The 115343-nt window shown below is 50.9% G+C and carries 98 protein-coding genes, 1 tRNA gene and 5 pseudogenes (1 of these 104 running past the window's edge); 70 read left to right on the forward strand and 34 right to left on the reverse strand.

Translation table 11 applies throughout. The annotated features are described in order from the left end of the window. Positions 1–14 precede the first annotated feature (14 nt). Positions 15–91 (reverse strand) — tRNA-Met (locus tag A1830_RS14425). A 205-nt stretch (positions 92–296) separates the two neighbouring features. On the opposite strand from A1830_RS14425, the gene mltA reads away from it, so the two are divergent. After that, a complete protein-coding gene (gene mltA / locus A1830_RS14430) occupies positions 297–1439 on the forward strand; it encodes a murein transglycosylase A (protein WP_067707486.1) in 1143 nt (380 codons plus the stop codon). Between the two features lie 51 nt (positions 1440–1490). Then, entirely contained in the window at positions 1491–2291 is an 801-nt protein-coding gene (tcdA, locus tag A1830_RS14435) for a tRNA cyclic N6-threonylcarbamoyladenosine(37) synthase TcdA (RefSeq protein WP_067707489.1), read from the forward strand. A gap of 33 nt (positions 2292–2324) precedes the next feature. On the opposite strand, the gene csdE is transcribed toward tcdA, so the two are convergent. After that, a complete protein-coding gene (gene csdE, locus A1830_RS14440) occupies positions 2325–2804 on the reverse strand; it encodes a cysteine desulfurase sulfur acceptor subunit CsdE (protein WP_067707495.1) in 480 nt (159 codons plus the stop codon). Positions 2805–2807: 3 nt separating this feature from the next. Further along, positions 2808–4013, reverse strand: a complete 1206-nt coding sequence (csdA, locus tag A1830_RS14445) for a cysteine desulfurase CsdA (protein ID WP_067707499.1) — start codon at positions 4011–4013, stop codon at positions 2808–2810. Positions 4014–4229: 216 nt separating this feature from the next. Here csdA and A1830_RS14450 point away from each other — a divergent pair, with 216 nt between their 5' ends. The 4 genes from A1830_RS14450 to rlmM all read left to right on the forward strand — a co-directional run bounded on the left by A1830_RS14450 (position 4230) and on the right by rlmM (position 7264). After that, on the forward strand, positions 4230–4454 hold the full coding sequence (locus A1830_RS14450) for a YgdI/YgdR family lipoprotein (protein WP_067707502.1): 225 nt from the start codon (positions 4230–4232) through the stop codon (positions 4452–4454). 345 nt (positions 4455–4799) lie between these two features. Beyond that, entirely contained in the window at positions 4800–5717 is a 918-nt protein-coding gene (locus tag A1830_RS14455; protein WP_067707507.1) for a transcriptional regulator GcvA, read from the forward strand. 58 nt (positions 5718–5775) lie between these two features. Then, entirely contained in the window at positions 5776–6171 is a 396-nt protein-coding gene (locus A1830_RS14460) for a DUF423 domain-containing protein (protein WP_067707512.1), read from the forward strand. Beyond that, a complete protein-coding gene (rlmM, locus tag A1830_RS14465; RefSeq protein ID WP_067707515.1) occupies positions 6164–7264 on the forward strand; it encodes a 23S rRNA (cytidine(2498)-2'-O)-methyltransferase RlmM in 1101 nt (366 codons plus the stop codon). The genes A1830_RS14460 and rlmM overlap by 8 nt, the downstream gene beginning before the upstream one ends. Before the next feature lie 1079 nt (positions 7265–8343). Here the strand turns inward: rlmM and xni are convergent. The 3 genes from xni to queF all read right to left on the reverse strand — a co-directional run bounded on the left by xni (position 8344) and on the right by queF (position 11558). Further along, positions 8344–9099 carry a flap endonuclease Xni gene (xni, locus tag A1830_RS14470; protein WP_067707519.1) on the reverse strand — a complete coding sequence of 252 codons (756 nt, stop codon included), beginning with the start codon at positions 9097–9099 and terminating at the stop codon, positions 8344–8346. 45 nt (positions 9100–9144) lie between these two features. Continuing rightward, positions 9145–10509, reverse strand: coding sequence for a nucleotide 5'-monophosphate nucleosidase PpnN (ppnN, locus tag A1830_RS14475; protein WP_067707522.1), 1365 nt, complete (start codon positions 10507–10509; stop codon positions 9145–9147). Positions 10510–10712: 203 nt separating this feature from the next. Beyond that, positions 10713–11558, reverse strand: coding sequence for an NADPH-dependent 7-cyano-7-deazaguanine reductase QueF (gene queF / locus A1830_RS14480; RefSeq protein ID WP_067707525.1), 846 nt, complete (start codon positions 11556–11558; stop codon positions 10713–10715). Between the two features lie 147 nt (positions 11559–11705). On the opposite strand from queF, the gene syd reads away from it, so the two are divergent. The 4 genes from syd to A1830_RS14500 all read left to right on the forward strand — a co-directional run bounded on the left by syd (position 11706) and on the right by A1830_RS14500 (position 14419). After that, complete coding sequence (gene syd, locus A1830_RS14485) at positions 11706–12257, forward strand: SecY-interacting protein (protein ID WP_067707533.1); 552 nt, start codon at positions 11706–11708, stop codon at positions 12255–12257. A 581-nt stretch (positions 12258–12838) separates the two neighbouring features. Next, the gene (locus A1830_RS14490; protein WP_067707536.1) at positions 12839–13165 is read left to right on the forward strand and encodes a YqcC family protein; all 327 of its coding nucleotides are present in this window, start codon (positions 12839–12841) and stop codon (positions 13163–13165) included. Beyond that, positions 13165–13938 (forward strand): tRNA pseudouridine(65) synthase TruC, encoded by a 774-nt coding sequence (gene truC, locus A1830_RS14495; protein WP_067707539.1) that lies wholly within the window; start codon positions 13165–13167, stop codon positions 13936–13938. Before A1830_RS14490 ends, truC begins: the two co-directional genes overlap by 1 nt. 28 nt (positions 13939–13966) lie before the next feature. After that, positions 13967–14419: a flavodoxin gene (locus tag A1830_RS14500; protein WP_067707542.1), complete on the forward strand. Its 453-nt coding sequence runs from the start codon at positions 13967–13969 to the stop codon at positions 14417–14419. A gap of 105 nt (positions 14420–14524) precedes the next feature. Here the strand turns inward: A1830_RS14500 and garD are convergent, their stop codons facing one another. After that, the gene (gene garD, locus A1830_RS14505; RefSeq protein ID WP_067707544.1) at positions 14525–16084 is read right to left on the reverse strand and encodes a galactarate dehydratase; all 1560 of its coding nucleotides are present in this window, start codon (positions 16082–16084) and stop codon (positions 14525–14527) included. Between the two features lie 522 nt (positions 16085–16606). Between garD and A1830_RS14510 the strand changes: the two genes are divergently transcribed. The 5 genes from A1830_RS14510 to A1830_RS14530 all read left to right on the forward strand — a co-directional run bounded on the left by A1830_RS14510 (position 16607) and on the right by A1830_RS14530 (position 22219). Then, positions 16607–17953, forward strand: a complete 1347-nt coding sequence (locus A1830_RS14510) for an MFS transporter (protein ID WP_067707546.1) — start codon at positions 16607–16609, stop codon at positions 17951–17953. Positions 17954–17962: 9 nt separating this feature from the next. Then, the gene (locus A1830_RS14515; RefSeq protein WP_067707548.1) at positions 17963–19300 is read left to right on the forward strand and encodes an enolase C-terminal domain-like protein; all 1338 of its coding nucleotides are present in this window, start codon (positions 17963–17965) and stop codon (positions 19298–19300) included. A gap of 18 nt (positions 19301–19318) precedes the next feature. Continuing rightward, positions 19319–20089: a 2-dehydro-3-deoxyglucarate aldolase gene (garL, locus tag A1830_RS14520; protein WP_067707551.1), complete on the forward strand. Its 771-nt coding sequence runs from the start codon at positions 19319–19321 to the stop codon at positions 20087–20089. 21 nt (positions 20090–20110) lie between these two features. Then, positions 20111–20995: a 2-hydroxy-3-oxopropionate reductase gene (gene garR, locus A1830_RS14525; protein ID WP_067707553.1), complete on the forward strand. Its 885-nt coding sequence runs from the start codon at positions 20111–20113 to the stop codon at positions 20993–20995. 75 nt (positions 20996–21070) lie between these two features. Further along, the gene (locus tag A1830_RS14530; protein ID WP_067707556.1) at positions 21071–22219 is read left to right on the forward strand and encodes a glycerate kinase; all 1149 of its coding nucleotides are present in this window, start codon (positions 21071–21073) and stop codon (positions 22217–22219) included. 36 nt (positions 22220–22255) lie between these two features. On the opposite strand, the gene barA is transcribed toward A1830_RS14530, so the two are convergent. Next, a complete protein-coding gene (gene barA, locus A1830_RS14535; protein ID WP_067707559.1) occupies positions 22256–24976 on the reverse strand; it encodes a two-component sensor histidine kinase BarA in 2721 nt (906 codons plus the stop codon). Positions 24977–25199: 223 nt separating this feature from the next. Here barA and rlmD point away from each other — a divergent pair, with 223 nt between their 5' ends. From rlmD to eno, 5 genes are all read left to right on the forward strand, one after another. Beyond that, positions 25200–26516, forward strand: a complete 1317-nt coding sequence (gene rlmD, locus A1830_RS14540; protein WP_067707561.1) for a 23S rRNA (uracil(1939)-C(5))-methyltransferase RlmD — start codon at positions 25200–25202, stop codon at positions 26514–26516. Between the two features lie 31 nt (positions 26517–26547). Then, positions 26548–28779: a GTP diphosphokinase gene (gene relA / locus A1830_RS14545; protein WP_067707563.1), complete on the forward strand. Its 2232-nt coding sequence runs from the start codon at positions 26548–26550 to the stop codon at positions 28777–28779. A gap of 63 nt (positions 28780–28842) precedes the next feature. After that, complete coding sequence (locus tag A1830_RS14550; RefSeq protein ID WP_067707566.1) at positions 28843–29571, forward strand: nucleoside triphosphate pyrophosphohydrolase; 729 nt, start codon at positions 28843–28845, stop codon at positions 29569–29571. Positions 29572–29756: 185 nt separating this feature from the next. Then, the gene (gene pyrG, locus A1830_RS14555; RefSeq protein ID WP_067707569.1) at positions 29757–31394 is read left to right on the forward strand and encodes a glutamine hydrolyzing CTP synthase; all 1638 of its coding nucleotides are present in this window, start codon (positions 29757–29759) and stop codon (positions 31392–31394) included. Positions 31395–31582: 188 nt separating this feature from the next. Next, the gene (gene eno, locus A1830_RS14560) at positions 31583–32878 is read left to right on the forward strand and encodes a phosphopyruvate hydratase (RefSeq protein WP_067707573.1); all 1296 of its coding nucleotides are present in this window, start codon (positions 31583–31585) and stop codon (positions 32876–32878) included. 185 nt (positions 32879–33063) lie between these two features. Here the strand turns inward: eno and A1830_RS14565 are convergent, their stop codons facing one another. Beyond that, on the reverse strand, positions 33064–33504 hold the full coding sequence (locus tag A1830_RS14565) for a MarR family winged helix-turn-helix transcriptional regulator (RefSeq protein ID WP_067707575.1): 441 nt from the start codon (positions 33502–33504) through the stop codon (positions 33064–33066). A 339-nt stretch (positions 33505–33843) separates the two neighbouring features. Between A1830_RS14565 and A1830_RS14570 the strand changes: the two genes are divergently transcribed. The 3 genes from A1830_RS14570 (at position 33844) to A1830_RS14580 (ending at position 37742) form a co-directional block, all read left to right on the forward strand. Continuing rightward, positions 33844–35271: a non-oxidative hydroxyarylic acid decarboxylases subunit C gene (locus A1830_RS14570; protein WP_067707578.1), complete on the forward strand. Its 1428-nt coding sequence runs from the start codon at positions 33844–33846 to the stop codon at positions 35269–35271. Positions 35272–35281: 10 nt separating this feature from the next. Further along, positions 35282–35515 (forward strand): non-oxidative hydroxyarylic acid decarboxylases subunit D, encoded by a 234-nt coding sequence (locus A1830_RS14575; RefSeq protein ID WP_067707589.1) that lies wholly within the window; start codon positions 35282–35284, stop codon positions 35513–35515. 337 nt (positions 35516–35852) lie between these two features. Further along, the gene (locus A1830_RS14580) at positions 35853–37742 is read left to right on the forward strand and encodes an acyltransferase family protein (RefSeq protein ID WP_067707593.1); all 1890 of its coding nucleotides are present in this window, start codon (positions 35853–35855) and stop codon (positions 37740–37742) included. Here the strand turns inward: A1830_RS14580 and A1830_RS14585 are convergent. Beyond that, the gene (locus A1830_RS14585) at positions 37739–38644 is read right to left on the reverse strand and encodes a glycoside hydrolase 64/thaumatin family protein (RefSeq protein ID WP_156485013.1); all 906 of its coding nucleotides are present in this window, start codon (positions 38642–38644) and stop codon (positions 37739–37741) included. The two genes, A1830_RS14580 and A1830_RS14585, sit on opposite strands and share 4 nt — an antisense overlap. A 194-nt stretch (positions 38645–38838) precedes the next feature. Between A1830_RS14585 and queE the strand changes: the two genes are divergently transcribed. Continuing rightward, positions 38839–39510 carry a 7-carboxy-7-deazaguanine synthase QueE gene (queE, locus tag A1830_RS14590; RefSeq protein ID WP_067707602.1) on the forward strand — a complete coding sequence of 224 codons (672 nt, stop codon included), beginning with the start codon at positions 38839–38841 and terminating at the stop codon, positions 39508–39510. 37 nt (positions 39511–39547) lie between these two features. Here queE and queD read toward each other — a convergent pair whose 3' ends face one another. Further along, a complete protein-coding gene (gene queD / locus A1830_RS14595; protein ID WP_067707605.1) occupies positions 39548–39907 on the reverse strand; it encodes a 6-carboxytetrahydropterin synthase QueD in 360 nt (119 codons plus the stop codon). 307 nt (positions 39908–40214) lie between these two features. Here queD and A1830_RS14600 point away from each other — a divergent pair, with 307 nt between their 5' ends. Genes A1830_RS14600 through cysH form a run of 3 tightly spaced genes read left to right on the forward strand, consistent with a single transcriptional unit; the run spans position 40215 to position 44329 of the window. Then, positions 40215–41867, forward strand: coding sequence for a flavodoxin domain-containing protein (locus A1830_RS14600; RefSeq protein ID WP_067707608.1), 1653 nt, complete (start codon positions 40215–40217; stop codon positions 41865–41867). Beyond that, positions 41867–43582, forward strand: a complete 1716-nt coding sequence (gene cysI / locus A1830_RS14605) for an assimilatory sulfite reductase (NADPH) hemoprotein subunit (RefSeq protein ID WP_067707611.1) — start codon at positions 41867–41869, stop codon at positions 43580–43582. The genes A1830_RS14600 and cysI overlap by 1 nt, the downstream gene beginning before the upstream one ends. 15 nt (positions 43583–43597) lie before the next feature. Next, entirely contained in the window at positions 43598–44329 is a 732-nt protein-coding gene (cysH, locus tag A1830_RS14610) for a phosphoadenosine phosphosulfate reductase (RefSeq protein ID WP_067707614.1), read from the forward strand. 128 nt (positions 44330–44457) lie between these two features. On the opposite strand, the gene A1830_RS14615 is transcribed toward cysH, so the two are convergent. Next, positions 44458–45762, reverse strand: coding sequence for an SGNH/GDSL hydrolase family protein (locus A1830_RS14615; RefSeq protein ID WP_067707617.1), 1305 nt, complete (start codon positions 45760–45762; stop codon positions 44458–44460). Between the two features lie 263 nt (positions 45763–46025). Further along, positions 46026–46151 (reverse strand): hypothetical protein, encoded by a 126-nt coding sequence (locus tag A1830_RS23720; RefSeq protein ID WP_255362088.1) that lies wholly within the window; start codon positions 46149–46151, stop codon positions 46026–46028. 301 nt (positions 46152–46452) lie between these two features. On the opposite strand from A1830_RS23720, the gene cysG reads away from it, so the two are divergent. From cysG to rpoS, 13 genes are all read left to right on the forward strand, one after another. Beyond that, positions 46453–47868, forward strand: coding sequence for a siroheme synthase CysG (cysG, locus tag A1830_RS14620; protein WP_067707902.1), 1416 nt, complete (start codon positions 46453–46455; stop codon positions 47866–47868). A 9-nt stretch (positions 47869–47877) separates the two neighbouring features. Further along, positions 47878–48786, forward strand: coding sequence for a sulfate adenylyltransferase subunit CysD (gene cysD / locus A1830_RS14625; RefSeq protein ID WP_067707619.1), 909 nt, complete (start codon positions 47878–47880; stop codon positions 48784–48786). A gap of 9 nt (positions 48787–48795) precedes the next feature. Next, the gene (cysN, locus tag A1830_RS14630) at positions 48796–50223 is read left to right on the forward strand and encodes a sulfate adenylyltransferase subunit CysN (RefSeq protein WP_067707621.1); all 1428 of its coding nucleotides are present in this window, start codon (positions 48796–48798) and stop codon (positions 50221–50223) included. 1 nt (position 50224) lies between these two features. Beyond that, a complete protein-coding gene (gene cysC, locus A1830_RS14635) occupies positions 50225–50833 on the forward strand; it encodes an adenylyl-sulfate kinase (RefSeq protein ID WP_067707622.1) in 609 nt (202 codons plus the stop codon). Between the two features lie 56 nt (positions 50834–50889). Further along, positions 50890–51210: a DUF3561 family protein gene (locus tag A1830_RS14640; protein WP_067707628.1), complete on the forward strand. Its 321-nt coding sequence runs from the start codon at positions 50890–50892 to the stop codon at positions 51208–51210. A 200-nt stretch (positions 51211–51410) separates the two neighbouring features. Continuing rightward, on the forward strand, positions 51411–51731 hold the full coding sequence (gene ftsB, locus A1830_RS14645; protein ID WP_067707636.1) for a cell division protein FtsB: 321 nt from the start codon (positions 51411–51413) through the stop codon (positions 51729–51731). Positions 51732–51740: 9 nt separating this feature from the next. Beyond that, on the forward strand, positions 51741–52451 hold the full coding sequence (gene ispD, locus A1830_RS14650; RefSeq protein ID WP_197473347.1) for a 2-C-methyl-D-erythritol 4-phosphate cytidylyltransferase: 711 nt from the start codon (positions 51741–51743) through the stop codon (positions 52449–52451). Then, complete coding sequence (gene ispF, locus A1830_RS14655; protein WP_067707641.1) at positions 52451–52930, forward strand: 2-C-methyl-D-erythritol 2,4-cyclodiphosphate synthase; 480 nt, start codon at positions 52451–52453, stop codon at positions 52928–52930. Before ispD ends, ispF begins: the two co-directional genes overlap by 1 nt. After that, a complete protein-coding gene (truD, locus tag A1830_RS14660) occupies positions 52930–53979 on the forward strand; it encodes a tRNA pseudouridine(13) synthase TruD (protein ID WP_067707644.1) in 1050 nt (349 codons plus the stop codon). Before ispF ends, truD begins: the two co-directional genes overlap by 1 nt. Continuing rightward, positions 53960–54721, forward strand: coding sequence for a 5'/3'-nucleotidase SurE (surE, locus tag A1830_RS14665; protein WP_067707646.1), 762 nt, complete (start codon positions 53960–53962; stop codon positions 54719–54721). Before truD ends, surE begins: the two co-directional genes overlap by 20 nt. Further along, positions 54715–55341, forward strand: a complete 627-nt coding sequence (locus A1830_RS14670) for a protein-L-isoaspartate(D-aspartate) O-methyltransferase (RefSeq protein ID WP_067707654.1) — start codon at positions 54715–54717, stop codon at positions 55339–55341. Before surE ends, A1830_RS14670 begins: the two co-directional genes overlap by 7 nt. A 149-nt stretch (positions 55342–55490) precedes the next feature. Beyond that, positions 55491–56597 (forward strand): murein hydrolase activator NlpD, encoded by a 1107-nt coding sequence (nlpD, locus tag A1830_RS14675; RefSeq protein WP_067707657.1) that lies wholly within the window; start codon positions 55491–55493, stop codon positions 56595–56597. A 50-nt stretch (positions 56598–56647) separates the two neighbouring features. Next, complete coding sequence (gene rpoS, locus A1830_RS14680) at positions 56648–57640, forward strand: RNA polymerase sigma factor RpoS (protein ID WP_067707659.1); 993 nt, start codon at positions 56648–56650, stop codon at positions 57638–57640. A 251-nt stretch (positions 57641–57891) separates the two neighbouring features. On the opposite strand, the gene mutS is transcribed toward rpoS, so the two are convergent. Next, the gene (mutS, locus tag A1830_RS14685) at positions 57892–60462 is read right to left on the reverse strand and encodes a DNA mismatch repair protein MutS (RefSeq protein WP_067707905.1); all 2571 of its coding nucleotides are present in this window, start codon (positions 60460–60462) and stop codon (positions 57892–57894) included. Positions 60463–60619: 157 nt separating this feature from the next. Here mutS and A1830_RS14690 point away from each other — a divergent pair, with 157 nt between their 5' ends. Both A1830_RS14690 and A1830_RS14695 read left to right on the forward strand, forming a co-directional pair. Next, a complete protein-coding gene (locus A1830_RS14690) occupies positions 60620–62089 on the forward strand; it encodes a tyrosine-type recombinase/integrase (protein ID WP_067707662.1) in 1470 nt (489 codons plus the stop codon). Then, positions 62086–62679: a hypothetical protein gene (locus tag A1830_RS14695; RefSeq protein ID WP_067707664.1), complete on the forward strand. Its 594-nt coding sequence runs from the start codon at positions 62086–62088 to the stop codon at positions 62677–62679. Before A1830_RS14690 ends, A1830_RS14695 begins: the two co-directional genes overlap by 4 nt. A gap of 40 nt (positions 62680–62719) precedes the next feature. Here A1830_RS14695 and A1830_RS14700 read toward each other — a convergent pair whose 3' ends face one another. Beyond that, complete coding sequence (locus A1830_RS14700; protein ID WP_067707667.1) at positions 62720–63850, reverse strand: hypothetical protein; 1131 nt, start codon at positions 63848–63850, stop codon at positions 62720–62722. A gap of 444 nt (positions 63851–64294) precedes the next feature. Here A1830_RS14700 and A1830_RS14705 point away from each other — a divergent pair, with 444 nt between their 5' ends. From A1830_RS14705 to A1830_RS14725, 5 genes are all read left to right on the forward strand, one after another. Beyond that, entirely contained in the window at positions 64295–65497 is a 1203-nt protein-coding gene (locus A1830_RS14705) for a tyrosine-type recombinase/integrase (RefSeq protein WP_067707670.1), read from the forward strand. Next, complete coding sequence (locus tag A1830_RS14710) at positions 65497–67029, forward strand: site-specific integrase (RefSeq protein ID WP_067707672.1); 1533 nt, start codon at positions 65497–65499, stop codon at positions 67027–67029. The genes A1830_RS14705 and A1830_RS14710 overlap by 1 nt, the downstream gene beginning before the upstream one ends. Then, the gene (locus A1830_RS14715; RefSeq protein ID WP_067707675.1) at positions 67022–68851 is read left to right on the forward strand and encodes a hypothetical protein; all 1830 of its coding nucleotides are present in this window, start codon (positions 67022–67024) and stop codon (positions 68849–68851) included. Before A1830_RS14710 ends, A1830_RS14715 begins: the two co-directional genes overlap by 8 nt. Further along, positions 68832–69254: a hypothetical protein gene (locus A1830_RS14720; protein WP_067707678.1), complete on the forward strand. Its 423-nt coding sequence runs from the start codon at positions 68832–68834 to the stop codon at positions 69252–69254. The genes A1830_RS14715 and A1830_RS14720 overlap by 20 nt, the downstream gene beginning before the upstream one ends. A gap of 87 nt (positions 69255–69341) precedes the next feature. Then, positions 69342–69746 carry a hypothetical protein gene (locus A1830_RS14725; RefSeq protein ID WP_067707681.1) on the forward strand — a complete coding sequence of 135 codons (405 nt, stop codon included), beginning with the start codon at positions 69342–69344 and terminating at the stop codon, positions 69744–69746. Positions 69747–69874: 128 nt separating this feature from the next. On the opposite strand, the gene A1830_RS14730 is transcribed toward A1830_RS14725, so the two are convergent. The 5 genes from A1830_RS14730 to A1830_RS14750 form a co-directional block, all read right to left on the reverse strand. Continuing rightward, a complete protein-coding gene (locus A1830_RS14730; RefSeq protein ID WP_067707683.1) occupies positions 69875–70837 on the reverse strand; it encodes a hypothetical protein in 963 nt (320 codons plus the stop codon). A gap of 50 nt (positions 70838–70887) precedes the next feature. Next, positions 70888–71802, reverse strand: a complete 915-nt coding sequence (locus tag A1830_RS14735; protein WP_067707686.1) for a hypothetical protein — start codon at positions 71800–71802, stop codon at positions 70888–70890. Between the two features lie 224 nt (positions 71803–72026). After that, entirely contained in the window at positions 72027–72614 is a 588-nt protein-coding gene (locus A1830_RS14740; protein WP_067707689.1) for a DUF4755 domain-containing protein, read from the reverse strand. 306 nt (positions 72615–72920) lie between these two features. Then, entirely contained in the window at positions 72921–74042 is a 1122-nt protein-coding gene (locus tag A1830_RS14745) for a relaxase/mobilization nuclease domain-containing protein (protein WP_082804185.1), read from the reverse strand. Between the two features lie 19 nt (positions 74043–74061). After that, on the reverse strand, positions 74062–74454 hold the full coding sequence (locus A1830_RS14750) for a hypothetical protein (RefSeq protein WP_067707696.1): 393 nt from the start codon (positions 74452–74454) through the stop codon (positions 74062–74064). A gap of 250 nt (positions 74455–74704) precedes the next feature. On the opposite strand from A1830_RS14750, the gene A1830_RS14755 reads away from it, so the two are divergent. Further along, positions 74705–75289 (forward strand): hypothetical protein, encoded by a 585-nt coding sequence (locus A1830_RS14755; protein ID WP_067707699.1) that lies wholly within the window; start codon positions 74705–74707, stop codon positions 75287–75289. A gap of 44 nt (positions 75290–75333) precedes the next feature. Here the strand turns inward: A1830_RS14755 and A1830_RS22240 are convergent, their stop codons facing one another. Continuing rightward, positions 75334–76395, reverse strand: coding sequence for a tetratricopeptide repeat protein (locus tag A1830_RS22240; RefSeq protein ID WP_082804186.1), 1062 nt, complete (start codon positions 76393–76395; stop codon positions 75334–75336). A 471-nt stretch (positions 76396–76866) separates the two neighbouring features. On the opposite strand from A1830_RS22240, the gene hxsD reads away from it, so the two are divergent. The 6 genes and pseudogenes from hxsD to A1830_RS14785 all read left to right on the forward strand — a co-directional run bounded on the left by hxsD (position 76867) and on the right by A1830_RS14785 (position 82739). Next, positions 76867–77139 carry a His-Xaa-Ser system protein HxsD gene (gene hxsD / locus A1830_RS14765; protein ID WP_067707710.1) on the forward strand — a complete coding sequence of 91 codons (273 nt, stop codon included), beginning with the start codon at positions 76867–76869 and terminating at the stop codon, positions 77137–77139. Beyond that, positions 77136–78386 (forward strand): annotated as a pseudogene (hxsB, locus tag A1830_RS14770) (His-Xaa-Ser system radical SAM maturase HxsB); the annotation flags it as partial. The gene hxsD and the pseudogene hxsB, both read left to right, overlap by 4 nt. Before the next feature lie 7 nt (positions 78387–78393). Further along, complete coding sequence (gene hxsC / locus A1830_RS14775; RefSeq protein WP_067707714.1) at positions 78394–79506, forward strand: His-Xaa-Ser system radical SAM maturase HxsC; 1113 nt, start codon at positions 78394–78396, stop codon at positions 79504–79506. Beyond that, positions 79503–80132, forward strand: a complete 630-nt coding sequence (gene hxsA / locus A1830_RS21595) for a His-Xaa-Ser repeat protein HxsA (protein WP_073981026.1) — start codon at positions 79503–79505, stop codon at positions 80130–80132. Before hxsC ends, hxsA begins: the two co-directional genes overlap by 4 nt. 57 nt (positions 80133–80189) lie before the next feature. After that, positions 80190–80471: a hypothetical protein gene (locus A1830_RS14780; protein WP_067707717.1), complete on the forward strand. Its 282-nt coding sequence runs from the start codon at positions 80190–80192 to the stop codon at positions 80469–80471. Positions 80472–80549: 78 nt separating this feature from the next. Then, the gene (locus tag A1830_RS14785; RefSeq protein ID WP_067707720.1) at positions 80550–82739 is read left to right on the forward strand and encodes an AAA family ATPase; all 2190 of its coding nucleotides are present in this window, start codon (positions 80550–80552) and stop codon (positions 82737–82739) included. Between the two features lie 317 nt (positions 82740–83056). Here A1830_RS14785 and A1830_RS14790 read toward each other — a convergent pair whose 3' ends face one another. From A1830_RS14790 to A1830_RS14800, 4 genes are read right to left on the reverse strand one after another with little or no spacing between them, the layout of a single operon-like run. Further along, complete coding sequence (locus tag A1830_RS14790) at positions 83057–83929, reverse strand: plasmid partitioning protein RepB C-terminal domain-containing protein (protein WP_067707723.1); 873 nt, start codon at positions 83927–83929, stop codon at positions 83057–83059. Positions 83930–83937: 8 nt separating this feature from the next. Further along, entirely contained in the window at positions 83938–84396 is a 459-nt protein-coding gene (locus A1830_RS23405; RefSeq protein ID WP_231877642.1) for a hypothetical protein, read from the reverse strand. 2 nt (positions 84397–84398) lie between these two features. Further along, positions 84399–84809: a ParB N-terminal domain-containing protein gene (locus tag A1830_RS23410; protein ID WP_231877643.1), complete on the reverse strand. Its 411-nt coding sequence runs from the start codon at positions 84807–84809 to the stop codon at positions 84399–84401. Continuing rightward, a complete protein-coding gene (locus tag A1830_RS14800; RefSeq protein ID WP_067707727.1) occupies positions 84810–86342 on the reverse strand; it encodes a recombinase family protein in 1533 nt (510 codons plus the stop codon). It abuts the gene before it with no gap. 526 nt (positions 86343–86868) lie between these two features. On the opposite strand from A1830_RS14800, the gene A1830_RS14805 reads away from it, so the two are divergent. Beyond that, complete coding sequence (locus A1830_RS14805) at positions 86869–87123, forward strand: hypothetical protein (RefSeq protein ID WP_067707730.1); 255 nt, start codon at positions 86869–86871, stop codon at positions 87121–87123. Between the two features lie 210 nt (positions 87124–87333). Here A1830_RS14805 and A1830_RS21600 read toward each other — a convergent pair. After that, a pseudogene (locus A1830_RS21600) lies at positions 87334–87662 on the reverse strand (MFS transporter); the annotation flags it as partial. A 125-nt stretch (positions 87663–87787) separates the two neighbouring features. Here A1830_RS21600 and A1830_RS14815 point away from each other — a divergent pair. Further along, positions 87788–88039 (forward strand): hypothetical protein, encoded by a 252-nt coding sequence (locus A1830_RS14815; protein WP_067707746.1) that lies wholly within the window; start codon positions 87788–87790, stop codon positions 88037–88039. Here the strand turns inward: A1830_RS14815 and A1830_RS14820 are convergent, their stop codons facing one another. After that, positions 88040–88246, reverse strand: coding sequence for a hypothetical protein (locus A1830_RS14820; protein ID WP_067707749.1), 207 nt, complete (start codon positions 88244–88246; stop codon positions 88040–88042). A 907-nt stretch (positions 88247–89153) separates the two neighbouring features. Here A1830_RS14820 and A1830_RS24020 point away from each other — a divergent pair. The 5 genes and pseudogenes from A1830_RS24020 to A1830_RS23000 all read left to right on the forward strand — a co-directional run bounded on the left by A1830_RS24020 (position 89154) and on the right by A1830_RS23000 (position 91245). Beyond that, positions 89154–89348 (forward strand): transposase, encoded by a 195-nt coding sequence (locus A1830_RS24020; protein ID WP_073981027.1) that lies wholly within the window; start codon positions 89154–89156, stop codon positions 89346–89348. Positions 89349–89505: 157 nt separating this feature from the next. Beyond that, positions 89506–89679: pseudogene (locus A1830_RS24025) on the forward strand (IS3 family transposase); the annotation flags it as partial. Between the two features lie 169 nt (positions 89680–89848). After that, positions 89849–90260: pseudogene (locus A1830_RS14835) on the forward strand (IS3 family transposase); the annotation flags it as partial. Between the two features lie 6 nt (positions 90261–90266). Beyond that, positions 90267–90709 (forward strand): annotated as a pseudogene (locus A1830_RS14840) (integrase core domain-containing protein); the annotation flags it as partial. Positions 90710–91077: 368 nt separating this feature from the next. Continuing rightward, positions 91078–91245, forward strand: coding sequence for a hypothetical protein (locus A1830_RS23000; RefSeq protein WP_197473346.1), 168 nt, complete (start codon positions 91078–91080; stop codon positions 91243–91245). Here the strand turns inward: A1830_RS23000 and A1830_RS14845 are convergent. Together A1830_RS14845 and A1830_RS14850 are read right to left on the reverse strand one after the other, a co-directional pair. Then, a complete protein-coding gene (locus tag A1830_RS14845) occupies positions 91242–91859 on the reverse strand; it encodes a Fic/DOC family protein (protein ID WP_067707752.1) in 618 nt (205 codons plus the stop codon). The two genes, A1830_RS23000 and A1830_RS14845, sit on opposite strands and share 4 nt — an antisense overlap. A 338-nt stretch (positions 91860–92197) precedes the next feature. Next, positions 92198–92836, reverse strand: a complete 639-nt coding sequence (locus A1830_RS14850) for a hypothetical protein (RefSeq protein ID WP_067707755.1) — start codon at positions 92834–92836, stop codon at positions 92198–92200. 425 nt (positions 92837–93261) lie between these two features. Between A1830_RS14850 and A1830_RS14855 the strand changes: the two genes are divergently transcribed. Next, on the forward strand, positions 93262–94680 hold the full coding sequence (locus A1830_RS14855; RefSeq protein WP_067707766.1) for a sugar porter family MFS transporter: 1419 nt from the start codon (positions 93262–93264) through the stop codon (positions 94678–94680). Positions 94681–94921: 241 nt separating this feature from the next. Here the strand turns inward: A1830_RS14855 and fumA are convergent, their stop codons facing one another. Then, the gene (gene fumA, locus A1830_RS14860; RefSeq protein ID WP_067707769.1) at positions 94922–96568 is read right to left on the reverse strand and encodes a class I fumarate hydratase FumA; all 1647 of its coding nucleotides are present in this window, start codon (positions 96566–96568) and stop codon (positions 94922–94924) included. Positions 96569–96741: 173 nt separating this feature from the next. Further along, complete coding sequence (locus tag A1830_RS14865; protein WP_067707772.1) at positions 96742–98253, reverse strand: DASS family sodium-coupled anion symporter; 1512 nt, start codon at positions 98251–98253, stop codon at positions 96742–96744. Between the two features lie 599 nt (positions 98254–98852). On the opposite strand from A1830_RS14865, the gene A1830_RS14870 reads away from it, so the two are divergent. Together A1830_RS14870 and A1830_RS14875 are read left to right on the forward strand one after the other, a co-directional pair. Continuing rightward, positions 98853–101630, forward strand: a complete 2778-nt coding sequence (locus A1830_RS14870) for a flavocytochrome c (protein ID WP_067707775.1) — start codon at positions 98853–98855, stop codon at positions 101628–101630. A gap of 104 nt (positions 101631–101734) precedes the next feature. After that, the gene (locus A1830_RS14875) at positions 101735–102700 is read left to right on the forward strand and encodes an FAD:protein FMN transferase (RefSeq protein WP_067707778.1); all 966 of its coding nucleotides are present in this window, start codon (positions 101735–101737) and stop codon (positions 102698–102700) included. A gap of 18 nt (positions 102701–102718) precedes the next feature. Here the strand turns inward: A1830_RS14875 and dcuR are convergent, their stop codons facing one another. Genes dcuR through narL form a run of 3 tightly spaced genes read right to left on the reverse strand, consistent with a single transcriptional unit; the run spans position 102719 to position 105686 of the window. Further along, positions 102719–103438 carry a two-component system response regulator DcuR gene (gene dcuR, locus A1830_RS14880; RefSeq protein WP_067707782.1) on the reverse strand — a complete coding sequence of 240 codons (720 nt, stop codon included), beginning with the start codon at positions 103436–103438 and terminating at the stop codon, positions 102719–102721. Continuing rightward, positions 103432–105039 carry a sensor histidine kinase gene (locus tag A1830_RS14885; protein ID WP_067707786.1) on the reverse strand — a complete coding sequence of 536 codons (1608 nt, stop codon included), beginning with the start codon at positions 105037–105039 and terminating at the stop codon, positions 103432–103434. Before A1830_RS14885 ends, dcuR begins: the two co-directional genes overlap by 7 nt. A 2-nt stretch (positions 105040–105041) precedes the next feature. Next, positions 105042–105686 carry a two-component system response regulator NarL gene (gene narL, locus A1830_RS14890; protein WP_073981028.1) on the reverse strand — a complete coding sequence of 215 codons (645 nt, stop codon included), beginning with the start codon at positions 105684–105686 and terminating at the stop codon, positions 105042–105044. 327 nt (positions 105687–106013) lie between these two features. Between narL and A1830_RS14895 the strand changes: the two genes are divergently transcribed. The 6 genes from A1830_RS14895 to mltB all read left to right on the forward strand — a co-directional run. Next, on the forward strand, positions 106014–107399 hold the full coding sequence (locus tag A1830_RS14895) for a NarK family nitrate/nitrite MFS transporter (protein WP_067707789.1): 1386 nt from the start codon (positions 106014–106016) through the stop codon (positions 107397–107399). A gap of 88 nt (positions 107400–107487) precedes the next feature. Further along, positions 107488–111246, forward strand: coding sequence for a nitrate reductase subunit alpha (locus A1830_RS14900; RefSeq protein WP_067707792.1), 3759 nt, complete (start codon positions 107488–107490; stop codon positions 111244–111246). Beyond that, positions 111243–112862: a nitrate reductase subunit beta gene (gene narH, locus A1830_RS14905; RefSeq protein ID WP_082804188.1), complete on the forward strand. Its 1620-nt coding sequence runs from the start codon at positions 111243–111245 to the stop codon at positions 112860–112862. Before A1830_RS14900 ends, narH begins: the two co-directional genes overlap by 4 nt. After that, complete coding sequence (narJ, locus tag A1830_RS14910; RefSeq protein ID WP_067707795.1) at positions 112859–113596, forward strand: nitrate reductase molybdenum cofactor assembly chaperone; 738 nt, start codon at positions 112859–112861, stop codon at positions 113594–113596. Before narH ends, narJ begins: the two co-directional genes overlap by 4 nt. Beyond that, a complete protein-coding gene (gene narI, locus A1830_RS14915; RefSeq protein WP_067707797.1) occupies positions 113584–114261 on the forward strand; it encodes a respiratory nitrate reductase subunit gamma in 678 nt (225 codons plus the stop codon). The genes narJ and narI overlap by 13 nt, the downstream gene beginning before the upstream one ends. A 283-nt stretch (positions 114262–114544) precedes the next feature. Then, a protein-coding gene (gene mltB, locus A1830_RS14920; RefSeq protein WP_067707801.1) for a lytic murein transglycosylase B crosses the window boundary here: on the forward strand, positions 114545–115343 show its 5' portion. Its footprint extends 269 nt past the window's final position; 799 of the gene's 1068 nt are visible here — the first part of the coding sequence; the start codon lies at positions 114545–114547; the stop codon falls past the right edge of the window.

A 115343-nucleotide genomic window follows, 5' to 3' on the forward strand; every position in this document is an offset into this window, starting at 1 on the left:
CTCACAGGGAGAATTGGTTGCGGGAGCCGGATTTGAACCGACGACCTTCGGGTTATGAGCCCGACGAGCTACCAGGCTGCTCCATCCCGCGTCCGTGGAAGCGCACTATACGCCGAGTGGCTTTTGATGCAACCCTATTTTGCAATAAAGTCATGAAAATAGCGCCTTCTGCTCACTTTATCAACGCTCTGCTCTATTGTTACACTATGGTGAGGGAACTTTTCCGTCGGCACGTTTAAATCTGGGGAGGGCTTTGCTATCTTCGGCCAGGAATTCCGCATAAAGGTAAGAGAACAATGAAAGGACGTTGGGCGAAGTATGCAGTAACCGGGGCGCTAATCGCCCTGCTGGCGGGATGTTCTTCAAAACCTACCGACCGTGGGCAGCAGTATAAGGATGGCAAACTGGACGCGCCTCTGGGACTGGTTAATCAGCCCAATGCAAAAGGCCGGCCGGTGAACGGGAGAGACTTTGCCGATCAGGTGACGGAAATCAAATACGCTTCGCCCGCCATGTTCTCGCGTAATACCAGTACCTTTAATGCTATACAGGGCTGGCTGATGGCGGGTGGCGATACGCGCCAGCTGCGTCAGTTTGGACTTGATGCTTACCAGATGGAAGGCATGGATAATTATGGCAACGTGCAGTTTACCGGTTACTACACGCCGGTTATTCAGGCGCGTTACACCCGTCAGGGTGAGTTCCAGTACCCGCTATACCGCATGCCCCCGCGCAGCCGGGGTAAAAAACTGCCTTCCCGGGCCGAGATATACAGCGGCGCGCTGGGCGATCGCTACGTTATCGGTTACAGCAACTCCCTGATGGATAACTTCATTATGGACGTGCAGGGAAGCGGCTACGTAAATTATGGCGACGGACGCCCGCTAACCTTCTTCGGCTACGGCGGTAAAAACGGCCACGCGTACCGCAGCATCGGTAAAGTGCTTATCGACAGGGGAGAGGTAAAGCGGGAGGATATGTCGATGCAGGCTATCCGCAAGTGGGGCGAGGAACACAGCCCGGCCGAGGTGCGGGAACTGCTGGAGCAGAATGCCTCATTCGTTTTCTTTAAGCCGGAGAACTTTACGCCGGTTCGCGGGGCCAGTGCGGTACCGCTGGTGGCAAAGGCCTCGGTCGCATCCGATCGTTCGCTCATCCCACCGGGTACTGCTCTGCTGGCGGAAGTCCCGCTACTGGACAACAAAGGTAAGTTTACCGGTAAGTATGAGATGCGCATGATGGTGTCGCTGGACGTGGGCGGCGCGATAAAAGGCCAGCATTTCGACATTTATCAGGGCATTGGCGATGAAGCCGGACACATGGCCGGGTGGTTTAACCACTATGGCCGCGTCTGGGTGCTGAAAGCCGCACCCGGTGCGGGTACGCCGGTCTTTTCAATGGCGCAAAATAGCAGCGGATCGTCACCCTTTAGCCAGTAACGCTTATCACGGGCTGGACCACCAGCCCGTCTGTGAATTCTGAGGTATAGCATGTCTTCTCTTTCTGACGCCTGGCGGCAACGCTTTGGCGGAACCGCCCGTTTGTACGGTGAGTCAGCGCTACAGCTGTTCGCTGATGCCCATATTTGCGTGGTGGGCATTGGCGGCGTCGGCTCCTGGGCCGCCGAAGCGCTGGCGCGTACCGGCATCGGCGCGATTACGCTGATTGATATGGACGACGTCTGCGTCACCAATACTAACCGTCAGATCCATGCCCTGAAAGAGACGGTTGGTCAGGCCAAAACCGAGGTGATGGCGGCCCGCCTGCTGGCGATTAATCCGGAATGCAGAGTCACCTGCGTGGATGATTTTATTACGCCGGACAACACCGCCGAGCTGATGGGCGCAGGTTTTACCTGGGTTATTGACGCTATTGACAGCGTGCGGCCAAAAGCGGCGCTGCTGGCATGGTGCCGCCGCAATAAAATACCCCTGGTTACCACCGGTGGGGCAGGCGGGCAGATCGATCCGACGCAGATTCAGGTTGCCGACCTGGCGAAAACGATTCAGGATCCGCTGGCGGCTAAGCTGCGTGAGCGGCTGAAGCATGACTTTAATATTGTCAAAAACAGCAAGGGCAAGCTGGGAATCGACTGCGTTTTTTCCACCGAAGCGCTGATGTATCCCCAGGCGGACGGGTCGGTTTGCGCGTCACGCAGCACGGCGGAAGGGCCGAAGCGGATGGACTGCGCATCAGGATTTGGTGCGGCGACGATGGTCACCGCCACCTTTGGCTTTGTGGCGGTTTCACACGTTCTTAAAAAGATGATGGCGAAAGCCGCACGCGCCTGACGGAATAGCTAACAGGGTGAACGCTCTGCTGCATTAGCCTTGCGACAAAGGCTCGTTGGTGCCGCGCTGCTGATGCTGTTCGGCTGCTTTTAATACCGCCCCGGCCAGCGCGTCCAGCCCGGCACTACGCGACGCACTCAGCTGATTGCGCAGCCCCAGTGCGTCAAACAGCGCCAGCGGATCCTTTTCCAGTAGCGACTGAGGGTGCTGGCCCTCCACGGCGGCCAGTAGCACCGCGAGCAGCCCCCGAACAATGCGTCCTTCGCTGTCGCCATAAAAATGCAGACGGCCATCAGGCAAAAGCTGGCACCCCAGCCAGACGCGGTTTTCACAGCCGCTCAGCTCAATTTCTGCCACCCTGAGTGATTCTTGCAGCGCAGGTAGCTGTTTGCCGAGCAGAATCAGCTGGCGGTAACGATCCTCCCACTGATTCAGTGCAGAAAAAGTCTGCTCCAGACCAGCGGGGGTGATCTGTTCGCCAAAGGGATGCGGTGCGAGTAAAGAAATGGTCATAGTTTAATCTGCCAGAAGTTCCAGAGCGGTGGTGAGGCCAGTGACCAGCCTGTCGACGTCATCTGGCGTATTATAGGGGGCGAACGACGCCCGAAGTGTACCGCTCACGCCCAATGCGCGCAGCAGCGGTTGGGCACAGTGCTGGCCCGCGCGCACGGCGATACCCATCTCTGCCAGCAGCGTGACGACGTCGCTGTGATGGATACCCTTGATATCGAACGCGAGCAGGCTTGACCGGCTGGCGCGAAAGCTGCGAAAGCCGGACAGGGCGGAAAGTCGCTCTTCGGCCAGATCGGCCAGCTCACAGCTCCAGCGCTCTGCGGCGGCGAGATCAACGGCCTCCAGCCAGGTTAGCGCCGCGCTCAGCCCGATCACGCCCGCCACGTTTGGCGTACCTGCCTCAAAGCGCCACGGAACGGACTGTGGCGTGAAGCCGTCGAAGTCTACCGTACTGAGCATCTTCCCGCCGCCCTGCCAGGGCTGCATCTCTTCCAGCAGCGACGTTTTGCCGTAGAGCACCCCCGTTCCCATGGGGCCATAGAGCTTATGTGCGGAAAATGCATAGAAATCAATATCAAGTGCGGCGACGTCCGCTGGCGCATGTACCACCCCCTGCGCGCCGTCAATCATCACTTTGGCCCCCGCCCGATGTGCAATCGCAATCGCCTGATCCAAATCGGGACAGCCTCCGGTCACGTTGGACATCTGTCCCAGCGCCAGCACTTTACACCTGGGCGTTATCAGCGCGGTAAGGCGGGCGACATCTGGCAGGTAATCCACGCCCAGCGGCCATCTCACCACCTTTGCCCCGGTCTGCGAGGCCAGCATCAGCCAGGGAACGAGGTTAGCGTGGTGTTCCGCCTCACTGACAAGGATCTCATCGCCTGGCCGCAGTCGGGGACGAAAATAGCCCTGCGCCACCAGATTAATGGATTCGGTCGTGCCCTTTGTCCAGACAATATCCGTCGCCTGCGGGGCGTTAAGCAGGCGGGCAACCTGACTTCTGGCATTTTCGTAGCGCCCGGTCAGTTCACGCGCCGCAGCATACTGGCTGCGATGCACCGTACCAGCGCTCATACTGTAAAACTGCCGCGTCGCCTCAATCACTGCCTGAGGCTTAAGTGCGGTCGCCGCGCTGTCCAGATAGGTGCCTGCATCGCTGAGTGCCGGAAACTGCTGGCGAAACCCGGCAGGGGTAAATGACGTCATATTCTCCTCGGCGTTGATGACGGAATGACCAGGACCAGACTGAATTTAATGCGGTTTTCTGGCAATGTCGGAAAAGCGCGTTATGCTGATTCATGCAAGGTTTAAACTATTATCCGCAATAAGAGCCTTTCGGGCAGGCAATTTATCTTTTTTTTTGCTCACCGGACGTGTTCTTCGGGTGGTTTATCGCATTTCTATCTGCAAGGAGATATAAAGATGAAAAAATTCGCTGCTATTATGGCCGCCTGCGCCATGACTTTTGCACTGGCTGCCTGTTCCAGTAACTATGTAATGCACACCAACGATGGCCGTACTATCGTCGCCTCTGGCAAACCTGTTGTCGACACGGATACCGGTATGATCAGCTACAAAGATGCCAATGGCAACAAGCAGCAGATTAACCGCTCAGATGTGAAAGAGATGGTTGAAATGGGGCAGTAAGCTTCAGTAAAAAAAAAGCACCGCAATTTGCGGTGCTACTAATCACTATGGACAGACAGGGTAAATCTACAGGAATAATAAGGTAGCCAGGCTACCAGATCTGAAAAGAGTCAGATCAAATGCAAACACAACATCACGACCACAAGCCAAAAGCCCCTCAAAACTCTGCGTAAACGCCTAAATTTCAATGTGCTTTTCGTTCCGGCTCAGGAAGTGCGGCAACTATAGGTATTTGCTGGTGCATCCTCAACGGACAAATTATAATGGCTCGGATAAAAAAAACTAATACGTAAATCTCCGTCAGGAGCGCTGCGTAATCCTTACGCAATCATCAATCCGGTAACCATGTCGAAACGTCTTCCCCCATTAAATGCGCTGCGTGTTTTTGATGCCGCCGCTCGTCATCTCAGCTTCACCAAAGCGGCTGAAGAGCTGTTCGTCACCCAGGCTGCCGTCAGCCACCAAATCAAGTCGCTGGAGGATTTTCTTGGCCTTAAGCTGTTCCGTCGCCGCAATCGATCGCTGCTGCTGACGGAAGAAGGGCAGAGCTACTATCTCGATATCAAAGAGATATTCAGCGCCATTAATGACGCCACCCGCAAGCTCCAGGCCCGAAGCGCGAAAGGGGCGCTCACCGTTAGTCTGCTGCCGAGCTTTGCTATTCAGTGGCTGGTGCCGCGCCTCTCCAGCTTTAACTCAGCTTATCCGGGAATTGATGTGCGTATCCAGGCGGTTGACCGTGAGGAAGAGAAGCTGGCCGACGATGTTGACGTGGCGATTTTTTACGGTCGAGGCAACTGGCCGGGGCTGCGTGTAGAAAAGCTGTATGCGGAATATCTGCTGCCGGTCTGTGCTCCCCAGCTCCTCACCGGTGAACATCCGGTAAAAACGCCCGAGGACCTTGCGTACCATACGCTGCTGCACGATGCCTCCCGCCGGGACTGGCAGGCCTATACCCGCCAGCTGGGGGTGGCGCATATCAACGTACAGCAGGGCCCTATTTTCAGCCACAGCGCCATGGTGCTCCAGGCGGCAATTCATGGCCAGGGGGTTGCGCTGGCCAATAATGTGATGGCGCAGACAGAAATGGAAGCGGGCCGACTGGTCTGTCCATTTAACGACGTTTTAGTCAGTAAAAATGCTTTTTATCTGGTTTGCCATGACAGCCAGGCAGAACTGGGTAAAATAGCCGCCTTTCGTCAGTGGATCCTGGCAAAAGCGGCCAGCGAGCAGGAAAACTTCCGCTTCCGCTATGAGAATTGATAGCTGATTTCGCTTCGCGTGGCTAAGGCGGCGCGATCACCAACCGAGGATTGACCGAATGTCGAGTCGTGCCATGCTGATTTTTACAGCCATCAGCGGATTCATTTACGTGATGCTGGGTGCTTTTGGCGCACATGTATTGAGCAAGTCGCTGGGATCAGTGGAAATGGCCTGGCTTAAAACCGGGCTGGAATATCAGGGGTTTCACACCCTTGCCATTCTGGGAATGGCGGCAGCGATGCAGCGCCGTGCCAATATCTGGTTTTACTGGAGCAGCGCATTCCTTGCGTTGGGTACGGTGCTATTCAGCGGGAGTCTTTACTGCCTGGCGCTCTCGCATCTTCGTCTGTGGGTCTATGTTACGCCAGTCGGGGGCACCTGCTTCCTGGCTGGATGGATATTAATGTTAGTTGGCGCACTGCGTCTTAAAGTAAGGGCAGAACGCCATGAATAAAATTTTACTCTATTGCCGTCAGGGCTTTGAGAAAGAGTGTGCAGCGGAAATCAGTGCTAAAGCGGCTGAACATGAGGTGTTCGGCTTTGCGCGAGTGAAGGAAGACTCAGGCTATGTATTGTATGAGTGCTACCAGGCTGAAGATGCCGAAAAGCTGATCAAAACCCTGCCTTTCAGCCAGCTCATTTTCTGCCGTCAGATGGTGGTGGTAGGCGAATTGCTTCGCGATTTGCCGCCGGAAGATCGTGTCTCTCCGGTAACCGGAATGTTAACCGGTGTGGTAGAAAAAGCGGGAGAGCTGCGGGTCGAGGTGCCGGACACCAATGAGAGTAAAGAGCTGCTAAAATTCTGTCGTAAATTCACCGTTCCGCTGCGTGCCAGCCTGCGTGCTGCCGGCGTGCTGTTAAATTATGAGAGTGCTAAACGGCCCGTGGTACACGTGTTTTTCATCGCGCCGGGCTGCTGTTATGTGGGTTACTCCCTGCCGGAGAACAATTCCACATTTTTTATGGGCATCCCGCGCCTGAAGTTTCCCTCCGATGCGCCAAGCCGCTCTACGCTAAAGCTGGAAGAGGCTTTTCACGTTTTCATCCCAGCCGATGAGTGGGAGGAGCGTCTGGGCAGTGGTCTTTACGCCGTCGATTTGGGTGCCTGTCCAGGGGGATGGACCTACCAGCTGGTGAAACGCAGCATGATGGTGCACGCCGTGGATAATGGTCCTATGGCGCCTTCTCTGATGGATACCGGGCAGGTTTTCCACCACCGTGAAGATGGTTTCCGATACCGTCCTACGCGTACCAATATTTACTGGCTGGTGTGCGATATGGTGGAAAAACCGGTTCGCGTGGCTAACCTGATGGCCGACTGGCTGGTGAACGGTTGGTGCCGGGAGGCTATTTTCAATCTTAAGCTGCCGATGAAGAAGCGTTATGAAGAGGTGTCGCAGAATCTGGCGATGATTGATGAAAAGCTGAAGGCAGGCGGTATTAATGCGCAGATTCAGGCACGTCAGCTTTATCACGATCGTGAAGAGGTGACGGTACATATTCGCCGCATCTGGAGCGCTACGCCGGGCCGCCGCGACGAAAGATAGTTCCTGAGGGCCCGCGGCCGGCGTTCAGGCATCTACTGCCGTCGCCGGGAGGCGGGTGCAAAGCCCTGCAGGACAGCTTTTTTGCTGCAGGGAGAGGGTGTAAAGCCCTGCGGTGCAGCTTTGTTGCTGCAGGGAGAGGGTGCAAAGCCCTGCGGGGACCGTTGTCACGCGGACCCGCCGCAAGCACGTCCGTGTGGGCTCGACTCGCGCATCCCTGCGCTCGACGNTTAGCCACTGCCAGAGAACCCGCAGCCCACTCCTTAGCCAGAAGGCGGTGTTGCGGAGCAGATAAGCCGGGTCTCTGCCGCAGGGATGCGGCAGCGAAGCCCCCAGGGATGGGTTTACGGCGTCCCGGCGTTCTGACCCGCAACATAGCCCTGTCACCGGAGCAGGTTTTGACCTGGCTGGCATCTGTAACGTTTGCTGTCCTTGCGGTAAATGGGTGCAAAGCCCTGCAGGGACCGTTGTCACGCGGACACGCCGCAAGCACATCCGTGTGGGCTCGACTCGCGCATCCCTGCGCTCGACGGTCCGCTCAGCCAACGGTCCCCGCCTGGCCGCTGGCTATACAGTCGCTGCACAGAAACCTCCCCATGTCCGGCTCGGGCCTACAAAATTTTCGGCAGGTAAGGCTGTCGTAATCGGAGCAGGTTTTGACTTTAGCCACTGCCAGAGAACCCGCAGCCCACTCCTTAGCCAGAAGGCGGTGTTGCGGAGCAGATAAGCCGGNATAAGCCGGGTCTCTGCCGCAGGGATGCGGCAGTGAAGCCCCCAGGGATGGGTTTACGGCGTCCCGGCGTTCTGACCCGCAACATAGCCGTGTCACCGGAGCAGGTTTTGACCTTCCTGCTAACAACATAGCCCTGTCACCGGAGCGGCTTTTGACCTGCCTGCAAATAACATAGCCCTGTCACCGGAGCGGGTTTTGACCTGCCAGCAAACAACATAGCCCTGTCACCGGAGCAGGTTTTGACCTTCGTGCTAACAACATAGCCTTGTCACTGGAGCAGGTTTTGACCTTAAATCCCGCAACACAGCCGATCCATCGGAGTGAGGTTGACCTTAGTGGGTTATAACCTTCAGGCCGGTAACCTCAGCTCCTTCAGGTTTCCCTCAAGCACCAAATCAGTCTTCAACGTCGCGACCTCGCGGCAGATATGGGCTAGCTCTTGATGCTGCTCAAGCTTCCTGCGCCACTTCTCCGGGACGGCCTCCAGATTCTGGTAAATTGCATCCAGCGAGCCGAACGTCTGTAAAAGCTGGGCTGCACTCTTCGCACCAATCCCTGCCACGCCGGGGATTTTGCTGCTGGCAATGCCAGCAAGGCCCCAGTAATCAGTGAGCTGGGCTGGTGCCACGCCGAAGCTGGCTTCGATAAAAGGCATATCCAGCCAGCGCTTCTGAAAATAGTCACGAATAAGAATCTGCGGTGCAAGGAGCTGACAGTAACCTTTATCAGTCGAAACAATAGTTGCCTGATGACCACTTTCTGCCACTCTCGCTGCCAGCGTAGCAGCCAGATCGTCAGCCTCTTCGCCCACAGCCTGCCAACAGGCAACGCCGGCCTGCTGAAAAGCCTCGCGCAGTAAAGGCATCTCCTGCTGCAAGGCATCAGGCATTGGAGGGCGACCCGCCTTATAATCCGGTAGCAGCTGGAAGCGCCAGCCTTCATGACGCTCATCATCGTCAAAAACCGCGACGGCATGAGTAGGCCGGCTGTGCACGATAAGCTGCTGTAACGCATGAACGCAGGCTTCCTGACAGGGAGAGCCCTGAACAGCATGGATGCGGCGTATAAGGTTCAGGGCATCAACAATCAACAAATGAATAGTCATAATTTCGCACGTAGGGGAGCAGCACGTTCGCCGCTCCGGTTGCGGTTATTTGATGATTTCATAGCAGGGGATATAAGCGGTGCCTGGCAGCTTCATACGGTGCTGAGCAACAAATCCCTGTAGTAAATCGTCCATGCGGCGCATCAATTCCGGATCGCCATGTAGCTTGTAAGGCCCGTTCTCTTTAATCGCTTTAATGCCCATATCCTTCACGTTGCCCGCCACGATACCGGAAAATGCCCGCCTCAGTGCGGCGGCAAGCTGTTCGGCTGGCTGATTAGGATAGAGATTAAGGTTAGCCATATTTTCATGGGTGGGCATAAAGGGCACCTGCAGATCCGGCTCAATTCGGATAGCCCAGTTGAAGCTATACGCGTCTCCGGTTTCCCGACGATGCTCCTTCACTTTTGGCATCGCCTGTTTCATCAGCCGTGCTACCTCTGGTGCATCATCAATGATGATGGTGTAGTGCTTACGCGCCGCATGACCCAGCGTGCTGACGATAAACTCATCCATTACGCGGAAATAGTCGGCGCTCTCCTTCGGACCCGTCAGGATCAGCGGCAGCACCTGGTCATGGTTATGAGGATTCATCAGAATACCCAGCAGATACAGCAGCTCTTCCGCCGTCCCCACGCCGCCCGGGAAAATAACAATGCCGTGTGCAATACGGACAAACGCTTCCAGACGCTTCTCGATATCTGGCATGATAATCAGCTCATTGACCAGCGGGTTCGGTGGCTCAGCGGCGATGATTGAAGGCTCAGTCAGACCAATAAAGCGGCCCTCTTTATAACGCTGCTGTGCGTGACCTACGGCCGCTCCCTTCATTGGGGCTTCCATAACGCCGGGCCCGCAGCCGGTACAGATATTCAGCTCGCGCAGCCCCAGCTGGGCACCCACGGTGCGACAGTACTGATACTCTACGGCATTAATCGAGTGTCCGCCCCAGCAGACCACGGTATTGGGTTCTTCACCAATATGCAGCGCCCGGGCATTGCGTAAAATAGAGAACACCATATTGGTGATATGAACGGGATCTTCATTTTGCTGGTGCTGGAAGCGTCCTGCCTTGTCGATTTGTCCGTTGACAAACAGGATGTCGCGCAGCACGGCAAAAAGGTTGGCTTGCAGTGAGCGAATGATCCGCCCGTCGACAAAGGCTTCTTCCGGTGGATTGATCAGCTCAAGCTTTACGCCGCGCTCGCGGCGAAGCACGTTGATATCGAAGCTTTCAAAACGGGCAAGCAGCTCATGGCTGCTATCGGTCTGACTACCGGAGTTAAGCACGGCAAGCGAACAGTTGCGGAACAGCTGGTAAAGGTCACTGCTGGCCGTCTGCTTCAGCATGTCAACTTCCAGCTGAGACAGCAGGTCCATAGAACCCAGTGGACTGATATGTGTGATCAAATTAACTCCTTTGCACCCCTCCGGGTGGCGTCACTCTCCAGACAACATTCTTACACCCCTGCGCACTGGGTGAAACATCGGAAAGTTGAGATATCCTGGGCGGGGACAATGTGAACGCCCAGGTTCAGATTAGCCTTGTCTGTCGGGAATTAACAATAGGGTAAAATAGACAACTGCGGCGTGCTGCGCAAAAACATCACCGGCTACTGCCGTACCAGACGCGAACGGCCAGGCTTATAAACCCCATTGCTGCGCCATGGATTGATGTCCAGGCCGCCGCGGCGAGTATAGCGCGCATAAACGCTCAGGCTTTCAGGCTGGCAGAAGCGGTGAATATCATTAAAAATGCGTTCAACGCACTGCTCGTGAAATTCATTATGCTGACGAAAAGAGACCAGGTAACGCAGCAGCGCTTCGCGCTGAATACGTGGGCCACGGTAGCTAATCTGCACCGAACCCCAGTCGGGCTGATTAGTGATCAGACAGTTAGACTTCAGCAGATGGCTGACCAGCTGCTCTTCCACAATTTCCGGCTGTGTGGCATTAAGCAGGTAATCCGTGCTAAACGCATAGTTATCGATCTCAATATCCTGCTCATCAATGCAATACCCGCTAAAGCTACCAATCGGCTGGCCTTCGACCTCATGCAGGCGGAATAGCGCGGCGCTGACCTCTCCTCCGGCACAGGCACTGAGATCGCGCTCAAGCGTAGCGCGAACCTCGCCCCAGTCGGCAAAACGGGTCTGGTTAAAACTGTTGAGGTAAAGCTTAAAGCTCTTGGATTCAATAAGATGAGTGCTATTGGCATTTAATACCACTTCACCCAGGGCGACCTGCGGTAAACCACGGGCGTTAAGCCATGACAGTTCATAAAGCGTCCAGATATCCGCACCGTGAAAGGGCAGATTATCCGGATAGAGTGCCAGCGGCTCACGGTTGAGGCTGCGAGGCACACCCTGGAGCAAACCAGGATCGTATTTATCGTGGTATTCTGTGGGCTTCCCCAGAGTCAGGCTATTTAGCGTCTGGTGCGGATCCTGTAAAGACATAGATTTCCTTTATGACCTGCCTGAGCAGGGAGTGTGAAATTAATATGTTCGTTGCGGCCAGGACCGGAAACCATGGGATGACTGGCAGCCGAATCCCGGTTTGGCGTTAGCCTTATTGTAACTCAGGCAGCAGAGAGTGAAAAAAGAATGATTGAAGAAACGGCCCGGGCACTGACCCACTTCACCCAGCGCTATTGCGAACTCTGGCAGCAGGAGTACGGCCATTTACCCGCCAGCAGTGAGCTGTACGGTATCCCTTCCCCCTGTATACAGAACAGCGCCGAGGATGTGGTTTACTGGTTACCGCAGCCTTTCACTCTGGCCGCCAATCTGGAAGCCGTCGAGCGTGCGCTGGATTTACGCATTCAGCCCTCGGTTGTCGGCTGGTATACCTCACAGTTTGCGGGCGACATGCACGCCGTGCTGGCAGGACAATCTGTTACGCTACTGCAAACCTGGAGCGAGGAGGATTTCGTTCGGGTTCAGGAGAATTTAATCGGACACCTGGTGATGAAGAGACGGCTGAAACACTCTCCCACGCTGTTTATCGCGACGCTGGAATCGGAGCTTGAGGTCATCTCCGTATGTAACTTAAGCGGTGAGGTTATCCTTGAAAAGCTGGGTACAACTCAACGAACGGTGCTGGCGTCCGACCTCTCTGATTTCATTGACCGCCTCACCCCGCAGGGTAAAGTGTAAGAAAATTGCCGAATGAGTTTGTAGGAGATCTCTTACGCAGCCTGTAAGAGATCGCTTTAAAATCCTCAGACTAATATTAAGCCTTAAATCCTAATTCTTTTATATTCAGCAAGTTGTTTTAAGTTTTGGCCAGGCTGAGGTTAACTGGGGTTATATGGAACCGTAAGGTCTATTGTTTACTGACTAAATTAGGTCAAAATGTGTCGCATCGGAAAGGATGCTGTGACTTACGGATTGAGTCAGGACACATCGGGAAGATGATTCATGGAAAGGCCTCAGGATGAGGCAAGGACATCTCAGGAAGAGATTAATGGACACCTCCAGGATGGAGAATGAGAGCAGCCAGTATGGGTTGCGCGCCAGGATGCCAGGGACTTCACCAGTGATGGTGAAATTGTAAGGAATACGCAGGACATAGTTATCAGGGACGAGCAGGGAGCATTTACGTAGCGGGAAAGCTGCAAACGAACCGGGAGCACTGTTTTTACAGTGCTCCCTTTTTTTATGCATACTTTTCACTGACCCCGTGAGTGAATGTTATGCTTGCGGCTCTGACATTGACTGAATACAGGAGACCGCGAATGAGCCGGGAACAGCAGGTTCAGGATTGCCTGATAGCGATAACACAGGTCTTACAGGATGCAGGACTCTGGCAATCCTGCGCCCCAACGACGACCGCTTTTGAGAGCCAGGAACCTTTCTGCGTGGATACAATGACGCCGGAGCAGTGGCTTCAGTGGGTATTTTTACCCCGAATGCAGGCGCTTCTTGATTCACAGAGCCCACTGCCGGAGAAGCTGGCCATCGCACCTTATTATGAGATGGCGCTGGAGGGGGCGGTCCCGGCGCGCGCAAAACTGCTGCATGCGCTGAACGAGCTGGACAGTCACTTTGAGCATAACGCCTGATGCTGGACATCATTTATCAGGATGAATGGCTGGTCGCGGTAAATAAACCTGCGGGCTGGCTGGTACACCGTAGCTGGCTGGACCGCCATGAAAAAGTGTTTGTCATGCAGACGGTCCGCGATCAGATTGGTCAGCACGTTTTTACCGTGCATCGCCTTGACCGTCCCACCTCTGGCGTTCTGCTGATGGGATTGTCCAGCGAGGTGGGACGCCAGCTCTCCCAGCAGTTTGAACAGCATCAGCTGCAAAAAACCTACCATGCCGTAGTAAGAGGGTGGCTGGAAGGGGAAGAGACCCTGGATTATGCGCTGACCGAAGAGCTGGATAAGATAGCCGACAAATTCAGCCAGCCCGAAAAGGCCCCACAGCCTGCCACAACGCACTGGCGTTCCGTGGCAACGGCTGAGTTACCGGTTGCGGTTAGCCGCTATGACACCTCCCGCTATACGCTGATGGAGCTGAAGCCGAAAACCGGCCGCAAGCATCAGCTCAGGCGTCATATGACCCATCTTCGGCATCCGATTATTGGTGACAGCGCGCACGGTGATTTACGACAGAACCGCAGCGCGGCGGCACATTTCGGTATGCAGCGGCTGATGCTGCACGCCAGTGAGCTCAGCCTGACGCACCCGGTAACCGGCGAGCCGCTGGTGCTGCGCGCCGGATTAGACGCTATCTGGCAGCGGATGATGGCGCAGTTCGGCTGGCAGGCCTGTCTCCCTGATATTCCCAGGGTTGAGTTTAACGCCGACACCCCTCAGGATAGTGAGTGATAACAGGTGCCGGTAAAGGAGAAATAAGATGGCTCAGGTTGGCATATTTGTAGGCACGATGTACGGGAACGCGCTGCTGGTTGCAGAGGAAGCAGAACCTGTGCTGGTGGATCAGGGGCATCAGGTGAAGATTTTTGAAGATCCTGACCTGAATGACTGGCAGCGCTTTGCCGGGACGGGCGTGGCGCTGATTATTACCTCAACAACGGGGCAGGGCGAGCTGCCGGACAGCATTGCGCCTCTTTTTCGTGATATTAAAGATAAACTCGGCCACCAGCCCGGCCTGCGCTACGGCGTGATCGTGCTGGGTGACAGCAGCTACGAGGTTTTTTGCGGCGGCGGTAAGCACTTTGATGCGCTGTTGCAGGAGCAGGGAGCCACCCGCATCGGCGACGTGCTGTTGGTTGATGCTGCCGAAACCCCGGAGCCGGAAGAGGTGACAACGCCGTGGGTTGAGCAGTGGGCGAAGCAAATTAGTTAGACTGGATTCGCTCCCGGGATAAGTTGATGAGTGAGCCCGGGTTAGTCCATGGGCTTACCCGAGCGCGACGCGCCCCTGTTTACTGCTGACAGGGGCGGCAGGTTATCAGGTTACCGGCGCTGGATTAAACACCGCCAGCGCATTATGGATCCCCCAGCGATCGGACCAGCTCTGCTTGCGTCCGCTGGCAATTTCAATAATCAGTTCAAACAGCCGCCAGCCAACCTGTTCAATACTCTCCTCCCCGGTCGCGATAGTCCCCGCGTTGATATCCATCAAATCGTACCAGCGTTCTGCCAGCGCGCTTCTGGTCGCCATTTTGATAACCGGAATCGCTGCCAGGCCGTAAGGCGTGCCGCGCCCGGTGGTGAAGACCTGTAAAGTAATGCCTGACGCCATCTGCTGCGTGCCGCAGATAAAATCACTTGCCGGGGTGGCAGCATAAATCAGTCCGCGACGGGTTGGGCGCTGACCGGGCGAAAGCACTTCAACAATGGCGCTGCTCCCGGACTTGGCAATCGATCCCAATGCCTTCTCCACCACGTTTGCCAGCCCGCCTTTTTTGTTGCCGGGTGAGGGATTGGCGCTGCGATCGGTTTGCCCGCTGTTCAGGTAATCATCATACCAGGCCATCTCCTCAAGCAGCCGCTGGCCAGTCTGCTCGTCAATGACGCGTGGGGTCAGTAAATGCACCGCATCACGGACTTCCGTGACCTCGGAAAACATCACCGTCGCGCCGCAGCGTACCAGTAAATCAGAGGCAAACCCCACGGCAGGGTTTGCCGTCACGCCGGAAAAAGCATCGCTGCCGCCACACTGCATGCCGACCACCAGTTCCGAAGCAGGTACAGTTTCCCGGCGGCGCTGATTCAGTCGCTGAAGATGACGTTTCGCGACGCGTAAAATATCATTCACCATCGACTCAAATCCTACGTGCTGCTCATCCTGGAGGCGGACAATATCATCCTCATCCAGTGAAATCGGCTGCACATCGGGCGTGCCCTGTAGCAGCCTTTCGGGCTGGAGTTTTTCACACCCCAGCCCGACGACCATGACTTCACCGCCGAAATTGGGGTTAAGGGCAAGGTTATGCAACGTGCGAATGGGGATAATTGCCGCGGGCGCGTTGATCGCCACGCCGCAGCCGTAGAGATGATTCAGGGCCACCACGCCATCGACGTTTGGAAAGTCCGGCAGCAGCTGGCGCTCAATAATGCTTACCACATAATCAACTACGCCCGCCACGCAGTGGACGCTGGTGGTTATCGCCAGCAGGTTACGCGTTCCCACGCTGCCGTCACTGTTGCGATACCCTTCAAAGGTATACCCCTCAAGGGCGGGAAGGGCTGGCGGGATCGCCGTGGCAAGGGGCAGGCTGGCCAGATTGGGCGCAGTCGGCAGCCCCACCAGCGATTCATCAATCCAGCAGCCCTGAGCAATATCACGAAGCGCGTAACCAATCACTTCGCCGTAGCGCAGGATATCAGCGCCTTTGGCAATATTATTCAGCGCGACCTTATGCCCCTGGGGGATATGCTCTTTTAAAACCAGCCCACAAGGAAACACGCTGCCTGCCGTCAGACCATTATTATTAACCACAATGGCAACGTTATCTTTTTCATGCACCTTTATATAGAGAGGCGCCTCTTTATTGATAATATTCATTGCTCGGTAAACCCTGACTGGAACGGTAACTGGAAACGCCCTTCTCGCGCGGAGGAGGCGTTTATTATTTTTATCCTGAAGCTATTCTGCTAATAAACAGTATAAAAGGTCTGCCGGGCAAAAACATTGTGCAAATGACTATAAAAAGAGGCCAGACGAGATCAGTTTCCAGTCAAATCCACAAAGGCAATCGAGAGGGCTCACAAAGCAGCGGACATTTCACCAGTGTGTGACGGCCTCCGCAGAACTTTAAGGAAGCGTGAGCCACCACGCAGGGGCATGTGCAACTGCCATAAAAACCGTAATTATAAGTCCCCTTTCCAGGGCTTTTTACCGATGTATTAGCCAGCCCGCATTTATATAATTTTTCATGCATCAGAACGATGAGGTATTTGTGCGTAGCGTAATGACTATTCTGCAAAATAATCGCTGTCTTTAACCCAATATCATTCTGATACCCAACGCGATGTGTATGCCGTACAGAGTGAACGTTGCCTGGTCGCTATATTTCGGGAGTAGATAATGAATTCAGTCAGCAGTGCCGCGAGCGCCGTACAAAAAAGAACAAACGCCCGCTACTGGATAGTGGTGATGCTATTTATCGTTACCTCTTTCAATTACGGAGACCGCTCGACAATTGCCATTGCCGGTTCCGCCATGTCGAAGGATATTGGCCTTGATCCTGTGGGGCTGGGCTATATCTTCTCAGCCTTTTCATGGGCCTATGTCATAGGCCAGATCCCAGGAGGCTGGCTACTGGACCGCTATGGCTCAAAGCGAGTTTACTTCTGGAGCATATTTCTCTGGTCGCTTTTCACGTTCCTACAGGGATTTGTCGACCTGTTTAGTGGTTTTACCATTATCGCCGTGCTGTTTGCGCTGCGATTTATGGTCGGGCTGGCGGAGGCACCCTCCTTCCCCGGCAACAGCCGCATCGTTGCTGCCTGGTTCCCCGCGCAGGAGCGTGGCACCGCCGTCGCCCTGTTCAATTCAGCGCAGTATTTTGCCACGGTCATTTTCGCACCAATCATGGGCTGGCTGACATCGACCGTAGGCTGGGCGCACGTCTTCTGGTTTATGGGCGGGCTCGGGATCGTTATCAGCTTTATCTGGCAGAAGGTTATTCACGATCCCAACGATCATCCCGGCGTCAATAAAGCCGAGCTGGAATATATGGAGCAGGGCGGGGCGCTGATCAATATGGATCAACGCAGTGCCGTAGTGCGCAGCATCGGCTGGGGGGAGCGGATACATCAGATTAAACAGCTGGTCAGCTCGCGGATGATGTTGGGTATTTACCTTGGACAATACTGCATCAACGCCCTGACCTACTTCTTTATTACCTGGTTCCCGGTCTATCTGGTGCAGGCGCGGGGTATGTCCATTCTCAAGGCCGGGATGGTGGCGGCCATCCCCGCCATATGTGGTTTTTTAGGCGGCGTGCTGGGCGGCATTATTTCAGACTGGCTGATGCGTAAAACCGGGTCGCTGAACATCGCCCGTAAGACGCCGATTGTGCTCGGTATGCTGCTCTCGGTGTCGATGGTGGTCTGTAATTACGTTGATACCGAATGGGTCGTGGTCTTCTTTATGTCGCTGGCGTTCTTTGGGAAGGGGATCGGCGCGCTGGGCTGGGCAGTTATGGCCGATACGGCGCCAAAGGAGATCAGCGGACTCAGCGGCGGCCTGTTCAATATGTTTGGCAACGCCTCGGGCATCATCACGCCTGTTGCTATCGGCTACATCATTGCGACCACCGGCTCCTATAACGGCGCGCTGGTCTATGTGGGCATCCACGCCTTTGTGGCCGTACTGAGCTATCTGGTGCTGGTCACTGACATTAAACGTATTGAACTGAACTCTCTGTAAGGACAGGTTATGAATACGCAAAGCAGTCCGGTTATAACCGATATGAAAGTGATCCCGGTGGCGGGCCATGACAGCATGCTGCTGAACATCGGCGGCGCACACGATCCCTTCTTCACCCGCAATATCGTGGTGCTCACCGACAGCGCGGGGCATACGGGCGTGGGTGAAGCACCCGGCGGTGAAACTATTTATCAAACGCTGATGGATGCCATTCCCCAGGTGCAGGGAAAGGAGATCGCGAGGATGAACCGGCTGGTGCAGAACGTCCATAAGGGCAGCCAGTCCGACGATTTTGACACCTTCGGCAAGGGGGCCTGGACCTTTGAGCTCAGGGTGAATGCCGTTGCCGCGCTGGAGGCGGCGCTGCTCGACCTGCTGGGACAGTGGCTGGGGGTGCCGGTGGCGGAACTCCTTGGGCCGGGTAAGCAGCGCGATGAGGTCAGGGTACTGGGTTACCTGTTTTACGTCGGCGACCGTGAAAAAACCGACCTTCCTTACCTCGAGGGCGAAACGCGCGGCCATGACTGGTATCACCTGCGGCATCAGCAGGCGATGGACAGCGCAGCGATCGTGCGGCTTGCCGAAGCCGCTCAGGACAGGTATGGCTTTAAGGATTTCAAACTGAAGGGGGGCGTACTGCCTGGCGAACAGGAGATTGAGGCGGTCAGGGCGATGAAGAAGCGCTTTCCTGATGCGCGAATAACCGTGGACCCCAACGGCGCCTGGTCTCTGAATGAAGCGATCGCCCTGTGCAAAGATATGAACGGTATTCTGACCTATGCCGAAGACCCCTGCGGTGCGGAGCAGGGCTATTCCGGACGTGAAGTAATGGCCGAATTCCGCCGGGCAACTGGCCTGCCGGTTGCCACCAATATGATAGCCACCAACTGGCGGGAAATGAACCATGCGGTGATGCTCAACGCCGTCGATATCCCGCTGGCGGATCCACATTTCTGGACGCTAAGCGGCGCAGTACGCGTCGCACAGCTCTGCGACGACTGGGGACTGACCTGGGGCTGCCACTCTAATAACCACTTTGATATTTCACTGGCGATGTTCACCCACGTCGGGGCGGCTGCGCCGGGTAAGCCTACGGCCATTGATACCCACTGGATCTGGCAGGAAGGCGAGCAGCGTCTGACCAAAGCACCCCTGCAAATCCGTAACGGCAGCATTACCGTGCCTGATGCGCCGGGGCTGGGCATTGAGCTGGACTGGGCGAGGGTAGAGCAGGCCCATGCCCTGCATCAAAGCCTGCCCGGCGGCGCACGTAACGACGCCCGGGCGATGCAGTATCTGCACCCCGGCTGGACCTTTGACCGCAAACGCCCCTGCCTTGTGCGCTAACTTTTTCAGGAGTCACTGATGAGCTATATAAGCAATCCAAACGGTTTTCGCCAGCGCCTGCTGGCGGGAGAAACGCTAATTGGCAGCTGGTGCGCACTGGCCAGCCCAATCTCTACCGAAGTGCTGGGGCTGGCCGGGTTCGACTGGCTGGTACTTGACGGCGAGCATGCGCCAAACGATATCACCACCTTTGTACCGCAGCTGATGGCGCTTAAAGGCAGCGTCAGCGCGCCGGTTGTTCGCCCACCATGCAACGAGCCGGTCATTATTAAGCGGCTGCTGGATATTGGTTTTTCCAACTTTCTGATCCCCTTTGTTGAAACGCAGGAGGAAGCCTTGCGGGCGGTGGCCTCAACGCGCTATCCGCCCCTTGGGATCCGCGGCGTTTCCGTTTCGCATCGCAGCAATATGTACGGCACCGTGCCGGAGTACAACAGCACGGTTAATGACAACATTACCGTGCTGGTGCAGATCGAAACGCAGCAGGCGGTGGATAACATTGATGCGATTGCAGCCGTCGAGGGCGTGGATGGCATTTTTGTCGGGCCTGGCGATCTCTCGGCCGCGCTGGGTTATCTCGGTCAGCCTGCACACCCCGAGGTGCTTAAGGTGATAAAGCATATTTTCGAGCGGGCAAAGGCTGCGGGTAAGCCGAGCGGCATACTGGCCCCGGTCGAGGCCGATGCGCGCCGTTACCTTTCATGGGGAGCGAGTTTTGTCGCGGTTGGCAGTGATGTGGGTGTCTTCCGTAGCGCCACGCAGGCCCTGTGCGATCGCTTTAAGCAATAATTCCCCTACAGGAGAAGCAAGATGAAAATTGGCTTTATTGGTCTGGGTATCATGGGTAAGCCCATGAGTAAAAATCTGCTGAAGGCAGGCTATTCGCTGGTGGTTCGCGATCATAATACAGAGAGCGAAGCCGAACTGGTCAGCGCAGGGGCCGTAGTGGCTAAAAGTGCGAAAGCGGTGGCGGAGCAGTGCGAGGTGATAATTACCATGCTGCCTAACTCTCCGCACGTCAGGGAGGTGCTGCTGGGGGAAGAGAGCGTTATTCAGGGTGCCAGGTCCGGCACCATTGTGATCGATATGAGCTCCATTGCCCCGCTGGCCAGCCGGGAATTTCACCAGGCGCTGGCGCAGAAAGAGATAGCGCTGCTGGATGCACCGGTAAGCGGTGGCGAACCCAAAGCCATTGAGGGTACGCTGTCGGTCATGGTGGGCGGTGACAAGGCGCTGTTTGATAAGTGCTATGAGATTATGAAAGCGATGGCAGGTTCCGTGGTCCACACCGGTGATATCGGCGCGGGTAACGTCACCAAGCTTGCCAATCAGGTGATTGTCGCGCTGAACATTGCAGCCATGTCAGAAGCGCTGACCCTGGCAACCAAAGCCGGGGTGGATCCGCAGCAGGTTTTTCAGGCGATTCGCGGCGGGCTGGCGGGCAGTACGGTTCTGGATGCGAAAGCGCCCATGGTGCTGGCGCGGGATTTCAAACCCGGCTTCCGTATTAACCTGCATATCAAGGATTTAGCCAATGCGCTTGATACCTCCCATGAAGTGGGCGCACAGCTGCCGCTGACGGCGGCGGTGATGGAGATGATGCAGATGCTGCGCGCCGACGGGCTGGGGGATGCGGACCATAGCGCGCTGGCTTGCTATTATGAGAAGTTAACCAACGTTGGAATTACTCATTAGCATCCTGTCCCGGCCTGCTGACAGGCCGGGACCTGACTCGCTGGCTAAGGCCGGTTCACAGCGCCCGGATAACGTATGAAAATAGTAATCGCACCGGATTCATATAAAGAGAGTTTGTCTGCCCAGCAGGTTGCCGTGCAGATTGAGCTGGGATTTCGTGAAATTTTTCCTGCTGCGGAGTATGTCAGGTTGCCGGTCGCAGATGGCGGCGAGGGTACGGTTGAGGCGATGGTCGCCGCAACGAACGGAACCTTCGTTACGCTCAGCGTGACCGGGCCGCTGGGCGAGCCCGTCGAGGCATTTTACGGGCTATCTGGCGATGGCAGCCGGGCTTTTATTGAAATGGCGGCGGCGAGCGGACTGGAAAAGGTGCCGGTCAGCCGCCGCGACCCGCTGATCACCACCTCATGGGGAACGGGAGAGCTGATCCGTAACGCGCTCGATCGGGGCGTAGAGCATTTCATTATTGGTATCGGCGGTAGCGCCACCAATGATGGCGGCGCAGGGATGTTACAGGCACTCGGTGCCCAACTGCTGGACAGCCAGGGAAAACAGATTGGCTTCGGCGGCGGCCAGCTGGCGCAGCTGGCTGACATTGATCTGAGCAAATTCGATCCGCGTATTAAACAGCGTCGTTTTGAGGTCGCATGCGACGTGACGAACCCCCTGCTGGGCAAGGAGGGGGCTTCCGCCGTTTTTGGCCCGCAAAAGGGCGCCACGCCAGAACTGGTCAGCCAGCTTGATGCCGCGCTGGGCCACTATGCCGACGTGATCCAGCGCGAGCTGGATATCGATGTGCTGCAACTGCCGGGCGGCGGCGCGGCGGGGGGAATGGGCGTGGCGCTGCATGCGTTTTGCCATGCGGAGCTGCGGCGGGGTATTGAAATCGTTACCGAAGCGCTGGGTCTGGATGAACTGGTCAGGGATGCAACGCTGGTGATAACCGGTGAGGGGCGCATCGACAGCCAGACCATTCACGGCAAAGTGCCGATTGGCGTCGCGCAGGTCGCAAAACGCTACAACAAACCGGTCATCGGCATTGCAGGCAGCCTGACCGATGACGTGGCGGTGGTGCATCAGCATGGGTTAGATGCCGTATTCAGCGTGATCTACAGCATCTGTACCCTTGAGGAAGCGCTGGAGAACGCGGCGGAAAACGTGCGTATGACGGCGAGAAATATCGCCGCCTCACTGGCCATCGGTCAGCAGATGCCGCGCCCCTGAGGGAGCAAACGGCGGTCGGGCCGTTAAGGCAGGCCCTTACCGATCCAACCGCTCCCTGGCAAGTCGGGCAACATTTTCGATTTCATCAAGCAGCTCAAAAAGCTCAGGTTCGGTTCCCTCTATGTGAGGATTGTTCCGCAGGCTACGATCCAGCTGCTGACAGAGCTGCTTCATACGCGGTACGCCACTGTAGCTGGCGCTCCCGTGCAGCTTATGAATGATATCGCGCAGTCCCGGCACGTTATCCTCAGCCATGTAGCGCTCCACAAGCGCCCGCACTTCCGGCAGAAAATCGACCAGCATTTGTAACAGCTCACGCGCCAGATCGGGCTTATTCGCGGCCTGACGGAGCGCCAGCTGCCAGTCAAGCGAAGCGGAGACATCAGGGATTTTGACTAAAACCGGAGGCTTAACCGACGAGTAGCGTGCCAGCAGCTGGCTGAGACGCTCCTCGTCAATCGGTTTAGCCAGGTAGTCATTCATGCCCGCCTTTATAAATTGCTCTTTCTCACCGTCCAGCGTGTGCGCCGTAACGGCCACAATCGGGGTGGAGTAATGCTGAGGGAGCTGACGGATAATCTCACTGGCGCGGATGCCATCAATTTCGGGCATCTGAATATCCATAAGAATAATATCCAGTTCGCGATCCTTCGCCATGCGGATGGCATTCTTACCGCTGTCGCACAGAACAATATGCTCAACCTGTTCTTCCAGCAGGGCACCAATCAGCTTCAGATTGGCAGGATTATCATCCACTGCCATCACCGTAAGCGGCAATCGCTGACGCGGCACCGGGAAGGGAAGCACGCGGGAATGATGGTCGATCAGGACTGGCAGCAGGCGAGTCAGGGAAACGGGCTTAATCAGGCAGGCGCTGACGCCACGGGCCTTGAGTTCTTCCGCATAAACCTGCATCTGGCAGGGGAGCGCCATAATCACGTTGTCGGCCCGCTGCAGCGCCGGAAGCAGGTCCTCTGACTCAATCTCAGCCTCGTGGGTAACGGGAAGACCTAACAGCAGCGCGTCATAATGGCTCTCTGCCAGGCCGTTGAGCGTCGCGCTGTAGCTGACGGTCATCTGCGTCGCCTCCAGCATCGTCAGGGTTGCCTGCGCGGCGGCCTCATTGGCTTCCACATAGGCCAGCCTTTTGCCCTGCAGGCACTCCATGGCGCGCGGGTCGCTTGCAGCATTAGGATTAAGCGCCAGATCAACATTGAACCAGAAGGTCGACCCCTGGTTTAGCCGACTGTGGAACGAAATTTCACCGCCCATTTCATTCACCAGCCGCTGCGTGATCACTAACCCCAGCCCGGTGCCACCGTGGCGGCGTGAAATACTGGCATCCGCCTGACGAAAAGCCTGAAACAGCTGGGACTGCTGTTTTTCAGAAATGCCGATGCCGGTATCATGGATCTGCACCTCAAGATCGACCCGGTTATTGCTGAGGGAGCGTTTTTCCACGCGAATATCAATATTGCCGCGTTCGGTGAATTTGATGGCATTACCCAGCAGGTTGACCAGTATTTGCTGCAGGCGTAGCGGGTCGCCAATGGCATTATCCGGCACGTCATGCTGAATGCTCAGGGTGAGCTCCAGCCCCTTTTCATGCGCCGACTGAGCCAGCAGCACCACCACCTCATCCAGCGTTACGCGCAGCGGAAAGGGGATAGTTTCCAGTATCAGCTTCCCGGCTTCCAGCTTGGAAAAATCGAGTACGTCATTGATGATACTCAGCAGGTTATTGGCCGAGCGCTCGATAGTATGAAGATAGTCACGCTGGGTAACGTTAAGCGACGTTTTCAGCGTTTGTCGGGTGAAGCCAATCACCCCATTCAGCGGGGTGCGCAGTTCATGGGACATATTGGCAAGGAACTCGGATTTAATCCTGGCTGCCTCCTGGGCGCGCTTCTTCGCCAGATCCAGCTCGACGTTCTGGATCTCCATCTGCTCCAGCGTTTCACGCAGATCGGAGGTCGCCTGATCGATATTCTGCTGCATCTCCTCGTGGTAGGCGGTCAGGGACATCGCCATGGAGTTAATGCCGTTCTTCAGCATATCAAGCTCACCCAGCATAAAGCCGGAGACGCGGCTGTCCAGCTGGCCGCGACGGATGCGGTCAACGGTGCTGACCATATCGCGAATGGGCCCGGTGACATTACGCATCAGTCGGTAGGCAAACAGCATGGCAAGACAGAGGCAAAACAGCAGCATCAGCGTGGAGATGAACACCTCCTTGTACTGCTGAAGCCTGACGGACTGAAGATCAAGTTCGATGGCGACATAGCCCAGCGGGTTGCCGGTAGGCTTGGCATCGTCGCCGGGCGACTCATCAGGAAAGTAGCTTTCAGACACAATCGGCGTACGCAGGATCACCACGCTACCTTCGCGTTCATAGGTCAGGGTGGCCGGGAGCTTTTCTCCGTCGGGTACGCGCAGCCTGGACGGGCTGATATGAAAGTTCGAGGTGACGAACAGCTGGTTCTGCGCATCAAAGACGGTAATTGCGCGAACAATTTCCGAATGGCGACGGTGCAGCAGGCTGACCAGCTGGCGCACCGACTCGCGGCTGTGGAAGGTCATGCCATACTCACTGGCAACCGCCAGTGGTTCAATAATATTGGCACCGGCATCCACGAGCTGGCGATGAAGTTCGTTATAACGATGCACCACGAAGAAGGTGCTTAGCATCAGCCCAATCATCAGGGTGGGGGCCAGAATCAAGATCATCATGCGTGCCCGCAGGCTATATTTGGTCATAATCTTCCTGAAGCACGTAATAAACCAGCTGACGCGTCACGCGGGTCGAATTAATCCGATCGCTGGTGTAGGCTACGCACGTTTTTTCGCTCACTACTTTCGGAATGAAACTGAATAATGGCGCAATTCTACTCTGCAAANGTCACGCGGGTCGAATTAATCCGATCGCTGGTGTAGGCTACGCACGTTTTTTCGCTCACTACTTTCGGAATGAAACTGAATAATGGCGCAATTCTACTCTGCAAAACGCCGCGTGACGACCCGCCAGATCGTGACGACGATGGTATATGAGCTGGACGGGGCAGGACAGGGCGTGGCCAGGCACAATGGCAAGGCGCTTTTCATCAATGGCGCGCTGCCGGGTGAACAGGTCGAAGTTGAAATTGTCGAAGATAAACGCGCCTGGGCCAGGGGGAACGCAAAACGTCTGCTCTCTACCAGCCCGGAGCGAGTGACGCCTGCCTGCCCACATTTCAGCCAGTGTGGCGGCTGTTCACAGCAGCATGCCTCCCCTGCACTGCAACAGCGCAGCAAAGCACAGTCGCTGGCAAGAATGCTGGGACAGGCGACCGGGCAGCCGGTGGAGGTAACGCAGATCATTGCCGGCGAGGCTTATGGCTATCGCCGCCGCGCACGACTGGGACTCTCCTGGCATCGACGCAGTCAGACATTGCAGATGGGTTTCCGGCGGTCCTCTTCAGACGAGCTGGTCAATATTACCCAGTGCCCTGTTTTGAAGCCCGAGCTTGAAGCATTGATCAAACCCCTGCACCAGGTATTGAGCAGCCTGCAGGCGAGCGACCGGCTGGGCCACGTTGAACTGATTCAGGCGGATAACGGCACGCAGCTGGTTTTACGTCATCTTGACCCGCTCGGCGAGGAAGATCGTCGCAAACTGGAACGCTTTTCGCATAATCATCAGATTGCATTATACCTGGCGCCGGACAGTGATACGCTTGAGCAGGTTAGCGGCGAAATGCCTTATTACCGGCTCGACGATCTGACGCTGACGTTTAGCCCACGCGGCTTTATTCAGGTCAACGCAGCGTTGAACCAGCAGATGGTGCACCAGGCGCTGGCATGGCTGGATCTGCACCCTCAGGATCGTGTACTGGACCTGTTCTGCGGCATGGGGAATTTTTCGCTTCCCATGGGAAATTATGCAGAAAGTGTTATCGGTGTGGAGGGGGTGACAGCGTTGGTGGAGAAGGGTGCGTATAATGCCGCACTGAATAATCTGAACCATGTCACCTTTTATCAGCATAATCTGGAAGAGGACGTGGCGCAGCAGCCGTGGGCTGCACAAGGGTTTAACAAGGTTTTACTGGATCCGGCACGGGCTGGCGCGGCAGGTGTAATGAATCACATTATTAAACTTGCGCCGGAACGGGTAGTTTATGTTTCCTGTAATCCGACTACACTTGCCCGGGATTGTCAGATTCTTCTGACAGCGGGCTACCAATTGGAACGGGTTACACTGCTTGATATGTTTCCACATACCGGGCATGTAGAGTCCATGGTGCTGTTTAGCCGAAAATAGATCCCCGGCAGGGGGGACGCCAGGAGAGGTTATGGTTGCGGTAAGAAGTGCACATTTGAATACGGCTGGCGAGTTTGCGCTCGACCAATGGATCACCAGTTTGGGGATCTCTAACCAGCAGTCATGTGAACGACTGGCCGATACCTGGCGCTACTGCGACGAGGCGACACGTAATCATCCGGATGCCGCGCTGCTGCTGTGGCGCGGCGTCGAGATGGTCGAAATTCTCTCCATGCTGAGTATGGATAACGAAAGTCTTCGCGCGGCGCTGCTGTTTCCTCTGGCCGATGCTAACGTTGTATCCGAAGCGGTGCTGGAAGAGGAGTTCGGTAAGGCCATTGTCTCGCTGGTGCACGGCGTGCGTGATATGGACGCCATCCGTCAGCTTAAGGCCACGCACAATGACTCCATGGCCTCCGAACAGGTCGATAACGTCCGGCGCATGCTGCTGGCAATGGTGGAGGACTTCCGCTGTGTGGTGATCAAGCTGGCGGAGCGAATTGCCCACCTGCGGGAGGTCAAAGACGCGCCGGAAGATGAGCGCGTGCTGGCGGCGAAAGAGTGTACAAACATCTATGCGCCACTGGCGAACCGTCTGGGGATTGGTCAGCTGAAGTGGGAGCTGGAAGATTTCTGCTTCCGCTATCTTCATCCGGACGAATACAAACACATCGCAAAACTCCTGCACGAAAGACGCATCGATCGCGAAGACTATATTGACACCTTCGTCGGATCCCTGCGCACTGAAATCGTGAAGGAGGGAGTAAAAGCCGAGGTTTATGGCCGTCCGAAGCATATCTACAGCATCTGGCGCAAAATGCAGAAAAAGGCGCTGACCTTTGATGAGCTGTTTGACGTGCGGGCAGTGCGCATTGTTGCCGAACGTCTTCAGGACTGCTACGGCGCGCTGGGCATTGTCCATACGCTCTATCGCCACCTGCCGAGCGAGTTTGACGATTACGTGGCTAACCCCAAGCCCAACGGCTATCAGTCGATTCATACCGTGGTGCTGGGGCCGCAGGGCAAAACCGTTGAAATACAGATCCGTACCCGGCAGATGCATGAAGACGCTGAACTCGGCGTAGCCGCTCACTGGAAGTATAAAGAGGGCGGCACCAGCGGCGGCAGCGCACGCGGGGCCTCAGGCCACGAAGAGCGTATTGCGTGGCTGCGTAAGCTGATCGCCTGGCAGGAGGAGATGGCCGACACCGGAGAGATGCTTGACGAGGTGCGCAGCCAGGTCTTTGACGACCGGGTCTATGTGTTTACGCCAAAAGGCGACGTGGTCGACCTGCCTGCGGGTTCGACACCGCTCGACTTTGCCTACCACATCCACAGCGACATCGGTCACCGCTGCATCGGGGCGAAAATTGGTGGGCGCATCGTGCCGTTCACCTACCAGCTGCAAATGGGCGATCAGATTGACATTATCACCCAGAAGCAGCCTAACCCGAGCCGTGACTGGCTTAACCCGAATCTTGGCTATGTCACCACCAGCCGCGGTCGCTCCAAAATCCACGCCTGGTTCCGTAAGCAGGATCGCGATAAGAACATCATTGCCGGTCGCCAAATCCTCGACAGCGAACTGGATCAGCTGGATATCAGCATTAAAGAGGCTGAGAAGCTGCTGCTGCCGCGCTATAACGTCAACTCCCTGGACGAACTGCTGGCATCGATTGGCGGCGGTGATATTCGCCTCAATCAGATGGTCAACTTCCTGCAATCGAAGCTGAATAAGCCGAGCGCAGAGGAGGAAGATCGCGAAGCACTTCGCCAGCTCACCCAGAAATCTGCCGCGCCACGCAGCAAGGAGAGCGGACGCGTGGTGGTTGAGGGCGTCGGCAACCTGATGCACCACATTGCTCGCTGCTGCCAGCCGATCCCCGGCGACGATATTGTCGGCTTTATTACCCAGGGGCGCGGCATTTCAATTCACCGCGCCGACTGTGACCAGCTGACGGAGCTGATGTCGCACGCACCCGAGCGCATCGTGGATGCCGTCTGGGGTGAAAGCTACTCAAGCGGCTATTCGCTGGTGGTGCGGGTGACGGCTAACGATCGCAGCGGGCTGCTGCGCGATATCACCACCATTCTGGCGAATGAGAAGGTCAACGTGCTGGGCGTCTCCAGTCGCAGCGACACCAAAAAGCAGCTGGCTACCATTGATATGGACATTGAAATCTACAACCATCAGGTGCTGGGCCGCGTGCTGGCGCGGCTGAACCAGGTGCCGGACATTATCGACGCCAGACGACTGCATTAACCTCCCTGGCCTGGCCGCAACGATCGACCAGGCCGCTTCTGCCCTGAAAGAATTGGAAAACTGATGAACGCTCTCGATCGCCTGCTGGGCATCATGAAAACCCTCCGCGATCCGCAGCATGGCTGCCCGTGGGATCGCGAACAGACCTGGGCCTCAATCGCCCCCTATACCCTTGAAGAGACCTGGGAAGTGCTGGACGCTATCAGCCGTGAGGATTTTGACGATCTTCAGGGCGAACTGGGCGATTTGCTGTTCCAGATTGTGTTCTACGCCCAGATGGCGAATGAAGAGGGGCGCTTTAACTTCGACGACATCTGCAACACCATCAGCGACAAGCTGGAGCGTCGTCATCCGCACGTCTTCGGTGATGTGCAAGTCNTGCCCGCCCTGATGCGCGCGCACAAGATCCAGAAACGCTGCAGCAACGTCGGCTTTGACTGGCATACGCTGGGCCCGGTGGTGGACAAAGTGTATGAAGAGATCGACGAGGTGATGTTTGAGGCGAAACAGGCGGTGATCGACCCGCAAAAGCTGGAAGAGGAGATCGGCGATCTGCTGTTTGCGACGGTGAATCTTTCCCGCCACCTTGGCAGCAAAGCGGAAACGACCCTGCAAAAGGCAAACGATAAATTTGAACGCCGCTTTCGTCAGGTTGAGCAGATTATCGCCGGGCAGGGAATGCAGATGACTGAGGCGACGCTTGAGCAGATGGAGTCGGCCTGGCAGCAGGTGAAGTTGCAGGAGAAGGGTTCTGCCGATCCTGACGCAAAGTCAGGCGAAATCCCCAGCTGACTCGATTCAACAAAATGTGATTCAGGTCAAATCCGGCGCGGGCGTAATCGGGTACGATTCTGCGGTCAGTGCGATGGAAAGCGCATAACCAAAAACGATTAATTGTGGGGCGGAGGGGATTCCCGTATACTGTTTTCCCGTCCTGGTTATTCCATCGTCTTTAAACCTACTTTCTCAGGTTCAGCATGACAACGAACTATATTTTTGTGACCGGCGGGGTCGTATCCTCTCTGGGTAAAGGCATTGCCGCAGCCTCCCTGGCCGCTATTCTTGAAGCACGTGGCCTCAACGTCACCATCATGAAGCTGGACCCGTATATCAACGTGGATCCGGGTACCATGAGCCCCACTCAGCACGGTGAAGTCTACGTCACCGATGATGGTGCGGAAACCGATCTGGATCTCGGCCATTACGAGCGTTTTATTCGCACTAAAATGAGCCGCCGGAACAACTTCACCACCGGCCGTATCTACTCAGAAGTCCTGCGCAAAGAGCGCCGTGGGGACTATCTGGGGGCGACCATTCAGGTGATCCCACACATTACCAACGCCATTAAAGAACGCATCCTGGAAGGCGGCGAAGGTCACGACGTGGTGCTGGTGGAAATCGGCGGAACCGTTGGTGATATCGAATCGCTGCCGTTTCTTGAAGCCATTCGCCAGATGGCCGTTGACGTGGGCCGCGAGCACACCATGTATATGCACCTGACGCTGGTGCCCTACATGGCGGCGGCCGGTGAAGTCAAAACCAAACCGACTCAACATTCGGTTAAAGAGCTGCTCTCAATCGGTATTCAGCCTGACGTGCTGATCTGCCGTTCAGATCGCGCCGTCCCGGCTAACGAACGTGCAAAAATTGCGCTGTTCTGTAACGTGCCGGAAAAAGCGGTCATCTCACTGAAAGACGTTGATTCCATTTATAAGATTCCTGGTATGTTAAAATCCCAGGGACTGGACGATTATATCTGTAAACGCTTTAACCTGAACGCGCCGGAAGCCAACCTGTCCGAGTGGGAACAGGTTATCTACCAGGAAGCGAATCCGGGTGGCGAAGTGACCATCGGCATGATTGGCAAATATGTCGAACTGCCGGATGCCTATAAATCGGTGATCGAGGCGCTGAAGCACGGCGGCCTGAAAAACCGCGTGACGGTTAACATCCGACTGATCGACTCACAGGATGTGGAAACGCGCGGTGTGGAATTGCTGAAGGATTTAGATGCGATTCTGATCCCGGGTGGCTTCGGCTATCGCGGCGTGGAAGGCAAGCTGATGACCGCGCGCTATGCCCGTGAGCACAACGTTCCCTACCTCGGCATTTGTTTGGGTATGCAGGTTGCGCTGATGGAGTTCGCCCGTAACGTGGCGGGAATGGAAGACGCAAACTCAACGGAATTTGTGCCAGACTGTAAATATCCGGTGGTGGCACTGATCACCGAATGGCGCGACGAAGAAGGCAACGTTGAGCTGCGTACTGAGCAGAGCGATCTTGGCGGCACCATGCGCCTGGGTAGCCAGCAGTGCCAGTTGGATCCGAACAGCCTGGTCCATGAACTGTACGGTTCAGACACCATCGTTGAACGTCATCGCCATCGCTATGAAGTCAACAATATGCTGTTGAAGCAGATCGAGGCGGCCGGTTTACGCGTTGCAGGTCGCTCCGGCGATGATCAGCTGGTGGAGATTATTGAAATCCCCGATCATCCGTGGTTCGTTGCGTGTCAGTTCCACCCGGAATTTACCTCAACTCCTCGTGACGGGCACCCGCTGTTTGCTGGCTTTGTTAAGGCCGCCAGCGAGTACCAAAAGCGTTTGGCAAAATAAGTGTTTTCATAGCGGCGTACTATCGCCACCCGTCAGACATCCCTCTGCGCCAGGCGCAGGGGATGAGACCTCAGAAGCCTTCGTTCGCGAGCGTTTGAGGGAAACAGGCAGTCAAAGTTGCTGCGGGAATAACGGATGTTGTGCGCTGTTTGTCTGAGTTTAAGATAACTTGTACTAAGGAAAATCTAATGTCCAAAATCGTTAAAGTCATCGGTCGTGAAATCATCGACTCGCGCGGAAACCCTACCGTTGAAGCAGAAGTCCACCTTGAAGGCGGCTTCGTTGGCATGGCTGCGGCACCGTCAGGCGCCTCTACCGGCTCTCGTGAAGCGCTGGAACTGCGTGATGGCGACAAATCTCGCTTCCTCGGCAAAGGCGTCACCAAAGCCGTTGCTGCAGTCAATGGCCCTATCGCTGACGCGGTAACCGGCAAAGATGCTAAAGACCAGGCAAACATCGACAAGATCATGATCGATCTTGACGGTACTGAGAACAAATCCAAATTTGGCGCTAACGCCATCCTGGCCGTTTCTCTGGCCGCTGCGAAAGCTGCCGCTGCCGCTAAAGGCATGCCGCTGTACGAGCACATTGCTGAACTGAACGGTACGCCGGGCAAATATTCAATGCCTCTGCCAATGATGAACATCATCAACGGCGGCGAACATGCCGACAACAACGTCGACATCCAGGAATTTATGATCCAGCCGGTTGGCGCGAAAAACCTGAAAGAAGCCGTGCGTATGGGTTCTGAGGTTTTCCACAACCTGGCAAAAGTGCTGAAGTCTAAGGGCATGAGCACGGCGGTAGGTGACGAAGGTGGCTATGCGCCAAACCTGGGTTCTAACGCCGAAGCGCTGGCGGTTATCGCTGAAGCGGTAAAAGCAGCGGGCTACGAGCTGGGTAAAGATATCACCCTGGCGATGGACTGCGCGGCCTCTGAGTTCTACAAAGATGGCAAATACGTGCTGGCTGGCGAAGGCAACAAAGCCTTCACCTCCGAAGAGTTCACGCATTTCCTGGAAGACCTGACCAAACAGTATCCTATCGTCTCCATCGAAGATGGCCTGGACGAGTCTGACTGGAACGGCTTTGCTTACCAGACTAAAGTGCTGGGCGACAAAATCCAGCTGGTGGGTGACGATCTGTTCGTAACCAACACCAAAATCCTGAAGGAAGGTATCGATAAAGGTATCGCTAACTCCATTCTGATCAAATTCAACCAGATCGGTTCACTGACCGAAACTCTGGCAGCGATCAAAATGGCGAAAGATGCAGGCTATACCGCGGTGATCTCTCACCGTTCAGGTGAAACTGAAGATGCGACCATCGCTGACCTGGCAGTGGGTACGGCAGCAGGCCAGATCAAAACCGGTTCTATGAGCCGTTCTGACCGCGTGGCTAAGTACAACCAGCTGATCCGTATCGAAGAAGCGCTGGGCAGCCGTGCGCCGTTCAACGGCCTGAAAGAAGTTAAAGGCCAGTAATCTCCGTAGCCTGTCTGCGTGAGCTGCGACGGGGCGCATCAATTGCTTCCCGCTCGCGACAAAAAAGCCAGGCCCATGGGGCCTGGCTTTTTTATTTGCATGACTGTTACCGCATCCGCGTATCCTGATGGCCGCGCTGTGGCTGGCATCTTCCCTCTGTAAAAGCGTCTCTTCCCCTCACTGAATCATGGCTTACTCGCAGCATCCTCGGCCTCAGCGCAGAGCAGGGTTTGCAGCAGCGTGACCAGATCCTGCTGCTGTGGCGCGTTGAGACGGGCAAGAAAAGCGGCATCCACGGCTGCGGCAACCGGACGTGCCTCCAGAAGCACGGCAGCCCCTTTGGGGGCCAGAGTAATCAAGCGACGACGCTTATCCGTTTCCCCCGCTGTGCGTACCACCAAACCTTTTTTTTCCATCCTCACCAGCAGCTCGGCCAGGGTGGCCTTGGTCATCAGTGCATCATCCATTAAATCCATCTGCTCAATGCCCGGTTTCTCTGCCACCGCACAGAGCACGGAATACTGCTGCTTTGTGAGATCGGGTAAGGACTTTTGCCACAGCGCGGTGTGCTCCTGGAGCAGCTGGCGCATCAGGTGAAAGGGAATATTGCCGAGTTTATTGATCATTATAGAGTCCCGAGGCCCGCATCTGAGAGCGCAAGAATACTCCATTCTGTAAACCATCACGAAAATTTCGCCTGCAACAGAGTGCGCTGAAATATTCGTATACGAACTTTATGCTCGCCTGATGTTGTCAGCAGTGCAAATCAGTATTAGGCTGAATTTATATGGTTCGTACACGAACATATTCAGAAGGCTAATATCGGCTTAAGGCGATTCTGCTGGCTGATACCGGTCAACTTAACTTTTAACAGGGTGAGGGCTGAAAGGTTGCGGTAGCCGCCAGCTGGATGACAGCGTCTGAGCAACGGTTCCTGCAAACGGAATGCATTCATAAGGTTAACCATGGCATTTGATGATTTACGCAGTTTTCTTCGGGCGCTGGATGAGCAGGGGCAACTGCTCCATATTGATGAAGAAGTCAACGCCGAGCCCGATATCGCCGCCGCGGCGAATGCGACTGGCCGCATTGGCGAAGGGGCGCCCGCCCTCTCTTTCACCCGGATTAAGGGTTTTAATCATGCCCACGTGGTCATGAATACGCTCGGTTCGTGGCAAAACCATGCCATTTCGCTCGGCCTGCCGCCCAATACGCCGGTGAAGCAGCAGGTGGATGAGTTTATTCGCCGCTGGGATAACTTCCCGGTGACGCCTGAGCGGCGGGAAAACCCCGGCTGGGCCGAAAATACCCGGGATGGCGACGACATCAACCTGTTCGATATCCTGCCGCTGTTCCGACTTAACGATGGTGATGGCGGCTTCTATCTGGATAAGGCCTGCGTGGTCTCTCGCGACCCACTGGATCCGGAGCATTTTGGCAAGCAGAACGTCGGGATCTACCGTATGGAGGTAAAGGGCAAGCGCAAGCTTGGCCTGCAGCCGGTGCCGATGCATGACATTGCTCTGCACCTGCATAAAGCGGAGGAGCGGGGCGAGGATCTGCCGATTGCCATTACGCTTGGAAATGATCCCATCATCACGCTGATGGGCGCGACGCCGCTCAAATACGATCAGTCGGAATATGAGATGGCCGGTGCGCTGCGTGAAAGTCCCTGTCCCATCGCCACCGCTCCCCTTACCGGTTTTGACGTACCCTGGGGGTCAGAAGTGATCCTCGAAGGGGTGATAGAAGGGCGTAAGCGCGAAATTGAAGGGCCCTTTGGTGAGTTCACCGGGCACTATTCCGGCGGCCGCAACATGACGGTGGTGCGCATCGATAAGGTTTCGTACCGCACTAAGCCGATTTTTGAGTCGCTGTATCTCGGTATGCCCTGGACGGAAATAGATTATCTGATTGGCCCCGCTACCTGTGTTCCGCTCTATCAGCAGCTCAAAGCAGAGTTTCCTGAGGTGCAGGCGGTTAATGCCATGTACACCCACGGACTGCTGGCGATTATTTCTACCAAAAAACGCTACGGCGGCTTTGCGCGCGCGGTTGGCCTGCGGGCGATGACCACGCCTCACGGACTGGGTTACGTGAAGATGGTGATTATGGTGGATGAGGATGTCGATCCCTTCGATCTCCCCCAGGTGATGTGGGCGCTATCCTCGAAGGTGAACCCGGCTGGCGATCTGGTACAGCTGCCCAACATGTCGGTGCTGGAACTGGATCCCGGCTCGAGCCCGGCGGGGATCACCGACAAACTGATCATTGATGCCACCACGCCGGTTGCACCAGACGCTCGTGGGCACTACAGCCAACCGGTGAAAGATCTCCCCGAAACCGCGCAGTGGGTTGAGAAACTGACCGCCATGTTAGCCAGTCGTAAATAAGGAGCCGCAAATGATCTGTCCACGCTGTGCCGATAAGCGCATTGAAACGATGGCCACGTCGCCAGTTAAAGGCGTCTGGACCCTTTACCAGTGCCAGCTCTGCCTGTACACCTGGCGCGATACGGAACCCGCCCGCCGCACGCAGCGCGAGCATTATCCCGAAGCCTTTCGCATGACGCAGAAAGACATTGATACCGCGCCGGAGGTGCCCACCATTCCACCGCTACTGTCCAACAACCGATAACCGGTTACGTCTTCACCGGGCCAGCCAGGGGCGACGCAGGGTGAGTCCGGGCTGGCGCATTGCCAAAGGTGATTATGGCGGGCCGTTAACAGATGGAAAGGTTTAACGCAGCCATTGTCCGTTGCTAATCCAGTAATAAGTGGACTGATTAAGGCTAAGGTTTATCTGAAAAAATAGCGGCTTTCGCCAGTAATTATTAATTTTATAATTACATATCAAGAAGTTAAATGCTTATCCTCTCCGTACAGAATGCTCCTATTTATTGTTAGTAAAGGCGAAATATCAGGTAATTTTATGTAATTTCCCGGTAACTAAATGTAATCAGGACCAGGCTAAAATGAAATACCGGGCGGATGTGGATGGATTACGCGCACTGGCTGTACTGCCAGTCATTGCATATCACATGGGGATAGGAGGGATCCCCGGCGGTTTTACCGGGGTGGATATTTTCTTTGTGATATCAGGCTACCTCATCTGCGGCATTATTTACCAGGGTGGCATGACCAATACATTTTCTTATCTTGAATTCTATAAGCGCCGCTGTTTACGTATCCTGCCGCCGCTGTTCGTTGTGCTGCTTTCCACCCTGATATTTGGCTATTACCACCTGCTGCCCGCGCAGTTCAGCGATCTCAGCAACAGCTCTCTCGCCACGCTGCTCTTCTCATCGAATATTTTCTTCTGGAAAACCACCGGCTACTTTGCGGGCCCGGCGGAGCTGAAGCCGCTGCTGCATACCTGGTCGCTGGCCGTCGAGGAACAGTTCTACATTGTGATGCCGGTCGTGCTGCTGTTTGTGGTGCGGCGCTTTCGCCAGCATACCTCGCGGGTCATGCTGCTGATTATTGCCGCCTCGCTGCTGCTGAGCATCTATGCCGTCACGCGCAAGCCCACCTTTACCTTCTATTTGCTGCCGACGCGGGCATGGGAGCTGGCGCTGGGCGGGCTGATTGCCGTAGCAGGGCTGGAAGCGAAGCTGGCAAAGCTGTCGCAGGGAGTTAAGCATCTGATGAGTCTTACCGGGCTGGCGCTGATCCTGATCGGTTTTCTCTGGCTGACGACGGAAAAACCTTTTCCGGCATGGAATGCGCTCTGGCCCTGCCTCGGCAGTTTTTTGATTATTCTGGCGGGTGAGCGGGCGATGGTCTCCCGGCTGCTTTCCCTTAAGCCGGTGGTGTATATCGGGATGATTTCATACTGCCTCTACCTGTGGCACTGGCCGATCATTGTTTACAGCCGCATGTTCTTTAACCTTGCCCCGGGCATACGCGAACTGACGATTGTCGGACTTACCCTTGGTCTGGCCGTGGCGTCACGCTACCTGATTGAAATCCCCTTCCGCTATCGGCTGTCGGGGTTCCCGCCCAGCAGGATCGTCACCGCCTCGGTAGTGGGACTGGTGCTGATGGCTTCCGGCTCGCTGTATAAAGGGCATCTCAGTAATAATGCCGGGCAGTTCTCCAGCGAGGCGCTGATGCTGGCGCAGTACTCGCAGTATAAAGAGATGCCGGACTTTGACTATCAGTACCGTCCAGGCCGCTGCTTTGTCGATGGCAAGAGTCAAGAGGATAAACCTTTCGATCGTGACTACTGCCTGAAAACCTCGGCGACGGCGAAAAACTACGTCGTTATCGGTGACAGTCACGCGGCCCATCTGTGGCGGGCGCTCAGCCTTGCCGCGGGGGATGGGATCAACGTTATCCAGGCGACGTCGGCCGGCTGCAAACCGCTTTACAGGCAGAGCCTGCACAATCCCTGCACCGAGCTGGTGGACTATCTCTACGGTAACTGGATCCCTTCTCATCATATTGACGGAGTGATCATTTCTGCCCGCTGGCTACCGGAGGATATTGCCCCGCTGAAGGCGACGCTGGCGCAGCTGAAAAGCGTGTCGGATAACATTATCGTTCTGGGGCCGACTATCGAATACACCGAGGCGTTGCCGGATCTGCTGGCTTACCAGACCGATGGCCGTAAAGATCTGGTTGCGGCCTCCATCGACCACAGTATTAAAACTACCGATGTGGCAATGCAGCAGGCAGTGGCCACGGAGCAGATTCCCTATATTTCGATCTACTCCATTATCTGTCCGCACGATGTCTGCCGTGGGCTCGCCTCTGATGGGCATCCGCTTTCTAACGACTACGGGCACCTGACGCTCAGCGGCGCTAAAGACGTGGCAAAAGAGGCCGTCCAGGTCATGCGTCAGGACAAATTTATGCCTTAGCCCTTAAGCTCAACCTTAAGGTTTTTAGAACTGCTGCCGAGCGTACTGTCATTGTCAGAAGGGATGACATATCCCTTATCTGCGGCCACGTGCTCACGGTAATATTTCACTACCGCCGGATCCTGCTGCTCGGCGGTAGTGGATTTTTTCAGCCCGTATACGTTACCGTCCGCATCTTTCGCCTTAATATCGTCCGGCGCACCGGATACCAGATCGTCAAGCGTACCCGAAACCCGTCCGTCCCCCTTCGCCGGACCAATCGTCATCGCCGCATTATTTCCTTCTATGTAGCTGACGTCATAGTAGGTCTGGCCGCTGCCGCCATCAAATTTCACTTCACCCAGCGTGGCGTTTGCCCCATCACCCGCCGTGCTGCGGAAATTGCCTGACCAGTTAGCATCGAACTTCTGCGTCTTCGTCTCCCCTGGCTGTAGGGTCAGATCGTCAGGTTTCGCGCTGCCGTCGGCGTTAGGGGTAAATGACAGCGTCATCGGCTTATCCCCCTTATTCTCAAACGTCATGCTGTTCTGACTGGGATCGATATCAGCATTACTGCTGACTGCCGCCGCGCCGGAGGAAGATTCCGCTGCGTTAACCGCAGGCGCGTTGCTGTCCGCCGATGCCTCTTTTTTCGTCTCAGTCTCTGCTGCATGCGCCTTATTAACCTGCTGGACCAGCGAAGTTAATAATGAGCCTGCGGACTGCATCTGGCTGCTAATAAGCTGAATAAAATGATTCAGTGCGGAGGAGAGCCCGCCGCTACCCGCTGCACTCTCCTGCGTTTGTGGTGAAAGGTCCGGCAGGTTACTGCTGGCCGGCGAGCCAAAAAGAATGCTCTTTGACAGACTACTCTCCTGCCTCCCCGGGACCAGATCGGCCAGAGGATTTTTTTGAGTATTCAACGCACTGTCACTGAAATCCGGAGATGTGCGATTTAATAAGCGTTCAGCAGCAATATTCATCGGCATGCCTTATAAGGGGGGAGTCGATCTGAGTGGACAAACAGCCCCCCGGGTTCCAGCACAAAGCGATTTGGTTAAAATGCGCCGATCTGCCATAATCTGCGCCCTTAAATTCACAGATGGTCGAGAAAGTCATGCAGTACCCGATAAATGAAATGTTCCAGACGTTGCAGGGCGAAGGTTTTTACACCGGCGTTCCGGCAATCTTTATCCGCCTGCAGGGATGCCCGGTGGGCTGCAGCTGGTGTGATACGAAACACACCTGGGATAAGCTGGCCGATCGGGAGACCTCGCTGGGCGACATCCTGCTGAAAACCATCGAAACCGATGCCTGGGGCGCGGCAGATGCAGCGATGCTGCTGGCAGTGATAGGCAGGCGCGGCTGGACCGCAAAGCATGTGGTGATCACCGGCGGCGAGCCCTGCATCCACGACCTGACGCCCCTGACCCAGGCGTTACAGGCGCAGGGTTTTAGCTGCCAGATTGAAACCAGCGGGACGCACGAGGTGCAATGCAGTCGCGAAACCTGGGTAACGGTCTCGCCCAAGGTAAATATGCGCGGCGGCTATGATGTGTTGAACCAGGCACTGGTGCGTGCGGATGAGGTTAAGCATCCGGTGGCGCGTCAGCGGGATATCGACGCGCTCGACGCACTGCTGGCTACGCTGAGTGATGAAAAACCACGCATTATTGCGCTACAGCCGATAAGCCAGAAAGAAGATGCGACCCGCCTGTGTATCGAAACCTGTATCGCCAGGAACTGGCGCTTATCAATGCAGACGCACAAATACCTGAATATCGCCTGATAGCCATCGGCAGGCCGGGAGCGGCCTGCGCGGTGATTTAGCCTTTATACACGCAGCCTGCGGTGCAGGTTTCCTTGATCGTTACCGCACTGAGCAGCGGCAGCGTCGGCTTCATCCTGTCCCAAATCCACTTAGCCAGCACCTCGCTGGTGGGATTCTCCAGGCCGGGGATCTCGTTAAGGTAATAGTGATCCAGCTGGTTATAGAGGGGCCTGAAGGCCGCTTTCAGTTCGGAAAAGTCCATGATCCATCCGGTATGCGCATCCACTTCGCCGGTTATTTCGAGCCGTACCAAAAAGGAGTGCCCGTGCAGGCGGCCGCATTTGTGCCCGGCCGGAACGTTAGGCAGATGGTGAGCAGCCTCGAACATAAAATCTTTAAACAGCGTGGTAGCCATAGACAGTCTCATTCTTTAATCACTGAAAAAACCGGCGAAGTCTAACGGAAAAAGCCTTTTTCCGCACTTCTTTCCCCATCTATTCCTGTTTTAAACCGGGTCTGTTTCATGCGTGTTAAATAAATGCATGAATAATAAAAAATTAATCAACCTCTTTTGTAGCTAGATGTTATACAAAAAACCGCTTAGTCATTTTGGTTATTTAATATTACCAACCCTTATTTAAGGGTTATTATGCGAGTCGTTACCCTGTTCCGAACACGCTGTCTTTTTACGGCCCGGCCCCGATACTGGAATCTTCAACGCAATGACGACTCAGGCACCCCCAGGTTCACTGCTTCCCCTTCATCCGGAACAGCTCGCCCGTTTACAGGCGGCCACCGGCGATTTCTCCACCACCCAGCTTGCCTGGCTTTCAGGCTACTTCTGGGGAATGGTTAATCAGACGCCCGGCGCAACGATGAGTGCGCCGACCCCGACAGAAGCGCCCGCGATTACGCTGCTTTCCGCCTCGCAGACCGGTAACGCCCGTCGCCTGGCTGAGCAGCTCCGCGACGATCTCCTGGCGGCCAGCCTGAACGTTAATCTGGTTAACGCCGGCGACTACAAATTCAAGCAAATCGCGCAGGAAAAGCTGCTGATCGTGGTGACCTCCACGCAGGGCGAGGGTGATCCGCCGGAAGAAGCCGTGGCGCTGCACAAGTTTCTGATGTCCAAAAAAGCGCCAAAACTCGACCATACGGCATTCGCCGTCTTTGGTCTGGGCGATACGTCCTATGAATTCTTCAGCAAAGCCGGTAAGGATTTCGACGGCAGACTGGCAGAAATGGGCGGCGAGCGCCTGCTCGAGCGCGTTGACGCCGATGTAGAGTATGCCGCTGCTGCCGGGAAGTGGCGTGGGCAGATTGTCGATATTCTGAAGGCGCGGGTACCGGCAGAGTCGCCGTCACAGGCCGCTGCTNTGCGCTATCAGCCGGGCGATGCACTGGGCGTATGGTATGAAAACGACCCGGCGCTGGTCGCCGAGCTGCTGGCGCTACTCTGGCTGAAGGGTGATGAGCAGGTTGAGATAAACGGTCAGCCTCTGGCGCTCTCCGACGCGCTGCAAAAGCATCTGGAACTGACGGTCAACACGCCGCAGATCGTGGCGGAATACGGCAGGCTCTCGCGTGATGAGGCCCTGCTGACGCTGATTAATGAAAAACAGGCGCTACAGCACTATGCCCAGTCGACCCCGATAGTCGATATGGTCCGCCAGGCTCCGGTCGAGCTGAACGCTGAGCAGCTTATCTCGCTGCTGCGTCCGCTGACGCCGCGCCTGTACTCCATTGCCTCTTCGCAGGCCGAAAGTGAAAGCGAAGTGCATATCACCGTTGGCGTGGTGCGCTACGATATAGAGGGGCGTACCCGCACCGGCGGCGCCTCCGGTTTCCTGGCAGAGCGCCTGGAAGAGGATGCCGAAGTTCGGGTGTTTATTGAGCATAACGATAACTTCCGCCTGCCGGCCAATCCGGATGCACCGGTGATTATGATCGGCCCCGGCACCGGGATTGCCCCTTTTCGCGCCTTTATGCAGCAGCGCGATAATGATGGCGCTACGGGTAAGAACTGGCTGTTCTTTGGCAACCCGCACTTTACCGAAGATTTTCTCTACCAGGTTGAATGGCAGCGCTACGTTAAAGACGGGCTGCTGACCCATATCGACCTGGCCTGGTCACGCGATCAGCAACATAAGGTCTATGTACAGGACAAAATACGCGCCAAAGGGGCCGAAGTGTGGCGCTGGATCGAGCAGGGTGCGCATATTTATGTGTGCGGCGATGCCAACAGAATGGCGAAGGATGTGGAGCAGGCGCTGCTGGACGTGGTGGCCGAGCATGGCGGTATGGATGTGGATACCGCCGACGAATTTTTAAGTGAGCTGCGCATAGCGCGCCGCTATCAGCGAGACGTTTACTAATGAGCAATGACAAACATCCCGGGCCGCTGGTGGTTGAAGGCAAACTGGTTGACGCCGAGCGCCTGAAAAAAGAGAGCAACTATCTGCGTGGCACCATCGCCGACGATCTTAATAACGGCCTGACCGGCGGTTTTACCGGCGATAACTTCCTGCTAATCCGCTTTCACGGCATGTACCAGCAGGACGACCGCGATATCCGCGCTGAGCGCGCCGGACAAAAGCTGGAACCGCGTCATGCGATGATGCTGCGCTGCCGGCTACCGGGTGGCATTATCACGCCAACTCAGTGGCTGGCTATCGACAAATTCGCCAGAGACAACACCATCTATGGCAGCATTCGCCTGACCAATCGGCAGACCTTCCAGTTTCACGGCATCCTGAAGGGCAACGTGAAGCCCGCGCACCAGATGCTGCATGAAGTGGGGCTTGATTCGCTGGCAACGGCTAACGATGTCAACCGCAACGTGCTGTGCAGTTCCAATCCGGTCGAGTCTGAGCTGCATCAGGAAGCTTATGAGTGGGCGAAAAAGCTCTCTGAGCACCTGCTGCCGCAGACCCGCGCCTATGCGGAGATCTGGCTGGATCGGGAGAAGGTTGCTACCACGGATAAAGAACCGATTCTCGGTGAAACCTACCTGCCGCGTAAGTTCAAAACGACCGTGGTGGTGCCGCCGCATAACGATGTCGACCTGCATGCCAACGATTTAAACTTTATCGCCATCGCGGAAAACGGCAGGCTGATTGGCTTTAACCTGCTGGTGGGCGGCGGACTGTCCATCGACCACGGCAATAAAGCGACCTGGGCGCGCACGGCGAGCGAATTCGGCTTCCTGCCGCTGGATAAAACGCTGGCGGTAGCGGAAGCGGTGGTGACCACCCAGCGCGACTGGGGGAATCGTACCGATCGTAAAAATGCCAAAACCAAATACACCCTGGAGCGGGTGGGCGTGGACGTCTTTAAGGCGGAAGTGGAACGCCGGGCCGGCATCACCTTTGAGCCGGTGCGCCCCTATACGTTTACCACCCGTGGCGACCGCTTCGGCTGGGTAAAAGGCATTGATAATAAATGGCATCTGACGCTGTTTATCGAGAATGGTCGCCTGCTGGACTACCCTGGCCGCGCGCTGAAAACCGGCGTGGCGGAGATTGCAAAAATCCACAAGGGCGACTTCCGCCTGACCGCCAACCAGAACCTGATTGTAGCGGGCGTAGCGGAGGCGGATAAACCGGCTATCGAAGCGCTGGCGCGTCAACATGCGCTGATGGAAAGCGTGACGGCGCAGCGTGAAAATTCGATGGCCTGCGTCTCATTTCCGACCTGCCCGCTGGCGATGGCGGAGGCGGAACGTTTTCTGCCCGAGTTTGTCACCCGCGTGGAGGATATCATGACCCGCCACGGGGTGGGTGATGAGCACATCGTGCTGCGCGTCACCGGCTGTCCGAACGGCTGTGGTCGTGCGCTGCTGGCTGAAGTTGGGCTGGTGGGCAAGGCACCGGGTCGCTACAACCTTCATCTGGGCGGCAACCGCATTGGTACGCGTATTCCGCGTATGTACCGGGAAAACATCAACGAAGATGAAATCCTGTCTACGCTTGAACAGCTGATAGGCCGCTGGTCGAAAGAGCGTGAGGCGGATGAAGGCTTCGGAGACTTTACCCTGCGCGCGGGCGTAGTGAAGCCGGTTCTCGACCCGGCACGTGATTTTTGGGAATGATGACGGAGGCGCGACATGTCTGTACTCGATCTCTCTGCACTAAATGACCTGCCGAAAGTTGAGCGCGTAATGGCGCTGGCCGAGGTGAATACCCAGCTTGAGGCGCTCTCCGCCCAGGAGCGCGTGCTGTGGGCGCTGGAGAACCTGCCCGGCGAGGCGGTGCTCTCCTCGAGCTTTGGTATTCAGGCGGCGGTCAGCCTGCATCTGGTAAGTCAGGCGAAGCCGGGCATCCCGGTGATACTGACCGACACCGGCTACCTGTTCCCGGAGACTTATCGCTTTATTGACGAGCTGACGGAGAAGCTGGATCTCAACCTTCAGGTGTTTCGCGCCGGGCAGAGTGCCGCCTGGCAGGAGGCGCGCTACGGCAAGCTCTGGGAACAGGGCGTGGAAGGGATAGAGCGCTACAACCAAATTAATAAGGTCGAACCGATGAGCCGCGCGCTGGAAACGCTGAACGGACGGACCTGGTTTGCTGGCCTGCGCCGCGATCAGTCCAGCAGCCGGGCGAATCTGCCAGTACTGGCGATTCAGCGCGGCGTGTTTAAGGTGTTACCGATTATCGACTGGGATAATCGCCAGGTTCATCAATATCTGAAAGCGCATGGCCTCGGTTACCATCCGCTGTGGGATGAGGGTTATCTCTCGGTAGGGGATACACATACCACGCGTAAATGGGAGCCGGGAATGGCGGAAGAAGAGACGCGTTTCTTTGGCCTGAAACGCGAGTGCGGGCTGCACGAATAAGCTGCCTTAGTAAAGCATCTTCACCACAGTAATGGGGTTTGATGGCTCCCAGCCCTGGGGAGCGACGAAAAGAGAGGGATGGCCTGTATCGCCCCCAGGCCAGATAGTCTGGAGGCGATTAGAACGTATTATTTTAATTTACTCGTCAAGTCGTCATAAATATCGTTCGCAATAATTTCATGTACAACGGTGCTGGGATGGATGTGATCCCAAAATACAAAGCGGCTGTTAGTTATACAGGCGGCAGACGGTTTATATTGAAAGATAAAGTTAGCTTCCGCACTGTTGTTCAGATTCAGGCAGGTATCCTGGGTATTACTGATATTATATTTTTGCGGATTCGTTAAAACGTCGGTGAACGGCGTGTTGATATCAATCAGAATAATCTCTGCTTTACCTGCATAAGTGATATTCAGATCGGACACCATTTGTGCCAGCTGCCGGTTATACTCTTTCGTCTTCTGATCGACTATCCACGCAATCTGATGCGCAGCGGGTGCTTTAGAAATATCAGGAAGATTTATTACGGCTATCTGCTTAGCGCCATTAATTATCAGGTTTTGTACCCCCAGATAGATATCATTTACCACATAGGTGGGGTCTTTATCAGCATTAATGAAATCATTACCACCAAACAGCACGGTAAACAGCGTTTTCGCAATATCATAGCTGCCTGCGGATTTATAGTACTTCAGGAAAGAAGCGATTTGCTCACTGAATCCGGGCGTGAAAGGAACGGCCGACCCGGCATCGGAGGTTGCACCGCCTACCGCCCAACTGTACGAGGTAATATTCATTCTTTTAGCCAGATATTCGTGCCATACCAAACCGTTGGTAAAGTGGCCGTTGAACCATGTGTTCCTGTTAGGGGCCAGGAAATTGGTAGCCGTATACATGTTATTCACATCAGACAGGCTATCGCCAAAAACAACCATTCTTTCTATTTTTTTATCAACATCCTGAGGTTGCGTCGAACTCCAGGCGGTATGGTTGAATGATAAAATATTATTAGCCGCATAGGGCAGGATTTGCTGAGGAGTGAGATGCTTCTTCTCCAGAGTGAATTTGCAAATGCTCTGTAATTCACCCTGGTCAACATCGGTGTAAAACATGTTTGCCCATGAGAATAACCCATCGCTTTGCCAGTGGCCATTAAGTTTATACCAGCTGTTATCCTGATTAATGGCCCACTCATAATTGCTTTCTGGATCAGTGTCATCCGCTGAGACTTTATAAATACATCTGACATAGGTATAAGTTGGCTTACCCTCTCCAACCTGACGGTTCCAGGAACTCAGGTCATAAGGCGATGGGCCAATCATCCGGTCATTTCTGATAGCGTCGTTTGAAGGCTGCGTAACCACATCATCTGCATAGCTGGTCTGCAGTGGTATTGAAGATAATAAAGCGATGAGAATTATAATATTTTTCATGGTTATCCTTGAATTTTTTAGCCGGAAAAAAGGATGAAACTCACCGTAAATGCTAAATGGAAAAGCATAATTGAATTGTAAGGGGGGATATTCCGTAACGAAGGGGAGATTTATTGCATTTTTTGATGGTAAGAAAAACAAAATAACCGCAGTGGAAATTTTTACTGCGGTTGGCTTTTTAATTTAACTTTTCTATGTTTATTAAAAATAAAATCTGCTCTTTAGTGGCACAGACAAAAGTGCTGCGACCCTTGTTGTCAGTATCACGTGTCCTTAAGAATATCGAAATCGGCGGCGGTACGGGTAATATTCATTTTGATTACGCTATAGTCGGCCACTGCGACCAAGGGGTCTTCAGCAAGGATCGTATCCAGCTGTTTAGGGTCCACAGGCAGCACAGTCCGGCAGGCAGGAGGTCACCGGCATCATGCGATATGCAGCAGGTAACAGCCAGCAGGCTGTTGTCGGGATGGATAAATCTGCTAATAAAAATGCGCCAGGCAGCGTAGCGGGCGGACAACCTGTGCGCGCTGAAACTCCCTGAATATCATCCGCTAAGCACATTTTATGCGAAGCTTTGCCGCGACCTTATTCCATTCAGTAACTACTCATTCCAATAAGTAATTTCATTCACCTCAAGCCGGGGCCGTATAGTCGCACTAACTCTCTGTGATTAACAACAAGGCCGACGTGGATTATCTCCCAATATTTGCTGACATCCGAAACAAACCGGTGCTGGTAGTGGGCGGCGGTGACGTTGCCGCACGCAAGATTGTTCTGCTGCGCCGGGCGGGTGCCCGGGTGCTGATTGCGGCGCTGGCGCTGTGCGAAGAACTGGCTCAGCTGGCCGACAGCGGCGACGTGGAATGGCTGGCAGACCGCTACCACAGTACGCAGCTGGAAGGCGTATTTCTGGTTATCGCGGCGACCGACGACGCCCGGCTGAACGCGCAGGTATTTGAAGACGCCAGCGCCCGCCATCTGCTGGCAAACGTGGTTGACGATCAGCCTAAATGCTCCTTCATCTTCCCCTCTATTGTCGATCGCTCTCCCCTGGTGGTGGCTATCTCCTCCAGCGGCACCGCGCCGGTTCTGGCGCGGCTGCTGCGTGAAAAGCTTGAGGCGCTGCTGCCCGCTAACCTTGGGCAGATGGCAGAAATCGCCGGTCAGTGGCGGGACAAGGTCAAACAGCGCTTTACCAAAATGTCTGAGCGGCGCCGCTACTGGGAAACGGCCTTTAACGGCCTGTTTGCCAGCCAGGTCGCCTCCGGGAACGTTGAGGGGGCAAGAGAAACGCTTGACCAGCAGCTGGCACACCCTGAGGCGAATCAGGGCGAAATCATTCTGGTGGGGGCGGGACCGGGCGATCCGGGGCTGCTCACGCTGCGCGGGCTACAGGTGATGCAGCAGGCCGATGTGGTGCTATATGACCATCTGGTCAGCGACGAGATCCTGGACCTGGTGCGCCGCGATGCAGATCGCATCTGCGTGGGCAAACGCGCCAGCGCGCATTCGGTACCGCAGGAAGAGACCAACCGCCTGTTGGTAGAACTTGCCAGAAAGGGCAGGCGCGTGGTGCGTCTTAAGGGCGGCGACCCCTTTATTTTTGGACGCGGCGGCGAAGAGCTACAGGCAGCGGTCGAGGCGGGGATCCCTTTCCAGGTGGTCCCCGGCGTCACTGCCGCAGCGGGTGCGACGGCCTATGCCGGCATTCCCCTTACCCACCGGGATCATGCCCAGAGCGTGCTGTTTATCACCGGCCACTGCCGCGCCGACGGTGAAGGCATGGACTGGCCTTCACTGGCCCGCGCCCGTCAGACCCTGGCTATCTATATGGGAACGGTCAAGGCGGCAGAAATTGCCGCACAGCTGATTGCCCACGGTCGCGACGCCGCGACGCCGGTTGCGGTCATCGGACGCGGCACGCGTCAGGATCAGCAGGTGCTGACCGGCACGCTGCAACAACTCGAAGAACTCGCGCAGCGCGCGCCAACGCCAGCGCTGCTGGTCATTGGCGAAGTGGTCAATCTGCATCAGCAGCTGGCGTGGTTTCAACATTCAGCGCAGCAGGCCGGACGTGAGTCCGCCGTTGTGAATTTGGCTTGAGGAAAAGTTATGGATCAAAAACGACTCACCCACCTGCGTCAACTGGAAGCGGAAAGTATCCATATCATCCGTGAAGTGGCGGCAGAATTCGGCAACCCGGTAATGATGTACTCAATCGGCAAAGACTCCTCGGTGATGCTGCATCTGGCGCGGAAGGCTTTCTATCCCGGCACGCTGCCTTTTCCGCTGCTCCACGTCGATACCGGCTGGAAGTTTCGTGAAATGTACGCGTTTCGCGATCGCATGGTGAAGGATATCGGCGCGGAGCTGCTGGTACACCGTAATCCGGAAGGCGTGGCGATGGGCATCAACCCCTTCGTACACGGCAGCGCCAGACATACGGACATCATGAAAACGGAAGGGCTGAAGCAGGCGCTGAACAAATATGGCTTTGATGCTGCCTTTGGCGGTGCGCGGCGCGACGAAGAAAAATCCCGCGCAAAAGAGCGTATCTACTCTTTCCGTGACCGCTTTCACCGCTGGGACCCGAAAAATCAGCGTCCTGAACTGTGGCACAACTACAACGGCCAGATAAACAAGGGTGAAAGCATTCGCGTATTCCCCCTCTCCAACTGGACCGAGCTGGATATCTGGCAGTACATCTTCCTGGAAAATATCGAAATTGTTCCGCTCTACCTGGCAGCCGAGCGTCCGGTGCTGGAACGCGACGGAATGCTGATGATGATTGATGACGACCGTATTGATCTCCAGCCCGGTGAAGTGATTAAGCAGCGGATGGTGCGCTTCCGTACCCTGGGCTGCTGGCCGCTGACCGGTGCGGTGGAGTCCGAAGCGCAGACGCTGCCGGAAATCATCGAGGAGATGCTGGTGTCCACCACCAGTGAACGTCAGGGGCGCGTTATCGATCGCGATCAGTCAGGCTCAATGGAGCTGAAGAAACGCCAGGGTTATTTCTAAGGAGCCGATATGAATACCGTCATTGCACAACAAATCGCCGATCAGGGCGGCGTCGAAGCCTGGCTGCATGCGCAGCAGCATAAAAGCCTGCTGCGCTTTCTGACCTGCGGCAGCGTAGACGATGGCAAAAGTACGCTGATAGGCCGTCTGCTGCACGATACCCGACAGATTTATGAGGATCAGCTCTCCTCCCTGCACACGGACAGCAAGCGCCACGGTACGCAGGGTGAGAAACTGGATCTGGCGCTGCTGGTCGATGGCCTGCAGGCAGAACGGGAGCAGGGCATCACCATTGACGTTGCCTATCGCTATTTCTCCACCGAGAAGCGCAAGTTTATTATTGCCGACACCCCCGGCCACGAGCAGTACACCCGTAATATGGCAACCGGCGCCTCCACCTGTGATTTAGCTATCCTGCTGATTGACGCGCGTAAAGGCGTCCTGGATCAGACCCGTCGCCACAGCTTTATCTCCACGCTGCTGGGCATTCGCCATCTGGTGGTGGCGATCAATAAAATGGACCTGGTGGACTACCGCGAAGAAACTTTTGAACAGATCCGCCAGGATTACCTGGATTTCGCGACTCAGCTGCCTGCCGATCTGGATATTCGTTTTGTACCGATGTCCGCGCTGGAGGGCGAGAATGTCGCCTCCCCGAGTGCGGCCATGAGCTGGTACAGCGGCCCGACGCTGCTGGACGTGCTGGAAACCGTTGAAATCAGGCGGGTGGTTGAACAGCAGCCGATGCGTTTCCCGGTGCAGTATGTTAACCGCCCCAACCTGGACTTCCGCGGCTATGCGGGCACCCTGGCTTCGGGTTCGCTCCAGGTCGGACAGCGCATCAAGGTGCTGCCGTCCGGCGTTGAGTCGACGGTTACCCGCCTGGTAACTTTTGACGGCGATTTAGAGCAGGCGCAGGCGGGCGAAGCGATAACCGTGGTGTTACAGGATGAAATTGATATCAGCCGTGGCGATCTGCTGGTAAATGCAGACGCAACGATAGCGCCCGTCCAGTCTGCCAGCGTTGACGTGGTATGGATGGCGGAACAGCCGCTGATGCCTGGCCAGAGCTTCGATATCAAAATCGCCGGTAAGAAAACCCGCGCGCGCGTGGATAACGTTCAGCATCAGGTTGAAATCAACAGCCTGACCCAGCGTGATGTGGATAGCCTGCCGCTCAACGGTATCGGCCTGGTGGATGTGACGTTTGAAGAGCCGATGGTGCTGGATAGCTATCAGCAGAATCCCGTAACCGGCGGCATGATCTTTATCGATCGGCTGAGCAACGTCACGGTGGGCGCCGGGATGATCCGCGAGCCGCATGCGGATGCACCCCAGCACCAGGGCGACTTCAGTGCCTTTGAGCTGGAGCTGAACGCACTGGTACGCCGTCATTTCCCGCACTGGAACGCGCGCGATCTGCTGGGCGGACAGTAAGATGGCCGCCATTCATGACGAAAATGTTGTCTGGCACGATCACCCGATCACGCGCGACGCGCGTGAGCAGCAGCACGGACATCGGGGCGTAGTACTGTGGTTCACCGGACTCTCGGGGTCCGGTAAGTCTACGGTGGCGGGCGCGGTTGAGCAGGCGCTGCACCGTCTTGGCGTCAGCACCTACCTGCTGGATGGCGACAACGTGCGTCATGGGCTCTGCCGCGATCTCGGCTTTAGCGACGATGACCGTAAAGAGAATATTCGTCGCGTGGGTGAAGTGGCCACGCTAATGGTGGATGCCGGGCTGGTGGTGCTCAGCGCCTTTATTTCGCCCCACCGTGCGGAACGTCAAATGGTGCGGGACATGCAGGGGGAAGGGCGCTTTATCGAAGTCTTTGTCGATACGCCGCTGGCCATCTGTGAGGCCCGTGATCCAAAGGGACTCTACAAAAAAGCCCGGGCGGGAGAGCTGCGGAATTTCACCGGTATTGATGCGGTTTACGAGGCACCCGAGCGGCCTGAAATCCACCTGGACGGGGAACAATTGGTAACAAAATTGCTGGTTCAAGTGTTAGATCTGCTGCGTGAGCACGATATTATCAACGCCTGAGATAGCCACGGCGAATCGCCTCAGAGCGGGCCGACTTACGCGTCAACAGGATACTTATGCAAAACGTAACGCCCATGCTGGCCCGCAAAGATGACCGAGACCCGGAAGAGACCTCCTGGTCTTTCCCCGGCGGAGTGGTGGGCTTCGCCGCTTACTGGTTCGCGCTGGCGATCCCGTTTCTGCTCTACGGCTCGAATACGCTGTTCTTTTTTCTCTACACGTGGCCATTCTTTCTCGCACTGCTGCCCGTTTCCGTTCTGACCGGCATTGCCACCAGCCTGCTGCTGCGGGGCCATCTGCTCTGGACGATAGTGGTCACCGTAGCGGCGGTGGTCTGCCTGTTCTGGCTGCTTTTCACGCTGCTCTCCGGGTGGTAGTCGACTGCCCGCCTTTCACCGCCTGCTTTTAGGGGCGGATATGATGTCTGAATCCCCACTGCGGTTACAAAATTTTGCCGGGTAGCCCGGATTCTCTTGCAACTATGCTCACCGAACCACCAATATGCTGCTATTTCACCGACAGAGTGGAGTCCGGCCAAAAGTTATGGGATGATTGGGCCGTTTTTCAGGGGGCGGGGATGGGAAAACTTACGCTGCTGTTACTTGTACTTCTCGGCTGGTTGCAGTATTCGCTCTGGCTGGGCAAGAACGGCATACATGATTATACGCGCGTCAATGAAGACGTAGCGGTACAACAAAGCAGTAATGCGAAGTTAAAAGCGCGAAACGATCAGCTGTTTGCAGAAATCGACGACCTTAACGGCGGTTCTGAAGCAATTGAGGAGCGCGCACGTAACGAGCTGGGGATGATTAAACCCGGTGAGACCTTCTATCGCCTTGTGCCGGATCAAAATAAACGAAACGCGCAGCAGGGGATCCCCAACGGTCAGCAGCGATAAGCCATGAACATCGCCGTCTCTTTTCCGCACGTCATCGCTATCGTACCCGCAGCGGGTATCGGTAGCCGCATGCAGTCAGAATGCCCGAAACAATATCTCGCCATTAACGGTAAAACCATACTGGAACATACGCTGGATAGCCTGCTGGCCCATCCGGCGATTAGGCGCATTATTGTCGCCATCAGCCCCAGCGATCGTTTTTTCTCCACGCTGCCTGTTGCGGACGACCCGCGGATTACGGTGGTAATGGGCGGTCAGGAGCGTGCCGATTCCGTGCTGGCCGGGCTACAGGTGGCGTCCGATGCCGCCTGGGTGCTGGTGCATGACGCAGCACGTCCCTGTCTGCACCCTGACGATTTGACACGGCTGCTCAGGCTGACTGAAACCAGCCGGGTGGGCGGCATCCTCGCTGCGCCGGTTCGTGACACCATGAAGCGCGGTGAGCCGGGCAGGGAGACGATTGCGCATACCGTAGAACGTCAGGACCTCTGGCATGCGCTGACGCCGCAGCTCTTCCCGCAGGCGTTACTGCGCGACTGCCTGGTGCGGGCGCTGGGCGAGGGGGCGACCATCACCGATGAGGCCTCTGCGCTGGAATACTGTGGCTATCATCCTGAACTGATCCCCGGTCGTAGCGATAATATCAAGGTCACGCGGCCCGAGGATTTGGCGCTGGCGGCTTTTTACCTGACACAATCACATAATGAGGAGAGCGCATAATGCGTATCGGGCACGGTTTTGATGTACACGCATTTGGCGGCGAAGGCCCTCTGATTATCGGCGGCGTACGTATTCCTTATGATAAAGGGCTGCTGGCGCATTCCGATGGCGACGTGGCGCTGCATGCGCTGACCGATGCGCTGCTGGGTGCGGCGGCTCTCGGCGATATTGGCAAGCTGTTTCCTGATACCGATGCCGCTTACAAAGGCGCGGACAGCCGCGAGCTGCTGCGCGAAGCCTGGCGACAGATCGCTAAAAAGGGCTATACCCTGGGTAACGTAGACGTGACCCTGATTGCTCAGGCACCGAAAATGCTGCCCCATATTCCGCAGATGCGCATCAATATCGCCGAAGACCTGGGTATCCATATGGATGACGTCAACGTTAAGGCGACCACCACGGAAAAGCTGGGCTTTACCGGTCGCGGGGAAGGCATCGCCTGTGAAGCGGTGGCGCTGCTGATAAAGGCGGCCAGATAATGACCCTGAACGAGCTGAGCTGGCTGCATGGTAAACCCACGTCTGCGGGCGTGGTCAAAGCCAACCCGGAAGACTTTATTGTCATTGAAGATCTGGGCTATCAGCCAGACGGCGACGGCGAACAGCTGCTGGTCCGCGTGCGTAAAAATGGCTGTAACACCCGCTTTGTCGCAGAGGCGCTGGCTAAATTTGCCGGTGTACATCCACGGGACGTCAGCTTTGCCGGCATGAAAGATCGTCATGCCGTGACCGAACAGTGGTTTTGCCTGCGCATTCCCGGAAAAATTACGCCCGATTTCTCAGCCTTTCAGCTGGAAGGCTGCGAAGTGCTGGAAAGCGCGCGGCACCGGCGCAAACTGCGTACCGGTGCGCTACAGGGAAATGCATTCACCCTGATTTTGCGGCAGGTGACTGACCGCGAGGCGGTTGAGCAGCGGCTGGAGCAGATTAAAGTTGCTGGCGTCCCGAACTACTTCGGTGAACAGCGCTTTGGGCATCAGGGGAATAACCTGGTGATGGCACAGCGCTGGGCGTCGAATGAAATACGCGTTCGCGAACGCAGCAAGCGCAGCTTCCTGCTCTCTGCTGCCCGCAGCGCGCTGTTCAATCAGGTTGCCAGCGATCGCCTGGCGCAGCAGGGATCGCTTAAGCAGGTTATGGACGGTGACGCGCTGCAGCTCACCGGACGAGGCAGCTGGTTTGTGGCCGACGCGGCTGAGCTGGAGACGCTACAAGCCCGCGTCAGTCAGGATGAACTGCGCATCACCGCGCCGCTCCCCGGCAGCGGAGAGTGGGGAACCAAAGGCAGCGCGCTGGCATTTGAACAACAAAGTCTGGCAGCGGAAGCAGAATTGATTACACTGCTTGAGCGTGAGCGCGTGGAAGCGGCGCGTCGTGCGCTACTGGTGGTGCCGCGCGATCTGCTCTGGCGCTGGTGGGATGACGTGACCCTTGAGCTGAACTTCTGGCTTCCGGCAGGCAGCTTTGCCACCAGCGTGGTGCGGGAAATTGTCGAACAGGAAGGTAACGATGCGAATATTGCTGAGTAACGATGACGGTATTCATGCACCTGGCATTCAGGTGCTGGCTACGGCACTGCGGGAATTCGCTGACGTGCAGGTCGTTGCTCCCGATCGCAATCGCAGCGGCGCTTCTAACTCGCTGACGCTCGAAACGCCGCTTCGTACCTTTAGCTACCCCGGTGGCGATATCGCCGTGCAGATGGGCACGCCGACCGACTGCGTATACCTGGGCGTGAACCGGCTGATGCAGCCCGGACCCGATATTGTGGTGTCCGGCATCAATGCCGGGCCCAACCTCGGTGACGATGTGATCTACTCCGGTACCGTAGCCGCCGCGATGGAAGGGCGTCACCTTGGACTGCCCGCGCTGGCGGTCTCCCTTAACGGCCACCAGCACTACGAGACCGCTGCGGCGGTCACCTGCACGATCCTGCGCGCTTTGCAGCGTGAGCCGCTACGTACCGGGCGCATTCTCAATATCAACGTACCGGACCTCCCGCTCTCTGAAATCAAAGGCATACGCGTCACCCGCTGCGGTAGCCGCCATCCCAGCGATGGGGTGATCCCGCAGCAGGATCCGCGCGGCAATACCCTTTACTGGATCGGGCCGCCCGGCGAAAAACTGGATGCCGGGCCGGATACCGACTTTGCCGCCGTTGATGAGGGCTATGTCTCCGTTACCGCCCTGCATGTGGATTTAACGGCCCATGCCGCTCAGGCAGTGCTGGCAGACTGGCTGGATCAGGCTGGAGTGGACCGCCAATGGTGAGCAGACGTATTGATACCCTGCTGGCGCAGCTGCGCCAGCAGGGCATTGAGGATGAACGCCTGCTAAAAGCCATTGAGGAGGTGCCGCGTGAGCGCTTTGTCGATGAGGCCTTTGAGCATAAGGCCTGGGAAAATATGGCGCTGCCGATTGGTTCCGGCCAGACCATCTCTCAGCCCTATATGGTGGCGAAAATGACCTCGCTGCTGGCGCTGACGCCCGCATCGCGCGTGCTGGAAATCGGTACCGGCTCAGGATATCAGACGGCGATCCTGGCGCATCTCGTTGAACACGTTTTTTCCGTTGAGCGGATTAAAGGCCTGCAGTGGCAGGCCAAACGACGGTTGAAACAGCTGGATCTGCATAATGTCTCCACGCGCCATGGGGATGGCTGGCAGGGCTGGCCGTCACGCGGGCCATTTGACGCTATTATTGTCACCGCTGCGCCACCGGAAATTCCGCTTGAGCTGATGTCCCAGCTGGATGAGGGAGGAGTTATGGTGTTGCCGGTAGGGGAAGAGCATCAGCAGCTGAAGCGGATCCGCCGTCGCGCCGATGAGTATATTGTCGACACCATCGAGCCGGTGCGTTTTGTTCCGCTGGTGAAGGGCGAACTGGCCTGATTGAGATCGTACGCAATTGCATACATCTGTGAATAGCGAGCGAACGACGATATTGTTACTATCTGAATAATTGAATTTTTATCAACACCGCTGTCCAGCCGATAGCAGGCCGGACAGCCGCCGCAGTTGTGCCGTAACGGGGGATTTAAATGAGCACGGGAAGCCCAGATTTCAAATTGCGCCGTATTGCGGCCGTTTCGCTGGTAGGTTTTTGGCTGGCAGGCTGCTCCAGCAGTAATACTCAGGCACCCATCAGTTCGGTGGGCAGTAATGCCGATTCGGGTATGACGTCCTCAGCCAGTGCGGACAGCGGCACAGGGGGTGGCCTGATTGCTCGCCCCACCTCCATCTCGACTAACGCATCACAGCCGGTCAGCCAGCCTGTGATGGCCAGTTCGGACAGTAATCAGAACGTTGTCACCCAAAATGGGCACATTGTTTACAATCGTGCGTATGGGAATATTCCTAAAGGTAGCTACAGCGGGCAGACCTACACGGTCAAGCATGGCGATACCCTGTTTTATATCGCATGGATTACTGGAAACGATTTCCGCGATCTCGCGCAAAGAAACAATATATCCGCGCCTTACAGTCTCAATGTTGGCCAGCAGTTACAGGTTAGTAATGGCTCCGGTGGCACGCTCACCGGTGGTAACGCTATCACCGCAGCCGACGCAACGGCGGGGGGGGTACCGACTCAGCCGACCACTCCACAAATTAAAGGCGGAACGGTTGCACAGCAGCCAGTAATTACGTACTCTGAGGATTCAGGTAAACCAAGTGAAGGCAAAATGCTGCCCTCATCCGGCACAAATACTGTTGCAACGACAACAGCGCCGGTTACCACCCCAACCGTCAGCAGCACAACCACCAGCACTACCCCTGTGGGTAGCTGGAGATGGCCGACCGACGGTAAGATCATTGATAACTTTTCTGCGTCCGAAGGAGGCAATAAAGGTATTGATATCGCGGGGACCCGCGGACAGCCCGTTGTTTCAACCGCCTCAGGGCGCGTTGTTTACGCCGGGAATGCGCTGCGCGGTTACGGTAATTTGATTATCATCAAACATAATGATGATTACCTGAGTGCATATGCCCATAACGACACGATGCTGGTCCGCGAGCAACAAGAAGTTAAAGCGGGTCAGAAGATTGCCACTATGGGTAGTACCGGCACGAGCTCGGTTAGATTGCATTTTGAAATTCGTTACAAGGGGAAATCCGTAAACCCGTTGCGTTATTTACCGCAGCGATAAACCGGCAGAACCCTGGTGTTCTGCCCTGGGATCACGGGTAGGAGCCGCTTATGAGCCAGAATACGCTGAAAGTTAATGAGTTAAATGAAGACGCGGAATTCGACGAAAACGGAGCTGAGGTTTTTGATGAGAAGGCTCTTGTCGGAAATGAACCTGCTGATAATGACTTAGCTGAAGAAGAGCTGCTGTCACAAGGCGCAACGCAACGCGTGCTGGATGCGACGCAGCTCTACCTGGGAGAAATTGGTTATTCTCCTCTATTAACGGCAGAGGAAGAGGTTTTCTTTGCCCGTCGTGCGCTACGTGGTGATGTTCCATCGCGCCGCCGCATGATTGAAAGTAATCTACGTCTGGTAGTTAAGATTGCCCGTCGTTACAGCAATCGCGGTCTGGCCCTGCTGGACCTGATTGAAGAAGGTAACCTCGGTTTGATCCGTGCAGTAGAAAAGTTTGACCCGGAAAGAGGGTTCCGCTTCTCTACCTATGCTACCTGGTGGATTCGTCAGACGATTGAACGGGCTATCATGAACCAAACCCGTACCATTCGCCTGCCGATTCACATCGTAAAAGAGCTGAACGTCTATCTGCGTACCGCGCGCGAACTGGCCCACAAGCTGGATCACGAGCCAAGTGCCGAAGAGATAGCTGAACAGCTTGATAAGCCTGTTGATGACGTCAGCCGTATGCTGCGCCTCAACGAACGCATTACATCAGTTGACACACCTTTGGGTGGGGATTCTGAAAAAGCGCTGCTGGACATCCTGGCCGATGATAAAGACAACGGCCCGGAAGATACCACGCAGGACGATGATATGAAGCAGAGCATCGTCAAATGGTTGTTCGAACTGAACGCCAAGCAGCGTGAAGTACTGGCTCGTCGTTTCGGCCTGTTAGGCTATGAAGCGGCAACGTTGGAGGATGTAGGCCGGGAAATCGGTCTTACCCGCGAACGTGTTCGTCAGATCCAGGTTGAAGGTCTGCGTCGTCTGCGTGAAATTCTGCAGGCGCAGGGACTGAATATCGAAGCTCTGTTCCGCGAATAGAAGTCTGTATGAGTTAATGCGAAAAGCGGTGGCGAAAGCCACCGCTTTTTTATTGCCTGTACCCAGCCAGGATATCGGACAAAGGTCAGGCCGTCGGAAAAGGGCAGGTCGTCGGACTAACGTGATGCCGTCGAACAAGAGCAGGTCGTCGGACTAAGGTGAGGTCGTCGGACAAGAGCAGGCCATAGGACAGAGGTCAGGCCGTCGTGCTACTGCCAGACCCGCGAAATGAGCGCGGGCCTGGGACCGAGCTACACCAGAGACTTCAGGCGGTAAATCCACTCCAGCGCCTGGCGTGGTGAAAGAGAATCAGGATCCAGTGCTTCCAGCGCTTCCAGCGCTTCAACTGCGGGAGAGGTCTCCTCAACCAGCAGCGGAAGCTGGGGGCCATCTCCCGGAGTCGCTGCGGCGTTGCCAGACAGCGTTTCCAACTCCTTCAGCTTTTGCCGGGCGCGTTTGATTACTTCCTTAGGCACGCCCGCCAGCGCGGCTACCGCAAGACCATAGCTTTTACTGGCGGCCCCCTCCTGCACGCTGTGCATAAAGGCGATGGTATCGCCGTGCTCTATAGCGTCCAGATGAACGTTGGCTACGCCTTCCATTTTTTCGGGAAGCGTGGTCAGCTCAAAGTAGTGGGTAGCAAACAACGTCATGGCTTTAATACGGCTCGCGAGGCTTTCAGCGCAGGCCCAGGCCAGCGACAGACCATCATAGGTCGAGGTACCACGACCTATCTCATCCATCAGTACCAGGCTGTGCTCGGTGGCATTGTGCAGAATATTGGCCGTTTCGGTCATTTCCACCATAAAGGTCGAGCGACCAGACGCCAAATCGTCCGCCGCGCCGACGCGGGTGAAAATACGGTCCACTGGCCCAATAAGTGCCTGTTCAGCAGGTACATAGCTGCCAATGTACGCCATCAGCGTAATCAGGGCGGCCTGACGCATATAGGTACTTTTACCGCCCATATTCGGACCGGTGATCACCAGCATACGGCGCTGCGGCGATAGCGAAAGTGGGTTAGCGATAAACGGCTCTTTCAGCACCTGCTCAACCACCGGATGTCGCGCACCAGTCAGTTTAATCCCCGGCTTGTCGCTCAGGGTTGGACAGGCGTAGTTCAGCGTCCATGCGCGCTCGGCAAGGTTCGCCAGCACGTCCAGCTCGGCAAGAGAGGCGGCACTGAGCTGGAGCGCTTCAAGATGAGGCAGCAGAAGATCGAACAGCTGCTCATACAGCGATTTTTCCAGCGCCAGCGCTTTGCCTTTCGACGTGAGGACTTTATCTTCGTACTCTTTCAGCTCGGGAATGATATAGCGTTCGGCATTCTTTAACGTCTGGCGGCGCACATAGTTAATGGGGACCAGGTGACTCTGACCACGACTCACCTGAATATAGTAGCCGTGGACGCCGTTGAAGCCGACCTTGAGCGTATCCAGCCCCAGCTTCTCGCGCTCGCGGATCTCCAGGCGATCCAGATAATCGGTCGCGCCATCCGCCAGCGCCCGCCACTCATCCAGTTCGGCATTGTAGCCCGGGGCAATCACGCCACCATCACGCACCAGTACCGGCGGGGNTTCGACGATAGCGTTTTCCAGCAGCGCCCGCAGCTCCTCAAACTGACCCATCTGCGTACGCAGCGTTTGCAGATGTGGTGTTTCACAATCTGCCAGCAGGGCATCCAGCTGCGGAAGCTGCTGGAAGGCATGGCGCATACGGGCAAGATCGCGAGGCCGAGCGGTACGGAGCGCCAGCCTCGCCAGGATCCGCTCAAGATCGCCAACCTGGCGCAGCAGCGGTGAGAGTTCGGCAGAAAAATCCTGCAGTGCGCCAATGCTTTGCTGACGGTTAATAATAATCTGGCTGTCACGCACCGGCATATGCAGCCAGCGTTTTAGCATGCGGCTACCCATCGGCGTAACGGTTTTATCCAGCACCGAGGCCAGGGTGTTTTCACTGCCTCCGGCCAGATTCTGAGTAATCTCCAGATTACGCCGGGTGGCAGCATCCATGATGATGCCATCCTGCTGGCGCTCCATGGTCAGCGAGCGGATATGCGGCAGCGAGGTACGCTGCGTATCCTTTGCATACTGCAACAGGCAGCCCGCTGCCCGCAGCGCCAGCTCGGCCTGCTCGACGCCGAAGCCACTCAAATCGCGGGTGCCAAACTGCATATTCAGCTGCTGGCGGGCCGTTTCTACCTCAAATTCCCACAGCGGACGGCGACGCAGACCGCGACGGTTATCAATGAGTGACATGGCCGCAAAATCTTCTGAATAGAGGAGTTCAGCGGGATTCGTGCGCTGCAGCTCGGCAGCCATGGTTTCGTTATCGGTTGGCTCTGCAAGGCGAAAGCGCCCTGAGCTGATATCAAGCGTCGCGAAGCCAAAGCCGCGCGGGCCCTGCCAGATGGCTGCCAGCAGATTATCCTGCCGCTCCTGAAGCAGCGCTTCATCGCTAATGGTACCCGGCGTAACAATACGCACGACCTTGCGCTCAACCGGACCTTTGCTCGTTGCCGGGTCGCCAATCTGCTCACAGATAGCAACGGATTCACCCAGATGCACCAGCTTAGCCAGGTAGTTTTCCACGGCATGATAGGGTACACCGGCCATCGGAATGGGTTCACCGGCGGAGGCACCGCGTTTGGTCAGGGAAATTTCAAGCAGCTGTGATGCACGTTTGGCATCGTCGTAAAACAGTTCATAGAAATCCCCCATGCGATAAAACAGCAGGATTTCCGGATGCTCAGCCTTGAGGCGCAGGTACTGCTGCATCATCGGCGTATGGGTGGAAAAGTCCTTATCCACAGACTCTTTCATATTGAATTTACTCATTTTTATGGTTTAAGAAGTACTCAAGTGGCCCCATTTGAAACCATGTTAAACCCATCTAAATCCGAAAATTTGTATGCCAGATGTATTCTAGCTACTATCAAGAATACAACATGGCTCTTCTGGTATACATGAGGCAACAACTGTGAAGATGACTCTGAATCAATCAATAATTATCAATAAGTTATCGATAGAAACCAAACCTGAGTTAGATTCAGACGGACGAGTTGTGTATGTGCCTAACATTTCTGGTAAGCCATATCTTATCACCGACAGCCATCGTGATTCACCCGTTGGCTTTGGTGTTAAGATCAGTTCCACAAAGAAGACCTATATCATTCAAAGAAGGGTTTCAGGTGGGGGCAGAAGCCTTTCAGAGGGGAAGTCACCTTCGCAGGTTATCAGAGCTACAGTAGGTAATGTATCGGATTTTGCATCGATTGATCAGGCTCGTGAAGTTGCGAGAACCTATGCACAATCGATGAAATCTACTAAAAGAAACCCAAATGTAATTAAACGAGAAGCTGATATCGCAGAGCTGACCCTCAGTGAGATTTTTGCTCAATATCGTCAGCACCTCTTGGGACGAAGTAAACCAGCAAAACCAAATTCAATCCGGGTGCTTGATAAAGCGGAACAGAAGCTTAAAGATTGGGAGAGATATCGAGTCCGTGACCTTACAGGAAGTATCATTCTTAAGAAGTTTGATGAGATAGCCTCAAAGACCAGAACGACTGCCGAGCAGACTTTCAGATGGGCAAATGTGGCAGTTCAACATTCTATCGATGTTGAAGCGATGAATGCACAGAGCCAGCAACGACTGCCTGTTCTCACTTACAACCCATTCACTGTGCTCAGAGTGCAAAAGAAATACCGCAGTCGCTCTGAACTGGAAGAAAGCTATCAGTCAAAAGGTGTGAGAAATCCGCTTTCCGCAAAAGATACATTGGGTAAATTTCTTGATGCACTACATAACAAAAGAAGCTTCAACCGCCTTGGTTGCGATTACCTTCTGCTAACGGTGTTGCTTGGGGCGAGGAAGGAAGAGACGGCTTCGCTCTGCTGGAGAGAAGAGCTATCAGTAGAAGAAGCAAAGACTGCAAGCTATGTCGATTTGGCTAGTAGAAAAATTTTCTTCTTTGATACTAAAAACAGGACGAACCATGAGCTTCCAATCTGTGATGCTGTCAGATGTTTGTTAGAGGACAGGAGGGATATCGTTTTAGATAAAGAAACAAAAGCGAGTAGAAGGAAATGGGTCTTTCCAGCAAGATCTCCGCGAAGCAAGGCTGGTCACTACAGCGACAGTAAAAGTCTCAGGGAATATCTTTGTGAAGAGGCAGGAATCGTTAAGCTTGGAACTCATGACCTAAGAAGGACATTCGGTCGTATAGCAGAAGAGCTTGTTTCCTATGCAGTAGTGAAGAAGCTTTTGAACCACCGCAATACGACCGATCCTACAGAAAGGTATGCGGAACCAGACAGTAATCGTGTATATGATGCACTTCAACGGATTGAGTTACACATATTGATGACGGCACCTCGATTATATAATAGTTTATTGGCATCAGCTAAATACCCTCCAATACCTGAAAATGCTGGGAAGGATGCATGAGCACTATCGAAACTTTGAGAGAGATGTCAGAAGTGTGGAGTTTGTTTAGTGACATGCCGGACGATGCCACTATCGGAGTGGATTTAGCGGCACTTTACTTAGGAGTAAGTGTTAAAACCCTTGCTCGTTACCGTCAGAATGGTGATGGTCCACCGTATGTTCAATATCAATCTTCTGAAAGCAAAGCTCGCAACCAACGGGTGAATTATTTGCTTGGTGATCTTCGTGCCTGGAGAAACAATCATAGAGTAAGTAGCACTATGCAGGCCGCCCAGGTTAGAGGATTGGCTTTTACCACTTTAAAAGATTTTGTCGAGCCTCAGCCATTCTGGGCAGATAGTAGTGATGATAAAATCATTGAACATATTCTTACTTTACCACACAGTATTTCTAAAGATTGCCTAAAAAATCATACTTGCGAAGTAATTTGGATAAGTGTTGAAGAAGCTCTATCAAGGCAATGGAGAAATGCAGAAGAAAGAAAAATATGGCACAGTATTTTTCGTGAGACTATCCAATGCATTATTCTTGAATCAACTTCACAACAAGAGAAACATGAAATATTATCTAATTTGGATATAAGGCATTGAGCGAGAATATTAAGGTGCTTTATACAAGCACCTTTTTTTACTAATAGCGAAGGTCTTCACTGTTAAATATCTGACAAGTTTTTGTTTCTTTATGAAGCATTTTCCTAGTCTCCTCATCATATCTTTTGGAAGCTAAGATGTAATGCAGAGTGGCTTTATAGGAATCTAAAACATTGGGAGGGCATAAAAGTTCTAATGTACCAAATGAGAAAAGTTTTACTCCATCAAAAAGATAAAACCTCCCATCGTTGGATGTTGATAAATTCCACTGCGGATCTTTGAATTTTTCAGCAGGCCGATTTTCGACTGAGATTGCTGGCCTTATAACTTCAAAGCCATTTATTCCAACTAATCTTGCAGCAAAATTAACAATTAGAGTAGGGATGACTGGAAGCATTATGGATAGAGCTATCAGGAAAAGCAAGGCCAATCCAAAAGTTGTCATGCTTTGTTTTATATAACTTACCGAATTTTTAATGTGAATAAAGTAGAAAGCAGGTAGCAATGTGATGGTTAGGACCACTATACCTAAACCGTAATACTTGAGAACTTGAATTAATTCCGAGTCAGTATTGTCAAACTTGAGACTCTGAGTAATGACAGGGAACGGGAAACAAAACATCCAAGATACTAACCCTATGAAAAAGGCTCTGCCTACAAAGAGAGAAGTTAATCTAAAAATGTCTATTTTTGAATGTGATATATTGTAGTTTTCAATTATCGATTTCTTATTAAAAAGCAAGCTAAAAACTATTGGGAAAAAAGTGCTGCATAGTATTATCTTAAATACATTAAATTGGTTCATTTCAGTTTCCGTAAACTCTGCCAAATAAACCAATAAAGTAAAAGATATCAATGTGCTCAAAAGTAATATTATTGAATGAGTTCTCTTTACACGTTCATAGCCTAAAATATTTGGAACTTCTCTTTTTATAACTAAGCAACCCATAAAAGATGGAGAATAAAACAGGAACATAAAAAGAAAAAAGCTAAAAAGAATTATCGCACCAGAAAAAGAAAATAAACTTTCAAAAGTAACTGCTTTTAAGAAAAGATCTGTTCTGCCTAAAAAGACAAGATAAGTCCATATAAATCCAACGGTAATAAGAGTTAAAAAGGCACCCGAAGCAAAGAATTTGATAGCGGGTTTCTTGAATTCCTCAAAAGTCATGGGTTACATCCTTTAAAGAATGAAAAATATCCTGCAAATTATAACCTGCCTTAGTTGACAAATCTATTTGATATGATAAGAACATTTCGATAAACCCATGATGATTCGAAAAGTTTATAGAAATAAAATGCAAGATTTAGATAGGTTTTAAACAAGTATATTGCAAAATACTTTACAAAAATATTAGTGATATCAGATATATCATGGGTTGGAGTAATAAAAGGTTAGTATAAGGTAAATAGAATACTCCTTCTATCTACCTTATATATAAATGTAAAAATAATATTAGATCCACTTGATATTACTGACTTTATTAAGTAAAAAACAATAATTTATTTGCAAGATACTTATAGGTCATTTTCTATATAGGTTATACATATACCTATTTTGCAATATTTTAATTAAGAGTGGAGCTAAAAAAATGTAAATAAAATAAGGAGACGTATGGATAGAATAGTAACTAACACAATAAAAATGGATACTGGAGAGAGATGTTGTCTGATCACTGATAAAGTTTCAAAAATGCCACTTTATTATCCATGTTTATATATATCATCAGAATTAAGAAAGAAGAACGAGTCAATTTCAACTATTGAGCTACATTCAGCGAGTATAGCTTTGTTTTATCGATTTTTGAATTTTAAGAAAATTGACTTAGAAGAAAGGATCAGAACAGCAGAGTTTCTTCGTCTTCAAGAGATTGATGCATTGAAAGAATTCATAACTAAGAGAATGAAAAAAGAGAAGGTCGTAAACCTTGACAGCGGGTGCAGGGTTAGTAGCAATACGCAATACTTCAGATTAACAGCCATTACAAAATACCTTGAATGGCTATGTGACTTCTTCACGGTAAGTTATAAAAGAGATCATATACTTATTGATAAATTCATTGCGAAAATGAAAAGTCATAGACCTAAAATTAGATTCAGAAATCAAAATTCATTAAATGATAAAAATCTCAGTAATAATCAACTAAATATTTTGTTTGATGTTTTAAAGGTAGGTTCAGAAATGAATCCATTTAAAGCTGATGTGCAAAGGCGAAATAGGCTAATGATATTAATTCTTTATCATTTAGGATTAAGGGCAGGAGAATTACTAAACATCAAGGTTACAGATATTGATATAGGTTCTCAGACAATTTCAATTAACAGGAGGGCTGATGACCCTGATGACTCAAGGATAAAACAACCACTTGTTAAAACCTTAGAAAGGAAGCTGTCTATATCAAATGATCTATGCAATGAAATTTGTAATTATATAAAATTTGAAAGGCGTAAGCATAGAATGAAAAAAGATAATGGGTATTTATTTATCTGCCATAAAAAAGGAAATACTTTCGGTGAACCCTTATCTATTCAAGCATATCATAAAATTATTAATGCTTTAAAGAATTCTTGCCCAGAACTTTCCAGAATGACAGGGCATAAGTTAAGGCATACCTGGAACTATGAGTTTTCTTCAAAGATGGATCAAATGGAAAATCCGCCTAACCAATATGAGCAAGAACAAATGAGGTCTTTACTGATGGGTTGGAAAGAGGGTTCGGGGACTGCTTCAACTTATAACAGAAGATTCATCGAAAAGAAAGCCGGAGAGATAGCTTTAAATATGCAAAAAGAGATTATCAACAGAGGAGATGTTTGATGTTAAAAGTAAATGTTAATGGTGACGATAATGAGAGCACTTATGAAGCTAAAACGAAAGGTTATTACTTTTCCTTAAGTGATGAGACATGGAGGCTAAGCCGAAATGCGACAGTTAATATTAAAGCGGTAAAAGATTCCATAAACAAAGAATTGTTGGGAGGATATTTAAAAACACTGAAATACTTAGCTTGTGAATTAAGTCCTGCTTCAGTTAAATTAATAAACAATAATTTTAGAAGATTTATTGTAAATGTGAAGCCTGAGAGAATTGATGAGTTTTCCCTTGTGAGGTTTAGAGGATCTGATGGTAAGAACAATAATATTATGTTATCGGTAAGGATACTCATAAAAAAATGGTATGAATTGGGCTATTCTGGAATAGATGAAGGTGCATATGTTTTTTTGTGCAAACTAATAATCCCTGATAACAAAAAAGGAGAAGTTGTAAGAAGAAGAGATCAAGTTAAAGGCCCATTTACCGATATCGAATTACAATCTTTTCTTGAAGCTTGCTATAGAGCATATGACAAGGGAAAAATAGATATTACTCAATTAGCAATGACTTTGCTGATAAGCGCAACTGGAAGAAGGCCACTACAGATTTCACAGATGAAGGTGTCGGATATAAGAAGGTTAAAAGTAATTGAGAATAACTATTCTTATGTCATTAGTATCCCAAGGATAAAGCAAGGCTTGGGGTTCAGAGAAGCTTGCAGAAGTTATCAAGTGACAAAAGACTTGTATGATTTACTCTGTAAACAGTGTGATTTAAGTGTCAAAGAAATTTCAAGTGCATTGGGCAGAGAACTGAATGATAGAGAAGTAGGAAGTACACCTCTTTTTATATCAATGCAAAAATTAATGATTTTCAAAAACAATAACGAACTTAGCAAGGTTTTTGTTTCGGATAAAGCTCACGAATATTCTGTGAAGATTAATAAAACACTTAGGTTTATCGCTGAAACAGAAAATGTTTTCTCTGAGAGAACTAATGAAAGATTAAATGTAAATTCCCGAAGGTTTCGTTACACCGTTGGCACAAGAGCTGCGAGAGAAGGTGCCAGCGAATTGGTCATTGCAGAACTGTTAGACCACTCTACAACTCAATATACAGGGGTGTATGTTGAGTTTAATGCTGATCATGTTGCAAGAATTGACCAGGCAGTGGGGAATCATATGCAGAAGTATTCCGGTTTTTTTCAAGGTGAAATCAAGGTGGATAATTTAGTAAAAGAAAACGAATTGGCAGTAAGAAACTTAGCAGGTGAAGTAACTGGAGCATGTGATGGCTGTAAATCTTGTCAGGCTAATGTTCCTGTTCCTTGTTATACCTGCCACCACTTTCATCCATTTGTTGATGCACCACATATGGAATTACGAAATCATTTATTGAAACAAAGAGAACGAGTTATGACTAATACTCAAGATACAACTATCAGTAAAACCTTAGACAGAACAATAATGGCTGTAGAAGAAGTAGTAAAAAAATGTGAGACTTTAAAATTACAAAGGAGTAATAGACATGAATGAAAGTGATATAGTTAATTTTAGGAGTAGAACGGGAATCTTAGCAGAAAAAAACCTTAAAGAATTTATCCTAAATTGCAAAGGCCAGTTGAGTGAAAATCTACTTGATAATGATTGGGATAGTAATCATTGGAGGAAAATATTTAAATTTTCTAAATTTAAGATTAAGAATGTAAAATTGGAATCGTTTAGTAAAGCGGAAGATCTTGATCCTGGTTACCTTGATTTTTGCAAATCATATGTGGCTTATATTTTTTGCTCTAATACGAAAGGATTTGATAAATTAACTTTTCCAATTGTGCTTAGAGTGATCGAAAAAAATCTTTTAGTTTATACTGGTTATGGTGATATAAAATTACTAAACCCAGTCATTCTCGATGAGTGCTTATCTGACATTAATGATAACTACACTAAAGCAGTGGCTTACAAATGTGGTAAATTCATGGAGAAATTAATCACCTTCCTGAACGAGAAAGAACTTCTTAATTGTGGCTTAATCAAATGGAGTAGTTACATTAGACCGCCTGAGTCAAGATTGTCGATTTCTGATAATGCAGACAAAGCCAGATTAGCTAAACTGCCTAATGAAAAGGCTTTACAAGCAATTGGAGAGATCTTCTCAATGCAAGACCATGATCTTCATGAAAGAGACCTTTTTGTTACTTCTGTCTTCGCTCTGCTTATGTGTGCACCAAGCCGTATAACTGAAATATTATCTTTACGAGCTGACTGCGAAATTTTCGAAAAGAACAGGGAAGGAAAGGAATGTTATGGCTTGAGGTTTTATTCATTAAAAGGTTACGGGGCAAACATAAAGTGGATTCCTGAAATCATGGTTCCCACTGCCAAACTTGCCATTGAAAGGTTGCTTAGAATATCTGAAAAGCCAAGATTAAGAAGTAAGGTTCTTGAGGAGGATATGAAAAATGAACGAGGCGGAAAAATTTGGTTTGATAAGGAAAAGGATGTTCGCTTCAGTAATGCGCTTTGTGCCCTTTTCGTTAACCAACTCAGTATGAAACTACAAACTGGTAGTGAACTGTTTAAAATATCAAATGTCTTTTTCTCAAAGGAGTTAGGTAGTTCAAAAATCAATAAACATAAGAATATTTTCGAAAGGCATGGATACTATGATGAACATAATAAGGCTTTGTTCCTGAGGACTCATCAGGCCAGACATCTACTTAACACTATCGCTCAAAGAGGAGGCCTCGGAGAGCTGGACATAGCAAAATGGTCGGGTAGGGTGTCTGTTACCCAGAATAGAGTTTACAACCACATCACAGAAGCTGAGATGATTGAAAAGGTAAAAGCTCTGGGGATTAATCAAAATAACATAATCCCCTGCGATAGTGATGTGAATGAGAACTTCGAAATCTCCACTCTTCATGACTTAAAAAACAAAATAGAGCACGGTGCTGTCCATACAACAGAATATGGATATTGTGTGCATGACTACATATTAGCTCCCTGTAGCAAATACTTTGATTGTATCAACTGTAGTGAGCAAGTTTGTGTCAAAGGGGAAAAGCAGAAGCTTGATAGGCTCAAGTCCTTACTTGATACGACAGAAGGCCTCGTTGTTAAGGCTAAGGAGGCTATTAGTGAGGACGAACTCGGAGCTGATAAGTGGTATCAGCATCAAACCAAGACATTTGAAAGACTGAAGGGGATTATTGCATTGATGGAAAATCCCGAATTACCTGATGGTTCGCTTATAAGAACACATGGTGACGATTTTTCACACCTGTCCCGTATTTTAGTAATGAAGAAGGATGACAAGATAACAAACAAGGAGAACAATAATGGCCAAACACCTAACTAATAAAGATCTACAAATAATTATAAATTCTATAGCAGGATGGCAGAGTTTAAGGCAAGGAAAGTTTACCTGGGAAAACCTTTGTGACTCTGTTACAGAGCTTCTGGGTAAGAGACCGACAAGACAATCCCTTAGTCAGCATAAAGAAATAGTAAGGGCTTTTGAACTTCAAAAAAAAACCATAAAATCTGGTGCATCTGAAGTCAAAAGACCTGCAAACCTGAACATTGCTTCACAGCAGATAAGAAATCTGCAACTAAAAAATCAATCGCTCAAAGAAGAAGTTAGAGTTTTAAAACAACAATTCATAATATGGCAGTATAATGCTTATAAATATGGGATAAAAGAACATCAGCTCAATGCCCCACTGATGCCAGTTGATAGGGAAAAAACTGATAAAGAGTAATATTATTAAGGTGAGAAAAGTTGATTTTAAAATAGAATGCGTTATAAATAATATGTCAAGGATGACAAACTAGCAAGGATGCTTATCATGGATGAAATAAAAAAGTATTTACCAGAACATAAGTTTTTAATATTACTAAATCAGTTCATTCTTAGATATGACGAATCTGAATGTAATAAAAATAAAATAGTGGAACATGCGTATTTGTTTTGCGTGGGCTATTTTTTGAAATACCACCAGGATAGTATCTATACGGGGTTAAAGGGGTCTAATAACATAATCGCTTTTCTTACATCTGCCTTGTTTGGACCTGACTTTTACAAATTTCCAGATGGTAATAGTGTTGATAGGGTTTTATATTTTTATAAATTTATTGTTGAGTATGTTATTTGGAATGAATTCGAAGCCGAGCGTATTTTTATGAATCAATTTATTTATAATGACACATCTAATAATCTTAATGGCAAGATTAAGAAAGGTGCTAAAGTATAACTATAAATTCGTAACGGTTGAGTTTTCCTTTTAAAGGAAAAAAACTACGGCTGTTTTCATAAGGATAACTTTAGAAATGCATGGATTAGTGCGAACCTAAATCCATGCGTTATGAATTTTGCTTGAGTCTAAAAAAAATCTTTTTGCAACGAAACGTTTTTAATACAGCAAGATTTTATTTCGGATGCGGATATGCCGCCATAATTTCTTAGCTGAAATAACCCAAGAGAAAAAATATAAGTGCATAGCATAGAAAAATAGTATCCTTGATATCTGCTTATATCAGACTTACTGGTTCTGAATGGACTTAATGTAGAACCATGAGCGCGTTCATTTCTAATGTTATATAAAATAACAGAGGTTATAAATTCAGATTTTTTATTAATTGGTATATGGTTGCTTGCTATTGTCAAATCTAGCTCTTTGTAATTTGATTTGATTTTTTTACCTTCCATATCATTTAATAACATTATTATAAATTTTGCTGCATTTAATTGGACTTTAGGATTCTCTGCCAATTCTTTACAATATACTCTCTTGCCTTCTTTTTCCTTAAATATATATTTATCGATGAATTTCTCGTATTGTTGCGAATTGAAACATGCTTTTGCTCTTTTCGCTAAACTAGCTTTTTTATCACGTGGAGAAGCTATTCTTATTTCTTCTGATTCAAAGATTCTTTTTACAATAAATCTCGCCGTTATTACGGGTAAGACTGAACACAAACTTGAAATTATGTCACTCCAATCTTTTTTTTCCGCTGCTAATAATTTTTCGCCAATCCCTTGAACGATACCTTTTACACCGCTGCTACTATTGAAATGTGATTTCCCTGCTTCATCAACAACTTTAAAACAATGATCAAACATATAATCTGGTCGATATGGTAAGAACTCTAACCCATCACCCAAATGTCCTACGCATGTCTGAAATGTTTTGTCTGTATCGTAGTTTAACTTTATAGGTTTGAATGGTGTGCTCCCATTATTTTTTTCAATTAACTTGTGAAACTTTTCTTCTGTTTTAAAAAGAACTCTATTGGGAAAATTGTTATGGCAGTCTACTCTCTGTTTTTTGAAATCAAAAATCATTTTAACCTTCTATATATTGTAAGCTGGATTTTGTTTTTAACGAACTGCTTTTAGAATAATTTCATGTTAATTAATTTAAGGACTAGTTCTTCTTTCAGTTTTTCAAATTCCTTAAGTCTAGTAATCTCTCCTGTATTTGATTTTAATAATATTTCAGTTATTTCTGAACATAGCTGATAAGATTTATATATTAGAGAGTTTGTTGTTATTCCTGCACAGCTAGGCCCTATACTATATGTTACAGTATGATCTGAGAGAAAAGTTATGTGTCCAAGATTGTTGACCACTTTAAATTCTTTATCTAAAATATTGACGCTATTTTTTCCTGCCACTTGATTTTGATAGTCTATTTTCAAAAGATTGGTGATAATAGCATCTTTTAATAAAAATAAGTTATCTTCCGTGAACCTTAAGAAATGCAACTTAATATATTCATGGTTTTTATTACCCATCGCTTTTGGGAAAAAACCTCTTAATCTTGAATTGTGCTTTGAATAATTATTTAATTCATACAAGATTTCATATCGACCATCCTTCAGGAATTGAAAATACTGATCAATATTTTCACTACATATCTCTGAATATTTTTTTCTGAAAATATCATCGCCTTGGGTAAGTTTTCCAATTTTAAATTCATCAATGATCTTTTTTTTTCTTTTTTCATAATTATTCTTGTCGAAGCCTCTGAATTCAATTTTTTTTGGTTTGTCAAGAATAGTACCGATTAATGAGTATATTACATTAGAAAAATAATATTCAGTCAGTGTCGCTACGTTGTTTAGTAAGGTGTCTACCATGTAATAGCTTTCATCTTCTAAGTCATTTACATGCTTATCATTAAGCATCTGAGATGTTAGCTTTTCTGCACACCACATAACTTTTTTTAATTGATATTCAAGAGATAGTTCGTAATCAACTTTAGCTGGGATAGTAGCCATTCGGGGTTCATATGCTGGTAATAACATTTAAATATCCTTATTTTTTCAAATGTCGAAGTGTGTAATATTCTCTTAGTTCACGATTTTAATTTTGTTTCAAATTAATTAGGTAAATCAGTTTGGCTTAATGTTAAATACACAATTATCATTCAATCATCTTTTGAGCGATTAGCTAAAATACTTTACTTTTTATAAAGATAAAAGCCAGCTTTTTTTGCTGGCGATTTTTTAAGTAGTTGTTTTTAAATGACTTATTTTTTATTATTTAAAATAAAATCAAAAATTTGCATCCATCGCTTAAGTTGAATTTCAGTATCACGGATACCTTCCTGTGAGTTAAAGTCACCCTTCTGAGGAAAGAACATTACCCGCCATTCTGGATACTGAACATCGTCAACTACGATGTAAAAGCCTGATTCTCTGAAGTCATGGGTGCGGTCGAGTTCTCTATCCAAGCCTGTTCTTTGTCTTGTGGTAGACAAGTTGTATCTCCACTCCTTGACCGCAGAGAAGGGATAGGTTTTTTGTTTATTCTCTTCCCTTAGATGAATCAGTTCTCTGTGCTGATCGAGTTTCATTGAAGTAGGGCCAAATTCATGGCTCCACATCCCGTCCTGCTCGCCAAAATGGTCCCTAGTGCTGGCATTCCACTTCTTAATTCGGAATTTTTTGTAGGCAAACATCAAGAGCATGATGCTTGCAAAAACCCAAATAAGAGCGAGTTGCACTAATCCTCTCATACCTAGGAAGTAGAAGATGACAATTGGCAGAGCGATGGCAATCCATACTCGTTTCATCATCAGGAAATTAGGCTGCTTAACTTCAGTCATTGTTGTCATAGAACCATCCAGTATTGTTTCGTTGGATTCTGAGCGCACGCATCCATCAGCTTATTTTGCTGATAAATCAGTGAGCTACATCGCTTCGTTTGAAGTTACATTACGGCCAGTAACGAGTGTCTAGCAAATCATTTGTACCGATCGATCAGATCTTTTTGATAGTTATAAACTATCATGATGATATAATTGATCTGTGAAAACGATCGATCGGTTTTTCCTATCAATATGATAATTAATAAGAATAGATAGCACATTAGACTTAATGTGTAGTTTTAAACCACTGATAACTAGCAGGTTTAAGAGGCATCAAATAGAAAATCTTTTTTTCACAGTAGTGCTTTCTTTGATGATTGCGAGTGATTCTTTACCGCCGAGGGTTAGGGTAGGGGTAACGAAGTGGAAAGGCTTCATTTTGATTGACGGCTTAAGAATGCTCAGACCCGTTGCTTTCAAGTCTTGGATAATCTGCTTCAGGTATGGGACCCATAGTAGCCAGCGAACCCTGCCGTTCTGTTTAGTATTCGGCTCCTCAATGTGTGGAATAGCCGGGGAGTGGAACATTAGCTCGTCGTCTATGTTCGCCAGTCTTTCCTCTGCTACAAACTCCTCCTCAGGCAACTCTGTATCAGCTATTACCTGAGGCTCGACATTAAGGGTGAGGGTAACCTTCTGGCTCAGACTCGACCATGAGTAGGCTTTACCTAACTGGGAGGCTTTGAAAGCGATTCCGGCATACTCAAATGAGAAACCATTCATTTTACCCGTGGAAGCAATGCTCGCACTGGCTGTTATATTTTGCTTACCGAGTTCATAGATGAAATCGTCAATGGTGATGGTGCCATAGAAACTGAGCACCGCCTCAATTGCTTCCTGGATGATTTTCTTTGAAGCTTTGTTGCCTGTCCTTGCTTCCATCATTTCCTCATTCCTACCAGTTTTCCTGACTTTGGGGGCTGGAGAAGGAGATGGACCATTAGTTCGTGTAAGCAGATGATCCCGCTCAAGCTCTTGAATGATTTTGGTGCTGATGAGGTTCTCATTTCTACCAAGGTAGAGTTGGCCATCAGGTATACGGATGCGAGAAGCAATTATATGTATGTGCTGGCCGGCCTCGTCATCATGGAGGACATAGCAACGGAGATGAGTATCACTGAAGCCTATTCGCTTCATATAGTCGTCAGCTACAAGTTTCCATTGCTCATTAGTGATTGAATCTCCTTTGGGGAGGCGTAGGGAGTTATGCCAGACAGGTTTCTGCACATCTGGGCGGAGCTTCTGTGTTCGCATGAACTCAACAGTCACCTCATCGACAGATAAGCCAATCATGTTACCGCCGATTATCACAGGAGTTGTCTTGTGATGAGGTGCTGGGGCAAGTGCATATGAGACAACACCTCTGAAGCACTTACCCCTGCGGATTTTCTGCATTCCTTTCACGAGTGGAATATCACTTATCGAGTGAGAGCAGGGCCTCTCTCACATGAGACAGCTTTAGCCTGAGAGTATCTACCTCATTACTCAAAGGCTGAGCATCAGATCCACGACGAATCAGAAATGAAGTGAGGTCATTCAACTTTTGCAGGGAAGCCGTCAGTTGATGCCAAGCTTCTTTGTTTACCTCTGGAACTGAGGGAGGCAATTGCTTTAGAGCTGAAGATCTCAGCCAATAGCTCCTGCTTAGCTGACCTCTGGACTGGTTTACTTTGCTCAACTCCACTTCATTCAATCTGACAGTTACTGAGTATCTGCGAAGACGATTAGGGGGTAGTTTCTTTGCAATAGTATTATTGGTAAACGTAGAAGGAAACTCATCATCGAAAATAATATTTATTTTTTCCATATCAACTCCTTTTGATTATGTGGTTTATAGCAAATCCGTATGCTATGCATAAATAATTATCATAATATGCAAGTGTGTCAATGCTTTAGGTGTTGGTTTCGATGTTGGTTTTTCTTTTTCTGACTATAAGGAAGAAAAAGCAAGGCAACTGAGCATCGCTCAGTTAGCCCTTGCTTGATTTATAAAAATAAATTTGATTCCTGTATTTTAATGCGCAATATAATAACTTCAAAAATTAATTGGAGGTTTTATGATTTATAAATTTTTCTTAATTACTTTAATTCTCTTTTCCATTTCAGCAAAAGCAATAGTAAATAATTCAATTGGCGAAAATGCTTTTTTCATAGGGGATAATAATGTCAAAGTGTTAAAGGGAGAGCGACAGATAGAAAGGGTGGAGATGAAGTATATTATAAGATTATATAAAATATTGCCAGGAAGAAAAGATTCGCATGAAAAAATATCTGGGGTGTTTAATGTTGACTCAGAAGAAATAAAAGAGTTAAGTAATAAGACAAAATATGTCGAAATAACATCTAGTAATGTGAGTGATGATTATGTTATGGGCGAGTTTAATGATGAAAGATTAATTTTCAAAAATTATGAGGACTATTCTTCTTCTGAAAATTATATTGTCGGCATTAGAAATGTTGGCAAGTTAACATATGATATCTCAGTTCAGGAGTTTAAGTTTGAAAAGGGACCTCATCAAAAAATGAAGTGGATTTATGGACTATTGAACAGAGTTAGCATAAAAAAACATCAAGTTTTTAGACTGGAAGTTATGAGGAAAAATAATGACAGCCATGTTTATACAGTGAGTCTTGATTATTAGCAAAATGCCCTGTAAGAAGGGCATTTTAATTTTTTACGGATTGTTTAAGGATTTATTTTCTGTCTTGCTAAATGAACTGCCTCATAAATCCCGTTTAAAGATGTGCCTTTGTATGTTTGTTCAAGTTTATTAAATAGCTTTTCTACAATAAGCTTGTTAGAGGTGTAATTCCAGTATTTTTGGAAGCAGTCTGCTGCCCACTCTATTTGATTTTGTGCGCCAAGAGCTTGTCCGAGATTATTCCAAGACACACCTCGCTTCGGCATAAGTTTTAGAGATGCGGTTAAATTTGATTTCGCTTTTTCATAATCACCGTTGTTAAAATAAGCATACCCAAGGTTTCCTAATATTTCAGCATCAGCAGGGGAAAGACTTTTAGCCTTTTCAAGTTGCTGTATTGCAAGTTCAAATTGTCCAGTCTTTATTAAACCAACAGAGTTATCGTTGTATTTTCTTGCTAACAGCCTATCGTTATCTGTAATTACTGTAACAGGCGTGCTAATACCTCCTTGCTTAAGGTTATAAGCAAGTTGGGTGATGTTTGCAGAGCTTTTAGAGATCTCAATTTTTTCTTCTGGGGTGAGTTCGTAGATCTTTTCTGGTGGCGTAGTTAGCATTTTTACCGTTACATTGGGTGGAAAATGAAAGTTTTCATATGTGCTTGCCATATCAACAGAAAGTGCTTTTGAAAGTAGAGGATCAGAATTAGATGTTGCAATCCGATGAACAGCTATAGTGCTGTTAGGATAAGCATGTCTCTCTCTACCACTACCAAATATTAGCACACAAGCACTTGCACACATCCAGTTATCAGGAACCACGGTATTAAGTTTTGCATCAATTATTATATTTGAAATAGTGAAGGATTCATCTACATATCCTCCTGGACTGTTAAGAGCAACAAATCTAATGGGTTTTCCTGCACTAATAAAAGAACTGACGATTCGACTAAACTTATATGCATCACCAACATTTATTTCTCCGTCAATAGTTATATACGAAGTTCCATCTCTGGTAACACCCGGCTGAAAGTTAGCAGCCTGTGCTGAATCGTCTATTAAAGTTAATCCTGCAATTAATGCTAAGGAGAATATTTTTAAGTTCATACAGCCTCTTTTATTAATTTAAAAATGGATTAATTGTTAAATTAAAATTTAGTCATAAATAATGATGGTAAAGGGTTAAAACCAGAATCAAATAACGTCATGAAGTGAATTTTTACATCTGACAGATATGTCATTTTATTTTTTTCCGACATCCGAACCCTCCATGTTGCGATTTTGTGAATCAACCAAATAGGTTCAAACCAATGTTCTTTAAGATTTGAGCAATTAATTGTTTTAGTTAATGATTTTGCCATACATAGTTAAGCTAATCAAAATCAATTTACACCAAGAAATGAAGGGATTACTATGATGAATCAGAATTCTCTGTAAGTTTTTTTTATAAATGCCATTAAAAACAATGACATGGTTTGTTTTTTTAATTTAAGTAAAATTGACCGTCCTTATCCTCATCTTGTGAGATGTAAGTTAATTTTATGCTTTCTTTTTGCTTGCTTTCAGGATAGTAATGTTATGCAAAAAAACATATCAAAAACAATGAATTCAGAATGGGTGCTTAGGAACAGCCTCTATTGGATGAGTGCTATCACTCGCTGGAAGCTTGAGGAAGACGACTGTTATTGGCTGATTTCGTTCGAGCTTTGGAACGATAAGGTTGAGTTCGAGTTTGAGCGCCTATTGAATGACTACAAGCTCAGAGAGAAGCTCCAGGCACATACAGGTCAGGTCAGGACTTCTATCATCGACAATGTTCTGAAGAGCATCGATTCGAGACTCTCTCAATGAACACTATGCCATTCAACTTTGACCGCCTGAGCAATGGCAAAGTCTTCATCAGCAACCTTGCTGGCTTTCATAGCTTCGTCGATGACGAAGAGCTACAACTTCTTGCCGATAACAAATTCCCTCCAGAGCAAACCACTTCCCGACTTCTTGAAAGCAGATTGTTCATTGCAGACGATGTGACTCAGGCAGTTTCAAAAGCCTCTCTGAGTTCAGCCTTTGCCAAACGACTGATGAATGAACTGGCCGTCCGCCCAATCTTCATGATAGTGCCGACTCTCAGGTGCGATCACACATGCAAGTATTGCCAGGTCAGCAGAGCATCGTTCACCGCTGATGGTTACGATCTGAACCCAAAACTGATACCGCAAATCGTAAGCACCATCAAGAAGCTGGGCACTCCACCATACAAGATTGAAGTGCAGGGCGGAGAACCGCTTCTCAGGTTCGATCTCGTCCAGTCAATTTATGAGGAATGCGAGAGTTCATTAGGCAGTGATGCTTTCGAAATGGTTATTGCCACCAGTCTCTCAATACTCGATGAAAGCATCCTCTCTTGGGTTAAAAGACGGAACATCACTTTCTCCGTCTCGCTAGATGGTAATGAAGCCGTCCACAACAAGAATCGTATCCTCACCGACTCTCAGGCTCACAACAAAGCTGTAACGGGCATTAGAAAAATTAGTGAAGAACTGGGATCAAACCGTGTAGCAACGGTTACCACAGTTACTAAGGAGCTGACAAAAGAGCCAGCTTCCATAGTGGATGCTCATCTGTCTCTTGGCCTAACCGACATGTTTATCAGGCCAGTCAGCCCATATGGGTTTGCTCAGAAGCAGAGCTTCACTTTTTCAATGCCTGAATATTTTGAGTTTTATAAAAAGTTAATGCAGGAAGTGATGCTTCAGAACCAGAAGGGCATACCTGTCGTTGAGCATTCGGCTTCAATTCATCTAAAGCGAATTTTCAATCCGGGCTTCAGTGGTTATGCAGACCTGAAATCACCAAGCGGAGTAGTGTTGAACTGCATCCTGTTCAACTATGACGGCAAGGTCTACGGGAGCGACGAAAGCCGTATGCTCCAGAAAGTAAATCCCGAAGCAGATTTCAGTGCAGGGAAGTTTGCTTCACTCTCATTCTGTGACAACGAATACTACCGTTCCGCTCTCTCATCTTCATTTAACTTTGCCATGCCGGGTTGTGACACCTGTGCATACCAGCCTTTCTGTGGAGCAGATCCTTGTCAGAACTGGGCTTATGTCTGAGGTGCTGAGAAACGATATTTTTCGGTTTTCATCCGACTTGCCAGTTCAGCAAGGATTCTATCGCCTATGCAAATCCAAGCTCGAAAATCCTCAATTCTATCTGCCAAATTTGCTGGTCACTGCGACACAACTCGATTCCAGACTGCCTGCATATTTTGCAGACTCGATTGTGAGCCAGGAACTTTTCGATTCCATTGAAGATGGTGACATTGGGATCGTCAATAACGGCAATATGCTCCGGGTGATTCTGTCCCGTAGAGCAAATCATAACACTGTCCTGGTCACCGAAAGGTGTAACAACAGTTGCCTGTTTTGTTCCCAGCCTCCTAAGACAGGTAATGATGATTGGCTTCTCAACCAGTCAGCTCTCGCTATAGCTTCCTTCTCTCTGAATGGAATAGTGGGAGTGAGTGGGGGAGAGCCTTTGCTCTATGGCGAAGACTTCCTGCACTTCCTCGATTTCATTATCGAAAACTCCCCTGATACATCACTGCATGTTCTAACTAATGGACGGAAGTTTGTGGATGTCAGCTTTACCCAGAAGATGAAAGAACGAAGCGAAAAGATCAAAATTACTTTTGGCATACCGCTTTATTCTTCAAGAGCATCCGTGCACGACTACCTGGTCGGAAGCGAGGGAGCATTCGATGAAACAGTCAGGGGCCTGATCAATGCCGGTAACTCAGGGATAAAAATAGAACTGAGAGTTATTCCTACTCAGGCGAATTACACAGAGCTTGATGACATTGTAGCGTTTGCTGGTCGTGTGTTCTCTAATATTAACCAAATCTCCCTGATGGGACTTGAGTCGATTGGATGGGCCCGTAAAAACTGGTCATCAATCTTTATAGAGCACGACAACTACAGTGAAAAAATCCTTTCGGCTGTAGACACTGCACACAGGTCAGGTATCCCTCTAACCATCTTCAATTATCCACTATGCCACCTTCCTGAAAGGGCATGGAATTTTGCAACTCAGTCCATCTCTGACTGGAAAAATTACTATCCCAAAGAATGTGATGAATGCACTCAGAAGTCTTCCTGTGCTGGTTATTTCAGTTCATCAAAAGGCCGTTTTCATCAACCTCCGAGACCAATAATATGAAAAAGTTTAATTTCGCTGCTCTGCTTCCGGGATTTTTGGCTCTTAACAATTCAGTCTGGGCAAGTGATTCATCTACTGGTGCCAGTGATTTACCTGGTATGAGCCTGAACGAACATGATTTGGTGATAGCCCCGCTCAACACCGAAGTGCCGTTCTACATTGCAGGACACAGAAGTCACAGTTCTCACCGTAGCCACAGCTCACACCGTTCCTCATCAGGCGGTGGTTACTATGGCGGAAGCACTCCTTATTATCCGAAGACATACAGCTCACCAAGCACCTCAGACTCTTCAAGTTCAGAGACTCGCTCGTCTTCCTCATCAGTCCGTTCGCTTCGTTCTAATGACACGGATAGCTCAACTACAACAAGCTCAGCAGGAACTACAGGTGTCAACCGTGCAAGTAGTGGACTGACATCGGATACAGAAAAACGTAAGCGGTTGATCATGAGAGTGCAGTTCGCCTTACTCGATAAAGGTTTTTACAACGGCAATATTGACGGGAGTATGGGGCCAGCAACAAGGACAGCAATCAAGAATTATAGAGTTGCAAATGGATTACCCACTCCGGTCACGGAAACATTGGATACACAATTGTTAAATTCATTAAGTATTTTAGCTCGTTAAAAGGAAGTAATTAGTGTTGGAATCGAGATAATCCTCAATTATATTTTGGAGGTTGTTATGGCTTTAATAAATAAATCAGATTTAAAATATAGGTATAGTTGGACTGCTATAGGTGATGACGATCCTAAAAAAACAGGTAAGCCTGATAGCACATTGCTCAACAGGAACGAAGGATATGAAGTTCTTCCGTTGTTAAATAGGTTTGCAGAAAAGCATTCTTTTAAAAGTAAGGAATCAGCACTCAAGGCTGAGAAGATGATAAAAGAATATTTGCCTGGTGATGTCAGAAGCCACAAGAATGTCACTTCGTGGCTGGAAGATAACTGGAGTAAACATTGACATTCATATATAAATGGCTCATTTATGAGCCATTTTAAATGTTGTTTTTGTGTCTTGTAGAATAAAAGGAATATATCAATGGCACAGTTAGTGATTAAAAATGTAAGAAGCTATTCTAAAGAGCGAGGCATTAATATAGATTTGAGCAAAAAAATAAATCTTATATATGGTCAAAATGGAAGCGGTAAATCTACCATATCAGGATATTTTTATAGCCCATCCAATTCATCATACAGGGAGTGTTCTTTTAGTCAAAAAGATGATTATCAGTATATCGTATATAACAATCAGTTTGTAGAAGACTCGTTTTATCATAAGTCTGAACAACCTGGCGTTTTTACATTGAGTCAAAGTAATAAAGAAGTTATGGAAGATATTAAACAGTCAGATAAAAAAATGGCTAGTTTAAAAGGTAGTCTGACACGGCTAGAAAATGGGATAAAAGAAAAAAATGAAATGCTTACAAAGCTTGAGAATAGCTGTAAAGATGCTGTATGGAAAAAAACAGCACATATCAGAGCTACCGAGCTTACTGAGTTAATGACTGGGAGTTTAAGAAAAGATAGCCTATATAATAAAATATGCACACAAGTTAGAAAAGATGAAGCTAGTTCAGATGATGTTTTAAATGAATATAAAAAATTAAAAAATAATAAAAGTTCTTCTTTCAATTCAATCAGCCTCCCATCAATGCCTGTCTTAAATACACTCCAGGAAGAATTGCTCCTAACACCATTAATCCCATCGTCTAATAGTTACCTTTCAAATGTTATTAATGAGTTAGGGAATGCAGATTGGGTCAAGTTGGGATTAGGATATGTTAATGACTCGAAGTGTCCTTTCTGCCAAGGTGATACAATCGATAATGATTTTTTAAAAGCCATAAAAGATGTATTTGACGAAACATATGAACTAAGATTAGAAGATCTTAGATCTTTTCATAATGATTACTCCAAAGCTTGTGACGAATTTACAAGAGAATTAGAGCATTCTCTAAATGGCTCGGGTTACATTTCTGATGACGATAGTATCTGGAGTCTCATCACACAGATCGGGCAAGCACTTGAACTAAATAAAAACGCTATCAAAGAAAAGATTGAAAAACCTTCGGCTGTAATATCAGTCACTGATTTATCAATAAATCAAGATGAATTGAACAAAAAAATTAAAAATTTGAATGGTGAAATAAAAGAAACTAATGACAGATTAAATATTTATGAAGCGAGCATTTCCAATGTTACTAATAAGCTTTGGATGGTATTGAGAAATTCATGCGGTGATGTGATTGATAATAATAACGGTAATATGGAAGAGTTGAAAAAGGAAAGGAATGCAATAATAAAAAGGAAGGAAATTCTTGAAGGTGAAATACAGCAGGAAAAAATTAAGCTTTCACAGCTCAGAAAACAAGTTTCTAACATGGACGAAACTATAGATAAAATAAATGCATCTCTCAGAAATCTTGGGCTAAATGGTTTAGAGATTAAAAAAGCACATGAAAGGAATTTTTTTCAAATACACAGAGGGAATGATAATGTTGAAGTTTACAAATCATTAAGTGAAGGTGAAAAAACGATAATTACCTTCTTGTATTTTTTGGAGTGTTGCGAAGGTCAACTCGAAGAAGGAGAGGTTAAAGATAAGTTAATTGTAATTGATGATCCTATATCAAGTCTATCTCATGACTATATTTATGAAATATCTTCATTGATACATTATCGAATTATTGAAGGTATGGCACCAGAAGCTAAAGTTCTGATACTTACCCATAACTTATTCTTTTTCCAAGAGCTTTTAAAACTAGCACCTCCTAAAATAAAAATATTCGATAAGCAATATAATTTATTGAGAGTAGTAAAGAATGAATTTAGTGATGTTATTGCCATGTCTAAAGGTGATATCAAAAATGAGTATGAATCCTATTGGATGGTATTAAAAAATGTGAAAGATGGTATTGTGAATCCGGTTGTTCTTCCAAATGTAATGCGAAATATTCTTGAATATTATTTTTCATTTTCATGTAAGTTGGAAAGCCTTAGAGTAGTATTAGAAAAACTTGCAGAGTCGGAAAGTGATATTACCTACAAGTCCTTCTGTCGCTATATGCATAGAGGGTCACACTCAGATTCTTCAAATATAAATAATTTAGGTAGAGGGGCAACTGAAAAATATTTTGAAATCTTTAAAAACGTCTTTGATAAAACAGATGATCTTCCACATTATAATCGAATGTTTGGAAGTGAAATTGATAAGGAAATGACAGAATAAGAAGGGTTACCACTGAGGCATCTCTAGATCGAATCAACGACGTGGCAGGGAGCGGGTGTGCTGGCACACCGTTTCCCACTGCCCGTTTCGGAAACGATCATACTGGCGAACCAGCACAACTTTTTCAAAAGTCATGGCATTAACTCCATCTTTTCTCAGTTTGCAACTGATAGCCTTTACACCCCATGTGCAAAGCAAGCATACTATGGGATATGGCAGGAAAGAGTGCCTCAGTGGTAAGAAAGCATTCTAAGTAAAAGTTGTATAAATGCAAGCATTTTATTCCAAAATGAGGAAATGTAGTATCATAAAGATCTTTAAGTAAGTTTATCTATATCAGAGATGTTTGTTAGTTCGTTCAGGTAATCTTTTTTATTCCTCAGAAGCCAATGAAAAACTTTCGGGTTCTCAAGCAGTTTCTTTATGTGAGAAATAATGATTGTGAGTTTTAAACTATTGGAACCATATGTGTCTTTAATTTTTTGAGTATCAAAATGGACTTGAGCCATTTCTTTTTCAAGTCTATCAATCGCTTTTCTATTGGCAAGCTTAGAGTCTGATTTCTTTTTTGGTTGCTGTATAAGGCACTCTGAAGAGGAGCTTTGATATAGAGACTCCGAAAATAGGGTTGAATAATTTTCAAACTTTACCATCAAGTTCGCACATTCTATCTGTCTTAAAGGAACCATTTTCTTTAGGGTTCTAAAAGTATTGATCGGGATATCTTTATCGTTAAACAACTCTATCACTTCTGGGAAGATACCCTTCAGAACTGAGAGGTTAGATTTCAAAGACTCAACACTTATATTCAATGCGGTGCAAAGCATTTCAACAGGAACTCCTACTCTTACAGCTTCTTTTAACATTCGTTGGATCTGTATAATTGTTATCCGGTTAACTTTTTTATTAGGTGTATAGGTGTCGTATGTAGTCGAAATAAGACAGTTTACTTTATCTTCGCCTAAGTCTTTAAGGGCCTCAACCCTAAGATGACCATCCAGGATTTTCACAGAGTTATCTGTTTGATCGATGAAAACAAGTATTGGTTCTACTAATCCAATGGCTAATATGGTGCTTTTTATTTGTGTATATTTTTTACTGATTTGAAAATTCGTAGGCAGTTTTTTTGTGTAAGTCAGATCAGTAAGTTTGAAACTAACTGATTTGTCATTGAAGTAATATTTGATCATTTCACACCTCAATTAGTAGTGTTTTTAACTATGACTTTAACAACATCTTGTAAATTTTCTTCAATTACAATTTTAGAAAAACTCTCATTGCTGGTAAGTTCTTTGAATATCTGATTTGCAACCAATAGTTTAATTTCTACGTAGTCAGCTTTATTTTTTATTTTTTTATGCTGGGAAATATTGTCCTGATAAAGTTGTTGTAATTCGTCAGTAGTCATTTTTTTCTTTTTCTTAGCAACTCCAAAGTTATTATTAATAAACCCCTTGAGTCCTTCATCCCGCGAGTCTAGTATTTCACGAATTTTACCAACATCCTTATGTTTAATTAGGCCTTCATCAAATGCTTTAATCAAAAGTTCCTGACCACCCTCGAAGTCAACTCTTGCAATTTCAACAGCAAATGAAATGGGTATACTTCCTGACTCGACAGCCGATAATAACTTGTTTTCTCCTTTGTTAATAAGCATGGTTAAACTTGTAATCCAATGCAAAGATAATCAGTAGCATTGGATATCTCCTTATTAGTTAATCCTTGGTCGGCCATTTCTTTTATTCGTTGAAACTGCTCACCCGCTCTTGGGATTACTCGGGCCATGTTTTCGACTAAACTCATTATGTAAGCTTGGTTTTCATCTATGTCTAATATAAATGCGGGAATCAATTCCTCTCCCAGGGCAGTCAATGATTCAAGTCTGCCTTGACCACAAATTAGAGCGAAATCATATTTCTTGTCAACGATTCTTCTAATCGTTATTGGTTTCCTTAACCCGCTAGCATCAATGCTTTCTGTTATTTCTGCATGTCGAAATTTATTTCGTGAACGAGGAATTACTACCTTAATAGAAGATATTTTGACCATGTGAATAATTTGTTCTTGCATTTATATTACATCCTTATTATCTGTTGAAAGCATATTAAAGAATGGCTTGATATCATCAAAACGATACATTTCGAATAGAAGGTTATTGTTATCTTTAAGTTTTAATTCATTTTCAAAAAAATCTATTGATGGCAAGATGTAATAATCAACAGGCTCAGTATTAAGACTATTCATTCTTACAATGATACTAATTTCTGGATTTAGACTCCTGTCTAATCGCACTAACCATCTATGTTTGCTTAACCCTGTTTTTTTACATCGTGAAAGCACTATGGAAAAACTCAAAGCTTTATTAACTGTAATCAGCTTATTTTCTAAAATCTTTATTTCACTGCTTAGAATCTCATTTTGTATTTTGTTAATAATGGCATCGTGCTTCTTTCGCAGATAAGAGTTTATCTCTAAGTATTGATAATCTCGCTCAGGTGTGTAGTCGATTAATTTATAAGCATTGAGAAGACCTCCAAAGCGGTTTGCAATTACACTGCTTGATGGACCACTATCCTCTTCATCTATAATAAATCCTGAAATTTTCCCATGTTTGGAAAGAATTTTTCTCAAACAATCAAGAATTTTTTCATTGCTCATTTTTATAGAACGATTATCAATTATTTCTTTAGCTAATTTAAATTTTTCTTCTGAAATAATGGGTTTGAAAAAAGAGCTATATTCAACCCATTCATCTTCAGGGTTTCTAACCTTTTTTGTCTTTAACTTTTGTGATGTCCGGTTGTATGTGTATTTCCCTGTATATCTACTATTGATAAGAACAGAGTGAATTCGACTTCGTGTCCATTCTGTTTTATCGCTGAATCTATACCCCTCCTGATTAAGTCGTGAAGCGATAAGATACTCATTTAACCCGTCAAAAATGAACATATTAAAAATCTTTTTTATCAGCTCAATCTCTTTTTTTGTTCCAGGAACGAGAATCATTCTGTCTGTTTGAAGGCTCTTTCTCTCCCCATGAGCGAGTATCATCTTTGATTTGTTATTATTATCAAGTAACTTTCTTTTAAGCCCATATCCCGGCTTACCGCCTTGGTAATACCCTCTCTTAACAAGATTCACATGTCCTGCAAAAACTTTTATTGAAAGGTTTTTACTGAATGCACCTGCTGCATACATTAATGATGAAAGTATGAATGTCTCAGTTTCACTGTTTTCTGGGAGATTCTCGGCACAATAGATGACATCTACGTTGTTCATTTTCAATAGGTATTTATAGTAAATACCCTCTTGAGGATCTTTGAATCGACCAAAACGACTTACATCGTATACAAGTATTGCATCAATATTAATTTCGTTTGTAATAACATCATTAACAAGTTTATTAAAATCATGCCTTCCAGTTGTAGATACACCACTTTTACCTGCATCGTCATAGGTATGTATGATCTCCATATTGTGCGTATCAGCATACTTTTTGATGAATTGGGCTTGATTATCCAGGGAGAACTCTTGGAGGTTTGTGGACATCCGTAGATACTGGGCAACCTTAAGTTTATGAATGTATTCAATTTTATCAGCCATTTGAGTTCCTTTATGGAACAGTGGAAAAATATGATTGACTAAAAATTGATCAATTTTCAACCAGTTGCAACCCTTTTTTAATTCCTGTTTAGTTTTTTTGATCGGTCCAAGCCACAAGTTCTCTGCGAGATTAGGTGATTGAGAGGGACCAAGTAAGAGTTAGAGCATTATGCAAAATGAGAAATTTATATGACTCCGGCTCTTAGACATGAGTCATAAGTTGGCGATTTAAGGATGTGAAGAGCCACATTCTGAAAGAATTGGAATATTTATTTTTAGAATCAAAATCGCTTAATCCATATAAAGAATAAAGTCGAGCAAAAAGCAACCAATCTATTACAAGTTAAGTGGAAATGATATAGTCAACATTTAAATCGAGGGGTTTTGTCTGTTAAATTATAATAAATATATTTTTGAATCCTAAAAATATAAATGCTCATAGTGTATGAATCGATAAGGTGGGTTTGACTTTAATAAAAAATAAGATAAAACATTATAGGATATTCACTCAAAGAGGATATTTGACATGGATAAGACAGAAATCATAGATGATGATATAAAAGAGGTAGTGGTTAGGCTTGGAGAGACTACATCACAATTATTAAGTGAAAGGGGGGGAAGTGATCATTTCTTTGACTTTCCAGGTGGAAATATAGTGATTGAGTTATTTTGGAAACATTTAGAACTTAGCTTTGCTGAAAAAGCACTTTTCATAATAAATAACTTCGATTTATCAAGTTTTTATACCGAAAAAATGGCGGGGTTGAGCATTGGATCGTAGAAGAATTGCTTGATTATAATTTTGATAACACCCTTGAGGATATGTTGGTTAGGAGAAAAGTTAAGGAAGAAAAGGATAAGGTAAGTAGTATATTGAATCCTGAAAATGGTGGGTGCGATGATTTTAGAAAAAGATTATAAATTTTCAAAAAATTATATTTTGAAAAAATAAAAGCTAGTCATTCATTGCTGGCTTTTATTAGGTTTAAACTTACTGGCCCAGATCGCGAAGCTTTTACCAGACATTAGATTTTTTTCAATGTGCTCAAGAGTAACCCTTTTAGTTTCAGGGACCAGCAGAAAAGTTATCACGATGAAGAGCAGATTGAACCCCATGTAGAGCCAAAATGTCCCTGCCGGACCTATACTCCCCAAAAGTGAAAGGAAGGTCGCACCTATAATCATGTTTGCAACCCAGTTCGTCGTGGTTGAACAGGTGATCCCAAAGTCCCGGCATTTTAGGGGCTGTATCTCAGAACACATTCTCCAGAACACTGGTGCCGTGCTCATAGCATAAACACCAATGCACAACATCGTCATCATTCGCTAATTGTTAGCGTAGAAGACAAAAGCATTAGGAAAAAAATATAAAAATCAATCTGTATTGACATTGTTTCTTATGGTGGTATTTATTATGTGAGTTATTTAATATAAGAGGGTTAATTATGACTATAGAAGATTTTTGGAATAAAGCATTCATAGCTTGTTTAACAAGACTTCCTGTGAATGAGGCTAAGAAAGAAGCGGATGCAGCATTAAATATGTGTATAAAACATTGGGATGCTAACAAAGATAAATTTATTCCATTTCATAACAAATGGCAAAGTCAAAGCGTGGGGGATGTTTTTATTCCTTCAGAAGGAACTCAGTCGAAAAACTTCCCCGGTTATTTGGATGAGGAGGAGAGTGATAGATAGTTAAAGTATGTATGAGTATCCATCACTATTTAACTTATCTAATGCTTCATCGAAGGAATAAGCGACTGATAGAACTTTAGGCGGAGAAGATTTAACAATAACCCAATATTCATATTGTGGCGGATCATAGGTCTTGCCATTTTCATCAATCTCCTCCACTCTAACTATTGTTGCGGACGGTTTATGTTTTTTAAACAGGTCTATCATTTATTCCTTCTCCTTATAAAATAAAAACCATAAATTGTGTTTAATTTATAATCATAAATCTAATGAAATTGTTAGGGGGTTGTCAATTTTTTGTTTTCGAAATAACTCTGTTTTACTCATGTTTGTGTGTATGAAAAGACCTATAATCTTTGTCATATCAATGTAACTCTTACCGTAAAAATTAGCCTAGCATGTATGCCATTTGTATGCCAATTAAGAGGTTTAATTTATAAATTTAATAAAAACATTGAATTAAAAATATTAAAAAATACTGCTGCATCATTGGGGTGTGGGTCGAGAGGTCCCTGTCTACAGACTCTTTCATATTGAATTTACTCATCTTTGGAATTCAGGTGAAACGCTGTTCGCCTCTCCGAATCCGCAATTTGTAAGCCAAAAGTATTCCGGCTACCGGCGAGAAAAAAATCCCGTACATGGGGCCTATCATATCACTGACAACCCGCAGGATTCATCCCTGAGATGACGGTGTTACCCGATACCAGGGAAAGCGGCCCTGGTAACAGTAGCGCTTATCGGGTCACTATTTTATTGAAGGTTATCAGGGCTGGAGTCGGAAAAATATCGGATAATGTTCGTTTCGAACAAGCATGCGAGAGCGTTCGCAACTCGGGGTGAAAATTTATTGAATAGTACCCTTTCTATACGGGAAACAGCCTGATTCATGGCATTATCAGGCCCGCTCCAATACTGGAATTGCAGACGTACAGAGGCCTGAAATCTAAACAGTACCTGTAAGCAGAACAAGAAATTGCAGTTGAAAAACGGATTACTCAAAGAAGAAGCAATAGTTCGGAAACAACAGTTTTTGATATGGTCGTATTGTAAGCATCCCACCAATAGTGGACACGCGACTAAGTGAGTAAACTCTCAACCAGAGGTGACTCATATGACAAAGCCAGCATCAACCACAAAGAAGACGCGTAAGCAGCACACGCCCGAATTCCGCAATGAAGCCCTGAACCTTGCTGAGCGTATCGGTGTGGCTGCCGCAGCCCGCGAACTCAGTCTGTATGAATCCCAGCTCTATAACTGGCGCAGCAAACAACAACACCAGACAACATCCTATGAGCGCCTGAAATGAAGTATGTCTTTATCGAAAACCACCAGGCTGAATTCAGCATCAAAGCCACGTGCCGGGTATTGCGCGTGTCCTGAAGTGGCTGGCAGGCCTGGTGCAACCGGTGCCGGGTTATCAATGCGCGTCAGCGCTTCAGGCAGGACTGCGACATTGCGGTNGAAGTGGCTGGCAGGCCTGGTGCAACCGGTGCCGGGTTATCAATGCGCGTCAGCGCTTCAGGCAGGACTGCGACATTGCGGTCAGTGACGCCTTCCCCCAGGCGAAACAGCGCTACGGTGCGCCACGCCTGGCAGATGAACTACGGGAGCAGGGTCTGACGTGTAACGTTAAAACCATCGCTTCCAGCCTGCGGCGGCAGGGGTTGCGTGCAAAGGCCTCCCGGCGGTTCAGCCCGGTCAGCTACAGTGAGCACGGGCTGCCGGTGTCAGAATCTGCTGAAGCAGGACTTCAGCGCCAGCGGTCCGAACCAGAAANAGCAGGGTCTGACGTGTAACGTTAAACCCATCGCTTCCAGCCTGCGGCGGCAGGGGTTGCGTGCAAAGGCCTCCCGGCGGTTCAGCCCGGTCAGCTACAGTGAGCACGGGCTGCCGGTGTCAGAATCTGCTGAAGCAGGACTTCAGCGCCAGCGGTCCGAACCAGAAATGGTGCGGTGACATCACGTACCTGCGCACCGGTGAGGGCTGGTTGTATCTTGCCGTGGTCACTGACCTGTGGTCACGGGCAGTTATCGGCTGGTCAATGTCGTCACGGATGACAGCCCAGCTTGCCTGCGATGCGCTTCAGATGGCTCTCTGGCGGCGTAAACGGCCGCAGAATGTTATCGTTCATACCGATCGGGGCGGACAGTATTGCTCAGCGGATTATCAGGCATTGCTCAAACGATATAATCTGCGTGGCAGCATGAGCGGCCGTGGCAACTAGCTTTATGTTACCAAAACGCCGATTACAGCGGCTGATTTGCTGAATGATGGCGTGCTGCCGTTTTATGAGTCTCAGGGCCTGCTGATGCTGAGAATACTGACAGACAGAGGCACAGAATATTGCGGCAAAGTAGAGCAGCATGATTACCAGCTTTATCTGGCGATAAATGACATCGAACATACGAGAACGAAGGCGATGTCACCGCAGACCAACGGCATCTGCGAGCGGTTCCATAAAATGATACTGAACGAGTTTTATCAGGTGACGTTCCGCAAAAAATTATATGGCGCTCTTGAAGCTTTGCAATCGGATCTTGATGAATGGCTGGCTCACTATAATAATGAGCGAACCCATCAGGGGACATGTGTTGCGGCCGGATGCCAATGGAAACGTTACTTGATGGAAAGCGCATCTGGGCTGAGAAAAATTTAAGCCAGATGTAATCTGACAGATANCAGGGGACATGTGTTGCGGCCGGATGCCAATGGAAACGTTACTTGATGGAAAGCGCATCTGGGCTGAGAAAAATTTAAGCCAGATGTAATCTGACAGATAACTGTATAAATAACCGATAATTGTCAGATCAGGTCTGAGCTAATACAAATAATACCCAGCGTGTTTTGCGAAGCGCATTCCAGATCCGAATAGCGCCTCGTTTGCCGCAACAAAACTGATTTGCATCCTTTTTCCTAAGGTGGCCTAGGTAGTTCGCTTATGCTCTTTAACAAGGCATTGAGTGAATTCGACTGGAAATTTTGGTATAATGTTTGTGTGATGACTTTCCGCCCAAATTCTGCTTTCAGGGGTAACTATGAGCAACAATAAAAAAACTCGGGCAAGCTACTCTAAGCCGTCTCGTGCTGACATCGTTCGCTCAGTAGCAACCTCTACTGCTGTTGAAACAGGGCAGTCCTCCGAGAGGATAGAAGCTTCGCTTGAAGCGACACGTAAAAAGTTCGCCCATCTTCGCCTTGCCTAATCCCTTCTTAATCCTTCTCTGACCCAGTGTCTCATCGGCTCATAGTCCATTGACAAGCCTGCATGGATAGCCAGGACATACTGGGTTTTGTTCTGCTCCCAGCTTTGATAATCCAGCGGTTTGTATCCACCCTGAACGGCCATCACGTCGGCTAATAGTCGCGACAGGCGCCCGTTTCCCTCTCTGAATGGATGGATAAGTATCAACTCCACATGGGTGATGGCGATAGCGGTGATGAGTTGTTCTTCGTCCATGCTGCTACACGGCGTGTATTGAGCCAGATACCTGGTGTCGAATTCGTTCAGCAGTTTTGGCAACTGCGCTGAGGGGGCAAACATAAAGTCGCCCTTGCTGATATTGACCGCTCTTTCTTGTCCCGCCCACTCGTAGATATTGCCTAACCAGCGGCGGTGCCAGCTTTTTAGCATGGCTACGCTAAGCTGTCCTTCCGGAAACTGTTCTTCAAAAACGGACTGGTAGAGTTGTTCTAACAGGACAAGTTCCGCTTCATCCATCTCGTCGGAAGCAGCGATACCCAGTTTATTAGCCAAAACCTGCTCGCCAGAGTCTTTCTCATACTGGCCTTCACTGCTGGACACATGGTATCGGCTCATGGAGATTCCCGGTGTAATTAGAAGTATGGAAAAACAGAGGGATTATAATGCTGGATGAATACAGCAAACAATATATGTAAAATCAGATAGTTAATAAAGTGCAGGCTAAAGTGTGGTTTTTATATTTTTGTGGAAAATAATCGTTGATAATCAGCATAAACACACCAATGCATCATTGGGGTATGGGCCGGGAAGTCTTTATACCTGCAAGCATTTTATGTTCAAAATCAAACTGTTTTGATACGAAACGACATCAGTCAAATACAGGTAAAAACATAATTTTGCCTGCAGGCAGGTAGTATCAAAATGAAGATCGTAGCCTCAATCGGCTTTCACGATCACAGTTCGTTGATAATGCGTGACTTGGTCGTCTCATACTCGGAATCGGAGATCAGTCCTTCTTCAAGCATCTGTCGGGCTTTCTTTAAGCGCTCTACCGAGCTGGCTTCATTACCGGCTTCGCCTGGTGCACTGCCGCCTGCAAATCCCGAATTATTGGCAAAATTACCAAACCCGCCCGATTTAGCCCTTAACTCTTCCAGCTCACGCTGACGCCTTTTCTCACGCCAGGCCTGCTCATGCGCCTGCGCGATTTTATAAATTTCCTGGGCTTCATCTTTGCGTAATCCACCAAACTGGTAACGGTAAACTTTCCCGCCGCTGGCCAGATCGGGCTGCGAAAGCGCACTAATGTAAAGCGTGCTGCCGAAAATGCCCGCTTTGATCTGAGCGTCTTTTAGATCCTGCCAGCGGACATCAATAGGGGTAAACCCTCCAAGCAGGCCGCGTGTCATGCCAATAAATCGGCCCGATGTCGCGCTGACCATTATTCTGCGGCGGTCAAGTGCAAACAGACGTCGTTGAATCGCCACTTTCAGTAATTTTTCACCACTCACCAGCATAGAATTCAGATAGCCATACGCTTTTTCTAAACCCTGCTCAGGAATAATTTTTTCCCGATCTTCAATAGTACTCATAATTCACTCTCCCAGAGTGGTAACCGATCATAAAAATCTCCGCGCATTATATCTGTTTCATAAATGATTTTTAAGAATAATCTGGATTTAAACAGGGTAGACGTTGTGTCTTTTTAAACTGTCTTGTTGAAAATGAATGCTTATTTAAGACCGGGTATTCATTGCCGCTACAGCGATACGGGCAGAGCCAGGCAGATAAGCAGACCGTCGAGTACCTGACAACGTTGTCATCAACGTTAAACTGCCCGACCTCAATCGAGGATGAATGCGTCCTGGCCGTCTAAAGCAGCACAGACGGGATCCCCATCACAATTGTGAGCTGCTTAGCCAGATTGTCCATGCTTTGGGAGCGTTCGGCCTAATACCGCGAGGCGGCAGTTTTGTATGCTTTGCGGCTACAGATGCCTGAGAAGCGGAGCCTGAAGATGTCTCTTGTAAACGATGATGTGATTCCTGTAGACGATCGCAAACGTAAAGTACGGCGCATGAATGCTTTTATCTCCATATCGGCCGCTTTTGCCGGTCTGCTATTTGGTCTGGATATTGGCGTGATTTCCGGGGCGCTGCCTTTTATTACGCAACACTTCACGCTGGACAGCCACCAGCAGGAGTGGGTGGTAAGCAGTATGATGCTGGGTGCGGCTGTCGGCGCGCTTTGCAACGGTTGGGTTTCACACCGCCTGGGCAGGAAATACAGTCTGATGTCCGCTGCGGTATTATTTATTGTGGGGTCGCTGGGGTCTGCCTTTGCGGTCAATTTAGAAATTCTGCTGGTTTTTCGCGTATTGCTGGGGGTGGCGGTCGGGATTGCCTCCTACACCGCGCCGCTATACCTGTCTGAAATGGCCACCGAAAATATCCGTGGCAAAATGATCAGCATGTATCAGCTGATGATAACGGTGGGCATCGTACTGGCTTTCCTGTCCGATACCGCGCTGAGCTACAGCGGTAACTGGCGGGCGATGTTAGGTGTGCTGGCCATACCCGCCGTTATCCTTTTCATCCTGGTGATTTTTCTGCCTAACAGCCCGCGCTGGCTGGCGGCAAAAGGCATGCACATTGAAGCGGAAGAAGTGCTGCGCATGCTGAGGGATACCTCCGAGAAGGCCCGTCAGGAACTGAATGAGATCAGGGAAAGCCTGCGCATGAAGCAGGGTGGATTCTCGCTGTTCAGGCAGAACCGCAACGTAAGACGTGCCGTTTTCCTTGGCATGCTGTTACAGGGAATGCAGCAGTTTACGGGCATGAATATCATCATGTATTACGCGCCGCAGATTTTTAAAATGGCGGGTTTCCAAAGTACCCAGGAGCAGATGATTGCCACGGTGGTCGTTGGGCTGACCTTTATGTTTGCGACCTTTATCGCGGTGTTCACCGTAGATAAGGCGGGCAGAAAGCCGATTCTGAAAATAGGGTTTTCGGTAATGGCATTTGCCACGCTGATCCTGGGATATTGTCTGCTTAAAGCGGGTGAAGGGGAGGTCTCTACCGGACTTTCATGGGTATCCGTCGGGATGACCATGCTCTGTATTGGTGGCTATGCCATGAGTGCCGCGCCGGTAGTATGGATACTTTGCTCGGAGATCCAGCCGCTGAAGTGTCGTGACTTTGGCATAACCTGTTCAACCACCACCAACTGGGTGGCAAATATGCTGATTGGCGCGACCTTCCTGACGCTGCTGGGCAGTATCGGCGCGGCGGGGACCTTCTGGCTGTATACCGGCTTTAATCTGGCGTTCATCGTTATCACCGTGTTCCTGGTGCCGGAGACGAAAAACAAAACGCTTGAGCATATTGAAAAGAATCTGATGGCAGGTAAAAAGCTGCGCGATCTAGGCCAGTAGCAAGGCCAGTAGCGTACTGCAGATAAGCCGAGGGCGCACCAACACTGGCGCGCCCTCGGCTTACTGCTTACTGCTTACTGCTTACTGCTTACTGCTTACTGCTTACTGCTTACGCTGCGTCGCATAGCCCGTCTGGGACGCAGAGCAGTGGCAGCCAGCTTACTTCACGCGTTGAGCATAGAGCAGTGCTGCCAGCCAGCTCACTTCACGCGCTGAGCATAGAGCAGTGCTGGCGTCCGGATTACTTCACGCACTGGGCGCACTGTTTGTGCTGGATTTGCGCGAAGAAGTCATTGCCCTTATCGTCCACCAGAATAAAGGCCGGGAAGTTCTCAACCTCAATCTTCCAGATAGCCTCCATTCCCAGTTCGGGATACTCCACGCACTCCAGGCTTTTAATACTCTGCTGCGCCAGTACCGCGGCCGGTCCGCCGATGCTGCCCAGGTAGAAGCCGCCGTGCTTGTGGCAGGCATCGGTTACCTGCTGGCTGCGGTTGCCCTTCGCCAGCATAATCTTACTGCCACCGTTAGCCTGTAGCAGGTCAACGTAGGAATCCATACGCCCCGCCGTGGTTGGGCCGAGCGAGCCAGATGCATAGCCTTCAGGTGTTTTTGCCGGGCCCGCGTAGTAGATCGGATGATCCTTAACGTACTGCGGCAGCCCCTCACCGTTATCAATGCGCTCCTTCAGCTTCGCATGCGCGATGTCACGCGCCACAATGATGGTGCCGCTCAGCGAAAGGCGGGTAGAGACGGGATACTGCGACAGCTGGTCGAGGATCGCGACCATCGGGCGGTTGAGATCAACCTGTACGACATCGCCTTCACCCTGCTGACGCAGCGCGGCAGGAATGTAGCGGCCCGGATTATCTTCCAGCTTTTCAATCCAGATGCCGTCGCGGTTGATTTTGGCCTTGATATTGCGGTCGGCGGAGCAGGAAACGCCCATGCCTACCGGGCAGGAGGCACCGTGGCGCGGCAGGCGAATGACGCGGATGTCATGGGCAAAATATTTGCCGCCAAACTGCGCGCCCAGTCCCAGCTTTTGTGCTTCCAGCAGCAGTTCCTGCTCAAGCTGCACGTCGCGGAACGCCTGGCCGTGCTCATTGCCTTCCAGCGGCAGGCCATCGTAGTAGTGAGTGGAGGCCAGCTTCACCGTTTTCAGCGTACTCTCCGCCGAGGTGCCGCCAATAACAAAGGCAATATGGTATGGCGGGCAGGCTGCGGTGCCCAGCGAGCGCATCTTCTCGGTCAGGTAGCTTTTCAGCTTTCCGGGACTAAGCAGCGCTTTGGTTTCCTGATAGAGATAGGTTTTATTCGCCGAGCCACCGCCTTTCGCGATGCACAGGAACTTGTATTCATCGCCATCGACGCTATAGAGGTCGATCTGAGCCGGCAGGTTAGTACCGGTATTGACCTCGTTATACATATCCAGCGCGGCGTTTTGCGAATAGCGCAGGTTGTCTTCGATATAGGTGTTATACACGCCGCGCGAAAGGGCGGCTTCATCCCCGCCGCCGGACCAGACGCGCTGGCCTTTTTTACCCATAATGATCGCGGTGCCGGTATCCTGACAGGTGGGCAGGATACCCCTGGCGGCAATTTCCGAGTTTCTCAGAAACTGTAGCGCGACGTATTTATCGTTTTCGCTGGCCTCAGGGTCGTCGAGTATCGCCGCCACCTGGCGCTGGTGCGCGGGACGGAGCATAAAGGAGGCATCGTGGAAAGCCTGCTGGGCCAGCAGCGTTAGCGCCTGCGGATCAACTTTCAGTACTTCCTGTCCCTCGAAAGAGGTGACGGAAACATGGTCGCGGGTTAGCAGGTAGTAGTCGGTATCCTCGTGGGCAAGAGGGAAGGGGTTCTGATAGGTGAACGTTTTATTCGACATTGTTTTTCTCACTTAATGACGTGTTGCCCCTGGCGCAATCTGTTGGCAGGGACAGCATCACTGGCGACATTTTATTTTTATCCTGGCCCCTCAGCCGTAAGGGCTGACGGGCAGGTCTGGGGGATGGTTCGACAGCGCGAGGCAGAGTACATGCTTTAGCGCAGGCTACCGGATCAGAACATCATCACCATCCACGGATAGGCAATCAGCATCAGGGCACAGAGGAAAATGGCACCGAAGATGGTTCCTAACCGCCAGTAGTCTTTGGTTGGCAGATAACCACTGCCGTAGTAAATCGGGCTTGGGCCGGTGCCGTAAGGTGTGATTATCCCCATCAGACCCAGAGACGTACACATCATCAGGCAGAATACCGGCATATTAATGCCCGGTATGGAAGCGGCAATGGTCAGCATGGCTGGCAGCAGCGCGGTGGTATGCGCGGTGGTACTGGCAAACAGGTAGTGCAGCAGGAAGAAGGCAATCAGCAGCACCACCGCAGAGACCTGTGGATCGTAGCCGTGCAGCAGGGTGGCGCCCTCTTTGCCCAGCCAGGCAATAAAGCCGACGCGGGCCAGACCATCCGCCAGCGCAACCAGGGTGGCAAACCAGGCGAAGGTATTCCATGCCGCCTTGTTGCTGGTGATATCGTTCCAGTTCAGTACGCCGGTCCACAGCATCAGCACAATCACCAGCAGGGCGGCCATAGCTGGCTCAATCCAGGCGGTGGCGAAAATCCACATCAGCAGGGCACAGACCACGAACCCCAGCAGCAGAATTTCATTACGGGTCAGCCTGCCCAGTTTTTCCAGTTCACGGCTGGCCCAGCGAGGGACTTCATCATTGAACTTCACTTCTGGCGGATAGAGCCAGTAGGCCAGCAGCGGCATGGTGAGGATCAGCAGCAGACCCAGCGGCAGGAAGGCCAGGAACCACATCCCCCAGGAGATATCGAAGCCGATAACGCTTTTCACCAGCGCCAGCGCCAGCAGGTTAGGGGCCAGAGCCGACAGGAACATTGAGCTGGTAATACAGGCCGCGGTGATGGCGACCCACATCAGATAGGAGCCAATTTTACGCGCGCTGGGATCGTTAGGTTTGGAATCATACAGCGGCGGCAGGTTGGCAATAATGGGGTAGATAGTCCCGCCGCTGCGCGCGGTGTTAGACGGTGTAAAGGGAGCCAGCAGCAGGTCGGCAAAGGTAATGGCGTAGCCCAGCGTCAGGCTGCGACGCCCGAGGTATTTTACCAGAATCAGCGCCAGACGACGGCCAAACTGCGTTTTGTCATACCCGGCGGCAAACATAAAGGCCCCGAAGATGAGCCACACCGTGGAGTTGCCAAACCCGCTGACCGCCCATTTAAACGACTCACTCGCCATTTTAAATTTGGGACTGGCCATTTCCGCCGGGCTGAACAACACCCACTGACTGAAGAGGGCGATGACCACCACGCCGGTGAGGCCAATTACGGCACCCGGCAGGGGTTCAAAGATCAGGCCGACAATCACGCCTACGAAGATGGCAAAGAAGTGCCACGCGTAGGGTTCGAGGCCATCCGGGACCGGAACCAGTAGCAGCAGCACGGCCACCAGCACCGGCAGGAACAGCATGATCAGACGTTTTTTTTGCCCTGGAGAGGCAGGAACGGCTTTCGCCGATTCACTCATTGCGGATGTTTGTTTCATAGTAGTTTTCTGCAAGTTATTAAGAATGCGTTTTACGCCCCGGCCCAGATATTTGCTTTTTTTAGTTTAAAAACCTTTTTTTTAACGTTTGAGCCGTGACATCTAAATGGTGTTTTTCCCTTTTTGTTCACTTTTATCCGTCTTAATTAAGTGAATATGAATATAATGCGATTATTCGGAATATAAATTTTGATCTGGATCAATAAATATTTCAGCATCGCTTTATTTTTCAATAAACCCTAAGGTTAAAGGGGGTTTAAACCCGTCGTAATTACCTGTTTGTGCCAGGTTGTGACAACGGTAATCTCTTTTTATTTCATGTAAATACATCATAATTACCTGATTGATATGAATTTTATTTTTATTGTAAACGAAGTGTTGATTTTTATCAACGGATAATTAACAATTGGATTGACGGCTATTATCATTATTAATAAATAAAAAGTCTGAGTTTATTTAAAAGTTTTATAACTAAAATTAGATCTTTTTAAAGTAAAGAAATCGGTATATTAAAAGCATGACATCGGACCACTTAATTAAAACTTATGTAATGCGTCCGCGACAGAATTAAAGACTTTTAAATTTTGGAGTTGAACACCATGAATACACTCACCCCAATCCTGAATCCCCTGACTCTGCCAAACGGTGCCGTACTTAAAAACCGCCTGCTGATGGCGCCAATGACCACCTGCACCGGTTTTTATGATGGTACGGTCACCAGTGAGCTGGTGGAGTACTACCGCGATCGTGCCGGCAGCATCGGTACCGTCATTGTTGAATGCTGCTTTATTGACCCGAAAGGTCCTGCTTTCCCGGGCGCGATTGCCATCGACAGCGACAACAAAATCTCCGGCCTGAAGAAAATTGCGGATGCGATCAAGTCCAAAGGCTCTAAGGCGATTTTGCAGATTTATCACGGCGGCAGGATGGTTGAGCCGGAACTGATTGGCGGCAGAACGCCGGTCGCCCCCAGCGCCATTGCCGCTCCGCGCGAAGGCGCAACCACCCCGCAGGCGCTGAGCGGAGAAGAAGTTGAGGTGATGATCACCAAATTCGGTGATGCGGTAAACCGCGCCATTAAAGCCGGCTTCGATGGCGTGGAGATCCACGGCGCCAATACCTATCTGATTCAGCAGTTTTACTCACCAAACTCTAACCAGCGCGACGATAAATGGGGCGGAAGCCGGGATAACCGCGCGCGTTTCCCGCTTGAAGTCCTTGAGATTACGCACAAAATGGCGGAGCGGTTTGCTGACAGCGCTTTTATTATCGGCTATCGCTTCTCTCCCGAAGAGCTTGAAGTGCCCGGCATTCGCTTTGATGACACGATGTACCTGCTGGAAAAACTCGCTGCTCGCGGGCTGGACTACGTGCATTTCTCCGTCGGGCAGTTGCTGCGCTCCTCCATCGTGGACAGGGAGGATCCGACGCCGCTGATTGAAAAGTATCGCGCCATGCGCTCAGAGACGCTGGCGAGAATTCCGGTGATTGGCGTCGGTGGCGTGGTCAATAAGGCCGACGCCGAGCGCGGCCTGGAGATGGGTTTTGACCTGGTCGCGATTGGTAAGGCCTGCATTGCCTACCCCGACTGGGCTGACCGCATTATTAACAACGACCATCTTGAGCTGTTCATCGACAGCACCCGGCGTGAAGCGCTGAACATCCCTGAACCGCTGTGGCGTTTCTCGCTGGTGGACGCGATGATCCGCGATATGAGCACCGCCGGGCGCAAATATAAAGCCGGTGTCTATCAGGAGAAAGTGGAAGCCGAAGCCCTGAAGCTGAAAATTGACGTCATGCTGGATACCGACCGCATTACCGATATTATGCTGGTGCCGGACGACACGCTGGACGTTGATTTCACCACCACCTTTGAGAGCCTGCGTTCACGGATCCTGGTCGCCAACAGCCCCCATGTGGATGCCATTACCGGTGCGACCACGCAGAGTGAAGCGCTGAAAAAAGCCGTTTCCCGCGCGCTGGCCACCTCCAGTAAAGAACAGGTCATCGAAGAGGGCGGCAATCCTCAGGCACCGCAGAACTACGATGTGGTGGTGATCGGTAGCGGCGGCGCGGGCCTGGCGGCGGCTATTCAGGCCTGCGATGAAGGCGCCCGCGTAGCGATCATCGAAAAAATGCCGACGATTGGCGGTAACACGATTAAAGCCTCGGTCGGGATGAATGCGGCAGAAACCCGCTTCCAGAAGTTAAAAGGTATCGAAGACAGTAAAGAGCTGTTCTTTGAAGAGACGCTAAAAGGCGGGAAATGCAAAAACAACCCGGTGCTGCTGCGCGAACTGGTCGAGCTGGCACCTGAGGCGATTGAGTGGCTGGCCGCGAAAGATATCGTATTAAACGACATCACCATTACCGGCGGGATGAGCATTGACCGTACCCACCGCCCTGCGGATCGCTCTGCGGTAGGGGGCTTTTTGATCAGTGGCCTGGTGAAAAACATCAATAAGCGCAATATTGAGGTGCTGCTGGAAACGTCCGTCTCCGAAATCCTTGTGGAAAAAGGCGTCGTGACCGGCGTTAAGGTGGTGGACGAATACAATGACAGCCGCATCCTCAATGCGAAAAGCGTGATTGTGGCCACCGGCGGATTTAGTGCCAATCGCGAGATGGTGGTGAAGTATCGCCCCGAGCTGGACGGCTTTGTAACCACTAACCATAAAGGTGCGACCGGCAGCGGTATCGCCATGTTGCAGCAGATCGGTGCCGATACCGTCGATATGGGCGAAATTCAGATCCACCCAACCGTCGAGCAAACCACCTCATATCTGGTGTCAGAAGCGATTCGCGGCGGCGGTGCTATTCTGGTCAGCCAGGCCGGTAAGCGCTTCTTTAATGAGATGGAAACCCGCGACAAAGTCTCAGCGGAAATCATTGCCCTGCCGGAAAAAAGTGCCTGGGTTATCTTTGATGAGCAGGTGCGGATGAACAATAAAGCCGCCGATGAGTATATCGCCAAAGGATTTGTGGTAAGCGCTCCATCACCCCATGCACTGGCGGTTAAGCTGAATATGGATCACCATGCCCTGCTGGCCACGCTGGAGCGCTACAACCTGTTCGCTGAGCAGCAGAATGACGAAGACTTTGGTCGTAAAACCGCGCTGCGCCATCCGCTCAATCAGGGACCTTTCTACGCTATCCGCATTGCCCCCGGCGTGCATCACACCATGGGCGGCGTGACCATCAATCGCGATACGGCGGTACTGAATACGCAGAAAGAGGTGATTGAAGGGGCCTGGGCAGCCGGTGAAGTCGTTGGCGGCATCCACGGTGCAAACCGGATCGGTGGCAACGCGATAGCCGATATTATTATCTTTGGCATACTGGCAGGGCGTAATGCAGCAGCACTGGCGCGCCGCTAAACAGCGGAGTGCTACAGATGGAGCCAGGTAAATAAGCAGACGTGGTAAGCAGCGCGGAACGGTATTACGCGCAGTGACGTCGTCCAACAGCGAGGAGAGAAATCATGTCAACAGAGGATCGGGTTTACGGCTATTCCGCCGTGTTGATGGGTTCACCGATCCTGCTTAAGCTGTTTGAACATAACGAAGGCCGGGCCGCGCGCGTCTTTCGCCTGATTAAACAGCTGGAAACGCTGCTGACGGTAAATCGGGCGCATTCCGGGGTGATGACGATTAACCATGCGGCGGGCGACCACCCTGTGGTGGTTAGCCAGCCTGTATTTGATCTTATTGCCCGGGCAAAAGAAGTCAGCATGGTGCCCGGCAGCTGTTTTAATCTCGCCATTGGGCCGCTGGTAAAGCGCTGGAGAATTGGCTTTAACGGCGACAGCGTGCCGCCTGCGGAGGAGATCCACGCTCTGCGGGCGCTGACTCAGCCGCAGCAGGTGATCCTGGACCCGCAGTTACGTTCGGTCTTTCTGGAAAAACGCGGAATGGAGATAGACCTGGGCGCCATAGCCAAAGGGTATATCGCTGACCGGGTAAGGGATGTGCTGCGGCAGGAAGGAGTGGAAAACGCGTTAATCAATCTGGGTGGCAACGTTCAGACGCTGGGCGGTACTCCGGACGGTTCGCCCGGCAGCTGGGGGATTGGCCTGAAAAAACCCTTTGGCGCGCCGGATGAGCTGATTGGCGTGATAAACGTCACCGGTAAATCCGTGGTTACCTCAGGCGTTTATGAGCGTTACTTTGAAATTCAGGGGCAGCGCTACCACCATATCCTCGATCCCCACACCGGCTACCCGCTGGATAACGAACTGCTCAGCGTCACCGTCATTTCTGAGGACTCGATCGATGGCGATATTTTTACCACGCTGCTGTACGGCATGGGCATAGAGAAAAGCCTTGCTTACCTTGCCGACATACCGGGTATTGAAGCCCTGTTTGTGACCCGCGATCGGCGGGTTGTCTTGTCGTCGCGGCGGCAGTTCTCCTTTACCCTGCTGGACGACAGCTATCGCCTGGCCTGACGTCAGAAGCGGATAATATTACTGGCAGAATTGCCTGAGCAGGGCCTGATGCTCGACCTGTAGTCGGTAGCGGTACACCGGCCTGCCCGTGGCACCGTAGTGAAGGTTGGTTGACAGAATGTGCCGCTGAGCCAGCCAGATAAGGTATTTCCGGCAGGATACGCGGGAGATATTGACCGCAGCGGCCAGCTCATCGGTGGAAAACTCGGTGCCGGGGTGCGCATCAATCCACTGACAGAGGGTCCGTAGGGTTTGCGGCGTTAACCCTTTGGGAAGACGGTTCGTTTCGCCATTCTCCGCAGGATTACCGTGCAGCAGCACATCGACATCGGCCTGTTCGAAATATTGATGATTGTCCTTGAGCGATTTTTTATGCCGCCATCCGGTCAGCGACTCTTCAAAACGTGAAAACTGGAACGGCTTAATCAGGTAATCGACGACGCCATAGTGCAGTGACTGCTGGATGGTGTCGGCATCGGCGGCGGAAGAGATCACAATGACGTCAATGCTGCGCTTTGCGTGGCGCAGCTCCGGCAGCAGATCCAGACCGTTGTCCTGCTGCATATAGATATCCAGCAGGATCAGGTCTACCGGCAGGGTGCTGTCCAGCAGTATCTCTTTCGCCTGTTTCAGCGTGGAGGCAATGCCGCAGCAGGTGAAACCGGGGATCTGGCCGATGTAGCAGCGGTTTAGCTCTGCGACCATCGCATCATCATCAACGACTAACACATTTAGCATGCGCGTATGTTTCCTCCATCCCAGGGCAGTTGGACTAAAAATTGGGTGTAAACACCGGGTTCGGATTCTACGATAATTTCGCCTCCAATGCTCAGCGTCTGCTGTCGGGTAAGAAATAAGCCCATGCCGCGACGCTCTCCTTTGGCTGAAAAACCTTTCTCGAAAATCGCGTCCAGGTGCGCGGCCGGAATGCCCGGCCCATCATCGCTGACCTCACAGGCCAGCCAGCCATTGTGATAGTGCAGCAGAACGTTCACCTCGCCTTCGGGCTGTCCGCTCATCGCCTCAAAGGCATTTTCTATCAGGTTGCCCAACACGGTAATCAGCGTGGAAACCTGTTTTTCATTGCTGCTTTCGGGCAGAAAGCTGTCTTCATTCAGCGTGAGCTGGTGGCCGGTGTCCGATGCGTGGTTGATCTTGCTTAACAGGAAACCGGCCACCACCGGCGATTTGATCCGCAGCAGCAGTGAACCAATCTCCGTCTGGTAGTTATTGGCCGTTTTAAGAATGTAATCCTCAAGCTGCGTATAGCTCTTCATATGCAGCAGGCCCAGAATAACATGCAGCTTGTTCATAAACTCGTGAGAGTGCGCGCGCAGGTTATCGACGTAGTTCACCATGCCGTTCATCCGCTGCATCAGTTGGGTGACTTCAGTTTTATCACGGAAGGTACAAATTGCTCCCAGTACCGCACCATTGCTGCGTACCGGCACCGTATTGCTGAGCAGGATGCGACCATTAACGTGGATCTCTTCATCCTGCCGGGCAATATTGTTGCGTAACACGTCGCGCAAATTAGCGATAATATTGCCCGCGTCCGCGGCGGTTGAGCCCATACAGAGCTGCCGCGCCTCCTCGTTTATCAGCGTCACCTGGGCCTGGTCATCGACCGCGATAACCCCTTCCCGAATGGATTGCAGCATCGCCTGCCGCTGCTCAAACAGCGCGGAAATCTCGTAAGGCTCCAGCCCAAACAGCAGACGTTTTAACACCGTGACCAGACAAACCGCGCCCGTTGCGCCGACCAGCGTGCCGAACAGTACCGTCCAGAGAATATCCCAGCGGCTATGGTTAATCTGCTGCGTCACGCTGCTGAGGGAGATACCAATCGCCACCACGCCGATCTGCTGGCGCTGCCCATTATACACCGGCGTAAAAACCCGTAGCGCCTCATCCAGAATGCCCTTGTTTACGGCGATATTCTCATGCCCCTGGAGCGCCGCGTTGAGATCGTCACCGATAAAGTGCTGATTGATGGCCTGAGGATTAGGGTGGGAATATCGTCGCCCCTGCATATTGGTCACTACCACAAATAGCAGGCCGTTGTTTTTTTGCACGGCCATCGCGATGGGCTGAATAATGTTGCTGTCGGGGGGCAGGGTAAGCCCCCGCTGGATATCAGGTGACGCCGCCAGCGTCCGGGCAGCGGCCAGCGCCTTATCTTTTACCCCTTCACGGGTAACATTGCCGATCTGCACCACGTAAAGAAAGTGTACGCTCAGTAGTACCACCAGAATTACCGTGCCGAGCATCAGCGAGACGGTCGTGCTGAGTTTCATCGGGCGCTTGCGCAGCGGCGAGGGTTTTCGTGAATCATTCATGCTTATTGATGCCCACTTTGCAAAGCCCAGACGGCGGCTTCCACACGCGATTTTAAGCGCATTTTTTTCAGCAGATGTTTAACGTGAACTTTCACCGTGCTTTCCGTTATGCAGAGCCGTCGGGCGATCGCCTTGTTGGTCATTCCCTGGGCAATCAGCCGCAGAATGTCGCGTTCGCGGCGGGTAAGCTGGCTGATATCGCGTGCCTCCGGGCGGTTTTCCCGCAGGCTGGTCACCAGTACGTTGGTGAGCGCGTCACTTAATACCATCTGCCCGGCAGCGGCCTGATGCAGCGACTTTAGCAGCTCCTCTGGCTCCATATCCTTCAGCAGGTAGCCATCGGCACCGCCGCGGATAGCGTTGACCACGTCATCTTCGTGATCGGACACGGTAAACACCACAATCCGGCCGGTAAGTTCCAGCGTGCGCAGCTGCACCAGCGTACTCAGCCCGTTCATGCCGGGCATATTCAGATCGAGCAGGATCAGATCGGGGTCGTGTAGCCCGGCCAGGGCCACGCCCTGTTCCCCGTTACTGGCTTCAGCGACTACCAGCAGGCGATCGTCCAGCCCAATCAGCTGCTTTACGCCATTGCGTAGCATGGGATGATCGTCAATCAGTAGCAGAGTGGCGGCTTTTTTTTTCACAGCATATATCCCATAAGCGCGTGGCCGGGCGTTCCGGCCACTAAAATCGGTCGTCGACGCTATTTTACCCATCGCTATTGTTATCCCTATACCACCAAAGAGGTAAGCATTAATTTCCATCGTGGGGAGGTGTCGGGAGGCATTACGAAAAAAAAGAGATTATTCCCATTAATATTCTGTGTTTATGTCGACATCAACAATACCCCTTAAGAGGTTAGCAGACCCTGATGAGAAAAATTTACCTGCCGGGCCGTTGATTTACATCAACCTGATAAGAGGGGGGGATCAGCAGGATGTGGGTCAATTTTATCTGCCAGCGAGAAACTGATGTCACAAGAACACTCCCTCATTCCGCCGCCGCGTGGTGCGGTGCTGCAGCAGTGGCAGCCGGAGGATCCTGCCTTCTGGCAGCAGTACGGCAGGCATATCGCCCGCCGTAATCTGTGGATCTCCGTCTTCTGCCTGATGCTCTCATTCTGCGTCTGGATGCTGTTCAGCGCCGTGGCGGTCAACCTGAACAAGGTCGGATTTCACTTTTCTACTGAACAGCTTTTTTTACTGACCGCGCTGCCCGCCGTCTCCGGCGCGCTGCTTCGCGTGCCGTACTCATTTGTCATCCCGCTGGTCGGCGGACGGCGATGGACCGCTTTCAGCACCGCGATTTTGTTGGTTCCCTGCCTGTGGCTGGGCTTTGCCGTACAGGATCCCCGCACCTCGTTTGCGACTTTCGTGCTGATTGCGCTGCTGTGCGGTTTTGCCGGGGCGAACTTTGCATCCAGCATGGGGAATATTAGCTTTTTCTTCCCTAAGGCAAAACAGGGGAGCGCCCTGGGTATTAACGGTGGACTGGGCAACCTTGGCGTCAGCGTGATGCAGTTCTTTGCGCCGCTGGCGATATCCGTCGCGATCTTTGGCCTGATGAGCGATGGCGTACAGGTTGACGGTGAATCGCTTTGGCTGGAAAACGCCGCGTGGATTTGGGTGCCGTTGCTGGCCGTAGCCACGCTGGCCGCCTGGTTTGGCATGAACGATCTTGCCGCGGCAAAATCCTCGCTGCGCGAGCAGTTAACGGTGCTGCGGCGGCCGCATCTGTGGATTATGGCGGTGCTTTATCTCGCCACCTTCGGCTCTTTTATCGGCTTTTCCGCGGGCTTTGCGATGCTGTCTCAAACGCAGTTTCCCGAGGTGGTGATCCTGCGCTACGCCTTCTTCGGTCCCTTCCTCGGCGCGCTGGCGCGTTCAGTGGGCGGCATGCTCTCCGACCGCTTTGGCGGCGTGCGCGTCACGCTACTTAACTTTATGGTTATGGCCCTGTTTACCGCACTGCTGTTCCTGACGCTGTCGGGGGAAGGACAAGGCTCCTTCATCGCTTTCTACGGCGTCTTTATGGTGTTGTTTATCAATGCCGGGCTGGGCAGCGGATCCACGTTCCAGATGATTGCGGCGATCTTTCGTCGGCAGACGTACGAGAGGATCAAAAGCGACGGCGGCAGCGACGAAAAAGCCCAGCGGGAGGCGGTGACGGAGACCTCCGCAGCGCTCGGTTTTATTTCGGCGATTGGCGCGCTGGGCGGTTTTTTTATTCCCCAGACCTTTGGCCTCTCGCTAAGCATGACCGGCACGCCCGCCGGGGCCATGCAGCTTTTTCTGGCGTTTTATCTGATCTGCGTGGCGATCACCTGGTGGGTGTATGGCCGTAAAAAAGCAGACTGACTGAGTCACCTTACCGCGCGTATGCGCTGTTTACGCAATGTCGTTTTGTGAAGCCTGTGATAACACCAGGCCTTCAGGAGAATACCGGATGAGCAAATTTCTGGACAGATTCCGCTACTTTAGACGGGCGGAACCGTTTTCTGGTAACCATGGCCAGACACGCGATGCCAATCGCGACTGGGAAGCGGGTTACCGCAGCCGCTGGCAGCATGACAAGGTGGTTCGCTCCACTCACGGGGTCAACTGCACCGGATCGTGCAGCTGGAAAATTTTTGTCAAAAATGGTCTGGTGACCTGGGAAACGCAGCAGACTGACTACCCGCGCACCCGGCCAGACTTACCTAACCATGAGCCGCGCGGCTGCCCGCGCGGCGCCAGCTACTCCTGGTATCTTTACAGCGCCAATCGCCTGAAGTATCCGCTGATGCGCAAAGCGCTGATTGCGCTATGGCGTGAAGCAAAAGCCCGTCACAGCGATCCGGTACTGGCCTGGGGCAGCATTGTCAGCGACCCTGAGAAAGCCCGAAGCTATAAAGCCGCGCGCGGGCGCGGCGGCTTTGTGCGTTCAAGCTGGCAGGAGGTGAATGAGCTGATCGCGGCGTCAAACGTCTATACGGCAAAAACTTTCGGGCCGGATCGCATTATGGGTTTTTCACCCATCCCGGCGATGTCGATGGTTTCCTATGCGGCCGGTTCGCGCTACCTCTCGCTGATTGGCGGCGTCTGCTTAAGCTTCTACGACTGGTACTGCGATCTGCCGCCCGCCTCGCCGATGACCTGGGGCGAACAGACCGATGTGCCGGAGTCGGCCGACTGGTACAACGCATCCTATATCATTGCCTGGGGCTCTAACGTGCCGCAAACCCGTACGCCCGATGCGCACTTCTTCACGGAAGTGCGCTACAAAGGCACGAAAACGGTGGCGGTGACGCCGGACTATGCCGAAGTCGCCAAGCTGTGCGATCAGTGGCTCAATCCGAAGCAGGGCACGGACAGCGCGATGGCGCTGGCGATGGGCCATGTCATGCTGAAAGAGTTCCACCTTGACCGTGAGGTAAGCTATTTCCGCGACTACGTCCGCCGCTATACCGATATGCCGATGCTGGTTCTGCTGGAGCCGCGCGAGGGTGGGCACTATGCGGCGGGGCGCCAGCTGCGCGCCAGCGACCTGGTGGATGGTCTGGGCCAGCAGAATAATCCCGAGTGGAAAACCATTGCTATCAATCAGCAGGATGGTGAGCTGGTGGTGCCTCAGGGTTCGATTGGTTTCCGCTGGGGTGAAAAGGGTAAATGGAACCTGGAGCCGCGAGAAGGGACCTGCCAGCAGGAGGTGGAACTCCAGCTTAGCCTGCTGGGCAGCCATGATGAGGTGGTGGAGGTCGGTTTCCCCTATTTCGGCGGCATCGTCAGCGAAAACTTCAACAGCGTGGCGCTGGAAACCATCCAGCTGCACAGGCTGCCGGTCAGGCGTATACGGCTGGCGGACGGCAGTGACGCGCGGGTGGCCAGCGTTTACGATCTGACCCTGGCGAACTACGGTCTGGATCGCGGTCTGGACGATGATAACTGCGCCCGCGACTACGATGACCTTAAGGCCTACACCCCGGCCTGGGCCGAGCAGGTGACCGGCGTGTCGCGGCAGAATATTATTCGCATCGCCCGCGAATTTGCCGACAATGCCGAAAAAACCCGTGGCCGCTCAATGGTAATCGTCGGGGCCGGAATGAACCACTGGTATCACATGGACATGAACTACCGTGGGCTGATCAATATGCTGATTTTCTGCGGCTGCGTGGGCCAGAGCGGCGGCGGCTGGGCGCACTATGTCGGTCAGGAAAAGCTGCGGCCGCAAACCGGCTGGACGCCGCTGGCCTTTGCGCTGGACTGGCAGCGCCCACCGCGCCATATGAACAGCACCTCGTTCTTTTATAACCACGCCAGCCAGTGGCGCTATGAGACGCTTTCTCCCGACGAACTCCTGTCGCCGCTGGCGGATAAATCCCGCTACAGCGGTAGCCTGATTGATTTCAACGTCCGTTCAGAGCGCATGGGCTGGCTACCATCCGCACCGCAGCTTAACGTTAACCCGCTGCATATTGCGGCCAGAGCAAAGGCGGCAGGACAGACGGCGGTGGACTACACCGTTGAGAGCCTGAAGCAGGGCAGCCTGCGCTTCGCCGCCGAGCAGCCGGATAATCCGCAAAACTTCCCGCGCAACCTGTTTGTCTGGCGTTCCAACCTGCTTGGCTCATCCGGCAAGGGGCATGAATACATGCTGAAATACCTGCTGGGCACCGAACATGGCATTCAGGGTAAGGATCTGGGTAAGCAGGGTGGGGTGAAGCCGGAAGAGGTCGAGTGGCAGGATACCGGCGGTGAAGGCAAGCTGGATCTGGTGGTGACGCTGGATTTCCGCATGTCCAGCACCTGCCTCTACTCCGATATCGTATTGCCCACCGCCACCTGGTATGAAAAAGACGATATGAACACCTCGGATATGCATCCGTTTATTCATCCACTTTCGGCGGCCGTTGACCCGGCGTGGGAATCGAAAAGCGACTGGGAGATCTATAAAGGTATCGCTAAGGCGTTCTCGGAAATCTGCGTCGGCCACCTGGGGCAGGAGACCGATATTGTTACGCTGCCGGTCCAGCACGATTCAGCGGCGGAGCTGGCGCAGCCGCTGGGCGTTAAAGAGTGGAAAAAGGGCGAATGTGATCTGATCCCCGGAAAGACCGCCCCGCATATTATTGCGGTCGAGCGCGACTATCCGGCGACGTACGCACGCTTTACCGCGCTCGGCCCGCTGCTGGACAAGCTGGGTAACGGTGGAAAGGGCATCAGCTGGAATACGCAGACGGAGGTCGACTTCCTTAAACAGCTCAACTACGTCAAAGCCGATGGCCCGGCGGCGGGCAGGCCGAATATCGACACTGCGATTGATGCCGCTGAAGTGATCCTCTCTCTGGCGCCGGAAACTAACGGCCAGGTGGCGGTGAAAGCCTGGCAGGCGCTCAGCAACATCACCGGACGCGATCATACGCATCTGGCGCTCAATAAAGAGGATGAGAAGATCCGCTTTCGCGATCTTCAGGCTCAGCCGCGCAAGATTATCTCCAGTCCGACCTGGTCAGGACTGGAGGATGAGCACGTCTCCTACAGCGCCTGTTATACCAACGTGCACGAGCTGATCCCCTGGCGCACCCTGAGCGGTCGCCAGCAGCTGTATCAGGATCACGAGTGGATGCGCGCCTTCGGCGAAAGCCTGCTGGTCTATCGCCCGCCCATTGATACCCGAGCGGCCGCGCCGCTGCTGAATAAGAAGCCAAACGGCAATCCTGAGCGGGCGCTTAACTTCCTGACGCCGCATCAGAAGTGGGGGATCCACTCTACCTACAGCGATAACCTGCTGATGCTGACCCTGTCGCGCGGCGGGCCGATTGTCTGGATCAGCGAAGAGGATGCGCAGGCATTGGGTATTGTCGACAACGACTGGATCGAAGCCTTTAACGCGAACGGCGCACTGACCGCCCGGGCCGTGGTCAGCCAGCGTATACCGGCCGGAATGACCATGATGTACCACGCGCAGGAACGCATCGTAAATATTCCCGGATCCGAGATAACCCACCAGCGCGGCGGCATCCACAATTCGGTGACCCGCGCCTGTCCGAAACCGACCCATATGATCGGCGGTTACGCCCAGCAGTCCTACGGGTTCAACTATTACGGCACCGTGGGATCCAACCGCGATGAGTTTGTGGTGGTCAGAAAAATGAACAACGTGAACTGGCTGGACGGTGAGGGCAACGATCAATGTCAGGGCAGCCAGCAGGAGAAAAAAGCATGAAAATTCGCTCACAGGTCGGCATGGTGCTGAATCTGGACAAATGTATCGGCTGTCACACCTGCTCGGTCACCTGCAAAAACGTCTGGACCAGCCGGGAAGGGATGGAATACGCCTGGTTCAACAACGTTGAGAGCAAGCCGGGCCTGGGTTATCCCCACGCCTGGGAAGATCAGCAGAAGTGGAAGGGTGGCTGGATCCGCAAGATCGGCGGCAGGCTTGAGCCGCGTATGGGCAGCCGTGTCGGGGTGCTGGCAAAAATCTTTGCTAACCCCGATCTGCCCGGACTGGATGATTATTACGAACCCTTTGACTACGACTACCAGACGCTGCATAACGCCCCGGCGGGCAAACACCAGCCGATTGCGCGCCCGCGTTCGCTGATCACCGGGCAGCGAATGAAAAAAATTGAAAACGGGCCGAACTGGGAGGAGATCCTCGGGGGTGAGTTTTCCAAACGCTCGGCCGATAAAAACTTCGACAACATGGAGAAAGCGATTTACGGCCAGTTTGAGCACACCTTTATGATGTATCTGCCGCGCCTGTGCGAGCACTGCCTCAATCCCGCCTGTGTGGCAACCTGCCCGAGCGGGGCGATATACAAGCGCGCAGAGGATGGCATCGTGCTTATCGATCAGGACAAATGCCGCGGCTGGCGTATGTGCCTGACCGGCTGCCCTTATAAAAAGATCTATTTCAACTGGAAGAGCGGCAAGTCGGAAAAGTGTATTTTCTGCTATCCCCGTATTGAAGCGGGACAGCCGACGGTCTGCTCCGAAACCTGCGTGGGGCGTATTCGCTATCTCGGCGTCCTGCTGTATGACGCCGATCGGATAGAGGAGGCGGCGTCGGTGGAGAACGACAAGGATCTCTATCAGCGCCAGCTGGATATCTTCCTCGATCCCAACGATCCCGAGGTCATCGCCGCCGCGTTAGAAGAGGGTATTCCGCAGAGCGTGATTGACGCCGCCCAGCGTTCGCCGGTGTATAAAATGGCGATGGAGTGGAGGCTGGCGCTGCCGCTGCATCCTGAATACCGCACGCTGCCGATGGTGTGGTACGTACCGCCGCTGTCGCCAATTCAGTCGGCAGCGGATGCCGGGGAGCTGGCGCACACGGGCGTGCTGCCGGATGTCGAAAGCCTGCGTATTCCCGTGCAGTATCTGGCTAATCTGCTCACGGCGGGCGATACCGCGCCGGTGCTGCTGGCGCTGAAGCGGCTGCTGGCAATGCGCCACTATAAACGTGCAGAAACGGTAGAGGGCACGCTGGATACCCGCGCGCTGGAGCAGGTGGGACTCACCCGGGCGCAGGCGGAGGAGATGTATCGCTACCTGGCGATTGCAAATTATGAAGATCGCTTTGTGGTGCCCTCCAGCCACCGGGAACTGGCGCGCGATGCGTTCGCAGAAAGTAAAGGCTGCGGCTTCAGCTTTGGCGACGGCTGCCACGGCAGCGAAGGGAAATTCAACCTGTTTAACACCCGCCGCATTGACGCCATCGACGTGACTCGCAGGAGCATGCCGCAGGGGGATGCCACCCGCGCCACTTCTGTTAACGCGGTAAGTGAGAATGCCACCTATGCCGCCAGACACACCCCCGGGGAGGATAGCCTGTGATACTGCTACGCATCATCTCACGCCTGCTGGATTATCCCGACCAGTCGCTATTTGACCACCAGCATAGCCTGGCTAAGGCACTCGATACGGCTGGCGACCTGACGCTTCCCGATGCTGCCGGGCTGGTGGCGTTTATCCACGACCTCTGCGCGCGCCCGTTGCTGGATGTGCAGGCTGACTACTGCGCGCTGTTTGACCGCGGCCGCGCGACGTCTCTGCTGCTGTTTGAGCACGTCCACGGAGAATCGCGTGACCGCGGACAGGCGATGGTCGATCTGCTGGCGCAGTACCGTGAGGACGGGCTGGAGCCTGATGCTAAAGAGCTGCCGGACTTCCTGCCGCTTTACCTGGAGTATCTGAGTCATGGTGATGCGCTTCGGGCGCGAAGCGGGCTACAGGACATCGCACCGATTCTGGCGCTGCTGGCGGCGCGACTGCAACAGCGCGAAAGCGGCTATGCGCGGCTGTTTGAGGCCCTGCTGATGCTATCCGAGAGCGATCTTGATGTCCGCTCGCTGCTGCCGGAGGTGATAAAAGAGGCCCGCGACGATACCCCCGCCGCGCTGGACGCCGTCTGGGAGGAGGAGCAGGTGAAATTCCTCGGGGAACAGGGCTGCGCATCGGCCCAGCAGGCCAGGCATCAGCAGCGCTTCGCTGGGGCGGTGGTACCAAAGTATCTGGAGGTGGCGCAGGCCACGGCGCGATCAACGGGAGGCCCATCGTGCAATTCTTAACGCATTTCTTCTTTGATATTTATCCCTGGCTGGCAGGAACGGTATTTCTGCTGGGCAGCTGGCTGCGCTACGACTACGGGCAGTACAGCTGGCGGGCAGGCTCCAGCCAGATGCTGGATAAAAAGGGCATGCGGCTGGCCTCAAACCTATTCCATATTGGGATTATCGGCATCCTGCTGGGGCATTTTGTTGGCCTGCTTACGCCGCACTGGGTATACCAGGCATTTTTGCCGGTAGACGCTAAGCAAAAGCTGGCGATGGTGGCCGGCGGCGTCTGCGGTTTGCTGACGCTGGCAGGCGGCGCGCTGCTGCTTAAACGCCGACTGTTTAATCCCCGCATACGGGCCACCAGCAGCGTTGGCGATATTTTGATCCTGACGCTGCTGGTGGTGCAGGCGGCTCTGGGGCTGCTGACTATTCCCTTCTCCGCCCAGCATATGGACGGTAGCGAAATGATGAAGCTGGCGGCATGGGCGCAGGCGGTGGTGAGCTTTCACGGCGGCGCGTCGCAGCATTTACAGGGCGTGGCACCGATTTTCCGGCTGCATATGGTGCTGGGAATGACGCTGTTCCTGCTGTTTCCCTTCTGCCGTCTGGTGCACATCTGGAGCGCGCCGGTGGAATATCTCACCCGTCGCTACCAGCTGGTACGTAATCGTCGCTAAACGTCATGGCCACGTCGTGTAATGCCGGAAGCTGTCATCGTTAAGACGCGGCGTCCGCATTATCTTCACACCCAGGCTGCCCCCAGGGCAGCCTGCTATTCTACTGCCAGGGAAATGTGGGTTATCACGTAGCATCAGCACTCGCCCCTGGAAACAGGGTTAACGTGCAACAGCGGGGGATAAATAACCTCACTATTATTTTCGCGTCCCATTTCATCATTAGGGCCAATGAACTAACCTGTTCACAACTCTTTTTCGCATCGACTCTGGACAGGGATATTTCATGCGTTATCTGCTTTCACTGCTGCCTGCACTGGTTTTACTCTCCGCCTGTAGTAGCCATAAACAGCCACAGGCCGTCGAGCCGCAGGGCAATCCCTTCGGCGGGGGATTCCGGCTGGACGCCAGCCACGACTATCATCCTCTGAGGGGCGATTTTGCCAATAATCCCGCCGCCGAACGCTTTGTGGATAAAATGGTGCGTGAGCATGGCTTTCAGCGTCAGCAGCTGCATGACGTGCTGGCGCAGGCGAAAAACCTCGATTGGGTGGTGCGGCTGATGGATCGTCAGGCCCCGATCTCTCAGGGACCGACCGGTCCGAATGGCGCATGGATCCGCTATCGCGCAAAATTTATAACACCGTCAAACGTGCAAAACGGCGTGGCCTTCTGGAATCAGTATCAGGATGCGCTACAGCGTGCGTATAAGGTGTATGGCGTGCCGCCGGAGATCATCGTTGGCATTATCGGCGTGGAAACGCGCTGGGGCCGCGTAATGGGTAAAACCCGAATTATTGATGCGCTCTCCACGCTGGCCTTTAACTATCCCCGCCGTGCAGACTTTTTCAGCGCCGAGCTGGAAACCTTTCTGCTGATGGCGAGGGAAGAGAATGACGATCCGCTGGATCTTCGCGGCTCCTACGCGGGTGCAATGGGCTACGGTCAGTTTATGCCCTCATCCTTCAAAAGCTACGCGGTAGATTTTAATGGCGACGGGCATATTAACCTGTGGGATCCGGTCGATGCGATTGGCAGCGTGGCGCACTATTTTAGCGAGCACGGCTGGCAGAAAAACGGCACGG

This window comes from Erwinia sp. ErVv1 (assembly GCF_900068895.1).
Lineage (GTDB): Bacteria > Pseudomonadota > Gammaproteobacteria > Enterobacterales > Enterobacteriaceae > Erwinia.

Bases quoted from the DNA above. Each gene is read 5' to 3' on its own strand.
- mltA (WP_067707486.1), top strand. From the start codon at position 297: ATGAAAGGACGTTGGGCGAAGTATGCAGTAACCGGGGCGCTAATCGCC.
- tcdA (WP_067707489.1), top strand. From the start codon at position 1,491: ATGTCTTCTCTTTCTGACGCCTGGCGGCAACGCTTTGGCGGAACCGCC.
- csdE (WP_067707495.1), bottom strand. From the start codon at position 2,804: ATGACCATTTCTTTACTCGCACCGCATCCCTTTGGCGAACAGATCACC.
- csdA (WP_067707499.1), bottom strand. From the start codon at position 4,013: ATGACGTCATTTACCCCTGCCGGGTTTCGCCAGCAGTTTCCGGCACTC.
- A1830_RS14450 (WP_067707502.1), top strand. From the start codon at position 4,230: ATGAAAAAATTCGCTGCTATTATGGCCGCCTGCGCCATGACTTTTGCA.
- A1830_RS14455 (WP_067707507.1), top strand. From the start codon at position 4,800: ATGTCGAAACGTCTTCCCCCATTAAATGCGCTGCGTGTTTTTGATGCC.
- A1830_RS14460 (WP_067707512.1), top strand. From the start codon at position 5,776: ATGTCGAGTCGTGCCATGCTGATTTTTACAGCCATCAGCGGATTCATT.
- rlmM (WP_067707515.1), top strand. From the start codon at position 6,164: ATGAATAAAATTTTACTCTATTGCCGTCAGGGCTTTGAGAAAGAGTGT.
- xni (WP_067707519.1), bottom strand. From the start codon at position 9,099: ATGACTATTCATTTGTTGATTGTTGATGCCCTGAACCTTATACGCCGC.
- queF (WP_067707525.1), bottom strand. From the start codon at position 11,558: ATGTCTTTACAGGATCCGCACCAGACGCTAAATAGCCTGACTCTGGGG.
- syd (WP_067707533.1), top strand. From the start codon at position 11,706: ATGATTGAAGAAACGGCCCGGGCACTGACCCACTTCACCCAGCGCTAT.
- A1830_RS14490 (WP_067707536.1), top strand. From the start codon at position 12,839: ATGAGCCGGGAACAGCAGGTTCAGGATTGCCTGATAGCGATAACACAG.
- truC (WP_067707539.1), top strand. From the start codon at position 13,165: ATGCTGGACATCATTTATCAGGATGAATGGCTGGTCGCGGTAAATAAA.
- A1830_RS14500 (WP_067707542.1), top strand. From the start codon at position 13,967: ATGGCTCAGGTTGGCATATTTGTAGGCACGATGTACGGGAACGCGCTG.
- garD (WP_067707544.1), bottom strand. From the start codon at position 16,084: ATGAATATTATCAATAAAGAGGCGCCTCTCTATATAAAGGTGCATGAA.
- A1830_RS14510 (WP_067707546.1), top strand. From the start codon at position 16,607: ATGAATTCAGTCAGCAGTGCCGCGAGCGCCGTACAAAAAAGAACAAAC.
- A1830_RS14515 (WP_067707548.1), top strand. From the start codon at position 17,963: ATGAATACGCAAAGCAGTCCGGTTATAACCGATATGAAAGTGATCCCG.
- garL (WP_067707551.1), top strand. From the start codon at position 19,319: ATGAGCTATATAAGCAATCCAAACGGTTTTCGCCAGCGCCTGCTGGCG.
- garR (WP_067707553.1), top strand. From the start codon at position 20,111: ATGAAAATTGGCTTTATTGGTCTGGGTATCATGGGTAAGCCCATGAGT.
- A1830_RS14530 (WP_067707556.1), top strand. From the start codon at position 21,071: ATGAAAATAGTAATCGCACCGGATTCATATAAAGAGAGTTTGTCTGCC.
- barA (WP_067707559.1), bottom strand. From the start codon at position 24,976: ATGACCAAATATAGCCTGCGGGCACGCATGATGATCTTGATTCTGGCC.
- rlmD (WP_067707561.1), top strand. From the start codon at position 25,200: ATGGCGCAATTCTACTCTGCAAAACGCCGCGTGACGACCCGCCAGATC.
- relA (WP_067707563.1), top strand. From the start codon at position 26,548: ATGGTTGCGGTAAGAAGTGCACATTTGAATACGGCTGGCGAGTTTGCG.
- pyrG (WP_067707569.1), top strand. From the start codon at position 29,757: ATGACAACGAACTATATTTTTGTGACCGGCGGGGTCGTATCCTCTCTG.
- eno (WP_067707573.1), top strand. From the start codon at position 31,583: ATGTCCAAAATCGTTAAAGTCATCGGTCGTGAAATCATCGACTCGCGC.
- A1830_RS14565 (WP_067707575.1), bottom strand. From the start codon at position 33,504: ATGATCAATAAACTCGGCAATATTCCCTTTCACCTGATGCGCCAGCTG.
- A1830_RS14570 (WP_067707578.1), top strand. From the start codon at position 33,844: ATGGCATTTGATGATTTACGCAGTTTTCTTCGGGCGCTGGATGAGCAG.
- A1830_RS14575 (WP_067707589.1), top strand. From the start codon at position 35,282: ATGATCTGTCCACGCTGTGCCGATAAGCGCATTGAAACGATGGCCACG.
- A1830_RS14580 (WP_067707593.1), top strand. From the start codon at position 35,853: ATGAAATACCGGGCGGATGTGGATGGATTACGCGCACTGGCTGTACTG.
- queE (WP_067707602.1), top strand. From the start codon at position 38,839: ATGCAGTACCCGATAAATGAAATGTTCCAGACGTTGCAGGGCGAAGGT.
- queD (WP_067707605.1), bottom strand. From the start codon at position 39,907: ATGGCTACCACGCTGTTTAAAGATTTTATGTTCGAGGCTGCTCACCAT.
- cysI (WP_067707611.1), top strand. From the start codon at position 41,867: ATGAGCAATGACAAACATCCCGGGCCGCTGGTGGTTGAAGGCAAACTG.
- cysH (WP_067707614.1), top strand. From the start codon at position 43,598: ATGTCTGTACTCGATCTCTCTGCACTAAATGACCTGCCGAAAGTTGAG.
- A1830_RS14615 (WP_067707617.1), bottom strand. From the start codon at position 45,762: ATGAAAAATATTATAATTCTCATCGCTTTATTATCTTCAATACCACTG.
- cysD (WP_067707619.1), top strand. From the start codon at position 47,878: ATGGATCAAAAACGACTCACCCACCTGCGTCAACTGGAAGCGGAAAGT.
- cysN (WP_067707621.1), top strand. From the start codon at position 48,796: ATGAATACCGTCATTGCACAACAAATCGCCGATCAGGGCGGCGTCGAA.
- cysC (WP_067707622.1), top strand. From the start codon at position 50,225: ATGGCCGCCATTCATGACGAAAATGTTGTCTGGCACGATCACCCGATC.
- A1830_RS14640 (WP_067707628.1), top strand. From the start codon at position 50,890: ATGCAAAACGTAACGCCCATGCTGGCCCGCAAAGATGACCGAGACCCG.
- ftsB (WP_067707636.1), top strand. From the start codon at position 51,411: ATGGGAAAACTTACGCTGCTGTTACTTGTACTTCTCGGCTGGTTGCAG.
- ispF (WP_067707641.1), top strand. From the start codon at position 52,451: ATGCGTATCGGGCACGGTTTTGATGTACACGCATTTGGCGGCGAAGGC.
- truD (WP_067707644.1), top strand. From the start codon at position 52,930: ATGACCCTGAACGAGCTGAGCTGGCTGCATGGTAAACCCACGTCTGCG.
- surE (WP_067707646.1), top strand. From the start codon at position 53,960: ATGCGAATATTGCTGAGTAACGATGACGGTATTCATGCACCTGGCATT.
- A1830_RS14670 (WP_067707654.1), top strand. From the start codon at position 54,715: ATGGTGAGCAGACGTATTGATACCCTGCTGGCGCAGCTGCGCCAGCAG.
- nlpD (WP_067707657.1), top strand. From the start codon at position 55,491: ATGAGCACGGGAAGCCCAGATTTCAAATTGCGCCGTATTGCGGCCGTT.
- rpoS (WP_067707659.1), top strand. From the start codon at position 56,648: ATGAGCCAGAATACGCTGAAAGTTAATGAGTTAAATGAAGACGCGGAA.
- A1830_RS14695 (WP_067707664.1), top strand. From the start codon at position 62,086: ATGAGCACTATCGAAACTTTGAGAGAGATGTCAGAAGTGTGGAGTTTG.
- A1830_RS14700 (WP_067707667.1), bottom strand. From the start codon at position 63,850: ATGACTTTTGAGGAATTCAAGAAACCCGCTATCAAATTCTTTGCTTCG.
- A1830_RS14705 (WP_067707670.1), top strand. From the start codon at position 64,295: ATGGATAGAATAGTAACTAACACAATAAAAATGGATACTGGAGAGAGA.
- A1830_RS14710 (WP_067707672.1), top strand. From the start codon at position 65,497: ATGTTAAAAGTAAATGTTAATGGTGACGATAATGAGAGCACTTATGAA.
- A1830_RS14715 (WP_067707675.1), top strand. From the start codon at position 67,022: ATGAATGAAAGTGATATAGTTAATTTTAGGAGTAGAACGGGAATCTTA.
- A1830_RS14720 (WP_067707678.1), top strand. From the start codon at position 68,832: ATGGCCAAACACCTAACTAATAAAGATCTACAAATAATTATAAATTCT.
- A1830_RS14725 (WP_067707681.1), top strand. From the start codon at position 69,342: ATGGATGAAATAAAAAAGTATTTACCAGAACATAAGTTTTTAATATTA.
- A1830_RS14730 (WP_067707683.1), bottom strand. From the start codon at position 70,837: ATGATTTTTGATTTCAAAAAACAGAGAGTAGACTGCCATAACAATTTT.
- A1830_RS14735 (WP_067707686.1), bottom strand. From the start codon at position 71,802: ATGTTATTACCAGCATATGAACCCCGAATGGCTACTATCCCAGCTAAA.
- A1830_RS14740 (WP_067707689.1), bottom strand. From the start codon at position 72,614: ATGACAACAATGACTGAAGTTAAGCAGCCTAATTTCCTGATGATGAAA.
- A1830_RS14745 (WP_082804185.1), bottom strand. From the start codon at position 74,042: ATGCAGAAAATCCGCAGGGGTAAGTGCTTCAGAGGTGTTGTCTCATAT.
- A1830_RS14750 (WP_067707696.1), bottom strand. From the start codon at position 74,454: ATGGAAAAAATAAATATTATTTTCGATGATGAGTTTCCTTCTACGTTT.
- A1830_RS14755 (WP_067707699.1), top strand. From the start codon at position 74,705: ATGATTTATAAATTTTTCTTAATTACTTTAATTCTCTTTTCCATTTCA.
- A1830_RS22240 (WP_082804186.1), bottom strand. From the start codon at position 76,395: ATGAACTTAAAAATATTCTCCTTAGCATTAATTGCAGGATTAACTTTA.
- hxsD (WP_067707710.1), top strand. From the start codon at position 76,867: ATGCAAAAAAACATATCAAAAACAATGAATTCAGAATGGGTGCTTAGG.
- hxsC (WP_067707714.1), top strand. From the start codon at position 78,394: ATGTCTGAGGTGCTGAGAAACGATATTTTTCGGTTTTCATCCGACTTG.
- hxsA (WP_073981026.1), top strand. From the start codon at position 79,503: ATGAAAAAGTTTAATTTCGCTGCTCTGCTTCCGGGATTTTTGGCTCTT.
- A1830_RS14780 (WP_067707717.1), top strand. From the start codon at position 80,190: ATGGCTTTAATAAATAAATCAGATTTAAAATATAGGTATAGTTGGACT.
- A1830_RS14785 (WP_067707720.1), top strand. From the start codon at position 80,550: ATGGCACAGTTAGTGATTAAAAATGTAAGAAGCTATTCTAAAGAGCGA.
- A1830_RS14790 (WP_067707723.1), bottom strand. From the start codon at position 83,929: ATGATCAAATATTACTTCAATGACAAATCAGTTAGTTTCAAACTTACT.
- A1830_RS23405 (WP_231877642.1), bottom strand. From the start codon at position 84,396: ATGCTTATTAACAAAGGAGAAAACAAGTTATTATCGGCTGTCGAGTCA.
- A1830_RS23410 (WP_231877643.1), bottom strand. From the start codon at position 84,809: ATGCAAGAACAAATTATTCACATGGTCAAAATATCTTCTATTAAGGTA.
- A1830_RS14800 (WP_067707727.1), bottom strand. From the start codon at position 86,342: ATGGCTGATAAAATTGAATACATTCATAAACTTAAGGTTGCCCAGTAT.
- A1830_RS14805 (WP_067707730.1), top strand. From the start codon at position 86,869: ATGGATAAGACAGAAATCATAGATGATGATATAAAAGAGGTAGTGGTT.
- A1830_RS14815 (WP_067707746.1), top strand. From the start codon at position 87,788: ATGACTATAGAAGATTTTTGGAATAAAGCATTCATAGCTTGTTTAACA.
- A1830_RS14820 (WP_067707749.1), bottom strand. From the start codon at position 88,246: ATGATAGACCTGTTTAAAAAACATAAACCGTCCGCAACAATAGTTAGA.
- A1830_RS24020 (WP_073981027.1), top strand. From the start codon at position 89,154: ATGACAAAGCCAGCATCAACCACAAAGAAGACGCGTAAGCAGCACACG.
- A1830_RS23000 (WP_197473346.1), top strand. From the start codon at position 91,078: ATGAGCAACAATAAAAAAACTCGGGCAAGCTACTCTAAGCCGTCTCGT.
- A1830_RS14845 (WP_067707752.1), bottom strand. From the start codon at position 91,859: ATGAGCCGATACCATGTGTCCAGCAGTGAAGGCCAGTATGAGAAAGAC.
- A1830_RS14850 (WP_067707755.1), bottom strand. From the start codon at position 92,836: ATGAGTACTATTGAAGATCGGGAAAAAATTATTCCTGAGCAGGGTTTA.
- A1830_RS14855 (WP_067707766.1), top strand. From the start codon at position 93,262: ATGTCTCTTGTAAACGATGATGTGATTCCTGTAGACGATCGCAAACGT.
- fumA (WP_067707769.1), bottom strand. From the start codon at position 96,568: ATGTCGAATAAAACGTTCACCTATCAGAACCCCTTCCCTCTTGCCCAC.
- A1830_RS14865 (WP_067707772.1), bottom strand. From the start codon at position 98,253: ATGAAACAAACATCCGCAATGAGTGAATCGGCGAAAGCCGTTCCTGCC.
- A1830_RS14870 (WP_067707775.1), top strand. From the start codon at position 98,853: ATGAATACACTCACCCCAATCCTGAATCCCCTGACTCTGCCAAACGGT.
- A1830_RS14875 (WP_067707778.1), top strand. From the start codon at position 101,735: ATGTCAACAGAGGATCGGGTTTACGGCTATTCCGCCGTGTTGATGGGT.
- dcuR (WP_067707782.1), bottom strand. From the start codon at position 103,438: ATGCTAAATGTGTTAGTCGTTGATGATGATGCGATGGTCGCAGAGCTA.
- A1830_RS14885 (WP_067707786.1), bottom strand. From the start codon at position 105,039: ATGAATGATTCACGAAAACCCTCGCCGCTGCGCAAGCGCCCGATGAAA.
- A1830_RS14895 (WP_067707789.1), top strand. From the start codon at position 106,014: ATGTCACAAGAACACTCCCTCATTCCGCCGCCGCGTGGTGCGGTGCTG.
- A1830_RS14900 (WP_067707792.1), top strand. From the start codon at position 107,488: ATGAGCAAATTTCTGGACAGATTCCGCTACTTTAGACGGGCGGAACCG.
- narH (WP_082804188.1), top strand. From the start codon at position 111,243: ATGAAAATTCGCTCACAGGTCGGCATGGTGCTGAATCTGGACAAATGT.